The sequence below is a fragment of the Hansschlegelia beijingensis genome, from assembly GCF_014196425.1.
Classification (GTDB): domain Bacteria; phylum Pseudomonadota; class Alphaproteobacteria; order Rhizobiales; family Methylopilaceae; genus Methylopila; species Methylopila beijingensis.
This window is the reverse complement of record NZ_JACIDR010000002.1, coordinates 114,506-223,490: the sequence shown is the minus strand read 5'-3', so window position 1 is coordinate 223,490 and position 108,985 is coordinate 114,506. Positions and strand designations below refer to the sequence as shown.

At 67.7% G+C, this 108,985-nt stretch carries 116 protein-coding genes, 3 tRNA genes and 3 pseudogenes (2 of these 122 cut by a window edge); 33 read left to right on the top strand and 89 right to left on the bottom strand.

The features are described 5' to 3' along the window. Positions 1–497, bottom strand: the 5' portion of a protein-coding gene (locus tag GGR24_RS07470) for a lytic transglycosylase domain-containing protein (protein ID WP_183394721.1). The gene continues 211 nt to the left of window position 1, outside the view; the window shows 497 of its 708 coding nt (coding positions 1–497); it begins with the start codon at positions 495–497; its stop codon lies beyond the left edge, outside the window. A gap of 156 nt (positions 498–653) precedes the next feature. Between GGR24_RS07470 and GGR24_RS07465 the strand changes: the two genes are divergently transcribed. Then, entirely contained in the window at positions 654–2,180 is a 1,527-nt protein-coding gene (locus GGR24_RS07465; protein ID WP_183394720.1) for a YifB family Mg chelatase-like AAA ATPase, read from the top strand. On the opposite strand, the gene GGR24_RS07460 is transcribed toward GGR24_RS07465, so the two are convergent. From GGR24_RS07460 to GGR24_RS07450, 3 genes are all read right to left on the bottom strand, one after another. Next, positions 2,162–3,763 (bottom strand): alpha-amylase family glycosyl hydrolase, encoded by a 1,602-nt coding sequence (locus tag GGR24_RS07460; protein WP_183394719.1) that lies wholly within the window; start codon positions 3,761–3,763, stop codon positions 2,162–2,164. The genes GGR24_RS07465 and GGR24_RS07460 overlap by 19 nt on opposite strands. Next, entirely contained in the window at positions 3,763–5,427 is a 1,665-nt protein-coding gene (locus tag GGR24_RS07455; protein ID WP_183394718.1) for an alpha-amylase family protein, read from the bottom strand. The genes GGR24_RS07460 and GGR24_RS07455 overlap by 1 nt, the downstream gene beginning before the upstream one ends. 67 nt (positions 5,428–5,494) lie before the next feature. Continuing rightward, the gene (locus GGR24_RS07450) at positions 5,495–6,535 is read right to left on the bottom strand and encodes an extracellular catalytic domain type 1 short-chain-length polyhydroxyalkanoate depolymerase (RefSeq protein WP_428978223.1); all 1,041 of its coding nucleotides are present in this window, start codon (positions 6,533–6,535) and stop codon (positions 5,495–5,497) included. A gap of 310 nt (positions 6,536–6,845) precedes the next feature. Here GGR24_RS07450 and GGR24_RS07445 point away from each other — a divergent pair, with 310 nt between their 5' ends. Beyond that, positions 6,846–7,103, top strand: coding sequence for a DUF3297 family protein (locus GGR24_RS07445; RefSeq protein WP_183394717.1), 258 nt, complete (start codon positions 6,846–6,848; stop codon positions 7,101–7,103). Positions 7,104–7,109: 6 nt separating this feature from the next. Here GGR24_RS07445 and greA read toward each other — a convergent pair whose 3' ends face one another. After that, entirely contained in the window at positions 7,110–7,589 is a 480-nt protein-coding gene (gene greA / locus GGR24_RS07440) for a transcription elongation factor GreA (RefSeq protein WP_183394716.1), read from the bottom strand. Between the two features lie 135 nt (positions 7,590–7,724). Here greA and GGR24_RS07435 point away from each other — a divergent pair, with 135 nt between their 5' ends. From GGR24_RS07435 to GGR24_RS07425, 3 genes are all read left to right on the top strand, one after another. Further along, complete coding sequence (locus GGR24_RS07435; RefSeq protein ID WP_183394715.1) at positions 7,725–7,889, top strand: hypothetical protein; 165 nt, start codon at positions 7,725–7,727, stop codon at positions 7,887–7,889. Between the two features lie 981 nt (positions 7,890–8,870). After that, entirely contained in the window at positions 8,871–10,325 is a 1,455-nt protein-coding gene (locus tag GGR24_RS07430) for a S1 family peptidase (protein ID WP_183394714.1), read from the top strand. Positions 10,326–10,329: 4 nt separating this feature from the next. Continuing rightward, positions 10,330–11,241 carry a hypothetical protein gene (locus tag GGR24_RS07425; protein WP_183394713.1) on the top strand — a complete coding sequence of 304 codons (912 nt, stop codon included), beginning with the start codon at positions 10,330–10,332 and terminating at the stop codon, positions 11,239–11,241. Between the two features lie 9 nt (positions 11,242–11,250). Here GGR24_RS07425 and polA read toward each other — a convergent pair whose 3' ends face one another. The 6 genes from polA to GGR24_RS07395 form a co-directional block, all read right to left on the bottom strand. Beyond that, complete coding sequence (gene polA / locus GGR24_RS07420) at positions 11,251–14,220, bottom strand: DNA polymerase I (RefSeq protein WP_183394712.1); 2,970 nt, start codon at positions 14,218–14,220, stop codon at positions 11,251–11,253. An 87-nt stretch (positions 14,221–14,307) separates the two neighbouring features. Next, entirely contained in the window at positions 14,308–14,700 is a 393-nt protein-coding gene (locus tag GGR24_RS07415) for a c-type cytochrome (RefSeq protein WP_183394711.1), read from the bottom strand. Positions 14,701–14,907: 207 nt separating this feature from the next. After that, positions 14,908–15,297: a c-type cytochrome gene (locus GGR24_RS07410; RefSeq protein WP_183394710.1), complete on the bottom strand. Its 390-nt coding sequence runs from the start codon at positions 15,295–15,297 to the stop codon at positions 14,908–14,910. 135 nt (positions 15,298–15,432) lie between these two features. Then, a complete protein-coding gene (locus tag GGR24_RS07405) occupies positions 15,433–16,491 on the bottom strand; it encodes an acyltransferase family protein (protein WP_183394709.1) in 1,059 nt (352 codons plus the stop codon). A gap of 111 nt (positions 16,492–16,602) precedes the next feature. Further along, positions 16,603–19,956, bottom strand: coding sequence for a calcium-binding protein (locus GGR24_RS07400; RefSeq protein ID WP_183394708.1), 3,354 nt, complete (start codon positions 19,954–19,956; stop codon positions 16,603–16,605). A 121-nt stretch (positions 19,957–20,077) separates the two neighbouring features. Beyond that, complete coding sequence (locus GGR24_RS07395) at positions 20,078–21,361, bottom strand: MFS transporter (protein WP_183394707.1); 1,284 nt, start codon at positions 21,359–21,361, stop codon at positions 20,078–20,080. Between the two features lie 120 nt (positions 21,362–21,481). Between GGR24_RS07395 and GGR24_RS07390 the strand changes: the two genes are divergently transcribed. From GGR24_RS07390 to ada, 3 genes are all read left to right on the top strand, one after another. Then, positions 21,482–22,093: a sulfite oxidase-like oxidoreductase gene (locus GGR24_RS07390; RefSeq protein ID WP_183394706.1), complete on the top strand. Its 612-nt coding sequence runs from the start codon at positions 21,482–21,484 to the stop codon at positions 22,091–22,093. Next, complete coding sequence (locus GGR24_RS07385) at positions 22,090–22,824, top strand: FAD-binding oxidoreductase (RefSeq protein WP_183394705.1); 735 nt, start codon at positions 22,090–22,092, stop codon at positions 22,822–22,824. The genes GGR24_RS07390 and GGR24_RS07385 overlap by 4 nt, the downstream gene beginning before the upstream one ends. A gap of 94 nt (positions 22,825–22,918) precedes the next feature. Next, a complete protein-coding gene (gene ada / locus GGR24_RS07380) occupies positions 22,919–23,989 on the top strand; it encodes a bifunctional DNA-binding transcriptional regulator/O6-methylguanine-DNA methyltransferase Ada (protein WP_183395195.1) in 1,071 nt (356 codons plus the stop codon). A gap of 7 nt (positions 23,990–23,996) precedes the next feature. On the opposite strand, the gene GGR24_RS07375 is transcribed toward ada, so the two are convergent. Further along, positions 23,997–24,173, bottom strand: a complete 177-nt coding sequence (locus GGR24_RS07375) for a hypothetical protein (protein WP_183394704.1) — start codon at positions 24,171–24,173, stop codon at positions 23,997–23,999. A gap of 128 nt (positions 24,174–24,301) precedes the next feature. Here GGR24_RS07375 and GGR24_RS07370 point away from each other — a divergent pair, with 128 nt between their 5' ends. After that, positions 24,302–25,138, top strand: a complete 837-nt coding sequence (locus GGR24_RS07370; RefSeq protein ID WP_183394703.1) for a tetratricopeptide repeat protein — start codon at positions 24,302–24,304, stop codon at positions 25,136–25,138. 6 nt (positions 25,139–25,144) lie between these two features. On the opposite strand, the gene GGR24_RS07365 is transcribed toward GGR24_RS07370, so the two are convergent. The 4 genes from GGR24_RS07365 to GGR24_RS07350 form a co-directional block, all read right to left on the bottom strand. Then, a complete protein-coding gene (locus GGR24_RS07365; protein ID WP_183394702.1) occupies positions 25,145–25,906 on the bottom strand; it encodes an ABC transporter permease in 762 nt (253 codons plus the stop codon). After that, positions 25,903–26,826, bottom strand: a complete 924-nt coding sequence (locus GGR24_RS07360; protein WP_183394701.1) for an ABC transporter ATP-binding protein — start codon at positions 26,824–26,826, stop codon at positions 25,903–25,905. Before GGR24_RS07360 ends, GGR24_RS07365 begins: the two co-directional genes overlap by 4 nt. An 82-nt stretch (positions 26,827–26,908) precedes the next feature. Further along, on the bottom strand, positions 26,909–27,130 hold the full coding sequence (locus tag GGR24_RS07355; RefSeq protein ID WP_183394700.1) for a hypothetical protein: 222 nt from the start codon (positions 27,128–27,130) through the stop codon (positions 26,909–26,911). 115 nt (positions 27,131–27,245) lie between these two features. Then, positions 27,246–28,619 (bottom strand): malonyl-CoA decarboxylase domain-containing protein, encoded by a 1,374-nt coding sequence (locus tag GGR24_RS07350; protein ID WP_183394699.1) that lies wholly within the window; start codon positions 28,617–28,619, stop codon positions 27,246–27,248. A gap of 161 nt (positions 28,620–28,780) precedes the next feature. On the opposite strand from GGR24_RS07350, the gene GGR24_RS07345 reads away from it, so the two are divergent. Continuing rightward, entirely contained in the window at positions 28,781–29,929 is a 1,149-nt protein-coding gene (locus GGR24_RS07345) for a 2OG-Fe(II) oxygenase (RefSeq protein WP_183394698.1), read from the top strand. 25 nt (positions 29,930–29,954) lie between these two features. Here the strand turns inward: GGR24_RS07345 and GGR24_RS07340 are convergent, their stop codons facing one another. The 4 genes from GGR24_RS07340 to ispH all read right to left on the bottom strand — a co-directional run bounded on the left by GGR24_RS07340 (position 29,955) and on the right by ispH (position 32,995). Next, positions 29,955–30,401: a hypothetical protein gene (locus GGR24_RS07340; protein ID WP_183394697.1), complete on the bottom strand. Its 447-nt coding sequence runs from the start codon at positions 30,399–30,401 to the stop codon at positions 29,955–29,957. Positions 30,402–30,466: 65 nt separating this feature from the next. After that, positions 30,467–30,961 (bottom strand): ribonuclease HI, encoded by a 495-nt coding sequence (rnhA, locus tag GGR24_RS07335; RefSeq protein ID WP_183394696.1) that lies wholly within the window; start codon positions 30,959–30,961, stop codon positions 30,467–30,469. Continuing rightward, positions 30,958–31,926: a homoserine kinase gene (locus GGR24_RS07330; RefSeq protein ID WP_183394695.1), complete on the bottom strand. Its 969-nt coding sequence runs from the start codon at positions 31,924–31,926 to the stop codon at positions 30,958–30,960. The genes rnhA and GGR24_RS07330 overlap by 4 nt, the downstream gene beginning before the upstream one ends. Positions 31,927–32,038: 112 nt before the next feature. Then, on the bottom strand, positions 32,039–32,995 hold the full coding sequence (gene ispH, locus GGR24_RS07325) for a 4-hydroxy-3-methylbut-2-enyl diphosphate reductase (RefSeq protein ID WP_183395194.1): 957 nt from the start codon (positions 32,993–32,995) through the stop codon (positions 32,039–32,041). 167 nt (positions 32,996–33,162) lie between these two features. On the opposite strand from ispH, the gene GGR24_RS07320 reads away from it, so the two are divergent. Continuing rightward, complete coding sequence (locus tag GGR24_RS07320) at positions 33,163–33,807, top strand: hypothetical protein (RefSeq protein WP_183394694.1); 645 nt, start codon at positions 33,163–33,165, stop codon at positions 33,805–33,807. A 78-nt stretch (positions 33,808–33,885) separates the two neighbouring features. Beyond that, a tRNA-Met gene (locus GGR24_RS07315) sits at positions 33,886–33,962 on the top strand. Here the strand turns inward: GGR24_RS07315 and GGR24_RS07310 are convergent. The 3 genes from GGR24_RS07310 to GGR24_RS07300 form a co-directional block, all read right to left on the bottom strand. Continuing rightward, positions 33,919–35,511: a recombinase family protein gene (locus tag GGR24_RS07310; RefSeq protein WP_183395193.1), complete on the bottom strand. Its 1,593-nt coding sequence runs from the start codon at positions 35,509–35,511 to the stop codon at positions 33,919–33,921. The two genes, GGR24_RS07315 and GGR24_RS07310, sit on opposite strands and share 44 nt — an antisense overlap. Next, a complete protein-coding gene (locus GGR24_RS07305; protein WP_183394693.1) occupies positions 35,511–35,690 on the bottom strand; it encodes a hypothetical protein in 180 nt (59 codons plus the stop codon). Before GGR24_RS07305 ends, GGR24_RS07310 begins: the two co-directional genes overlap by 1 nt. A gap of 309 nt (positions 35,691–35,999) precedes the next feature. Continuing rightward, complete coding sequence (locus GGR24_RS07300; RefSeq protein ID WP_183394692.1) at positions 36,000–36,293, bottom strand: hypothetical protein; 294 nt, start codon at positions 36,291–36,293, stop codon at positions 36,000–36,002. Between the two features lie 424 nt (positions 36,294–36,717). Between GGR24_RS07300 and GGR24_RS07295 the strand changes: the two genes are divergently transcribed. After that, complete coding sequence (locus tag GGR24_RS07295) at positions 36,718–37,728, top strand: tyrosine-type recombinase/integrase (protein ID WP_183394691.1); 1,011 nt, start codon at positions 36,718–36,720, stop codon at positions 37,726–37,728. A 424-nt stretch (positions 37,729–38,152) separates the two neighbouring features. Here GGR24_RS07295 and GGR24_RS07290 read toward each other — a convergent pair whose 3' ends face one another. Continuing rightward, on the bottom strand, positions 38,153–38,302 hold the full coding sequence (locus GGR24_RS07290) for a hypothetical protein (RefSeq protein WP_183394690.1): 150 nt from the start codon (positions 38,300–38,302) through the stop codon (positions 38,153–38,155). A 472-nt stretch (positions 38,303–38,774) separates the two neighbouring features. Here GGR24_RS07290 and GGR24_RS07285 point away from each other — a divergent pair, with 472 nt between their 5' ends. From GGR24_RS07285 to GGR24_RS17920, 3 genes and pseudogenes are all read left to right on the top strand, one after another. Beyond that, positions 38,775–38,987 (top strand): hypothetical protein, encoded by a 213-nt coding sequence (locus GGR24_RS07285; RefSeq protein WP_183394689.1) that lies wholly within the window; start codon positions 38,775–38,777, stop codon positions 38,985–38,987. 91 nt (positions 38,988–39,078) lie between these two features. After that, the gene (locus GGR24_RS07280; RefSeq protein ID WP_183394688.1) at positions 39,079–39,423 is read left to right on the top strand and encodes a hypothetical protein; all 345 of its coding nucleotides are present in this window, start codon (positions 39,079–39,081) and stop codon (positions 39,421–39,423) included. 50 nt (positions 39,424–39,473) lie between these two features. Continuing rightward, positions 39,474–39,614: pseudogene (locus GGR24_RS17920) on the top strand (SOS response-associated peptidase); the annotation flags it as partial. Between the two features lie 3 nt (positions 39,615–39,617). On the opposite strand, the gene GGR24_RS07275 reads toward GGR24_RS17920, so the two are convergent. The 3 genes from GGR24_RS07275 to GGR24_RS07265 all read right to left on the bottom strand — a co-directional run bounded on the left by GGR24_RS07275 (position 39,618) and on the right by GGR24_RS07265 (position 41,526). After that, on the bottom strand, positions 39,618–39,932 hold the full coding sequence (locus tag GGR24_RS07275; protein WP_183394687.1) for a hypothetical protein: 315 nt from the start codon (positions 39,930–39,932) through the stop codon (positions 39,618–39,620). Beyond that, the gene (locus tag GGR24_RS07270; RefSeq protein ID WP_183394686.1) at positions 39,925–40,449 is read right to left on the bottom strand and encodes a hypothetical protein; all 525 of its coding nucleotides are present in this window, start codon (positions 40,447–40,449) and stop codon (positions 39,925–39,927) included. The genes GGR24_RS07275 and GGR24_RS07270 overlap by 8 nt, the downstream gene beginning before the upstream one ends. 129 nt (positions 40,450–40,578) lie before the next feature. After that, positions 40,579–41,526 carry an ATP-dependent DNA ligase gene (locus GGR24_RS07265; protein WP_183394685.1) on the bottom strand — a complete coding sequence of 316 codons (948 nt, stop codon included), beginning with the start codon at positions 41,524–41,526 and terminating at the stop codon, positions 40,579–40,581. A 123-nt stretch (positions 41,527–41,649) separates the two neighbouring features. Here GGR24_RS07265 and GGR24_RS07260 point away from each other — a divergent pair, with 123 nt between their 5' ends. Further along, on the top strand, positions 41,650–42,024 hold the full coding sequence (locus tag GGR24_RS07260) for a hypothetical protein (RefSeq protein ID WP_428978220.1): 375 nt from the start codon (positions 41,650–41,652) through the stop codon (positions 42,022–42,024). Between the two features lies 1 nt (position 42,025). Next, the gene (locus GGR24_RS07255) at positions 42,026–42,412 is read left to right on the top strand and encodes a DUF4429 domain-containing protein (protein ID WP_183394684.1); all 387 of its coding nucleotides are present in this window, start codon (positions 42,026–42,028) and stop codon (positions 42,410–42,412) included. 406 nt (positions 42,413–42,818) lie between these two features. Here the strand turns inward: GGR24_RS07255 and GGR24_RS07250 are convergent, their stop codons facing one another. From GGR24_RS07250 to GGR24_RS07235, 4 genes are read right to left on the bottom strand one after another with little or no spacing between them, the layout of a single operon-like run. Beyond that, complete coding sequence (locus GGR24_RS07250) at positions 42,819–43,049, bottom strand: hypothetical protein (protein ID WP_183394683.1); 231 nt, start codon at positions 43,047–43,049, stop codon at positions 42,819–42,821. Beyond that, on the bottom strand, positions 43,033–43,521 hold the full coding sequence (locus GGR24_RS07245; RefSeq protein ID WP_183394682.1) for a hypothetical protein: 489 nt from the start codon (positions 43,519–43,521) through the stop codon (positions 43,033–43,035). The genes GGR24_RS07250 and GGR24_RS07245 overlap by 17 nt, the downstream gene beginning before the upstream one ends. After that, positions 43,521–43,862 (bottom strand): hypothetical protein, encoded by a 342-nt coding sequence (locus tag GGR24_RS07240; protein WP_246398153.1) that lies wholly within the window; start codon positions 43,860–43,862, stop codon positions 43,521–43,523. The genes GGR24_RS07245 and GGR24_RS07240 overlap by 1 nt, the downstream gene beginning before the upstream one ends. Next, positions 43,859–44,185, bottom strand: coding sequence for a hypothetical protein (locus GGR24_RS07235; protein WP_183394681.1), 327 nt, complete (start codon positions 44,183–44,185; stop codon positions 43,859–43,861). The genes GGR24_RS07240 and GGR24_RS07235 overlap by 4 nt, the downstream gene beginning before the upstream one ends. Positions 44,186–44,316: 131 nt before the next feature. Between GGR24_RS07235 and GGR24_RS07230 the strand changes: the two genes are divergently transcribed. Further along, complete coding sequence (locus GGR24_RS07230; RefSeq protein ID WP_183394680.1) at positions 44,317–44,745, top strand: hypothetical protein; 429 nt, start codon at positions 44,317–44,319, stop codon at positions 44,743–44,745. A gap of 36 nt (positions 44,746–44,781) precedes the next feature. Here the strand turns inward: GGR24_RS07230 and GGR24_RS07225 are convergent, their stop codons facing one another. From GGR24_RS07225 to GGR24_RS07045, 37 genes and pseudogenes are all read right to left on the bottom strand, one after another. Then, the gene (locus GGR24_RS07225; RefSeq protein ID WP_183394679.1) at positions 44,782–45,483 is read right to left on the bottom strand and encodes a peptidoglycan recognition protein family protein; all 702 of its coding nucleotides are present in this window, start codon (positions 45,481–45,483) and stop codon (positions 44,782–44,784) included. A gap of 521 nt (positions 45,484–46,004) precedes the next feature. Then, entirely contained in the window at positions 46,005–46,913 is a 909-nt protein-coding gene (locus tag GGR24_RS07220; RefSeq protein ID WP_183394678.1) for a Kiwa anti-phage protein KwaB-like domain-containing protein, read from the bottom strand. Continuing rightward, on the bottom strand, positions 46,910–47,518 hold the full coding sequence (locus GGR24_RS07215; RefSeq protein ID WP_183394677.1) for a hypothetical protein: 609 nt from the start codon (positions 47,516–47,518) through the stop codon (positions 46,910–46,912). Before GGR24_RS07215 ends, GGR24_RS07220 begins: the two co-directional genes overlap by 4 nt. A gap of 1,679 nt (positions 47,519–49,197) precedes the next feature. Further along, positions 49,198–49,374, bottom strand: a complete 177-nt coding sequence (locus tag GGR24_RS07210) for a hypothetical protein (protein ID WP_183394676.1) — start codon at positions 49,372–49,374, stop codon at positions 49,198–49,200. 1 nt (position 49,375) lies between these two features. Next, positions 49,376–51,040: a hypothetical protein gene (locus tag GGR24_RS07205; RefSeq protein WP_183394675.1), complete on the bottom strand. Its 1,665-nt coding sequence runs from the start codon at positions 51,038–51,040 to the stop codon at positions 49,376–49,378. After that, positions 51,033–51,377 (bottom strand): hypothetical protein, encoded by a 345-nt coding sequence (locus GGR24_RS07200; protein ID WP_183394674.1) that lies wholly within the window; start codon positions 51,375–51,377, stop codon positions 51,033–51,035. Before GGR24_RS07200 ends, GGR24_RS07205 begins: the two co-directional genes overlap by 8 nt. A 70-nt stretch (positions 51,378–51,447) precedes the next feature. Further along, complete coding sequence (locus tag GGR24_RS07195) at positions 51,448–52,194, bottom strand: hypothetical protein (protein ID WP_183394673.1); 747 nt, start codon at positions 52,192–52,194, stop codon at positions 51,448–51,450. Positions 52,195–52,204: 10 nt separating this feature from the next. Beyond that, positions 52,205–54,481: a metallophosphoesterase family protein gene (locus GGR24_RS07190; RefSeq protein WP_183394672.1), complete on the bottom strand. Its 2,277-nt coding sequence runs from the start codon at positions 54,479–54,481 to the stop codon at positions 52,205–52,207. Between the two features lie 44 nt (positions 54,482–54,525). Beyond that, on the bottom strand, positions 54,526–56,637 hold the full coding sequence (locus GGR24_RS07185; protein ID WP_183394671.1) for a phage tail protein: 2,112 nt from the start codon (positions 56,635–56,637) through the stop codon (positions 54,526–54,528). A gap of 54 nt (positions 56,638–56,691) precedes the next feature. Beyond that, positions 56,692–57,150 carry a DUF6950 family protein gene (locus GGR24_RS17915; RefSeq protein WP_428978219.1) on the bottom strand — a complete coding sequence of 153 codons (459 nt, stop codon included), beginning with the start codon at positions 57,148–57,150 and terminating at the stop codon, positions 56,692–56,694. After that, on the bottom strand, positions 57,093–57,701 hold the full coding sequence (locus GGR24_RS07175; RefSeq protein ID WP_183394669.1) for a hypothetical protein: 609 nt from the start codon (positions 57,699–57,701) through the stop codon (positions 57,093–57,095). Before GGR24_RS07175 ends, GGR24_RS17915 begins: the two co-directional genes overlap by 58 nt. Then, a complete protein-coding gene (locus GGR24_RS07170; RefSeq protein ID WP_183394668.1) occupies positions 57,698–58,402 on the bottom strand; it encodes a hypothetical protein in 705 nt (234 codons plus the stop codon). The genes GGR24_RS07175 and GGR24_RS07170 overlap by 4 nt, the downstream gene beginning before the upstream one ends. A gap of 2,427 nt (positions 58,403–60,829) precedes the next feature. Next, positions 60,830–61,486: pseudogene (locus GGR24_RS17910) on the bottom strand (tape measure protein); the annotation flags it as partial. 331 nt (positions 61,487–61,817) lie between these two features. Then, a complete protein-coding gene (locus GGR24_RS07160; RefSeq protein WP_183394666.1) occupies positions 61,818–62,219 on the bottom strand; it encodes a gene transfer agent family protein in 402 nt (133 codons plus the stop codon). Between the two features lie 2 nt (positions 62,220–62,221). Next, the gene (locus tag GGR24_RS07155; protein ID WP_183394665.1) at positions 62,222–62,671 is read right to left on the bottom strand and encodes a phage tail tube protein; all 450 of its coding nucleotides are present in this window, start codon (positions 62,669–62,671) and stop codon (positions 62,222–62,224) included. A gap of 49 nt (positions 62,672–62,720) precedes the next feature. Beyond that, positions 62,721–63,128, bottom strand: a complete 408-nt coding sequence (locus GGR24_RS07150; RefSeq protein WP_183394664.1) for a DUF3168 domain-containing protein — start codon at positions 63,126–63,128, stop codon at positions 62,721–62,723. Next, complete coding sequence (locus GGR24_RS07145) at positions 63,125–63,631, bottom strand: HK97-gp10 family putative phage morphogenesis protein (protein ID WP_183394663.1); 507 nt, start codon at positions 63,629–63,631, stop codon at positions 63,125–63,127. The genes GGR24_RS07150 and GGR24_RS07145 overlap by 4 nt, the downstream gene beginning before the upstream one ends. Continuing rightward, positions 63,606–63,962: a head-tail adaptor protein gene (locus GGR24_RS07140; RefSeq protein WP_183394662.1), complete on the bottom strand. Its 357-nt coding sequence runs from the start codon at positions 63,960–63,962 to the stop codon at positions 63,606–63,608. Before GGR24_RS07140 ends, GGR24_RS07145 begins: the two co-directional genes overlap by 26 nt. A gap of 162 nt (positions 63,963–64,124) precedes the next feature. After that, entirely contained in the window at positions 64,125–64,559 is a 435-nt protein-coding gene (locus GGR24_RS07135) for a hypothetical protein (protein WP_183394661.1), read from the bottom strand. Positions 64,560–64,583: 24 nt separating this feature from the next. Continuing rightward, positions 64,584–65,171 carry a head-tail connector protein gene (locus GGR24_RS07130; protein ID WP_183394660.1) on the bottom strand — a complete coding sequence of 196 codons (588 nt, stop codon included), beginning with the start codon at positions 65,169–65,171 and terminating at the stop codon, positions 64,584–64,586. Next, on the bottom strand, positions 65,168–65,425 hold the full coding sequence (locus GGR24_RS07125; protein WP_183394659.1) for a hypothetical protein: 258 nt from the start codon (positions 65,423–65,425) through the stop codon (positions 65,168–65,170). Before GGR24_RS07125 ends, GGR24_RS07130 begins: the two co-directional genes overlap by 4 nt. 9 nt (positions 65,426–65,434) lie before the next feature. Beyond that, positions 65,435–66,688: a phage major capsid protein gene (locus GGR24_RS07120; RefSeq protein WP_183394658.1), complete on the bottom strand. Its 1,254-nt coding sequence runs from the start codon at positions 66,686–66,688 to the stop codon at positions 65,435–65,437. A 77-nt stretch (positions 66,689–66,765) separates the two neighbouring features. Next, positions 66,766–67,377: an HK97 family phage prohead protease gene (locus tag GGR24_RS07115; RefSeq protein WP_183394657.1), complete on the bottom strand. Its 612-nt coding sequence runs from the start codon at positions 67,375–67,377 to the stop codon at positions 66,766–66,768. Beyond that, positions 67,374–68,660: a phage portal protein gene (locus tag GGR24_RS07110; protein ID WP_183394656.1), complete on the bottom strand. Its 1,287-nt coding sequence runs from the start codon at positions 68,658–68,660 to the stop codon at positions 67,374–67,376. The genes GGR24_RS07115 and GGR24_RS07110 overlap by 4 nt, the downstream gene beginning before the upstream one ends. Before the next feature lie 3 nt (positions 68,661–68,663). Next, positions 68,664–70,544 carry a terminase large subunit gene (locus GGR24_RS07105; RefSeq protein WP_246398149.1) on the bottom strand — a complete coding sequence of 627 codons (1,881 nt, stop codon included), beginning with the start codon at positions 70,542–70,544 and terminating at the stop codon, positions 68,664–68,666. Next, on the bottom strand, positions 70,537–70,920 hold the full coding sequence (locus GGR24_RS07100; RefSeq protein ID WP_183394654.1) for a hypothetical protein: 384 nt from the start codon (positions 70,918–70,920) through the stop codon (positions 70,537–70,539). Before GGR24_RS07100 ends, GGR24_RS07105 begins: the two co-directional genes overlap by 8 nt. Before the next feature lie 270 nt (positions 70,921–71,190). Beyond that, positions 71,191–71,475, bottom strand: coding sequence for a hypothetical protein (locus GGR24_RS07095; protein ID WP_183394653.1), 285 nt, complete (start codon positions 71,473–71,475; stop codon positions 71,191–71,193). A 10-nt stretch (positions 71,476–71,485) separates the two neighbouring features. Further along, entirely contained in the window at positions 71,486–71,656 is a 171-nt protein-coding gene (locus tag GGR24_RS17630; protein ID WP_246398147.1) for a hypothetical protein, read from the bottom strand. Positions 71,657–71,777: 121 nt separating this feature from the next. Beyond that, a complete protein-coding gene (locus GGR24_RS07085) occupies positions 71,778–72,437 on the bottom strand; it encodes a hypothetical protein (RefSeq protein ID WP_183394651.1) in 660 nt (219 codons plus the stop codon). A gap of 127 nt (positions 72,438–72,564) precedes the next feature. Beyond that, positions 72,565–72,641 (bottom strand) — tRNA-Arg (locus tag GGR24_RS07080). Between the two features lies 1 nt (position 72,642). Further along, positions 72,643–72,718, bottom strand: a tRNA-Asn gene (locus tag GGR24_RS07075). A 50-nt stretch (positions 72,719–72,768) separates the two neighbouring features. After that, on the bottom strand, positions 72,769–73,179 hold the full coding sequence (locus tag GGR24_RS07070) for a DUF2190 family protein (RefSeq protein ID WP_183394650.1): 411 nt from the start codon (positions 73,177–73,179) through the stop codon (positions 72,769–72,771). Positions 73,180–73,297: 118 nt separating this feature from the next. Next, on the bottom strand, positions 73,298–73,486 hold the full coding sequence (locus GGR24_RS07065) for a hypothetical protein (protein ID WP_183394649.1): 189 nt from the start codon (positions 73,484–73,486) through the stop codon (positions 73,298–73,300). Further along, positions 73,483–73,650, bottom strand: coding sequence for a hypothetical protein (locus GGR24_RS07060; protein ID WP_183394648.1), 168 nt, complete (start codon positions 73,648–73,650; stop codon positions 73,483–73,485). The genes GGR24_RS07065 and GGR24_RS07060 overlap by 4 nt, the downstream gene beginning before the upstream one ends. Further along, entirely contained in the window at positions 73,647–73,856 is a 210-nt protein-coding gene (locus GGR24_RS07055; RefSeq protein WP_183394647.1) for a hypothetical protein, read from the bottom strand. The genes GGR24_RS07060 and GGR24_RS07055 overlap by 4 nt, the downstream gene beginning before the upstream one ends. 118 nt (positions 73,857–73,974) lie before the next feature. Beyond that, positions 73,975–74,520: a hypothetical protein gene (locus GGR24_RS07050; protein ID WP_183394646.1), complete on the bottom strand. Its 546-nt coding sequence runs from the start codon at positions 74,518–74,520 to the stop codon at positions 73,975–73,977. Beyond that, on the bottom strand, positions 74,520–74,870 hold the full coding sequence (locus tag GGR24_RS07045) for a VRR-NUC domain-containing protein (protein ID WP_183394645.1): 351 nt from the start codon (positions 74,868–74,870) through the stop codon (positions 74,520–74,522). The genes GGR24_RS07050 and GGR24_RS07045 overlap by 1 nt, the downstream gene beginning before the upstream one ends. A 702-nt stretch (positions 74,871–75,572) precedes the next feature. Here GGR24_RS07045 and GGR24_RS07040 point away from each other — a divergent pair. Both GGR24_RS07040 and GGR24_RS07035 read left to right on the top strand, forming a co-directional pair. Continuing rightward, positions 75,573–75,761 (top strand): type II toxin-antitoxin system HicA family toxin, encoded by a 189-nt coding sequence (locus GGR24_RS07040; protein WP_183394644.1) that lies wholly within the window; start codon positions 75,573–75,575, stop codon positions 75,759–75,761. A 12-nt stretch (positions 75,762–75,773) separates the two neighbouring features. Continuing rightward, a complete protein-coding gene (locus GGR24_RS07035; protein ID WP_183394643.1) occupies positions 75,774–76,184 on the top strand; it encodes a type II toxin-antitoxin system HicB family antitoxin in 411 nt (136 codons plus the stop codon). Positions 76,185–77,573: 1,389 nt separating this feature from the next. Here GGR24_RS07035 and GGR24_RS07030 read toward each other — a convergent pair. Then, positions 77,574–78,116 (bottom strand): hypothetical protein, encoded by a 543-nt coding sequence (locus tag GGR24_RS07030; RefSeq protein ID WP_183394642.1) that lies wholly within the window; start codon positions 78,114–78,116, stop codon positions 77,574–77,576. Positions 78,117–78,241: 125 nt separating this feature from the next. Between GGR24_RS07030 and GGR24_RS07025 the strand changes: the two genes are divergently transcribed. Both GGR24_RS07025 and GGR24_RS07020 read left to right on the top strand, forming a co-directional pair. After that, positions 78,242–78,868 carry a hypothetical protein gene (locus GGR24_RS07025; RefSeq protein WP_183394641.1) on the top strand — a complete coding sequence of 209 codons (627 nt, stop codon included), beginning with the start codon at positions 78,242–78,244 and terminating at the stop codon, positions 78,866–78,868. A gap of 405 nt (positions 78,869–79,273) precedes the next feature. Beyond that, positions 79,274–80,290, top strand: a complete 1,017-nt coding sequence (locus GGR24_RS07020; protein WP_183394640.1) for a methyltransferase — start codon at positions 79,274–79,276, stop codon at positions 80,288–80,290. Positions 80,291–80,320: 30 nt separating this feature from the next. On the opposite strand, the gene GGR24_RS07015 is transcribed toward GGR24_RS07020, so the two are convergent. The 9 genes from GGR24_RS07015 to GGR24_RS06975 form a co-directional block, all read right to left on the bottom strand. Next, positions 80,321–81,064 (bottom strand): TSUP family transporter, encoded by a 744-nt coding sequence (locus GGR24_RS07015; protein WP_183394639.1) that lies wholly within the window; start codon positions 81,062–81,064, stop codon positions 80,321–80,323. A gap of 51 nt (positions 81,065–81,115) precedes the next feature. After that, a complete protein-coding gene (locus tag GGR24_RS07010) occupies positions 81,116–82,105 on the bottom strand; it encodes a quinone oxidoreductase family protein (protein ID WP_183394638.1) in 990 nt (329 codons plus the stop codon). A gap of 10 nt (positions 82,106–82,115) precedes the next feature. Further along, on the bottom strand, positions 82,116–82,445 hold the full coding sequence (locus GGR24_RS07005; protein ID WP_183394637.1) for a Rieske 2Fe-2S domain-containing protein: 330 nt from the start codon (positions 82,443–82,445) through the stop codon (positions 82,116–82,118). Next, the gene (locus GGR24_RS07000; protein WP_183394636.1) at positions 82,429–83,475 is read right to left on the bottom strand and encodes a 2Fe-2S iron-sulfur cluster-binding protein; all 1,047 of its coding nucleotides are present in this window, start codon (positions 83,473–83,475) and stop codon (positions 82,429–82,431) included. Before GGR24_RS07000 ends, GGR24_RS07005 begins: the two co-directional genes overlap by 17 nt. Beyond that, positions 83,472–83,837: a Rieske 2Fe-2S domain-containing protein gene (locus GGR24_RS06995; protein WP_183394635.1), complete on the bottom strand. Its 366-nt coding sequence runs from the start codon at positions 83,835–83,837 to the stop codon at positions 83,472–83,474. Before GGR24_RS06995 ends, GGR24_RS07000 begins: the two co-directional genes overlap by 4 nt. Positions 83,838–83,841: 4 nt before the next feature. Further along, positions 83,842–84,921: an amidohydrolase family protein gene (locus GGR24_RS06990; protein WP_183394634.1), complete on the bottom strand. Its 1,080-nt coding sequence runs from the start codon at positions 84,919–84,921 to the stop codon at positions 83,842–83,844. Positions 84,922–85,101: 180 nt separating this feature from the next. Then, complete coding sequence (locus tag GGR24_RS06985) at positions 85,102–86,628, bottom strand: tripartite tricarboxylate transporter permease (protein WP_183394633.1); 1,527 nt, start codon at positions 86,626–86,628, stop codon at positions 85,102–85,104. A 16-nt stretch (positions 86,629–86,644) separates the two neighbouring features. Continuing rightward, the gene (locus GGR24_RS06980) at positions 86,645–87,172 is read right to left on the bottom strand and encodes a tripartite tricarboxylate transporter TctB family protein (RefSeq protein WP_246398145.1); all 528 of its coding nucleotides are present in this window, start codon (positions 87,170–87,172) and stop codon (positions 86,645–86,647) included. 42 nt (positions 87,173–87,214) lie between these two features. Continuing rightward, positions 87,215–88,165, bottom strand: a complete 951-nt coding sequence (locus GGR24_RS06975) for a tripartite tricarboxylate transporter substrate binding protein (RefSeq protein ID WP_183394631.1) — start codon at positions 88,163–88,165, stop codon at positions 87,215–87,217. A gap of 169 nt (positions 88,166–88,334) precedes the next feature. Here GGR24_RS06975 and GGR24_RS06970 point away from each other — a divergent pair, with 169 nt between their 5' ends. The 3 genes from GGR24_RS06970 (at position 88,335) to GGR24_RS06960 (ending at position 91,126) form a co-directional block, all read left to right on the top strand. Beyond that, a complete protein-coding gene (locus GGR24_RS06970; RefSeq protein WP_183394630.1) occupies positions 88,335–89,468 on the top strand; it encodes an enolase C-terminal domain-like protein in 1,134 nt (377 codons plus the stop codon). Between the two features lie 62 nt (positions 89,469–89,530). Next, positions 89,531–90,310, top strand: coding sequence for an IclR family transcriptional regulator (locus GGR24_RS06965; protein WP_183394629.1), 780 nt, complete (start codon positions 89,531–89,533; stop codon positions 90,308–90,310). Positions 90,311–90,370: 60 nt separating this feature from the next. Next, positions 90,371–91,126 carry an SDR family NAD(P)-dependent oxidoreductase gene (locus GGR24_RS06960; protein ID WP_183394628.1) on the top strand — a complete coding sequence of 252 codons (756 nt, stop codon included), beginning with the start codon at positions 90,371–90,373 and terminating at the stop codon, positions 91,124–91,126. 495 nt (positions 91,127–91,621) lie between these two features. Here GGR24_RS06960 and GGR24_RS06955 read toward each other — a convergent pair whose 3' ends face one another. Then, positions 91,622–93,847 (bottom strand): TonB-dependent receptor family protein, encoded by a 2,226-nt coding sequence (locus GGR24_RS06955; RefSeq protein WP_183394627.1) that lies wholly within the window; start codon positions 93,845–93,847, stop codon positions 91,622–91,624. A 612-nt stretch (positions 93,848–94,459) separates the two neighbouring features. Here GGR24_RS06955 and GGR24_RS06950 point away from each other — a divergent pair. From GGR24_RS06950 to GGR24_RS06935, 4 genes are all read left to right on the top strand, one after another. After that, positions 94,460–95,263, top strand: coding sequence for a tudor domain-containing protein (locus GGR24_RS06950; protein ID WP_183394626.1), 804 nt, complete (start codon positions 94,460–94,462; stop codon positions 95,261–95,263). Next, the gene (locus tag GGR24_RS06945) at positions 95,248–95,718 is read left to right on the top strand and encodes a hypothetical protein (RefSeq protein ID WP_183394625.1); all 471 of its coding nucleotides are present in this window, start codon (positions 95,248–95,250) and stop codon (positions 95,716–95,718) included. Before GGR24_RS06950 ends, GGR24_RS06945 begins: the two co-directional genes overlap by 16 nt. A gap of 158 nt (positions 95,719–95,876) precedes the next feature. Continuing rightward, positions 95,877–96,917, top strand: a complete 1,041-nt coding sequence (locus tag GGR24_RS06940; protein ID WP_183394624.1) for a helix-turn-helix transcriptional regulator — start codon at positions 95,877–95,879, stop codon at positions 96,915–96,917. Then, entirely contained in the window at positions 96,917–97,189 is a 273-nt protein-coding gene (locus GGR24_RS06935; RefSeq protein ID WP_183394623.1) for a hypothetical protein, read from the top strand. The genes GGR24_RS06940 and GGR24_RS06935 overlap by 1 nt, the downstream gene beginning before the upstream one ends. Here the strand turns inward: GGR24_RS06935 and GGR24_RS06930 are convergent. The 3 genes from GGR24_RS06930 to GGR24_RS06920 all read right to left on the bottom strand — a co-directional run bounded on the left by GGR24_RS06930 (position 97,173) and on the right by GGR24_RS06920 (position 98,921). Further along, complete coding sequence (locus GGR24_RS06930) at positions 97,173–97,487, bottom strand: hypothetical protein (protein WP_183394622.1); 315 nt, start codon at positions 97,485–97,487, stop codon at positions 97,173–97,175. The genes GGR24_RS06935 and GGR24_RS06930 overlap by 17 nt on opposite strands. Beyond that, a complete protein-coding gene (locus tag GGR24_RS06925; protein WP_183394621.1) occupies positions 97,484–98,002 on the bottom strand; it encodes a hypothetical protein in 519 nt (172 codons plus the stop codon). Before GGR24_RS06925 ends, GGR24_RS06930 begins: the two co-directional genes overlap by 4 nt. A gap of 172 nt (positions 98,003–98,174) precedes the next feature. After that, positions 98,175–98,921 carry a DUF4336 domain-containing protein gene (locus GGR24_RS06920; protein WP_183394620.1) on the bottom strand — a complete coding sequence of 249 codons (747 nt, stop codon included), beginning with the start codon at positions 98,919–98,921 and terminating at the stop codon, positions 98,175–98,177. Between the two features lie 253 nt (positions 98,922–99,174). Here GGR24_RS06920 and GGR24_RS06915 point away from each other — a divergent pair, with 253 nt between their 5' ends. The 3 genes from GGR24_RS06915 (at position 99,175) to GGR24_RS06905 (ending at position 101,643) form a co-directional block, all read left to right on the top strand. After that, entirely contained in the window at positions 99,175–99,417 is a 243-nt protein-coding gene (locus tag GGR24_RS06915; RefSeq protein ID WP_183394619.1) for a hypothetical protein, read from the top strand. A 148-nt stretch (positions 99,418–99,565) separates the two neighbouring features. After that, the gene (locus GGR24_RS06910) at positions 99,566–100,645 is read left to right on the top strand and encodes a M42 family metallopeptidase (protein ID WP_183394618.1); all 1,080 of its coding nucleotides are present in this window, start codon (positions 99,566–99,568) and stop codon (positions 100,643–100,645) included. Between the two features lie 131 nt (positions 100,646–100,776). Next, entirely contained in the window at positions 100,777–101,643 is an 867-nt protein-coding gene (locus GGR24_RS06905) for a formate/nitrite transporter family protein (protein ID WP_183394617.1), read from the top strand. Between the two features lie 327 nt (positions 101,644–101,970). Here the strand turns inward: GGR24_RS06905 and GGR24_RS06900 are convergent. From GGR24_RS06900 to GGR24_RS06870, 7 genes and pseudogenes are all read right to left on the bottom strand, one after another. Next, positions 101,971–103,984: pseudogene (locus GGR24_RS06900) on the bottom strand (hybrid sensor histidine kinase/response regulator). 409 nt (positions 103,985–104,393) lie between these two features. After that, the gene (locus GGR24_RS06895) at positions 104,394–106,223 is read right to left on the bottom strand and encodes a monovalent cation:proton antiporter-2 (CPA2) family protein (RefSeq protein ID WP_183394616.1); all 1,830 of its coding nucleotides are present in this window, start codon (positions 106,221–106,223) and stop codon (positions 104,394–104,396) included. Positions 106,224–106,406: 183 nt separating this feature from the next. Beyond that, complete coding sequence (rnk, locus tag GGR24_RS06890) at positions 106,407–106,862, bottom strand: nucleoside diphosphate kinase regulator (RefSeq protein ID WP_183394614.1); 456 nt, start codon at positions 106,860–106,862, stop codon at positions 106,407–106,409. 241 nt (positions 106,863–107,103) lie between these two features. Next, complete coding sequence (locus tag GGR24_RS06885) at positions 107,104–107,721, bottom strand: TetR/AcrR family transcriptional regulator (protein ID WP_183394612.1); 618 nt, start codon at positions 107,719–107,721, stop codon at positions 107,104–107,106. 52 nt (positions 107,722–107,773) lie between these two features. Beyond that, positions 107,774–108,043, bottom strand: coding sequence for a hypothetical protein (locus tag GGR24_RS06880; protein ID WP_183394611.1), 270 nt, complete (start codon positions 108,041–108,043; stop codon positions 107,774–107,776). Positions 108,044–108,081: 38 nt separating this feature from the next. After that, the gene (locus tag GGR24_RS06875) at positions 108,082–108,291 is read right to left on the bottom strand and encodes a hypothetical protein (RefSeq protein WP_183394610.1); all 210 of its coding nucleotides are present in this window, start codon (positions 108,289–108,291) and stop codon (positions 108,082–108,084) included. Between the two features lie 95 nt (positions 108,292–108,386). After that, a protein-coding gene (locus GGR24_RS06870; RefSeq protein ID WP_183394609.1) for an HPP family protein crosses the window boundary here: on the bottom strand, positions 108,387–108,985 show its 3' portion. 577 nt of this gene lie beyond the right edge of the window; only the last 599 of its 1,176 coding nucleotides appear in the window; the start codon falls outside the window, past its right edge — the gene reads right to left on this strand; it ends in the stop codon at positions 108,387–108,389.

The following is a 108,985-nucleotide window of genomic DNA, read 5'->3' as shown; positions in this document are numbered from 1 at the left end:
GCCGCAAGAGGTGATCCGAGGGCGGCCAGATAGCTCTTCGCGCGGGCGCAGTAGCTCACCGAGAGCGGCGTCATCCGCTCCTCGCGGTGACCTGCGCGGTACTTCATCAGGGCGCGGCAGACGTCTCCGTTCGCAAGCCGCCAAGCCTGCGCCAGATAACGCACCGCGAACCGGGCGTTCGTCGCGGGATCGAACAGGCCGAGCGCGCCGCCCGAATGGCCGAGCATCTCGGCCGTGGCGGGACGGATCTGCATGAGCCCGATCTCCCCGACGCCGCCGACCGCAGAAGGGCTGTAGCCGCTCTCGATCTCCGCCACCGCTTCGGCGAGCTCCGCCGGGAGGCCCTGGCCGACCGCTTCGCGCCGGACAAGCGCCACGAGGTCGGCGCGGCTCATGACCGCCGGCTCCGGAGGCGCGGCGGATTCCGACGCCTGCTGCGCGCGACCTGGCGCGGCGGCGGCGAGGATCAGCGTGAACGCAAGAAAGGTGAGGCGCATCGCACCTGGCTCCGCAAGACCGCAGGATAGCCGAGCGGGGGTTAAGAACACATAGGCGGGCGCCCCGGCGGAGACGCTACGTATGTTCCCCTATTGTTCTTGACAGGCGCAATGGCGTCGATACTCTCGCGGACGACAGAAGCCGAGGACTGCGGCATGGTCGTATGGGTCTCCACCGTCGCCTTCGAGGGCATCGAGGCCCGGGCGGTCGACGTCCAGGTCCAGGTGGCCCCGGGCCTGCCCGCCTTCTCGATCGTGGGCCTGCCCGACAAGGCGGTCACCGAAGCGCGCGAACGGGTGCGTTCCGCGCTTACGGCCGCAGGGCTCGCCCTGCCGCCGCGGCGCATCACCATCAACCTCGCGCCCGCCGACCTTCCCAAGGAAGGGGCGCATTTCGACCTGCCGATAGCGCTGGGGCTGATGGCGGCGATCGGGGCGGTGCCGCATGACGCGCTGAGCGGCTGCACCGTGCTTGGCGAGCTCGCGCTCGACGGCACCATCGCGGCGGTCGCCGGCGCGCTGCCGGCCGCAGTGGCGGCGCACGCGCGGGGCCATGCGCTGATCTGCCCGGAAGCCTGCGGGCCGGAGGCGGCCTGGGCGAGCTCGGACCTGCCGATCGTCGCGCCGCGCTCGCTGATCCAGATCGCGAACCATCTCAAGGGCGTGCAGGTTCTGGCGCGGCCCCGCCCCGGCCTCCCTGAGGCGAGCGGCCCCGTCGCCGACCTGCGCGAGGTGCGTGGCCAGGAGACCGCCAAACGCGCGCTCGAGATCGCGGCTGCCGGGGGGCACAATCTGCTGTTCTGCGGCCCGCCCGGCGCGGGCAAGTCGATGCTGGCCAGCCGGCTGCCGGGCCTGCTGCCGCCGCTGGAGCCCAAGGATCTGCTCGAGGTCGCGATGATCCGCTCTGTCGCGGGCGAGCTCGCCGGGGGGCGGCTGACCAACAGGCGGCCGTTCCGGGCGCCGCATCATTCCGCCTCGATGGCGGCGCTGGTCGGAGGCGGCGCACGGCCTCGCCCCGGCGAGATCGCGCTCGCCCACCAGGGCGTGCTGTTCCTGGACGAATTGCCGGAGTTCTCGGCCCAGGCGCTCGACGCCCTGCGGCAGCCTCTCGAAAGCGGCGAGGCGGTGATCGCCCGCGCCAACCACCGCATCTCCTATCCGGCGCGTTTTCAGCTGGTGGCGGCCATGAATCCGTGCCGCTGCGGCGGCGGGGACGGCCATGTCTGCCGCCGCGGGCCGCGCTGCGCCGCAGAATACCAGTCGCGGGTGTCCGGCCCGCTGCTCGACCGGATCGACCTGCGGCTCGACGTGCCGGCGGTCAGCGCCGCCGATCTGATGGCGCCGGGCGCGGGAGAGGACAGCGCGACCGTCGCCGCCCGCGTGCTGGAGGCGCGGCGGCGCCAGGCGGCGCGGCGGGAGCGGCTGGGGCTTCCGGGCTCGTTCCTCAATGCGCATCTTCCGGTCTCGGCCGTCGAGGACGCCACGCGCCCCGACGCGGCCGGCCGCAAGCTGCTCGTCGAGGCGGCGGACGCGCTGCGTCTGTCGGCGCGCGGATATCACCGCGTTCTCAAGGTCGCCCGGACCATCGCGGACCTCGACGGCGTCGAGTCGGTCGGCCGCATCCATCTCGCGGAGGCGCTCGCCTACCGCGCCTCGCCGGAGCCTCAGGCGCGCGCCGCCTGAAGCTCTCCTCCAAGCCGGAACACGACGCCTTCGTCGCCACGAAGCCGGAGCGGCCCGGCGGGCTCCGGCCCGCTGCGGTCGAGATGGGTCGAGAGCAGCGTCTCGGCGCCCGCGCCTGGATGCGGGATCTCCACAGGCGACGGGCCGAAGTTCAGGGCGACCAGCAGTTCCTCGTCGGCTGACCGCCTGCGGAAGACGAGCACGTCGCCCTCCGTCCGGTCGCCCTGGTAGCCGCCTATGGCGAGCGCCGGATGCGCGCGGCGCAGCGCAAGCAGCGCGCGGTGCAGAGCGAGCATGGACCGCGGATCGGCCTCCTGCGCTGCGACGTTGAGGGTGGTCGTGTCGTTGAGCGGCAGCCAGGGCCGTCCCGAGGTGAAGCCGCCCGTCGGGCTGTCGTCCCACGGCATCGGCGTCCGCGCGGGATCGCGGCCGTGGCCAGGCTCGTTCCGCTCCCACGGATCCTGAGCGAGTTCGTGCGGCACGGGGACGTCCGCAAGCCCGATCTCGTCGCCGTAGTAGATCGTCAGCGTGCCCCGCAGTGTGAGCAGCAGCATGGCGGCGACGCGCGCCTGCGCGGCCCCGACTCGCGTCGCGATCCGTTTCTGGTCGTGATTGCCGAGCACCCAGTTCGGCCAGCCGCCGGGCGGCAAGGCGCGCTCGTACTCGTCGATCAGACGCCCGATCGCGCGGGCGCTCCACGGCGCGAGAATGAGCTGGAAGTTGAACGGCAGGTGGACCCCCGAGAGCCCCGGCCCGTAATAGGCGACGAGACGCTCGACCGGCAGGTAGATCTCCCCGATCAGCACCCGGTCCTCGTAGCCGTCGACCACGGCGCGCATCTCGCGGATGACGTCCAGCACCTCGTCCTGGTCGGCCGAGTGCACCTGCAGCAGCCGATTGATGTCCGGCTGCCCGGGCCCGAAGGCCGGGTTTGGCGGGTTATCGCGGAACTGCGCGTCCTTGATCAGGTGCCAGATGACGTCGACGCGGAAGCCGTCCACGCCGCGCTCGAGCCAGAACCGCATGACGTCCGCCATGGCGGCGCGAAGCTCGGGATTGCGCCAGTTGAGGTCCGGCTGCTGCTCCAGAAAGGCGTGGTGATAGTACTGGCCGCTCGCTTCGTCGAAGCTCCAGGCGCTTCCGCCGAAGTTGCTGATCCAGTTGTTCGGCGGCCCGCCGTCCGGCGCGGGGTCGCGCCAGATGTACCAGTCACGCTTCGGGCTCGATCGGCTGCTGCGGCTCTCGGCGAACCACGGGTGCGCTTCGGAGGTGTGGTTCGGGACGAAGTCCAGGATCAGCTTCAGGCCGCGGGCGTGCGCCTCCCCGATCAGCCGGTCGAAGTCCTCGAGGGTTCCGAAGATCGGGTCGACCCCGCAATAGTCGGCGATGTCATAGCCGAAATCCGCCATCGGAGACGGGAAGATCGGCGACAGCCAGATGGCGTCGACGCCGAGCCTGACGAGGTAGTCGAGCCGCCGCCGCACGCCTTCCAGGTCGCCGATCCCATCGCCGTTCGAGTCCTGGAACGACCTCGGATAGACCTGATAGATGACCCCGCGCTGCCACCACGCATGGCTCTGCATCAGATGTCGCTGCGGTCGAGCAGGTAGTTCAGCCCGCCCACGCGGAACCAGCGATAACCGTAGCCTTCCAGGACGATCCGGTGCCGGCCGTCCTCGTCCGCCTCGCTGTGGGCCTGGGCCAGCAGGTCGACGAGCCGTCCCGGCTCTCCGTCAGTTGGTCCGACCTTGAAGCCGACCTCCTTCGGCTCGGCGGCGAGGTTGTGGAGAATGACGACCGCGTTGTTGCGCCAGTCGTAGCGGAGCGCGAGCACCGCCTCGTCGGACGTCGGCAGGCTGACGCAGTCGCCCCAGCCGATCTCCGGCAACTCCTGACGCATGCGGATGATGCGCTCTATCCAGTTGAGGAAGGAGTTCGGGTCGCGCCGCTGCTGGGCGACGTTGACGGTCTCGAAGCCGAAGCCCCCGCCCGAGATCACCGGCAGGAACGTCTTGTCGGCCTTGCTGAAGCCGCCCTGCTTTTCGCTGGACCATTGCATAGGCGTGCGCGCGCAGTACCGCTCCGGCAGAGACAGATCGTCCCCCATCGCGATCTCGTCGCCGTAGCGCATGACCGGCGTGCCAGGCAGCGTGAACATCAGGCTGTAGGCGAGCTCAAGGCGCCTGCGGTCGCCGTTCAGCATCGGGGCGAGGCGGCGCCGTATGCCCCGGTCATAAAGCTGCATCGTCTTGTCGGGGCCGAACGCGTCGAACACCGCCTGCCGCTGCTTCGGATCGAGCCGCCCGAGATCAAGCTCATCGTGGTTGCGCAGGAATATGCCCCACTGGGCGGTGTCGTATTTCGACTGCGTCTCTTTCAGCGCCTCTGCGAGCGGCCGCGCGTCGCCCGAGGCCAGCGCGTAGAACAGCCGCTGGTTGACGTGGAAATTGAACATCATCTGCATGCGGTCGCCGTCGACGCCGAAATACTTCATGTCGTCCTCGGGCAGCACGTTCGCCTCGGCGAGGATGACGCTGTCGCCCTTCCGCCATTGCAGGAACTCGCGGAACGTCCGGAGCATCTGGAACTGCTCCTTGGGCGTCGTGACGTCCGGGCCTTTCTCCGCGATGACGAACGGCACCGCGTCCATCCGGAAGCCGCTGACGCCAAGCTGGATCCAGAAGCCCATGATCCGGAGGATCTCGGCCTGAACATGCGGATTGGACGTGTTCAGGTCGGGCTGGAACTCATAGAAACGATGGAAGTAATACTTCTTCGCGACCGGGTCTCGCGTCCAGGTCGTCTTCTGGACGCCAGGAAACACCATGCCCTGATCGGCGCTCTTGGGCTTCCTGTCGGACCAGACATACCAGTCGCGATAGGGCGACTGCGGGTCGGAGCGCGCCGACTGGAACCAGGGATGCTGATCGGAGGTGTGGTTGACCACGAGGTCGATCAGCACCCGCATGCCGCGCTGCTTCGCGGCGTGGGTGAACTCCACGAAGTCGCCGAGCGTGCCGTAGCGCGGATCGACGCTGTAGAAGTCGGAGACGTCATAGCCGTCGTCGCGCCCGGGCGACGCCTGAAACGGCATCAGCCATACGGCCGTGACGCCGAGACCGTGGAGATAGTCGAGCCGCCTCGTCAGGCCGCGGAAGTCGCCGACCCCGTCGCCGTCGGAGTCCATGAAGCTTTCCACGGAAAGGCAGTAGACGACGGCGTTCTTGTACCAGAGATCGGAGATCATCGCGCTCTTCCGGTGCCGCGCCCCGGTTAGCAACGCCGCGCCCGCCGGCCCGTTCCCCGCCGGCAAACTACCGCATCAGGCCGGCGGCCCTGAGCGCCCTCTCGATCGTCCCGCCGATGTCCGCGCCGCGAAACCGGCGCGCGTTGTCCGGCCTGGGCTCCTGGCGGCTCTCGCCCGCGCCGGAGGCGGCGGGTTCGGGCCGGCGGGCGACCGCCTGGCCGGCGGGCGCCTCATCCTCGGCGACGGCGCCCGAAAGGCCCCAGAACTTCGCGATGAGCCGGGTCGACGAGACGCCGACGTCGAGCATGTACGGGCCCTTGCGCTCGCCGAGCCGGGCGTCGAGCGGCGTCCCGTGGCCCATGCCGGCGATGACGTGCAGCTCCACGACGTCCCGCCCTCCGGCGCGCCAAACGCGCCGCAGGTGGCCGTCGGAGACCTCCTCGTGGAACTCGCCATGGGCGGCGCCGTGCACCTCGACCCACTGCTTCACGAGGTTCTCGGCGTTCTTCGGGACGACCGTCGTGTCCGCCGCCCCGTGCCAGATCGAGATCCGCGGCCACGGGCCGGCATGGGGCGAGCCCGCCCGAACGAGATCGCCGAGCTCGGCCGCGGAGCGGTCGCCGGGGCGCGACATGGCCTCGAACGCTTCGGGTATGCTCCGCGCCGCGCCGCATGGCAGGCCCGCGATCACGGCGCCGGCGGCGAACACTTCCGGATAGTCGGCGAGCAGGGCGCTCGCCATCGCGCCTCCGGCCGACAGGCCCGTGACGAAGATCCGGCTTTCGTCGATCCCGTGGCGAGCGACCATGACGGCGATCATCTCGCGGATCGAGCGGGTTTCGCCGAGGCCCCGCGCCGCGTCGGCGGCCAGGAACCAGTTGAAGCAGCGCTGCGCGTTGTTGGCCCGCTGCTGCTCGGGATAGAGCACCGCGAAGCCCTCGCGCTCCGCGAGCCGCGTCCAGCCCGCGTGGGAATCGTAGCCATAGGCGTCCTGGGTGCAGCCATGCAGCACCACGACCAGCGGCGCGCCGGCCGGAAGATCGCGGGGCGCATAGGCGAGCATGCGAAGCGCGCCCGGATTGGGCCCGAACTGCTCGATCTCCTGCAGGCGGCGCTCGCCGGACGCGGCGCCCGCGGGCCGTTTCGGGCGCGCGGCCGTCCATGCGTCCCAGCGGTTTCGCTCGCGCGGACCATGCCGGCCGTCCTGATCGCGTTTGGCCAAGGCCGCCTCCTGCTGCTGCGTTCGCGTCCTGTCGCGCTGCCCTGATGTGGATGCTGCATCGCGCAAAACAATGTTGCGTCGCAGCAACAGCGGCGTGCGGCGACGCTGGCCGCCGGCCATCATTCGGCCTCAGAGGCCGGGCTTGACGCCGCCGCGGCGATCGTGGACCAACGCCGCGACCGAAGGAGCTGACCGAATGGCCGACACGCCGCCCGACCGCCTGTCCGTGAATCCCGAGAGCGAGTTCTACGACGAGGCCGCTCTGGCCCGCGGCGTCGGCATCCGGTTCAAGGGCGTCGAGAAGACCAATGTCGAGGAATACTCGGTCAGCGAAGGCTGGATAAAGGTGGCGGCCGGCACGGCCCGGGACCGCGCGGGCAACCCCATGACGCTCAAGCTCAAGGGCGCGGTCGAGCCCTATTTCAGGGACGACGCCGACAGCGCCGGCGGCTGACCGCGCTCACTCGATCGCCACCACCTCGACGACGCCGTTCGGAAGCGTCGCCTCGTCTCCGACCGCCTTGCCCATCAGGGCCTGGGCGAGCGGGGCGATGTAGGAGACCGAGCCCCTGGCGGGATCGGCCTCGTCCTCTCCGACGATCCGGAAGGTCTGCCGGCGGCCGTCCTCCCGCTCGAAGGTGACGCGCGCGCCGAACGTGACGGCGGCGGGCGCCGGCGCGGGCGGAACGAGCTCTGCGCTCGCCCGGCGCGCCGCATAGTAGCGCAGGTCCCGCGTCGCCCGCGCCATCGCGGTCCGGTCGCCGGCGATGTCGCCTGCGGCCTGCGCGGCCGCATAGGCGGCGCGCGCCTCGGCGAGCGCGCGGTCGAGCTCCGCCAGGCCTTCCGGGGTCACCAGATTGCGATGGGGCGAGATCGGCCGGTCCGGCAGATTGGCCGCGACCGCCTCGAAATCCTGCTCCTTGGTGAAAGCGACGCTCATTCGACGTTCTCCGACCGCGACGACGTCCGGGACAGGTTCGCTTGACCCCCGCAGACGCCGCTCCCGTCCCCTCAGGCGCCTCCGGAAGACGCGCTTACCGGGGGGACCAGACGAGGGTGGGGGAGAGGAGCGCGAATGTCGAGGTCGCAGCGCTCCCGGCAGGTCGCGGAGGCCGCGACGCGGCCGGCGGTGACCCTCGCGACCTCCCTGTTCGGCGCCGCCGGCTTCGTCCAGCCCTTCTTCGCCGACCGCTCCGAGGCCTGCGGCTGCGCGCTGACGGTTCCGGACCACGAGGACTGAGCCCCCCGGCTGGGCGCCGGAACGGCGGACATGCGTCCGCGGCCCGCGCGGAAACGCGCGGTTGGGCGGTCGAGAAAAACGCCCCTCCGGGGAGGGGAAGGCGCGGGACGTCGGGTCGCCGCTCTGGGGCAGTGGGGATGCCGGCTTCCCGGCGTCCCGCGCGCGGTGTTTGGTGCGTCGCGTCCCCGCTCTCCGGCCGGCGCCGAGGCTGAGCTCCGCGCGGCCTTAAGGCGATTCCAACTCGCGTCCCGGTCGTAGTGCCGGGCGGACGGGAGCAGAGGCCCCGCCGTCTCCGACAGAGCCCCCGACGCGACGCCGTCCGGGAGAGGTTCGCGTAACCCCCCGCAGACGCCGCTCCCCGCCCCCGCGATCGCCAGACGCCTCCGGAAGACGCGCTTCCCCGCGGGCGGGGATCAGCGGAGGGTGCGGGAGGGGAGGAGGTTTGTCAAGGAATTTATTCCGCCATCCGACAAGGGTCGCTCTTTTCCCTCCCTCGCAGAGGGGAGGGTGGACGGGCGAAGCCCGGCCGGGTGGGGTGTCGTCAGGATCACCCGCCCGGTCCTCCCCGCGTCATGCCCGCGCCTTCGCGCGGGCATCCACGACTTCGGCTCAGGTCGCAGCGCTTCAAGGAAGTCGTGGATGCCCGCAAGCGGGCATGACGGCGAGATATCTTGGCCGGGTTCGGTTCTGGGTCCCGGCTCAAGGCCGGGACGCGAGGTGGAGCGCTACGCCCAGGGCCCCACCCGACCCCTCGCTTCCGCGAGGGGCCACCCTCCCCACGGCTTCGCCGCGAGGAGGGAGACGCGCGCCCCTTCCTTCTCCCTCCCTCGCAGAGGGGAGGGTGGACGGGCGAAGCCCGGCCGAGTGGGGTGGTCGCAGGAAAATCCGCCGAGCCGCGCTAAGCGCTATTCCCGACTCGCCAAGGTTGCAGGCCAACTTATACTCGCCGGCAGGCGGCGCCCGCCGCCTTTGGGGTCGGCGATGAAAATCTGGGTTCTCGTCAGCATGCTGGCGCTTGCGGGGCTGGCCGCGCCGGGCGCGCATGCGCTCGACCGCGCGCAGTACCAGGCGGCGGAGCGCGTCTTCTACAGCTATGAGGACAAGCGGCGTTACGAGCTGCCGCTTCTGCTCATCGCCGCCGGCCACTTCAACGCGATGAGCACCGGCGCCTTCGGGCCGCGCCTCTTCCGGTCGATCCAGTCCTACCAGAGCGCGATCGGCGCGCCCGCGACCGGCTGGCTGACCACAGACCAGTATTTGCGCCTGCGCGTCACTGGCTATGGCGCGATGTCGGCCTGGGGCATGGCCGAGATCGTCCATCCGCTCACTGACGCCAAGCTCTTCGTGCCGAAGAAGCTTGTGCCGCGCCAGCAGCCGACGGCGAACGGCTACGCGTTCGAATCCTATGACCGCTCGATCAGCGTCGACTTTTCTTTCTTCACGCCGTCCGAGCGGTCGCTCGAAGACGTCTATGCCCGGCTGACCTCGCCGGCCGGCGGTCGCCGCGTCGACTACAAGGTACTGCGCCCGGCGTTCATGGCGGTCGCCGGCGGGGTCGGCGATCGGGCGTTCTACGCCAAGTATCAGGTCGCGCGCGGCGGCATCGTCGGCTTCACGACGACCTGGGACCCGCAGAAGATCGAGCGCGGCGATCGCATCCCGAACCTGATGGCGAACCTGTTCTTCGCGCCGCTCTATGGCGGGGCGGACGCGGCCGCGCAGGCCGCCTATTCGCCGCCCACCGCGCCCGTCACTCCCACTCCGCCGGCCTCGCCTCCGGCGGTCGCGGAGGCCCCGAAGCCCCAGCCGCCGAGCGAGGCCGGGGGGACCGGGACGGGCTTCTTCGTCACGCGGACGCGGCTGCTGACGAACGCCCATGTGGTGAAAGGCTGCGCGGCCGTGACCCTGAAGGTCGGGCAGGAGCAGGCGTCCGGCCGGGTGCTGGCGAGGGACGAGCGCAACGACCTCGCGCTGGTGGAGAGCGACAAGCCGAACGAGGCGGTCGGGAAGCTGCGCGCTGGCGTGCGGCTCGGCGAGGACGTGGCGGCTTTTGGGTTCCCGCTGAATGGTCTTCTGGCCACCAGCGGCAATTTCACCCGGGGCGGCGTGACCGCGACCGCCGGCCTGCTGGACGATTCAAGCCAGATTCAGATCTCGGCCCCGGTCCAGCCCGGCAACAGCGGAGGACCGCTGCTGGACGAGAGCGGCAACGTCGTCGGCGTGGTGGTTTCGAAGCTGAAGGTGCTTCAGGTCGCGATGATCACCGGCGACTTCGCCCAGAACGTCAACTTCGCCATCAAGGCGTCGGTCGCGCAGACGTTTCTGGAGGCGAACAGTACAGAGTTCGAGACCGGCGCCGTGGGCGAGGCGCTGAAACCCGCGGACCTCGCAGCGAAAGCGCAGAGCGTGGCTACGGTGGTGGAGTGCAGGCTATGAGCTGGTGTATTCTCAATTGAGAATTTGCAAGCGCTACATCTTGCGAAACAAGCTAAAATCTTGGAAATTTAAGTATTTTCCAGATCTGGTTGACTTACTAGTTTATCTCTCAACGAGAAGAGCAGCGAGGCGCCTGCAGGGAGGGCAGCTTGGCGTTCTAATCGATAGCAATGTGCTTGGTCATAGCATCACGCACGAGACGGTGTGGGTCTCTACCGGTCCGAAAAAGTGGGGAGATAGCTACATAGACACCGGGTACGCAGCAAGAGTCTGTGTCTATGGGCCAGACGCTGATTCAGATGTATACAAAAACGTCATGTTCTTGCCGGGAATTGCGTCACTGGCAAGAGAAGGGCTGATTATTTTCTATACATCAGCGGAGTTGCGAGACGAACAAGATCGTCAGCCCATAGGCCGATTCCGCGGTTATGGACTTTTTGACCGCGGCCTTCTGCAGAACGTTGATATTAAAAGTATAGATGGATACGCCTTCCCCGCGGCAGGCTCCATTTGGAGCGGGCGTCCTAGCGCACGAGAGCAGCAGCAGTCGAGGCTAAAGAATCGTGAGAGCGATCCGCTCTATATCGCGTTGATCGAACAGATGGGTCGTAAGAATAATTTAGATGCTTGGCATATTTGTACTGCGGAAAGGCATAATCTCTTCTGCTTCCTTACGATGGATTTCAAATTAAGGCGCATCGTGGATGCGAACCTGCATAAGGAGCCTTTCCGAAGTATGCGGACACGCGTCATGACGCCGGCCGAACTCGGAGAATTCCTCGGCCTGCAGCCGATTAGACCCGCCTTATTTAGCTATCACGACGCTAGCTGGTTTGTGCGCCCCGATCTTCATCATTCGGATAATATTCGTAGACCTTTAAGATCGTATCGCAGGCGATCAGATAAGGACGTCTGAGCCGCCCCTCTAATGCGCCTCCTCCCAGTTCCCCGCCGCCCGCGCGTCCACCTGCAGCGGGACCCGGAGCGCCTGGGCGGGCAGCGGGGCCTGCTCCATCACGCGGCGGACGACGGGGAGCGTCGCCTCCACTTCCCGCTCGTCGACCTCGAAGATCAGCTCGTCATGGACCTGCAGCAGCATCTTGGCTGAGAGGCCCGCCTCCTTCAGCGCCGGGGTCATGCGGATCATGGCGCGGCGGATGATGTCGGCGGCAGAACCCTGGATCGGGGCGTTGATGGCGGCGCGTTCGAAATTGGCGCGCTCGGCCGGGTTCTTGGCGCGGATCTGCGGGTAGTGGCATTTGCGGCCGAACAGGGTGGTGACGAAGCCCTGGTCGCGGCAGGCCTGTTTTGTCGCCTCCATGTAGTCGCGGATGCCGGGGAAGCGCTCGAAGTAGGTCTTGATGTAGAGGCCGGCCTCCTCCCGGCCGATGCCGAGCTGGTTGGCGAGGCCGAAGGCCGAGATGCCGTAGACGATGCCGAAATTGATCGCCTTGGCGCGGCGGCGCGTGTTCGGGTCCATGCCCTCGATCGGCACGCCGAACATCTCTGAGGCCGTCATGGCGTGGATGTCGAGCCCGTCCGCGAACGCCTGGATGAGCTGCGGGATGTCGGCCATGTGGGCGAGGATTCGGAGCTCGATCTGGCTGTAGTCGGCCGAGACCAGCTTCTTGCCCTCCGGCGCCACGAAGGCGCGGCGGATTTTTCGGCCCTCCTCGGTGCGGACCGGGATGTTCTGCAGGTTGGGCTCGGTCGAGGACAGGCGGCCGGTGGTGGTGGCGGCGAGCTGGTAGGTGGTGTGCACGCGGCGCGTCTCGGGCTGCACATAGGTCGGCAGCGCGTCCGCGTAGGTCGCCTTGAGTTTTGAGAGCTGGCGCCAGTCCAGCACCTTGCCGGCGAGCTCGATCCCGGACGCGGCGAGCTCGTCGAGCGCGCTTGCGGGCGTCGCCCAGGCGCCGGTCTTGGTCTTCTTGCCGCCCGGCAGCTGCATCTTGCCGAACAGGATGTCGCCGAGCTGCTTTGGGGAGCCGAGGTTGAACGGCTCGCCGGCGAGCGCATGGATGTCGGCCTCGAGCGCGCCCATGCGCTGCGCGAGCTCGCCCGACAGGCGCGAGAGCAGCGAACGCTCGATCGCGACGCCCTCGCGCTCCATCGCGGAGAGCACGGCCGGCATCGGCCGCTCGAGAGTCTCGTAGACGGTCGTCATGCCCTCGGCGACGAGCCGCTGGCGGAACAGCCGCCACAGGCGGAGGCTGACGTCGGCGCGCTCGGCCGAATAGGCGCTCGCGCGGTCGATCGAGGTCTGGGCGAAGTTGAGCCGGGCGCGGCCCGTGCCGGTCACCTCCTCGAAGGCGATGCAGGCGTGGCCCAGATGGCGGCGCGACAGGTCGTCGAGCGCCTGGCCGCCGAGCCCGGACTCGAGCGCGTAGGACATCAGCATGACGTCGTCATAGGTCCGGAGCGTGATCCCGAGGCGGGACCAGGCGGTGAGGCCGTATTTGACGTCGTGGCCGATCTTGAGGATCGAGTCGTCCTCCAGCAGCTCCTTGAGCAGCGTGAGGGCTTCGTTGGCCGGGATCTGGCGCTCCAGCACGTCGCCCAGGTGGGAGGGGTTTTCGGACAGGAGGTCGCTCGCCGCCGAGATGTGGCCGAGCGGGACATAGGCCGCGCGGTTGGGCGCGAGCGCGAGCGAGACGCCGACGAGCTCGGCCTGCATCACGTCGGGGCCGGTGGTCTCGAGCGCGATGGCGACGAAACCCTGCTCCCAGGCGTCCTCGATCCATTCCCCGAGCCGGCCGACATCCGTGATGGTCTCGTAGGTCGAGCGGTCGACCGCGCCGGAGGCCGCCTCCTTGCGGAGTTTTTCGGCGAGCGCCTGCGGGCTGGCGGCCTCCGCCGACGCGCCAGCGGCCGGGACGGGGCGCGGCGCGCCCTGCGGCCGCGCGGCGGCCGGCGCGCCGTCGGGGGAGGGGGCTGCGGCCTCCTCGCGCTCGGCGCGCCCGGCCGACATCATGTCGGCGTCGGGCGCGACGCTCGAGACGTCGATCCCTGTCGCCTCGGCGACGCGCCGGGTCAGCGTGTTGAACTCCATCGCCTTGAGGAAGGCGACGAGCCGCGTCGGGTTCGGTTCGTGGACCGCGAGTTCTTCGAGCGGCGTGTCGAGCGGGACGTTGGTCTCCAGCGTGACGAGGCGCTTGGAGACGCGCGCGAGGTCGGCGTGCGCGATCAGGTTCTCGCGCCGCTTCGGTTGGGGGATTTCGTGGGCGCGCTCGAGCAGCGTCTCCAGGTCGCCATACTGGTCGAGCAGCTGCGCGGCGGTCTTGGCCCCGATGCCCGGCACGCCCGGCACGTTGTCGACCGAATCGCCCGCGAGCGCCTGCAGGTCTATCATCTTCTCGGGCCGGACGCCGAATTTCTCGAACACCTCGTCGGGGCCGATGCGCTTGTCCTTGACCGGATCGAGCATGGTGACGCCGCCGCCCACCAGCTGGAACAGGTCCTTGTCGGAGCCGACGATCGTGACCTCCGCGCCGGCTTCCGCGGCCAGCCTTGCGTAGGTGGCGATCAGGTCGTCCGCCTCGTAGCCGCCCTGCTCGAGGCAGGCGATCGAGAAGGCCGCGGTCGCCTTGCGGATCAGCGGGAACTGCGGGATCAGGTCCTCGGGCGGCTCGGAGCGGTTCGCCTTGTAGGTCTCGTGGATCTCCTTGCGAAAGGTGACCTCGGACTTGTCGAACACCACCCCGAGATGGGTCGGGTCGACCCAGCCGGCGTCGCGCAGCAGCTTCCACAGCATGTTGCAGAAGCCCGACACTGCGCCCACCGGCAGCCCGTCCGACGGACGGGTGAGGGGCGGCAGCGCGTGATAGGCGCGAAAGATGTAGGAAGAGCCGTCGACGAGGACGACATGGTCGCCTTTGGCGACCCCGCGGCTGGGCATGGAAAAAATCCGGGCGAAAGTTTCGCCCGGACTATAGGCGCCTCACCGGCGAAGGGAACGGCCAAAGCCGCTCCCTTCGCGACGAGATCACTTCTCGAGCGTGACCGTCTTGGCGGTGTCCGCCGACAGTTCGGTCTGGCCCGGCGTGTAGCCGTTGAGGCTCATCGTGTAGGCCGTCAGCACGTTGAGCTGATCGTCCGACAGGGTCCCCGGAGCGGTCTGGGGCATGTTGTCGTGGATCCAGGTGCGGATGTCGGCCCAGCTCTGGCCGCCGAAGCGGCTCTTGAAGGTGTCGCCATGCAGCGCCGGGCCCAGCGCGCCCTTGCCGTCCTTGGCGTGGCAGGTGCGGCAATGGGTGTTGTACTCGGTCAGGCCCTTCTTGACCTGGTCCGCCGTGAACGGACCCTCGCCCGCAAGCGCCGGCGCCGCGAACAGGGCCGACCCGACGAACAGGCCTGCAACAATCGTCTTAACGCTCATTAAGCGTTCTCCTCCGTCGCCTTTGATGAGGCAGCAAGGCCGGTAGCTATAGGACATTCGGTCCTATTGCGAAGATGTGATGACCTCAAAATTTTTCGGATTCCAGGGAGACAAAACGCCGCCCCAGGGCCGACGCGGTATGATGGCACCCCATTTCCTCGGTAACATGATACGTTGGTCGAAGCCGTGGCGAGAGGGCGGTCTTGGCTAATTCGGAAAGGCCGCGCTCGCGTTGTCCTTGGAGAGCGGCGCGTCGCCGGGCGCGACCCCGTTCTTCGACAGGATGTAAGCCGTGATCGGGTCAAGCTGGTCGTCCGCCAGCGAACGAGGAGCCGTCGGCGGCATCGTGGCGTGGATGTAGTCGCGGAGCTCGGCGACGGGCTTGCCGGCCCATTTCTGCTTGAACGCGTCGCCGATCAGCGCCGTCCCCTGTCCGCCTTCGAGGTTGGGCCGGTGGCAGGTGGCGCAGTGGTTGTTGAACTTCGTTTTGCCGTCAGCGGCCTGCTGTTCTGTGAACGGCCCAGGTTCGGCTGAGGCCGCGCCCCCGCCCAGCGCGACGATCATGATCAGTCCCGATAGCAAAGCCTGACGCTTCATCTCGCGTTCTCCACCCTTGTCTTCGCGCCGCCGCAGGAGGACCTAGCGCGGACTCTCGGGATGCGAAGGCTCAGGCCGAACGTCTTGGACTTATTGCGACCGCCCGCGCCGGCTCGCCGGCGGGAGCGCCCGTGCTCATCTCGCCGGCTGCAGGCGCGTTTCGGGCGATGGGCGCGGCCGGTCGATGTGGAACGCCCTAGGTCGCACGAACAGGAACGTGCCCCAGCCGGAGCGCATCACGGCCCAGTGCAGCGCGAGCGGCCCGACGACGCCAGCGATCGTCACGATGAGCGAGATCCACCCGACGTCCTGGATGACGCCCGACTTGATCAGCACGGCGCGGGTCGCGGCCATCGGCAGGAAGAAGGCCAGATAGACCGCGATAGAGCGTTCGCCCGCATAACGGAGCGGCTCCGCGGCCGTCGCGTCCGCGATCAGCGCGGCGGCGGCGACGATCGCGAGCGCCCCCGCGGTCCCGAGCGCGAGGCTCACGCCCGGCAGCGTGGCCACGCCCGCGAACACCGCTGCGCCGTTGATCAGCGCCCAGACCGCAAGGCCCAGCAGCGTGAGCCCGCGATGCTCGCGCGCCCAGTCGGCGATCCTGAAGATCGCGGACGCCCCGTACCAGCCAAGCAGCACATAGAACAGGCGCGCGCAGAACTCGTCCGGGACCATCCAGCCGGTGTGGATCTGGAGCGACTCCAGCAGCGCCGCGAAGCCGAGCGTCAGCCACCACGGCGCGCGTCGCACGAGCTTCGCGAACACGAAGAAGATCGGCAGCAGGTAGATGAACCAGAGCGTGCCGAACGGGTCGATCAGCGACAGCAGGAACTGGTGCAGGACGGCGCCCGCGCCTTCGTCCAGCGCGATCCCCGGCCATTTGAACGCGCCCTGGATCACCAGCCAGAGGAGGTAGAAGTAGGCGAAGTGCACGACCTTGCGGTCGAGATACAGCCGCCAGTCGCGGTCGATCACGAGCGCGAGGAACAGGCCCGAGATCATGAAGAAATCGGGCATGCGGAACGGCCGCGCGAACGCGACCGCGTAGTGCATGAAGCCTTCCGCGCCCGCCGCCTTCTCGACGCCCAGGGTGGAGTGCATCATCACCACCATGACGATGCAGATGCCCTTCGCGACGTCGACCCAGTCGACGCGCGGCTTGGGCGCGGAGGGCGCGCGCAGGGTGGCGGTCATCTTCGCCGACTTTCCCGAGAGTTTCCTTGATGCAGGATACGCTCAGAACCATACGCGAAGGTGAAGGCCAACCGCCACGAGGCCGGCCTCGCCCTAAGACGTTCTTAATCCTCAGACGACGGTGAAATCGGCCGCAGTGAGCGCGGCATGGTTGTCGAGGATGGCGAAGCGGACGGCCGCGTAGGTCCCGCCGGCGCCGTCGCGGTCGAAGAACAGCGAGCCGGACGCCTGATCGTAGATGATGCGGTCGTCGGCGTCGTGCGCGGCGGTTCCGGCATAGAACGCGCCGGCCTGGAGCGCCCCGGCCGCAAGCCCCTTGAAGACGCCGTTCTCCAGCCGGAACGAGTCATCGGCCGCGATGAAATCGGTGATGTGGTCGACATTCGAGGCGCCGAGCGCGGTCGCGAACGAGAAGGTGTCCTGCCCGCCGCCGCCCGTCAGGGTGTCCGCGCCTTTCCAGCCGTCGAGAACGTTGGCGCCCGAATTCCCGACCAGGCCGTTCGCAAGGTTGTTGCCGACCCCGTCCGCCGCGCCGTTCGAGGTCAGGACGAGTCGCTCGACATACTGGCCGGCGAGCGAGAACGACACGGACGAATGGACCTGATCGAACCCCTGGCCGTTCGCCTCGATCACCCGGTCGTCAAGCGAGTCGACTGTGTAGACGTCGTCGCCGGCGCCCCCCTCCATGGTGTCGGCGCCCCGTCCGCCGTCGAGAGTGTTGGCGCCCGAGTTGCCGACGAGCACGTTGGCGAGGCTGTTGCCGGTCGCGGAGCCGTCGTCGTCGCCGGTCAGCGTCAGGTTCTCGATGTACTGGCCGGCAAGCGAGTAGGAGACGGTGCTGAACACCTGATCGAAGCCGTCGCCGTTCGACTCGAGCGCCCGGTCTTCGAGATTCTGGACGTAATAGGTGTCGTCCCCGGCGCCGCCTCTGAGGATGTTCACGCCGGCGTTGCCCGTCAGCACGTTGTGGAGCGAGTTGCCGGTGGCGTCGACGCTGGCCGAGCCGGTGAGCGTCAGGGCTTCGACGAACTGTCCCTTGAGCGAGTAGGTCACCGACGAGAACACCGTGTCGTAGCCGGCGACATTGGCCTCGATCACGCGGTCGCCGGCGTTCTGGACATAGTAGGTGTCGCCGCCGGCCCCGCCCTGCATCGTGTCGGCTCCCGTGCCGCCGTCGATGACGTTGGCGCCGCTGTTGCCGATGATCCGGTTGTCCTGGCTGTTGCCGGTCGCGTTGACGTCCGCGGTCCCGGTCAGCGTCAGCCGTTCGACATACTGTCCGGTCAGCGCGAAGCTGACGCTGCTGTAGACGAGGTCGGTTCCGGCGCCCTTGGCCTCGACGACCCTGTCGCCCGAATGATCCACGTAATAGACGTCGTTGCCGACGCCGCCCTCCATTCGATCCGCGCCGCCGCCGCCGTCGAGCGTGTCCGCGCCGCCGAGGCCGAGCAGCGTGTTGGCCCCGTCGTTGCCGGTGATGCGGTTGTTGAGCTCGTTCCCGGTTCCCCTGAGGTTCGCCGCGCCCGTCAGCGTCAGGTTCTCGAGGAAGTCGCCGAGGGTCCAGTCGACCGAGGATTGCACGAGGTCGACCCCGGTCTCGGCCGTCTCGCCGAGGATCTGGTCGTTCAGGCTGTCGACCACATAGGTGTCGTTCCCCTGGTCGCCATACATGCGGTCGTCGCCGGCGCCGCCGTCGAGCGAGTCGTTCCCGGTTCCGCCGTAGAGATAGTCCGCGCCTCCGGCCGCGAAGATGCTGTCATTGTCCGCGCCGCCGCTGAGGTTCCAGTCGGCGACCTCGGAGCCGCGGATCACGTCGTCGCCGTCGTCGCCCGCGGCGTAGTCGCTGTCGCCCGAAACGATGATGAGGTCGTCGTCCGCGCCGCCGGACAGATAGTCGACGCCGACGCCGCCGATCAGCGTGTCGTTCCCGCCCTCGCCATTGACGCCGTCGCCCTCGCCGCCGCCGCCGTCCAGCCTGTCGTCGCCCTCGCCGCCGTTCAGCGTGTCGACGAGCGCGCCGCCGGTCACCACGTCGTCGCCGGCGCCGCCGTCGAAGTCGATGCGCTCGATCCCGACGATGCGCGTGCCGTCCGCCAGAACCTGCACGGCGTTCGGGCTCGCGATCGAGAAGGTCAGGCCGATGTCGCTGTCGCGGGCGAAATAGAGGATGTCCGTGCCGGCGCCGCCGTCGATCGTGTCCGCGCCGTCGCCGGCCCGGACCGTGATGCGGTCGTCGCCGCCGCCGCCTGAAACGCTGTCGCTTCCGGTCCCGCCCTCGATGTAGTCGAGCCCGCCGCTGCCGACGATCGTGTCGTTGTCCTCGTCGCCATAGGCGTAGTCGCCGTCGGCGCTCATCTGGATGCGGTCGTTCCCGGTCCCGCCATAGAGATAGTCGTAGCCGGAGGTGCCGATCAGGCTGTCCGCCCCGGCGTCGCCATAGACGTTGTCGTAGTCGCCGCCCGAACCGCCGCCGCTTAGCGTGTCGGCGCCTTCGCCGCCATGCAGCCGATCGGTCAGATTGCCGCCGATGACGCTGTCATTGCCCGCGCCGCCGGTGAAGTCGATCTGCTCGAAACGGATCAGGCGCGTGCCGTCGGCGAGCGTCTGCAGCGTCGCCGGGCTGGCGAGGCTGATGCTGAGGCCGACCAGAGAGGCGGTGCGGTCGAAGGACAGACGGTCGACGCCCGCGCCGCCGTCGATGCTGTCATAGCCGTCGTCGAACCGGACGTAGACGTAGTCGTCATTGGCCCCGGCGTCGATCGTGTCGTTGCCGGCGTCGCCATAGATCTGGTCCTGGCCGCCGCCGGCCGCGATCACGTCGTTGCCGGTCCCGCCATAGAGGTAGTCGTCGCCCGCGCCGCCATAGAGCGTGTCCCGGTCGGCGCCGCCGTCGAGCGTGCCATAGACCGCCGATCCGAGCCGCAGGACGTCGTCGCCGTCATTGCCGCGCAGCGCGTCGTTGCCGCCCGCGCCGCCGGACAGGCTGTCGTTCCCGCCCCCGCCCGAGAGATTGTCCGAATAGGCGCCGCCCACGACGGTGTCGTCGCCGCCGCCGCCGGTGAAACTCAGGACCTCGATCCGCACGATGGTCGTGCCGTCCGGCAGGCGCTGCATGACCTGCGGGTCGCTGATGTTGAGCGTGATGTCGGCGGTCGTGCTGCCGGCGTCGAGATAGAGCCGGTCGACGCCGGCGCCGCCGTCGATCACGTCGGCGCCGGTCTCGTAGCTGTAGACCGAGAAGTCGTCGCCGCCGTCGCCGCCGAGCATGGTGTCGGCGCCGGCGCCGCCATAAAGGTCGTCGTCGCCCAGGCCGCCGATCAGCGAGTCGTCGTCATTGCCTCCGGAGAGGATGTCGTCGCCGCCGAGCCCGTTGAGCGTATCGTTCCCGCCCAATCCGTAAAGGCTGTCATAGTCGTCGCTGGCGGTCGGGCTGTCGTTCCCTGTCGTTCCCGGGAAGTAGACCATGACTGAGCCCCGCCTGCACAGATCATGATCACCCGATCATCTTTGGCCCTGCGCAGCGGTACTATGGAGGGGATGCCCCGTCTCCGGCATCCGTAAGACAACGTAGAGCGGAGCGAGCCGGTCAGCGCGCCTGCGCCTCGAGGCGCACGGCGCCGGAGAGCGCGCGCCACATCAGCGGGGCGCCCGCGAGCGACAGCGCGCCGACCAGGCCGATCAGCGTCGACGTCGACAAGCCGGCCGCCTGAAGCCCGATGAGGATCAGAGAGCCGCCGACGATGAAGGCGGCGTTCAGCACGTTGTTGGCGGCGATCACGCGGGCGCGGTGGTCTTCCCCGGCCTCGGCCTGAAGGAACGCGAAGGCCGGCACCACAAACAGGCCGCCGCCAGCCGCGATGCCGAGCAGGTCGGCCACGATCCGCAGGTCGGCCGCGGAGCGCAGGAAGTCGCTCCACCCGACCGACGTCGCGGCCGGCGCCATGCCGGCTGTCGCGAAGGCGAGGTCGAGCGAGAAGACGCCGACGAGCGCGCCGCCGACCGGCGTCAGCCCGAGCCGGATGCGCCGCCGGCTGAGCTGCGCCGCCGCCAGAGATCCGATCGCGATGCCGACCGTGAACACCACGAGGAACAGCGTGACGAGGCTCTCGCGGCCGCCGAGCGGGTCCTTCACCAGCGGCGGCAGCAGCGACAGCACCACGGCCCCGACCAGCCAGAAGCAGCTGACCGCGATCGCGCCCGTCCAGAGGCGCGGCTGGCGCTTCAGGTCCCGCAGCAGCGCGGCGGTGCTGCGGGCGATGTTGGGGTCGATCCGCAGGCCCGGCGCGCGCTCGCCGCTCGGCGGGATCCTGGTCGAGAACACATAGGCCAGCAGCGAGACCACGAGCGTCACGGCCGCGATCGCCCACGGGCTCGCCTCGGCCACCATGATGCCGCCGCCCACCGTGCCGGCGAGAATCGCCAGGAAGGTCGCGCTTTCGATCAGCGCGTTGCCGGCGACCAGTTCGTCGCGCGCCAGATGATCGGGCAGGATGCCGTACTTCACGGGGCCGAACAGCGCCGAGAGGCAGCCGGTCAGGAACAGCGCCAGGAACAGCAGCGGCGCCGAGGCGATCAGGAAGCCGACAGCGGCGATCAGGGCCACGCCGATCTCGCCGGCCTTGGTCGCGCGCGCCACCCGCGCCTTGTCGTAACGGTCGGCGAGCTCCCCGCCGAGCGCGGAGAGCACGAAGAACGGCAGGATGAACAGCGCGCCCGCGAGCGTCACCAGCATCGGGCCGCTCGACCCGCCGAGCTGGAACAGGATCAGGATCGCCAAGGCGTTCTTGATGAAATTGTCGTTGAAGGCCGCAAACAGCTGGCAGGCGAACAGAGGCGCGAAGCGGCGCGAGCGAAGCAGGGTGAGCAACATTGAGGGTTCCGGCCCGGAGCGCAGGCCGCATGGTCTCCGGCGCGCGGGCGCGCAGGTCAAGCGCCGCTTGCCTTGGGAACGCCTGCGGCTAGTCTCCTCCCGGGCGATGGAGGCAGGCGGATGGCCACGCGAGGTTTCGGGGGACGGCGCACGCCGGCGGACGTCGCCTCACGCATTCCGCCCGGTCAGGCGCTGACGACCGGGTTTCCGGTGCTGTCGGCCGGGCCGACGCCGCGCGTCAAGCTGGCCGAGTGGTCCTTCACCCTCAAGGTCGGCCCGCGCCCGCTGGTGAAGTGGGACTGGGACGCCTTCAACGCGCTGCCGCGCACGCGCATCACGCGCGACATCCATTGCGTGACGACCTGGTCCAAGCTCGACACCGACTGGGAGGGCGTCACGATCGACGACCTGCTGGCCGCCGCCGGCTTCGCCGCGCCGCCGACGCCGTTCGTGCTGGCGCACGGCTTCGACGGCTACTCGACCAACGTGCCCTCGGCCGATCTGGTCGGCGGCAAGGCCATGGTGGCGCTGAGCTATGACGGCGCGCCGCTCGCGCCGGACCATGGCGGGCCGGCCCGCCTGCTGGTGCCGCATCTGTACTTCTGGAAATCCGCCAAGTGGCTGAGCGGCTTGCAGTTCACCGAGACCGACACCGCCGGGTTCTGGGAGCTGCGCGGCTACCACATGTATGGCGACCCCTGGCGCGAGCAGCGCTACCACGACGATCTGTGACCGCCCCGCTCGGCTGGCAGACCGCGCGCATCGCGGAGATCGTCCCGCGCGGCGCCCGGGTGAAGAGCTTCTTCCTCGCGCCGGAACGCCCGTTCGTCTTCAAGGCTGGCCAGCATGTCGACCTGCGGCTGACGGCCGAGGACGGCTACCAGGCTCGCCGCAGCTATTCGATCGCCTCCTCGCCCGGCCAGCCGGAGCGGCTCGAGCTTGCGGTCGAGAAGCTCGAGGACGGCGAGGTCTCGTCCTTCTTCCATGAGGTCGCGCAGGTCGGCGACGAGATCGAGCTGCGCGGCCCGATCGGCGGCCATTTCGTCTGGGACGTCGCAGACGGTGGGCCGCTGCTGCTCGTCGGGGCGGGATCCGGCGTCGCGCCCCTGATGGCGATGCTCCGCCACAGGGCCGACCAGGGAGCTGCGACGCCGGCGCTGCTGCTGCTCGCGAGCCGGAGCTGGGACGAGGCCCTGTTCCGGGACGAACTGATCGGCCTCGAGTCGCGACAGGACGGCTTCCGGCTCATGATCGCCACCAGCCGCGACGCGCCGCGTCGCGCGGGCGACCATGGCAGGCGCTTCGACCGGCCGATGGCGGCCGAGGCGCTCGCCGGGCTCCCCGAGGCGCCCCGGCACGTCTTCATCTGCGGCTCGAACGCGTTCGTGGAGGCCGCCGCGGGCGCCCTCCTGGACGAGGGCGTGGCGCCCGGGGTGATCCGAACCGAACGCTATGGCGGCTGAGGCCGCGGTTCGGTTTGACGGCAAGGACCGGAGCGCGCGCGGCGACCAGGCGCGCTATCGTCCGCCCTCGAAGCTTTGGGAGCAGGAGGCGACCATGGTCCTGACGACGGCTCGCGCCTTGACCGAGGAGGATCCGCGCTGGCGCGCCGTGGCCGCGCGCGACCGGCGCCAGGACGGCGCGTTCGTCTACGCCGTGCGCACCACGGGCGTCTATTGCCGACCGTCCTGTCCGGCCAGGCGCGCCAAGCCCGAGAACGTCTCGTTCTTCGCCGGCCCGGCGCAGGCGGCTCTGGCCGGCTTCCGCCCCTGCCGGCGCTGCGCGCCCGACGCCGGCGGCGTGGCCGAGACGGCCGCCGCGCGCGTGGCGCAGGCCTGCCGGACGCTTGAGGCCGCCGCCGACGAGCCGCCGGGTCTCGCCGCGCTGGCCCGGGAGGCGGGATTGAGCGCCTCGCGATTTCATCGGCTGTTCCGGTCCGTCACCGGCGTCACGCCGAAGGCCTATGCGGACGGGCTGCGGGCGGCCCGCCTGCGGGAGGTTCTGGGCGGCCGCGCGGGCTCGGTCACGGAGGCGATCTATGATGCCGGTTTCGGCTCGAGCGGACGGTTCTACGAAGCCGCCGACCGGCTGCTCGGCATGACGCCGTCGCAATACCGGGCGGGCGGCGCGGGGGCCGAGATCCGTTACGCCGTCGCGGACTGTTGGCTCGGCAGCGTGCTCGCGGCGCAAAGCGAGCGGGGCGTCTGCGCCATCCTGCTGGGCGACGCGCCGGAGCCGCTCCTGGCCGAGCTTCGCGGCCGGTTCCCGGGCGCCGTCCTGTCCGAGGCGAGCGAGGACTTCGCCGCCGTGACGGCGCGGGTCGTGGCGCTCGTCGAGCGACCCTCGGACGGGTTCGACCTGCCGCTCGACATCCGCGGCACCGTCTTCCAGCAGCGGGTCTGGGCGGCGCTCGCCGCCGTCCCGGCGGGCGAAACGGTGAGCTACGCCGAACTCGCCCGCCGCACGGGCGCCCCGCAGGCGGTGCGGGCGGTGGCGGGCGCCTGCGCGGCGAACGCGCTCGCGGTCGCGATTCCGTGCCACCGCGTCCTGCGCAGCGACGGCGGGCTCTCGGGCTATCGTTGGGGGGCGGACAGGAAGCGCGCGCTGCTCGACCGGGAGCGCGGCTGAGGCTCGCTCAGCGGTTGAGGTAGAACAGCACCAGCATCGAGTACACCAGTCCGGCGCCCCCGAAGAACCAGCCGATATGCACCTGCGGCGTGGTGGTGGACAGCAGGAAGGCGACCGAGAACAGCACCGCCATCAGGGCAAGCGCCGCCAGCAGCTCGAGCGCGTTTCGGATCATTGGCGGCATAGTGAGCACCCCGGTAAGCCGCGGGCGAGAATGGCGCCAGCGAGCGGCCTTGGCCATATCCGGAACCGGCTGGCGACGGCGGCCCCGCGTCGCGCTAGCATGGACCCGACCGTTTCCCGGGAGCGTTCGTGATCCGGATCCTGATCCTCGTCGTGCTGATCGTCGCCGCCCTCGGCCTGACCGATTCCCGTCAGCGGATCGGCCGGGCCTTGTTCGACGCCGGTTTGCCGCGGGTCGGGGCGTTCGTTCTGGGCGGGGCCGCATGGAACGGCGCGGCGCTCTACGAGCGCGGCCGTTACGCCGAAGCCGCCGAGGCCTTCCGCCAGGCCGACTTCCCCGGACAGGCTTACGACCTGGGGACGGCGCTGGCCCGCGCCGGCCGGCTGAAGGAGGCGGTCGAGGCTTTCGACGAGGCGCTGAGCCGCGATCCCAACGACGAGGACGCCCGGTACAACCTCGCCCTGGTCGAGTCGCTGATCCGCGTCAGGCGCGGCGATGGACCGGACGCGCGGAACGGCGCGCAGGCCGCGGCGACCGAGAACAAGCGCGGCGGCGACGCGCCGGCGGCCGCCGAGAACGACGTCGAGTCCGAGGGTCAGGGAGCGGCCGGCGATCGCGACTCCGGCAAGCAGGCGGAGGGAGCCGGATCGAGCAAGGCCTTCCGGGTCAGCCGCGGCGATCAGGGAAGCGCCTCCTCCCGGGCCGGCAAGGCGACCGGCTCGATCGGCGCGGCGCAGGGGCCGGGGCGCACCGGCGACGCCTCCATGAACGTCGCGCGCCAGACGTCCGATCAGCCGGCGCTCCACAGCGACAGCATCATGTACAAGACCGTCTACGCGTCGCGGCAGTGGCTCGAGACGTTGCCGGACGACCCCGGGGTCTACATCCGCCGGCGCTTCGAGCAGGAGCGCGAAGCCCGCCGCGAGCAGGGCCGCGCCGCGCCGGAGATGACCGACCCCTGGTGAGGCCGGTCAGGCCTTCAGGCGGTATCCGGTCTTGAAGATCCAGCGCACCGCGAGCAGGCAGGCGACCAGGAACACCAGCGTCATGCCCAGGCTGATCCCGACCCCGAGGTCGGAGCGGCCATAGAAGCTCCAGCGGAAGCCGCTCACCAGATAGACCACCGGGTTGAACAGCGTGACGCCGCGCCAGAACGGCGGCAGCATGTCGATCGAGTAGAAGCTCCCGCCCAGGAAGGTGAGCGGGGTGACGATCAGCAGCGGCACCAGCTGCAGCTTCTCGAAGCCATCCGCCCAGATGCCGATGATGAAGCCGAACAGGCTGAAGGTCACGGCCGTCAGGACGAGGAACGAGATCATCCAGATCGGGTGCTGGATCTGCAGCGGCACGAACAGCGCGGCGGTCGCCAGGATGATCAGGCCGAGCAGGATCGATTTGCTGGCCGCGGCCCCGACATAGGCGATCACGATCTCAACGTAGGAGACCGGCGCCGACAGCACTTCGTAGATCGTGCCCGAGAAGCGCGGGAAGTAGATGCCGAAGGCCGCGTTCGAGATGCTCTGCGTCAGCAGCGAGAGCATGATCAGGCCCGGAACGATGTAGGCCCCGTACGGGACGCCGTCGATCTCCTGGATGCGCGAGCCGATCGCCGCGCCGAACACCACGAAATAGAGCGAGGTCGACAGCACCGGCGACACGATGCTCTGCAGCAGCGTGCGCCAGGCGCGGGCCATCTCGAACAGGTAGATCGCCTGGATGGCGCGGAAGTTCATCGGCGGGCCCTCACCAGGTCCACGAAGATTTCTTCGAGCGAGCTCTGCCGCGTCTGCAGGTCGCTGAAGCGGATGCCGGCGGCTGCGAGATCGGTCAGCAGGCCCGTGATGCCCGTGCGCTCGGCCTTGGTGTCGTAGGTGTAGACCAGCGAGCAGCCGTCGTCGGCGAGTTCGAGGTTGTGCCCCTCGAGCCGCGGCGGAACGCGCGGCAGGGCTTCGGGAAGATTGAGGATCAGCTGCTTGCGGCCGAGCTTCGACATCAGCGCGGCCTTGTCCTCGGTCAGGATGATCTCGCCATTGCTGATGACGCCGACCCGGTCGGCCATCTCCTCGGCTTCCTCGATGTAATGGGTCGTCAGGATGATCGTGACGCCGGTCTCGCGCAGCGCCCGGACGAGCTCCCACATGTCGCGCCTGAGCTCGACGTCGACGCCGGCGGTCGGCTCGTCGAGGAACAGCACCCGCGGCTCATGCGCCAGCGCCTTGGCGATCAGCACGCGGCGCTTCATGCCGCCCGACAGCGTCAGGATCTTCGAATCGCGCTTCTCCCACAGCGACAGGTCGCGCAGGATCTTCTCGACATAGGCCGGGTTCTTGGGCTTGCCGAACAGGCCGCGGCTGAAATTGACGGTCGCCCAGACGGTCTCGAAATGGTCCGTCGTGAGCTCCTGCGGAACCAGGCCGATGGCCGACCGCGCCGCGCGGAAGTCCGAGACGATGTTGCGTCCCTCAACCTCGACGGTGCCCGAGCTGGCGTTGACGATGCCGCAGACGATGCTGATCAGCGTCGTCTTGCCCGCGCCGTTCGGACCGAGCAGCGCGAAGATCTCGCCGCGCTCGATGGCGAGGTTGACGCTCTTCAGCGCCTCGAAGCCCGAGGCGTAGGTCTTGGAGAGATTGGAGATGGAGATGACCGGCATGGCCGCGCAGATAGACGCGCGGCGCCGCTTCGTCCATGGCGCCGCGCGCGGATGACCGTTTGCGCCCGCGCATTGCCGGCGTTCAGGCCTCTTCGTCTTCCTCCGGGCGCAGCAGTTCGGCGAGCGCGGCGACCCGCGGAGCGGGCAGGGGACGGCCCTCGTTCAGCAGCGCTTCGTCGGCATTGAGCCAGGCCCAGGCTTCCGCAAGCTCCTCCGGCGTCGCCCCGGTCGCGACGATCTCCGCGACCAGAACGTCGTCGGCAGGGCCGATCACGCCGATCACGTCCTCACGCGTCATGGTCATTGGCGCCTCCTTGCTTGGGCGGCGGAGCGCGTCCGCTTCGCTCTCATGCGCCACGCCGCGCTTCACCGATCTGGGCGCCGCGCTAGGCGGCTGCAACCGTCCGGCGGAGTGGCGATCAGCTGGCGGGAAGCGCCGCCGGCTTGACCTCCGGGCTCCGCTGGCGGCGGGCGAGCCGACGCACGGAAGAGGAGGTCGCGACCTCGCCGCGGTCGAAGAACGCCTCGTGGTTGGCCTCGATCTTCTCCAGCTCGTAGAGGTAGTTGACCATCATGCCGTGCGCCTGCCGCATCGCCCGCGCCGAACGGTCCGCGAGGAAGTTGACGCGTTCAAGCCGCGCGCCATTGCCGAGGTGGAAGCGGGCGACCGGGTCGATCACGCCGCCGCGTCCGTTGCGGGCGTGCACCAGATACCAGGCGCAGGCGCGGCTCATCACCGGCCGCAGCCTCTCGGCCGCCTCCGGATCGTCCATCCAGCCGCGGTCGTCGAGAGCCGCGAGCAGCGCGCGATCCTCGGCGCCGAGCGCCTCGGAGTCCGGCGCCTCCCGCTCGCGCGCGAGCCAGGCGGCGAAGCCCGGAACCGGCGACAGCGTCACGAAGGTGGCGAGCTCCGGCAGATCGCGGCGGAGATCCTGCACGACCTGCTTGATCAGGAAATTGCCGAAGGAGACGCCGCGCAGCCCCTCCTGGCAGTTCGAGATCGAATAGAACACGGCGGCGCTCGCCTGCTCGGCGGGGATCGGGGCGCGCTCCGGCGACAGCACCTCGGCGACGGTCGCCGGCATGTCGGTCGTCAGCGCCACCTCGACGAAGATCAGCGGCTCGTCGACCAGCCGCGGATGGAAGAACGCGAAGCAGCGCCGGTCCGGCGGCTCGAGCCGCCGCCGCAGCTCCTCCCAGTCGCGGATCTCGTGCACCGCCTCGTAGCGGATGATCTTCTCCAGCACGCTCGCCGGCGAGGCCCAGTCGATCCGCCGCAGCACCAGGAAGCCGCGGTTGAACCACGAGCCGAACAGATGGGCGAAATCGTCGTCCACGACCGCGAGCCCGGGATCGTCGGCCTTCAGGGCGAGCAGCGCCTCGCGCATCCGCACCAGGGCCGCCATGCCGTCGGGCGCCGCGTTGAGCCGGCGGATCAGCTCCTGGCGGCGCGGCTCGGAGGCTTCGTGCAGCCGCTGGGCGGCCTTGGGCGTGGGCGCCGTCCGGTAGGCCTCGACGGCCGCGTCGAGCCGGTCGCGGCGCGGGCCGAAGTCGTCGAGCAGCATCGTCATGAACGCTCTTCGGTCGCCGTCCGGAAGGCCCGCCCAGCGATCGAGAATCTCCTGTGCGAGAGCGAGGCTCGACGCCTCGCCGCGGCTCGCCAGCAGCCGCTCGCAGAGCGCCGCCAGCGCGCCGCCTCGCCCGTCGTCCGGCGGCCCGGCGCGCGCGAGCAACCGGCGTCCGCGCTCAGCGATGGTCTGCAGAAGGTCGCCGAGGAAAGTGGCTTCGCTCACGATCGCGCCCCGATGCCCGCCTCTGTCTTCCGCATATGGCGAGCGCCGGCGCGCACGGAAGACCGCCGGCGGACATCGGCCGCCATTAGGGAGAACCCCAACTTTCGCCCCGCCGCCATCAGGCCCATCCTGGGACGCCGCGCCGCCCGCCGGGGAGCCCGATGTCCGAACCGCGATCGTTCGTCCTCCTTGCGCGCGGCGATCCCGCGCCATGGTTCTCGCAGCGGGCGACCGGCAATCCGCGCTACGCCTTCGACACCGCCGCCGGGCGCTACCTCGTGCTGTGCTTCTACGCGACGCTCGGCGATCCGCAGTCCCGCGCGACGCTCGACGCCGTGGAGGCGAACCTCGCGCTGTTCGACGACGTGCGCGCCTGCTTCTTCGGGGTCAGCCTCGACCCGCGCGACGAGGCGGAAGGCCGCGCCCGCATGCTGCTGCCGGGCCTGCGGCACGTCTTCGATTTCGACGGAATGGTGAGCCGGCTCTACGGCGCGATCCCGCGCGAAGCGCGGCCGGCCGACGGGCGCCTCGAGGCGCGCCGCTTCTGGCTCGTGCTCGACCCGATGATGCGCGTCGTCGCCAACATCCCGTTCGCCCCTGACGGTTCCGACCGGGCGCGCGTGTTCGACCTTCTCGCGGCGCTGCCGGAGCCGGCGCGCCATGCCGGCCTGGAGCTGCAGGCCCCGGTGCTGTTCCTGCCGGACGTGTTCGAGCCGGAGCTCTGCGGCCGCCTGATCGCGCATTACGAAGCGCGCGGCGGCCAGGAATCCGGCTTCATGCGGCAGATCGACGGCCGCACCGTCCCGATGCACGACGCCTCGCACAAGCGCCGCAAGGACGCCGAGATCGAAGATCCGGAACTGATCCGGATGATCCAGAGCCGCATCCGCCGCCGCGTGGCGCCGGAAATCCTCAAGGCGCACTGCTTCGTGGCGAACCGCATGGAGCGCTACATCGTCGGCTGCTATTCGGCCGAGGACGGCGGCCATTTTCGCGCCCACCGCGACAACACCACCTCGGGCACCGCGCATCGCCGCTTCGCGGTGTCGATCAACCTCAACGCCGATTTCGAGGGCGGCGAGCTGAGCTTTCCGGAGTTCGGCCCGCGCAGCTTCAAGCCGCCGGCCGGCGGCGCGGTGGTGTTCTCCTGCTCCTATCTGCACGCCGTCTCGCGCGTCACGCGCGGCGTGCGCTACGCCTTCCTGCCGTTCCTCTACGACGACGCGGCCGCCAAGATCCGCGAGCAGAACCGCGCGACGCTGGTGACGGAGGAGCCGCCTCCGGAGGAGGGCGCTCGGGGCGCCGCCTGATCGAAAGCGCGCGGCGGGGGCGTTCCTATTCAGCGACGAGCAAGCCCGACTTGCAGCCCACGGCGATGCACCCGCCGCCGCGCCGGTCGAACAAGGTCCATGCCGGATCGCCCTCGGCCGTCATGAAGGACGCGACGTGCAGATCGCCTTCGAGCGAGAGCAGCAGTTCGGGCAGGCGGCCGAATGTGGAGATGTCCGTGACGCGGAGCCCGACGAGGCGGGCGAAGATCGACGGCCACAGCGCCTCGTCGCTCCAGCTGCCGCACGCGATGGACCGGCCGTCCTCGATCCGCCAGCTCCACTCGATCATCAGCCCGAGTTCGCCTTCCGGTTCGCCAGGACGTCCGTCCCGCCGCGTCGTTGGCGTCAGCGAGCCGAATTCAAGGAACAGCGCAGAGCCATAGCCGCGCCAGGCATGCGAGACCGTGAGCCCGCGCGCCGCCGCGCGGAAATGTGCGATCCAGTCTTTCATCCGGCCGATGATGAAGGAGCGCGGAAATGCGGCAAGCGCCCGCCTACGGTCTCCGCCGCCCTGCGCTAGCGCTTCTTCTTGAACGGCGCCATGCCGGCGCGGGCGAGTTCGTCGGCGCGCTCGTTCTCGGGGTGGCCGGCGTGGCCCTTCACCCAGCGCCATTCGATGCGGTGGGTCTTGAGCGCCGCGTCGAGGCGCATCCACAGGTCCTGGTTCTTGACCGGCTTCTTGTCGGCGGTCTTCCAGCCGTTGCGCTTCCAGCCGGCGATCCATTTGGTCACGCCGTCGCGCAGATACTGGCTGTCGGTGTGGACCGCGACCGTGCAGGGCCGCGTCAGCGTCTCGAGCGCCGTGATGGCGGCGAGAAGCTCCATGCGGTTGTTGGTGGTGAGCGCCTCGCCGCCCGAAATCTCCTTCTCGGCCGCGCCGAAGCGCAGGATCGCGCCCCAGCCGCCGGGTCCGGGATTTCCCGAGCAGGCCCCGTCGGTGAAGATCTCGACCGCGCCCGGCGTGACCGGCGCGCCTTCGGGGGCCGCGAGCGGGGCGTCCGGCGCGCTCACGGCCGCCACCCGAAGGCGGAGGCGTCCGCCGCGCTCTGATGGAAGCGCAGCTTTTTCAGATATTCGAGCGGATCGAGCTTCTTGACCAAGGCGCCCGGCGGCGTGTCGAGCCAGTCGACCAGCCGGGTCAGCAGGAAGCGGATCGCGGCCCCGCGCGCGAGCGTCGGCAGCGCCGCGATCTCCTGCGGCAGGAACGGCCGCGCCGCGTGATAGGCCGACAGCAGCGCCTGCCCCTTGGTGACGTTGAAGGACTGGTCGGCCTCGAAGCACCAGGCGTTGAGGCAGATCGCGACGTCATAGGCGAAGGCGTCGTCGCAGGCGAAGTAGAAGTCGATCAGCCCCGACAGCTCGTCGCCGAGGAAGAACACATTGTTCGGGAACAGGTCGGCGTGGATCACGCCCTGCGGCAGGTCGAGCGCCGCGAAGGCCGGCTCCAGGAAATCGAGCTCGGCGGCGATCGCCGCGTCGAGCTCGGGCGCCACAGCCTGGCTGCGCCCGCGCGCGGCCTCCGCCATCGGCCGCCAGCCTTCGACCGAGAGCGCGTTCGGCCGCTTCAGCGGAAAGCCGCGTCCGGCCTCGTGCAGCCGGGCGAGCGCGGTCCCGAGCGCGGCGCAGTGCCGCGCCGTCGGCCGGCGGACCGAGACGCCCTCGAGGAAGGTGACGAGCGCGGCGGGCCGGCCGCACAGCTCGCGCAGCGCCAGGCCGTCGCGCGCCGCGACCGGCTGCGGGCAGGTGAGGCCGTTCGCCGACAGATGCTCCAGCAGGCCGAGGAAGAACGGCAGGTCGTCGCGGTTCACCCGCTTCTCGTAGAGCGTCAGGATGAAGCGGCCGCGCGTGGCGTCGAGCAGGTAGTTGGAGTTCTCGACGCCCTCCGCGATGCCCTTGAACGACACCACGTCGCCGATGTCGTAGGCGCGCAGGAAGGCCGCGAGCTCGTCATAGGGAACTTCGGTGTAGACGGCCATTCGGGACTCGGGCGGCGAGGGCGGGCGGAGGCTGCTTACGGTCTCGCCGGCCCGGCCGCAACGCCGCGGCCGCGCTTATCCCGGGCGGTGCGCCTCTGCGACCACGGCCGCCTCACTCGGCGGCCGGGCGAAGCTCCCTCGGAAGCGGGAAGAACACGTTCTCGTCCGCGGTCGAGACCGTCTCGACCTCGACGTCGTAGCGCGCCGCGAAGGCGTCGATGATCTCCTCGACCAGCACCTCCGGCGCGGACGCCCCGGCGGTGACGCCGAGCGTCCGGACGTGGCCGAACTCGCTCCAGTCGATGTCCTCGGCGCGCGCCACGAGCCGCGCCACCGGGCAGCCGGCGCGCTCCGCGACCTCGCGCAGCCGCTGCGAGTTCGACGAGTTCGCGGCCCCGACCACGATCAGTCCGTCGCATTGGGGCGCCACGCGCTTGACCGCCTCCTGCCGGTTGGTGGTGGCGTAGCAGATGTCCTCCTTGTGCGGCCCCACGACCGCCGGGAAGCGCGCCTTGAGCGCCGCCACGACGGCCGCGGTGTCGTCGATCGACAGCGTCGTCTGCGTCACATAGGCGAGCTCGCGTCCCTCCGGGACGGCGAGCGCGGCCACGTCGGCCTCGGTCTCGACCAGCAGCACCGCGCCCTCGGGCAGCTGGCCCATCGTGCCGACCACCTCGGGGTGGCCGGCATGGCCGATCAGGATCACCAGCCGGCCGCGGCGGAAATGCACCTCGGCCTCGCGGTGGACCTTGGTGACGAGCGGGCAGGTGGCGTCGATCGCGATCAGGTTGCGGGCGCGCGCCGCCTCCGGCACCGACTTCGCGACGCCGTGGGCGGAGAAAACCACCGGCGCGTCGCCGTCCGGGGCCTCGTCGAGCTCCTCGACGAACACCGCGCCCTTCCGCCTCAGCGCGTCCACCACATAGCGGTTATGCACGATCTCGTGCCGGACATAGACGGGCGGGCCGAACCGCTCCAGCGCGGCCTCCACGATGTCGATCGCCCGCACCACGCCGGCGCAGAAGCCGCGCGGCGCGCAAAGAAGAACCTTGAGGGGGGGCTTGGGCATCATCCGGAGCTCGCTCAGCTGGCGGCGCGTCTCGCCCGGTCGGCTGTCCGCGAAATGGCGACCCGGCCGGCGCGCTGTCAAGCCGGGAGCGCCTTTCCAAGCTCGCCGGGCGATTGCTATAACGCTCGCCGTCGCCGATTTGGCGGCGCCAGTCCGGGGGTCTGCGTATGCGTCGCGTCCACGCAATCCTGGCGAAGGCGACCCGCGCTGGGGCGGCCGCCTGCCTCGTCGCTCTCGCGGCCTGCAGCACGGTCGGCGGCGACGCCGACCCCGGCAAGCCCGCCCAGAAGAGCGAAGGCTTCGCCACCAAGCTGCTGCTCGGCAACGCCAACCCGCCGCCGGCGACGCCGCCGCAGGACCTCGCCATCAAGCGGCAATGCCCGCCCGTCGACGTGCTGCAGGGCGCCGCGGCCTACCCGGTCTACGACACGCCCGGTTCGAATGACCCGTTTGCGCTGCGCTACCAGGCGACGCTCGCCGACACGGCGCGGGAGTGCTCGAACCTCGGCGTCGAGGCGGGCTTGCGGGTCGGGGTCGTGGGCCGCGTCATCCTGGGGCCGAAGGGCGCGCCGGGCGCGTTCCGGCTGCCGCTCAGGATCGCCGTGGTCGATGAGCAGAACCGGCCGGTCTATTCGCAGAATCATGTGGTGGACGTGACCGTGCCGGCCGGCCAGACCCAGGCGGACTTCTCGCACATCGAGGACAACATCGTCGTTCCGATCCCGGAGAACCGCTTCGCCGGCTGGCGCATCCTGGTCGGATACGACCCGGCGGCCGCCACGCCCGCCCGCGCCGGCCGCGCCCGTCGCTGAGGCGGCGAGGCCGCGCTTGACACCTCTCGGAGCCCCTCCTTATATCCGCCCGCCCGCGGAACGCCGCGACAGCGCCGGGGCGGAGTAGCTCAGCTGGTTAGAGCAGCGGAATCATAATCCGCGTGTCGGGGGTTCGAGTCCCTCCTCCGCTACCAACTCAAGAGCCGAAACGTCAGTCCCGAGCAATCCGGACAGTTTCCCCTCTATTTCCACGGCATATTCTTCTCTGGCCGCTCTCGGCTTGACGATTACGCCTGCCACCAGTTCACGGAACGTGGCGCTCAATGGGGCGACCGGATCGCCCTGCATAAGCGTTTTAGACAGCGCCTCTAGATTTTCGCCGAAGCGGTCGATGGCTTGCGATCTCAAGTCCGGCCGTTCCGCTTCCGACTTCACGGTCGCGACCTCCGCCTCCAGGCGATCGCGCTCCGCGCGGAGAGCCGCGAGCCGTTGGGCCGCGTCAGCCTTGTCCAGGACGCCGTCCACCAGCAGGTCGCCGATCCTCGCGATCTTCGCTTTCGCTTTAGTGAGCAGGCGCTCCGTCGCTCCCAGCGACCGGCGAGCCTCTGCCTCCCGCGAGCGACGGTCCGCGCAGTAGGCGCCGACGAACTCGTCGATCAGTGTGGGGTCGGCGAGCTGGAACCGTAGTGCGTCGACGACCAGGCTTTCGATGCGCTCGACGTAGTAGCGACTTCCGTTGGCGCAGCTGCTCGACTCGCGCCGGTTGCTGCACATGATCCGCGGGCCGCTCCGGTCGGAGCCGACAATCGACATGCCGCCGCCGCAGCAACCACACTTAAGCAGGCCAGATAAAATCCGCGGTGACCGAGGAACGCGCCGCCCCTTGCTGCCGCCGATCGCGCTTTTGCGCGCCTGAACGGCGTCGAAGAGATCCTGATCAACAATGCGGAGGTGGGGCGCGTCAGCCCAGTGATACTCCTCGGCCCCATTCGGCCTGGAGACCCGACGTCCGTTTGCGGGGTTCTTCACCATGCGCACCCGGTTCCAGACAATCCGGCCGGCGTAGATTGGGTTCCGCAGGATGCCGTGGCCGCGCGGTCCACTCCCATTGATCGTCGAAGCGTTCCACAGCGGTCCGCGCGGAGCTGGGAGACCTTCAGCGTTCAGCGCGGCAGCGATCGACCGCGGCGAGACTCTGGCAGCGTACTGGGTGAATATGCGTCGAATGACGTCGGCTTCCGCCGGTACGATCTCGAGCTCGCCAGGTTTGCCGAGCACCGGTCGATAGCCATAGGCGCGGCCGCCAGGATGCCGCCCGTCTCGGACCACCCCCGTCATCCCGCGCCGGACCTTCCTCGCGCCTTCTTCTCGTTGCATCTGGCCGACAAGCCCGTGGACGCCGATCTGGAGCGTGTCGAGGCGGCCGCCGTTGACGCAGTCGATCTCGATTCCGACGAAGGCGAACTGCTTATGGAGACCGGCAAGGTCCGCCATGTCGCGGGATATGCGATCCGCGGCCTCGGCCACGACAATGTCGAAAGCGCCGGCCTTGGCTCGCTCGACCATGCGGGCGAGGCCATCGCGACCGAATAGCGACGCGCCGGAGCGCGCGCGATCGTGAAAGGTTTCAACGACCTGATAACCCCGTCGGCGCGCGTAATCCGCGCAGAGCGCGATCTGGTCCTCGACGGAGCGGTCGGACTGCAAGTCGGTCGAAAATCGGGCGTAGATCGCCGCGCGCATCAGGCTGGCAGGTTATCGTTGTCGTGTGTCACGGCAGCGTCGATCTGCGCCTGGCGCAAGGCAAGTGCTCGCACAAACGCCCGAAGCGCCGCCCTGGCGTCTTCGTCGGGCTCGACGGCGAGCGCGACATTGCCCGAGGTCTGCGACCTCCGGGCGGCATTGTCGTTCGCTCCCTGCATCGGGACGTCCTCCCTGACTGAAAGCGCGATCTATGGGGCCGCCCCAACAGCTTTCCTGAGCGACTCTGTTTCGCGAGTTCTGAGGCGATTATCTCAGCCGGCCGACGGAGCGACCTGCGCCACCGTGCTTTCGCAACGTCGCGCAGGAAGCTCGGTCATGTGGCAAACTCGGCCGGCGGATCAATCTGCTCGCATGCGATGACCGCGGCTGCCAGGTAGGCGGAGAGCTTGCGCATGTGGGCTCCTGCACTGGGTTGATCAGCAAGAGCAACGTTACGACGAAGTGGTCCGGTAGGTTGAGTCGTGAATTTACGCCGCCGCGACCTCCGCCCCGATCTTGAAGTCGGCGACCTCGTCCGCGCGATCGAGGAGCTCTGAGAAGTCATTCACGCTGATGTCGAGCCGGAGCCTGGCCACGCCCGCGACGATCGCGGGCTGCAGCAGGCGGAGAAACGCGTCGAGCGCCGCGTCGGCGCTCAGAAGTTCGTGGAGGCGCTCGCGCGTCTTCAGGGCTGGCTTCTTTTCGGAACCAGGCTCGGAGGCGAGTGCGGCGGAGGGTGCGAGCTCACTGACGGGCCCGGCGGAGTGCAGGATGGTGTTCATCTGGAGTGCCTTCGTTCGGCTTGCTAAGGCCAATGCCCGGACGCGGACCGGGTAGCCGGGAGTTAGCAACCTGCGAAAGCTACAGGCCGATGCGCTTTTAAGGGCTTCCCCCTCTGGACATAGCGCACCGCTCCCGGCCTAATGACCAGGTTCGGCGCGCCCGCCAAGGCGCGTCCATTGCGGGTCGCCTCGCCAAAGGCTTGCCGCGTCAGCGCGCTCCGCCGCCAAGCGGTACACGCACCCTAGCTGTTGTCCGGGTTGCTAAGCCCACGAACACGATCATCCGATTCTGAGAATGAAGCAAACATTCGCCCGTAAGGGCGAATACGTACGCCCTCACTTAGAAACTACGATCTGGCCACGAAAATACAATTTAGCCACGGCGTCGCCCACAAACTGACTACGATTCGGCTACAGTATTACATTGGCGCTGACGCTGAGGAGTGCCTATGCTCGGGAAATGCGGGCGTGGCGCAACAAGTTGCTCCGGGTTACCTTCGAGGTTGCTGCTGATCGCTACGTCGAAGCTGGTGGTTCAGCGCGGTTCCTGACGCCGCTGCGGCAGCGTTTCGGGACTCGTTCTCTCCGGTCGCTCAGGCCGGCCGATCTGGATGAGGCGGCTCACGCCCTTCATCCTGACGCCTCGCGCGAGACGATCATCCGGCAGGTCTACACGCCGTTCATAGCGATCTGGAACCACGCGGCTCGCCAGCAGTGGGTGGAGCCAAGGCTCTGGCCTAAACCGCGCAAGCCGAAGGGCACGGCGGTCGTGCAGCGCGCCTCGCGCGCCGGCAGCAAGCCGATCGACTACGAGACGGCCGCGCGCTTCGTCCTCGAGATGTCGCCGGCGCCGGCCTACGTGATGACGGCGCTTTTCTATACCGGCATGCGGCCGATCGAGCTGTTCGCGCTCGAGTGCGACGACGTGAACGTCGCCGGCCTGTGGATCGTCGTGCGGAGCTCGAAGACGGGCGATCCGCGCGGCGTCCCTATGCACGACTTCCTGGCGCCGCTGTTCGAGTCGCTGCGCCAGCGCGGCGGGAAGGTGTTCCGCACGCCGCGCGGCGACGAGTACCCGCTGACGGACAACGCGGCCGGCCGCGGAGGCGGGCAGCTCAAGACTGCGATCCTCGGCGCGCGTCGACGGTCAGGGATCGATGGCGTGTCGCCCTACACGGCGCGGCATAGCTGTTCGACGCAGCTCGTCCTGGCCGGTGTCCACCCGCACGTGAAGGACCAGATCCTCGGCCACGTCGCGACCGACATGAGCCGCCGTTACACCAGCATCCCGCAGGCGCCGCTCATCGATGCGATCAACAAGCTGCCGGTGCCGGCCGCCTGGCGCGGTGCGGCGTGGTGGGCCGATCCGCTTGGCAACGCGCGGAAGATCATCGAGTGGCACGCGCCAGGGCGCGAGAAGAGGAGGGCAGGGTGAGCGAGGGAACAGATTGGGAGCCGATCATGGCTGACGACGACCGCCAGAAACATCTGCCTCGCCTCCTCAACAAGAAATGCGCGGCGGCATACTATGGCGTCAGCGCTCCGACCTTTGACTCGGCCGAACCACCTGCGTCGGTTCCCTTGGCGGGGCGCGTGCTGCGATCGGACGTGCGCGCGCTCGACAGGTGGATCGATGGCCTTGGCGCCAGCAAGGCTGTCGCGGATGACCCTCTAGAGAAAGCCTTCGCAGCCCTTCCGAGCGAAGATCGGGAGGGACGGAGAGCCAGCCCCCGGAACATACAGGCCGGCGGATCTGCAGCCTCGCGATAACGTGGCGTCAACGACGCGTCCGATGGTGGGCGCGGGGCAGGGTCCGCCAGGCTGCAACCACCTGGATCATCGGGACCGCACGTCGTCTGTCAGCCCCAGCGCCAACAAATAAGCGTCGCGAGCGCGAGCGGGGCCACGATCGCGAACACGGTCGAGAGGATCGACCGCGGATCGTGGTCATGATCCCCATGGCCGCGCCCGTCCTTGCGCATCGCCCCTTGTTCCCATTTCGTTCTCATGGACTCCATCTCTCCTGAAGAGGGAGATTGGCCATGACGGACGCCGCCGAGCGGCTTGAAGATGAGAGCTTGGGGGCGCGGGAAGCGGCCGTCGACGACGCGATTCGGGCGGCCGGCGGCGATCCCCGTGCAGCGGTCTGGGCGCTGCTGGTGCAACTTGCCGAGCGCGAAGAGGCGAGGGCGCTGGCGCGTAGCCAGATCGCTGGGCTATCGGCGCGGCCGGCAGCCGCTGCGGCAGCTCCCGTGACGTGGGCAACAAGCAGGCTGCCCATTGGGAAGTCCGGTTCTACCGGCGCGACAGCGCCAGCATCCTGTCGAAGTCGAAGACCGTAGACATGGGCAGGGCGGCGCTTTGGGCGGCGGTCGACGCCTACCATGCCGACATGCTCGACACGGACAGCATGCAGCTCCTCCAACGGCGCCGGGGTGGTCCTGACCATCCGCGTCGTCGGTCGGAACGACGAGCTGGCCGATGGATGATGTGCCCGCCTGCCTCGGCGGCTTGTGCGTGGAGTGCGGCGCCTGCGGGCGGGGCGCGATCTTCTGGGGGCAGAGCGGAGAGGCGAAGATGCCGACGCCTGACGCAGCGCGGCGGCTCAGATGTTCGGCTTGCGGCGCTAAGCGCCCGGTGCTGTACCGCGCGATCAGCGAGGCGGAGGCCAAGCGCTGGTACATCGACCGGTGACGCGGCAAGGTGGAAGACGGCTGCCGAACGGCACGGGCCTCTGAAGGCGCAACCTGAACGGCGCCGCGCGCTAAGAGGGTGCTTGTGAACGATGATCGACTTTGAACGCGTTTGGCTACCGCAGATCATTTGTTATGCGAGGATCATCAGCACCGGACAATTGGAAGATCAATGGCTAGGAAGATCAGCTGCGACCACATCTATCACTGATCCGGATGAACTTCACGAACAAATCTTCGATGACCTTGATGCGGATGAAATATGGGCTAGTCATCGGCGGGCCGCCAAGCTGTCTACAGCGGCGACAGACGCCATAGATCAGTTCCTGCGCCTCTTGGGAGAGGCAGATGAGGCCGACGCCAGAGCCCTTATTGCTTCGAGCGCTTGGACGAAGATAAAGGAGGCAGCCAACGTCATGTTAGCCAGTATCGGTTAATGGGCCGTCCTGTCCATGACCCGCTCGCTACATAAACGATCAACGCGGCGATGATCCTCACCACCGCGGAGGAGATCGACGTCTGGATGCGCGCACCCTGGGATGAAGCGAAGGCGCTGTAGCCGCCGCTGCCGGATGACGCCCTCATGGTCGTGGCGCGTGGGGAAAAGGAGGATGCACCGTCCTCATGATGGCTAGAGCGCCTTAAAAGCTAGGTTTATCAGCGCACTAACGATCGCGACCCGCAGGTGTTCGAACTCCGATATCGTCAGGGCAGAAGCAGTTATCACATAGCCTTTCTCAAGCGCGATCTGCCCCTTCATAAGGTGATCAAAATCAGATTTATTGATATGCCCGCTTCTTAACGCATCGAGATACTTTGGTATGTCGGTTGCGTGAGTCGTTGCATAATGATGGGCCAAGTCAATTGCCGCATTTTTTATCTTGGACGGGAATCCAGTAAGTAGCGGCTTTAGCTCGTTTATAATTTGATCTTCTAGGTTAGCCACCAGATTTTCCCTTTTTCGGAGTTGAGATTGTCTCTGCGCTTCTCTCTGGTGAAGGAGATTTGCTGCCCGTGCACGAGGCTGTCTTCTGCTTATTCGCCTCAACACAAATGATAAGATCATAATAGGCTGCAATAATCTTTCGGTTATGGTCTACGGCAAACTGCGGCAACTTTCCGCGGGATTTCCAGTAAGGGACAAATGCGCCCCAAAGGCCCCCCTCGGGGTTCCTCATCTCCTTCCACAATGTTGTACTTGCTTGGTTCTTTGGTACGCCAGCCGAAAACTCGTATGCGGCATCTATCTTCGTCGAAAGCGATTTTATCTCTGCGGCATGTTTGGAGTAACTTGTACCGGAGAGCTTCACCAGATTGTCGGTCTCAGCCTTCAACGATGTAGCGTTCTTATAGGCTTCAAGGTTGTACTCGGCTATAAGCGGCGTGCAGCCACTTAAGGCGAAACTGACTGCCGCTAGGCATATAACGCCTAAAAGGTGCTTTATGTTATCGAATGACATCATTGCGACCCCTCACAGAGCGGCTATCTACTCTGTCTCCGCGGGGCCTGTTCAATTCACACAAAGTTGATAAGTATTTTACCTTACAGCTCTCGTTCTCTGATCGATACAATTGGGGGGGAGCCTCCTCCCTCAGTGCTCCGGCGCGCCCTTCAGGGCCGGGTGCCGGAGCCCGCCGCTTGGCGTACGCCCGCGGAACTCAACCTCGACCGCAACGCGCATGCCGGCGTGTAGCCGGCATCGCAGCTGCCGGCTGAGGGCCATCGTCAAGCCCGAGCCCACCGAGCCGGCCGGGATGAGATCCTTGCCCTTCTGCTCGGCGAGCTCGAGCGATCGGACGCCGCTCCGCCCGTCGGGGTCGTAGCCGGTCACGACGAACGTCCCGGTCTGCGTGCATTTGATCTTGAGCCAGGTCGTGCTCGGTCCGGAGCGGTAAGGCGCCTCCCGCACCTTGGCGACGATCCCCTCCAGCCCGAGCTCCCACGCGGCTCGGTACACGGCAGGTCCGTCGCCCAGCACATGCTCGCTGAACCGCAGCGCCGGCGGCTGGTGATTGAGTATGTCCTCCAGCAGCAGGCGGCGCTCGTCGAGCGGCAGGTCGCGCAGGTCATCTCCGTTCAGGTGCAGGAGGTCGAACGCGTAGAGGAAGGCGCGCGGAGCGCTCTTGTTCGCCAATGCCGCGTGCAGGGCGAAGAAGTCCGTGATTCCGTCCTGGCCTTCCATCACGGCTTCGCCGTCGATCACGGCGGAAGAGACAGGAAGCTGCTCGAGCGAGGCGACGATCGCCGGCATCCGCGCCGCCCAGTCGAAGCCGTTCTTCGTGAAGATCCGGATCTGGCCGCCGTTTACGTGGCACTGCGCGCGGTAGCCGTCGTGCTTGATCTCGAACTGCCACCGGCGGTCGCTCGGCGCCTTCAGCCGCAGCGTCGGCTTGCAGGGCAGGATGAACTCGGTCCGGAAGAGCTCTGCTTGGCGGGGATCGCGGCGGACGATCAGCGGCCGGCTGACGACGGCCTCGGTTTGCGGCCGGGCAGCGCGCTTGATCGGTCGGTGTCGGGGAGGGCGAGGCGGCTTGGCCATGCCTGAGCCTCCCGCGCAGACCTTAAAATGCAGTGGAGCGCGAACATCTGATTGCGGACGGCGATAGTCGCCCGTTAAGGTCGCAACAGGCCGGGGGCACTTCGGCCAGTTTCGGGGGAAACCATGCGTTTGATCTTGATCGCGGCCGCAGGGCTCGCAACGGCGGCGTGCGCCAAGTCGCCGGACAGCATCGCGCCGTCATACATCAGCGAAGTCAGCTACCAGGGCTACACGTGCGGCCAGCTTGCCGATGAGAGCCTGCGCCTCAATTCCGCGCTCGCGACCGCTTCGGTTCAGCAGGAGAAGGCACGCACGAACGACACGGTCGGCGTGCTCCTGATCGGCCTTCCGGTCTCGTCGCTCAGCGGCGACAACATCGCCCCGGAAATCGGACGTCTGAAGGGTGAGCAGGAAGCCGTACGCAAGGCGTCGATGATCAAGCGCTGCTCAGCGGGGCCGACGCCTGCGCCATCCGGAAAGTCGGCGAGGACGTCCTGATATGGGAGTCGCCCGAGGGAAGAACGCGGCCCTTTCGTTCGACGGTCGCCTGATCAAGATCGAGAAGTTCGGCGGGCTCGGGAGTTTTCTGCAGCAAGGTCTCCAGGGCGATCGCGTAATCGTCGCGAGGGCCGTCACCGCGGTGGAGTTCCGAGACATTATCAAAGGCGGCAACGGCTTCATTTCCTTTGACTTCCCGGGCAAGAATCCGCCCCGCGGTGGAGCATTCGACGCCATGGGAGATGAGAACGCCGTGATCTTCACCGCGGAGCAGCGCGACGAGTTCATCGCGGTGCGAGATGAGATCATCGCCTATCTCGCGGATCTCGCTGCCGGCTACGGCTCAATTCTTCTGGGGCGTGATCCCGCGCTCGGTCACGAATCCTGAGGCAGCACGAATTGCTCGACTCGGAAGAGCCGCATCGCAGTGGTCTCTTGGACGTCGCACCACGCCCGACGATCCGCCTTCGTCAGCTTCGGCCAGGGCTTGGCGTGACCTCCCGGACCAGGATCGTCCCGACATTCTTCCCGTCCACAAGCACCACCGCCACGGTTCGGCCGTAGCGGTTGGCGCTCTTGAGGATAACTTGAAGCCGAGGCGTAGCCTCAGGGCTCTTAGTGGTGGCCTTCAAGTCCGGACTGGACGCTTCCGCCCCCTGAATGACCGCCGCCAGCCTCTCCCTCGCCGCCTCGGAGCGGACTAGCTTGAGCGGGCATCTCGGGTGCCGAGCGCGCGCTACATCGCGCAACGACTATGGCGTCTGCTGGATCTTGGCTGATGCCGTAGAGAGAGCCTAACGGCGCAGATCTCCGACTGCCTCTTCGACGCGATCCAGCGCGCGCGTGTTGCCGCGCACCTCGGCCTTCAGCACGATCAGCATCTCGACCACGCGGTCGAGCTTCGCATCGTCGTGCGGCGCCGGGGCGGGCGTCGGCGCAGCCTTCCCGGCGCGGTTGCCGTACCAGAGGCCGAAGATGCCGCCGAACAGCGTCACGACGGCGATGATGTCAGGGATGGAGGGCATCGCGCCGCCTTGTGATGGAGAAGTCGGCGGCGGCCCGCGAGCAGGCGGCGAGACAGAAGCCGGCGAGGAGGCCGTAGGTGACGGAGCCGAGATTCGGCGTGCCGGTCGCCCAGCCGTTTACGACGTGCAGGGCCGCGACCTGGCCCCAGATGATCGTGCCGGCGAGCGCGCCGACGCATCGGATCAGCGGCGAGCGGCGCCAGTGCCCATTCGCGTAGAGCGCGAGGCACCAGGCCGTGCCGACACCGGTGAACAGCGCAGCCATGCTCGCGTCGGTCCACCCGGCGCGCACCAGCGGCTCGTAGACCGGCTTGGTGGCGAGCGTGTAGCCCGGCAGCGCGAACATGACGCCGCCGGCGAGCAGGTTGAACGCGGCGTACCATTCGATCTTGCGATTCGCGCTGACGCCGTCGACCTGGGGGCGCACCGCGTCGAGCGCGTGCCCCCAGAGTCGGCCGATAAAGCCGGGCATCAGCCGAACTGCCGGGTCGCGGTCTCGCGCCCGTACCAGGCCCAGACGGCGCCGGCGAGCGTGATCAGCGTGGCGATGATGTTCGCCGCGTCGGAGTCGGCGATCTCGACGCCGGCGGCCTTCAGGCCCGCCACGACGAGCGGCGCGGCGGCCGCGACGACGATGCCCTGCAGCGTCTCGCTTTTCATGCGCGAGATCGGCTCGAGGGTCGGCGCGATCGCCGGGTCGGTCACGACGCGCTTGGCGACGTCCTCCGGCCTGGCGCCGTCCGGCAGCGCCGCGACTGCCGCCTGAACGACGGTGACGACGAGTTCCTTGGTGATCGGGTTGGCCATGTTCATGCTGCCTGCCGGGCGGCTTCAGCACGAGCCGCCATGATGGTTGCGTAAGCGGCCGCCGCCTGAGCGACGCCCTGAGCGAGATTGGCTGGAGGCGCAGCGCAGAGGTCTGAGACGACCTTGTGAGCCGCAGCGGCGGTCGCGAGCTTCTTGGCCGATGCGCCGCGCGTCGACGCGACGGTGACGTAAGCGGCGTAGACGGCCGGCTCGCTCGCGCAGATCGCGTCGAAGGTCTTGGGGGTCGTGGTGGACGCGTCGCTGACAGAGCAGCCGGCAAGCGACAGCGCGAGCAGGCCGAAGGCGGCCGCCCTAAGGGCAGTCTTCATGGAAGGTCTCCGATGACGGGAGGTTGCACGGCCGCCGGCCGACGCGAATGTTTGACGCGATGCCGCTCAGTTGGTGCCGTAGACAGCGATAAAATGATGATAGTACGCTGCAGGGGACCTCGGAGGCAGCAATGTCCAGAAAGAAAGACGAAGGCGATTATAGTGTAATTTGGCCAGTAACAGCCTTTGAACAACAGGTTGGCATTGAGTCGGGCGGTGTATTAATCGGGCTAGAAATCAACAACGAATCAAAGGGGCGTCTTTTTCTCTCGATTGCACAAGCGCAAAAACTGATGGATCGACTTAGGTATGCAGTCGACAATTCGCTTTCATTGGCACTGCAGCACGGACCTGCTACAGTAACAACGGCATCTGAGGTGGTGGAAGCTACTGCCATCATGGCGGGTACAGATATATCGGGTCGTATCGGAGTGCTTCAATTCGAGCATCCGGACGGCCGACAATCTGTAGCGTTAGGGCCGGAGCTTCTAGAACAATTACGTACGCTGCTTGATCAGATCGAGAGCACGATGAACTCTCCGAAGCCGCCGGCGAACTGACTTCGACGATCGACGCTACACTTGTATGGAAGCCTCTCACGCCGCCGCCTCCAGCAGCGCCGCGGCACGCTTGCGGAACAGGTCGCCGACCGCCTGCGCGCCGACGACGAACGGATCAAACGCGAGACGGGCGATGTCCCACTTGCCCTTCTGCTTGATCCCGAGCGTCCCCTGAACCTCGGCGTGAGACAGCACGGTCTTCGGCGTCACGGGGATGCCGTAGCGCCGGCAAAGCGCGGCGAGGACGTGCGGGAGCTCATCCCACTGCTCGCGCGTCATCGGAGCTGAGCCGGCCTTGAACGGGCTCTCGACGGCGCCCGCCATGCAGCAGAGCGAGACGCCGATCGATCCGGTGTTGCAGTTCAGCGTGTGCGCGGCGTAACCGGCCTTCACGCCGCCGCGGTCGTTCAGGTCGATCGACGGCTTGCCCCGCACGATGCCGCCGTCAGCCTCGATCAAGAGGTGATAGTGCTCCGTGTCGAGCGCGCTCGCCTTATGACCACCCGCCGTCCAATGGACGATGATGCGGTCCACCTTGGCGGCCGGCATCCAAGCGGCCGGAACGGCCGAGACGCCGGCGGTCGGCAGGGGCTTCGGCGCGCCGGTCGTGGGCTTGAGCGACAACGCCGCCTGGCTCTTTCCGCCGAAGTCGCCGTCAACGCCGTCCTTCGCCGCTCCGCTCTTACCGAGGTCGTGGCCGAGCGCCTTCAGGCGCCGCTGGATGTCCAGCACGGTCATGGGTCATTCTCCGGGCATGAAAAAGCCCGCTCGAGGCGGGCGGGTTGACGCTGGTTGCTGGTGGCGCGATGGATTCAGGAGCCGCGCGGGGATCGCAAGGTTGGCGCGGTTAGGCCCGGCGCCGAGCTCCAACCCGGCGTCGGGCCGCCCGAGCAGAGGTTACGGTCGCTTCTCCGGGCAATGAAAAAGCCGCCGGGAGGCGGCTGGTGACGATCAGGTCGTGAAGGCGGCGTCCGGTTAAGCCAGTCGGTCGCGGCCTTAGGTGGCAAGCGCACCAAGGTTCTGAAGCGCTCGACCGCTCCGGTCCACCAAAGTCCGGCTCATGTCAGAGCCCAACGTCGTCCTCATCCTACGCCACAAGCGACGAGATCGAAGGCGAGATCCTCGCCATGAGAAGCGACGGCGGTCGGAATCAGTGACAGAGAGGCCAAACATCCGAAGTAAGTTGGCGCGGAGGGAATCGCCGTGGTGTTCATGCCGCAGGTCCTGAGTGCGATAAGTCCAAAGACCCTCCAACTTGCCTAGATTCTGGCCTTCTGGCGGCTTGGTGCTCTGTAAGGAACGGGCCCATCGGTCGCGTTTCTCGAGATCCAGCGTCTATCGTCTAACACCTCAAGAAGCTTGTGCTTATCAGCCGCGCGACATTTTAGTCGGGGGCTGCCATGGTTTACGAAAGCGACTCCTTGCGCTGCGGCCTGCCGGAGGATTTCCTCCCGATCATACTTGTCCAGGTTCGGTCTTTTGCTTATTGCAACAAGAAGACGAGCGGTCCGAGGGTGGTTCTCAATGTCGTTCTCGAAGCCTGAAAAGTCGAGGAATGTCACATTATCGGCAATCACGGGAATGCGCTGTTGGGCAGCCTTTGCCACCTTGTTCGTGATCTTCGCTATATACTCCATATTTTGGAAGTTCGAGAAATAGATGTGCCCCTCTCCTATCAGTCCATCGAAGTCCTTATCGAGTCGAAAGACAGGGTTCTCTATCAAGTACATTGTGTTGTCGATCAGCTGCATGATTCGGTGGCGCGCTGCCAAGATGCTCTTCAGCTGCGCCGCACGCCTAACGCCGATGAATTTCCTATCCCTCCCGTCGTGAAATACGACGAAATAGTAATCGACCTCGTTAATGTTCTCAAGGAGGTTGGACATGTCCGGATATGTCTCAGCTTGGTACATATCCGAGAGGTTTTTGAAGATCTCGTCCGAGAGAGGCGTGAAGACGCGCTCGGTGCGACCATACTCCTGCGATAGAGAAAACTCCTCCCAGTCGCCTGAGCGCACATTGATGCTTCCGATCGTACGCGAGAGCATGTCCATGAACGTTGGGTCAACCGATGTGTCAGTCGGGATCCAATACCGTTCACCTGAAAACAAACTAACGCCGAGCTGGAATGACTTGATGGATGATGAGTCAAACTCTTGTTCAATCATTTCGTCGCGGTATCCAGAACGACGTTCCCGCCTAGCCTGAGGCCGACTAAGGTCGTTCCTTCCTCAAGTCGCCGCCTCTTTGAGATGACAGCATATGTGGCAAAGTTTGGCGAGTCGCCGCCGTCCACCGCAACGTCAACCGTGAAAATTTGATAGCCTTTAATGGCGAAGAACAGGTTCATATAATGAAGGTTTAAGTGCCAGAATAGAAGAACAATAAATAAGAGAGCCGCGGACACGGCCGCCAAATCGCGCCCAAATCCCATGTTCGCGTCGTATAGAGGTATGAGCATAGCAAAAAGATAAACCAGCAGATGCTCCCGCTGGTCTTTTGGAGCATGGACCTTGAACGTTATATTGTTATGCGACCGCCGAGTCCGCTTGACAAGCACCCAAAGAAAGGCGTTTGGCAGCAGAAACATAGCCGCGCATGCTGGGATCCAGTAGGCATCACTGACGCTCGGCGTCCCTCGCAGGGCCCACAAAACGAACAACGGGCTCAAACTGGACGCCACAAGAACGAGTCGGGCGAAGCTGAACCCAGGCTTGACCATCTTGGTAGCACCCGCCCCACGTGCGCTGCCGACTGACGCTGTCGTGCCCATGGGCGACGTCCCTTCTTAATACGTGCGGAGGCACCGAACCAGTGCCGATCTTGCCCGAGAACATACGGTGAACGCTCCCGGCTCTCAATCGGCCGCATACCATCATCTATGTTGCATCTGCCCGCGTCCGGAACGCCTGTGCGGTCCTTGGTGCGCCTGCTACCTAAGGTCGGTCTTAGGCATCAACCGTCGCAGCGCGCCAGCTTCATCGTGAAGCGAGTTGATTGTCGCTTGTAAGACTAGCGCGCGGCGAAGATGGACCGCCCCGTTGGAGCCCGCCCGCTGAGCGGCGGCGGCGGCGTCAACCTCCTGATCCAACAGGGCGACCCGTTCGTCGATATGTCTCTCGATCTTCGCGAGCTTGGCTTTGACGGTCGTAGGCATGCGGTTTGAAGGAACGGGGCTGTCCGTAGGTTCCTGCGTTCGTTGGACTGAGAAGATGAGTTCACGCAATCGCGATTGAGGGCTGCCCCCTACGGCTTGATCATAATGATCAACTGATTACGGTGTGCCGCTCAGCAAAACCGACCCCGGACTTAGATGAAGAACGCTCCTGACTTGATCACCCGCCTGTACGACATCACGCGCAACTTCGACGGCGTCAGAGATCCGAGCGAACGTCAGGTCGACACCCGAGCCGTTGCCGAGACCGCGAGGGATGCCGTAAGCGAAATACTGCGGCTGCGGCACGTCGAGGCGAAGGTCAGGCCCCCGCTCCCGTCTCTAGATTTGGCGTTTCCACAAGAAGGTCAGCGCGTCGGTAGCCGGATCAAGCCCCTTCAGCCGGCTTCTGTTCGTCAGCGGGCTCTTCCACCGCCTGCGGGCGCAGGAAGGCGTGGCCCCGCTACTTCACCGTCAAAAGGGCTTCGGCCTCCCGCCCCTCGAGGGGAACGCGATCGGGGAACACGGGCGCGGACTGAGGCCCCCGAACGTCGCTCATATCTGGAAATGCTTATGCGGTTGTGCTTTCGGCGACGGTGAAATCCTCGCCCTCGGGCGCCGCGGGGTAGTGCCAGATCATCAGTTTGAATTTCCACGCCCCAAGAGGCGTTAGTGGGCGGCCTTCCGCATCCCCCGTCTGAGCCCGTCAGCTTCGTCGTGAAGGGCGCTGATAGTGCCCTGCAGAACAAGGCTCCGGCGAAGGTGGGTCGTGCCGTCGTCGCCTTGCCGCTCTGCCTCCGCTACGTCGTCGAGTGACCTGACCAGCAGAGCGGTGAGTTCGTCGATCCGTCGCTCGATCTCAGCGAGCTTGGCTTTGGCCGTCGAGTTCATCGCGACCAAATAGCGGAGATGCCCGGAGGGTTCTATCGGCTGGATGTGAAAAGCCCGGCGCGCAGCAGTGGGGAACCTTCCATCCCCCCAGCATCTTCCTAGCCCGATGTCGGAGCACACACCCCAGAGCCGGCCTTGCGACGCTAAACCGGATGGTCGGAAGCGCGGCCGGCAGGCACGAGAAAGTACGACGCCAGTCGAGATCGATTACGCGCTCGCCAAGGCCGTCCTCGACCGCCTAATCCAGATGTCATCTGACAAGGCCGACCTCGCACTGGCAAAGAGGCTGAAGGACGCCATCGAAGCCGTTGGTCGATCCTAGCCGCGAAGCCTGAGAGGGCGGCTGGTGGCGGATGTGAAAAGCCCCGCGCGGTGGCGGGGCGCGGGGAGTTCGGATTGTCGAGGCGTCAGGCAAACTTGGGCTCGCCCGGCTTCTCTTCGGGCTCGTCGGCAGGCGGAGGCGCCGTCATCTGATCGAGGCGCATCTTGACGCGCGCCGCAGCCGCGAGCTCGTCCCAGGTGATCACCGGACCGGCGCGGCGCAGAAGCGCCTCAACAGCGCCGGCGAACTCGAGGTCATTCATATCAGGCTCCAATCAGGCCGTGGCCGGCGGTGGCGAAGTGAAGGTCGTCGAGAAGCGCTTTGACCCGCTCGGCTAGCTGCGGGAGCGTGACGGTGGCGGTGTTGAAGGTGGTCCTGGTGGCAGTGCCGGTGGCGGTGCCCCAGCCGGTCTTACGGGTGTTCACGACTTGCGATCCGCTTCGGAAGATCGGCGCGGCGATGTTGATCGCGGTGGTCGAGAAGAACGCGATGTTGGTGGCCCCGGCCCGAACGCGAGCCTGGTCGGTGCCGTGGTGATAGGTGAAGCCGCCGGCCTGGTCGTCCTCGGGATCGCCAAAGTAGATCCCGGCGATCGACGTGTTCGGGGTCTGGACAAGGATGCCGGTGTGGGTGTTGCGCTCGATCACGAGCGAGCCGCTGTCCAGCGAGGCGGGCGTTCCGCACCCGCTGTCGCTCTCGAAGATGTGGAGTCGCCTCTTCACGTTCTCAGGCAGGCAGTTGATCCCGACGCGGCCGGTGTCGAACTTGCCCGCGAGCAGTGGCGTGGCCTTGGTCCCGAGCGCGAATACATCCGCGAGTGACGTGTAGGCCCCGGCGTTGAGCTGATCGATGCCGATGAGCACCGAGCCGTTGATGTCGGGGACGTTCCCTGCGTTGTTGCGGCCCAGCATGAAGACGTTGCTGCCGCGGACCGTCGCGAACGCGTTGTAGGTTCCGAACAGCCCGACATAGGACCCCTCCTGCCACTGCATGCCGTTGCGGTGGCCCATGCCGGTGGCCTCTTTGAGGAACACACCGTCGCGGAAGATGTCGGTACCAATCGCGTTCGATCGGTAGGCGAGGAAGTTATAGGCGAGCGCGCGGTAGCCGCCGGCGAAGCTGTCGACGCCCTTGATCGTCAGGTTCATGGCGTCGCGCGAGACGGCCGTCAGATAGGCGACCTCGGCGCGTGACGCGGCCGGGACGGCGGCAGCGAGGATCTTCGCGCCGATGCCGGGATTGCGCGTCTCGAGCCCCTGATAATCCCAGCCGGGGCTTCCCGGGGCGATTGCGACGCCGGAGCCGCCGCCGTCGAACCAGAAGTTATGGCCGGTGAACTCCTGAGCGCCTGCCTGCTCGAGCGCGATGGTCCCGAGGCCCGTAATTCGTTCGCCGAACATCATGCGCCGCCCGGCTCCGTCGCCGAACAGGTCCACCCGATCGACATCGGCGCCGGGGTTCTCGATATTCCTGACGCCGAAAAGCGTGCTGCGCGTCAGGCGGGCGGCGAGGTGCGCCTTTGAGCCGGGGGAGTAAATCGTGCTGTAGTGCCCCGGCGTGGCCGGGAACCCGAGCGCCTTGATAGGGTCGTCGGGCGCATAGATCGAGTTGCAGCGGTAGGCGTCGAAAGCCGGCTGAAAGCCGCCGAGGGTGGCGCCCGATCGCACCAGCTTGCCCGGCCCGAAGACCGGCTTTGCCGGGATCGCCGACCCGATGTCATAGGTCTTCGAGCTCTGCAGGAAGACCGCCAGAACTTCGGCGTCACTCTGCATTGCGGTGAGGTCGGCGGCGTCCTTCGCTGCCGCAAGGCCCGCGCGCGGGAGGAGCGCCGACGTATCGGCGGCCGGGCCGGCCGGACCCTGCGGACCAGCCTCGATGACCTTGATGACCTGGGGCTCGTCGATGATGACCTTGATGACGTCAGTCATTGGGGTTGACCGCCTCCGTCACGTCGAACACGCCGTCCATGGCGGTCGTCTTCTTGCCTCCGATGCGCCGCTTGAGCTCGAAGGTGCTTTTCTGGCCGGGGTAGAGCCACCCGGTCTGCTGCTCCGTCAGGGACACCAGGATCACGCCCGTGGTGGGGTCCTCGACCGTCAGGCCGTTCCCCTGCGTGAGCTTGAGCACGCCGTTCAGGTAGTCGACGCGGATGTTCATCCAGAGGGTCGAGCCGGTGAGGTCGACAGGCGATCCGCCAGCCTCCCATTCGAGCGGCTGCGTGACATCGTCCCCTCTGCGCACCGGAATGCTGGTGCTCTTCGCCATGCGGATCTCCGGGCGTAAAAAAACCGCCCGGAGGCGGTGCGGAACGGATCAGGTGGAGGGAGGGAGGCCGTCAGACGGTCGTGAAGCCCCACGACTGATGCATCGGGAGGATCTTCTGCGCGTAGAGCGCGGCCCGCTCGGCGTCCGAGATGCGGCGCGCCCAAACGAAGGCCATCGAGCACTCGGTTGCGCCAGGCTGGCCGGAGCCGCGTCCGCCGATCGCCATCTGAGCGCCGTCCTTGCGGACCTGATCGCCAGACCCGATGGTGGAGACAAGGCGCTGGGCGCCGGTCCCGCCGCCCGTCCCGCTCATGTCGGCGCACGCGATCGACGTGCCGTCTGCGTCGCCGATCAGGCACTTCATGCTGGAGGCTGCGACGCCGGGAAGGTTGCGCTCTCGGCTGTTCGAGTTCGACCCGTCCGAGGCCATCGTGTACGCCTGCATGTACACGTTCGGCGTGCCGGGTCGCAGACCGATGTTCGCGCCGAAGCCGGCGTTGCCGCTCGATCCGCAGCCAATCGCGTTTGAACTGTCGAGCGACTTCCCGACCCACACGATCGTCAGCGCGGCCGGATCGTTGAACGGCAGCAGCAGGTAGTTCACGCCGCCCGCGAGACCGAGCGTGTACTGGTTGACGGTGGGCGCGCCGACCACGGTCGCGTCGTCATCGCCCCAGCGGTTCTTGATCGACGCCCCGAGGCTCTGCCCGAGCACGAACACGCCGAGCAGGCCATCGGTCGAGACCGGCAGATCGCGCCACTTGCCGAGCGCGGCGCGGCCGCCCTGGCCACCGCCGCGGAGAAGAAGTCCAGACATGCGCGTCCCCTTACGAGGCGGTGATGGTGATGGAGGTGGTCGCGCCGAGCGCGCAGTAGGCGGCCGCGTTCTGCAGCGTGATGGTCACGGTCTGCCCGGGCGTGGACGGCGCGTTGCCGGCCTCGACCGTCTGGTCCCGCGCCATCGGCCGGAGCTCGAACGGCACAGCCGCCTCGCTGCCGCGCTTGTACTCAGCCGCCCCGCCGCCCTTGTGCCCAAGGCCGGAGCAGAGCATCGGGAGGAGGATCGGCTCGCCCGCGGGAACAGTGAGCGTCGAGGACGCGAACTGAATGGTCCGCTTCAGGTCGACCTCGTCGCAGTCGAACGTGTCGAGCAGCGTCGGCACGCCGTCCTCGTCGAACGGGGCGCCGTAGACCTTCATCTCCCAGCCGCCCGCCGCCTTCACCGCGACGCGGATCGCGAACTCCGCGGTGCTGGTTGAGGAGGTGAACTTGCCCGTGCGCGTCGGCGTGCCGGGCCAGGACGTCACGAGGGACGGGTCCGTGAACGCGTTCGACATGAAGGCGGACGACATCGCGCCCGGCATGAGGCAGCCGCCGCCGGTCGACTTGTCCGTGTAGGTCGAGAAGTCGACGTGCGACCAGTGGAAGTCGCCCGACAGCATCGTGACGAACGGGATGCCAGGGGTGTCGCGGATGTAGTTGCAAAGGCCGATGTAGTCCGCAGACCAGTACGGGTTCATCAGCCCGTCGTGGGCGTTGCCGATGCCGCGAGGCGAGCACAGGAAGACGTGCTTGATGCCGTCCGCGCCGGCCTGAACAAGCGCGGCCTTGATCGCCGCGACCTGGTTCCACGAGCCGACCGGATTGACGCCGTTGCCGAGGACCGTCCCGCCGAGCTTGGTCGACTGGACACGGGTGTCCATGACGATGAAGCGGCAGTGCGCGATGTCGAACTGCTGAGCCAGGGTCAGCTTGCTGGGGTCGATCTCCCCCAGCGCGATCTGCATCGGCCTGTAGCCGGCACCGGCCTCAAGCCACGCCTGGACGCTCTTCTGGTAGCCGGACCAGGCCGCATTATCGCGGTTGTTGTCGTTCGCGCCGAAGCCGTCGTGATCGTCGTAGATGACGATCAGCGCCGCCTTGCGAAGCACCGCCGCGAGCGACGCGTGCGCGCGCCCGAGGCGCAGACCACCGGACCGCAGTGCATAGATGTCGTTGGCGGTGATGTTGTCGTAGACGAAGTCGCCGAGGTGCAGCAGGAAGTGGAAGTCGTCCTGCCGCGCGATGTAGTCGAGCATCGGAATGCGCGGGGACTGCGACGTCCGCGAGCACGCGCCGAACCAGAAGACGAAGTCCGCCGGAACGCCCTTCGCCGGCCACGACAGGAAGCTCGGGGGCGATCCGAGATAGCGGCGCCCATCGACGAACAGGTGGCAGTAAAGCCGGGTGTTGCGCGGCAGGCCCTTGCAGCGGAACTTCGCCGTGCGCCAGACCTGCGAGCCGTCCGCGACCTTGTCGGTGACGGTCGGCGAGATCTCGGGGGTCTGATAGACGACGTTGGTGCCGAACGCGTCGGTCGAAAACTCCGCGCGCACCTTGGTCCAGTCCGGACCATCGATCTCAGCGACGACATTCGCTTCGCCGCCATCGTCCGTATCGACGACGCCGCCGACCTCGAACTGGGTGACCGTGCCGGGCTGTCCCGCGTTCGGAGACGTCGACTGGCCGCTCGGCTGCGTCTCGAAGCCCCAGCGATCCACCGGCACCAGGCCTTCGACAGCCGAGCTCGGCACGAAAGCCATACCGCCATATTCGAGCCCGGCCGCGGACAGGCCCAGCATCTCGAACCCGAACTCGTCGGTGACCGAGATGCGATCGTCGGTGACCCTGACGAACGGGCTGGCGCCGCTCGTGTCGAGGATGGAGCCGATCAGCGTGTCGAGGTTCGCCACCTTCGTGGTGGTGAGCGGAACGAAATCGCCGATGCGCTTCCAGACCAGGTCCGCGGTCGCGCTGTAGGAGCCCTGGTTCGGGACGTCGGAGCCATCCTGCGGGTGCGTGCCGGCGTCGTCCGTCGCGAAGCCCGCCTGACCCACGCGCGTCGGCGGGATGTCCTCAAGCTCTTCCCAGGTCGCGACAGTGACGTTGTCGCCCTCGAAGCCCCGGTCGATGATGTCCTTGAGGATGCCTGCGAGCGTAACGGCCAGCGCGTCACGGATCTCGGCCTTCTTCGGCTCCCACGCCTTGGTCGAGGGCAGGTCAGGCGTCTCGTAGTCGCGCCAGACGGTCATTACCCTCTGCACGAAGTCGTCGGTCGTCGACATCCAGCGCTCTCAAAGAAAAAGCCCGCCAGAGGCGGGCTTGTTGATCAAATGACGGTCGTCTCGACTGTCAGCGGACCTGTGGGAGAAGATCTGAGACCGGCGGCGCTTTCGGCCACGACCCAGTACCACCCGTCCGAATAGTCGGGCGGGTCAAAGGACACCTGCTGAAGCGGCTCGCCAGGCACGCCTCCGGAGGGCGTGATCTCATCGGCGTCCACGAACGGATCGCCCGCAGGGGCGCGGAAGACCCGCGAGAGGACGCTCTGCGTGGAGGCGGACGCCCGCCACCGCAGCAGCCCCTCGACATCGTCCCACCGGAAGTCGGTCGGCGATTCAGGCGCCACGGTGAACGTGTCGAAGGTGAAGATCGGCGAGTAGGCCGACAGCTTGCCGGAGCCAGTCTTGACCTGGATTCGGCCCTCGTAAGAGGTCCGCGGCGCAAGTCCCTGGGTGGACAGGCTGACGGTGTCGAGGACTTCGTCGATCTCGACGCTCTCACCGTCATAGGTCAGCGTCGACCAGGACGACTCCGTGTCGTCGGTGACCTGCCGAAGATCGACGAGGAACGTCATCGAGTCCTTGGCGTCGTAGTCGAAGACGACATCGGCGTAGATGCCGGCGTTGTCAGAGCCTTCGATCACCACCTCGACGCCAGTCGGCATCGCCGGCGTCTTCGACGCGCTGCGCACCGGCACAGGCGGCGGGTCGCCTTCCTCGGTGTTCGGGTCCCAGGCGTCGACCGCGTTCGGGTTGACCGATCGCCACTCGAAGGTCACCGAGCCCGACATGAAGTCGATGCGCGGCGAGGTGACGACCTCGACGACCAGGTCCGCGAGGTCCGGGTGATTGTCGATCTCGAGCTTGATCCAGCGCTCGCCGAGGCCGACGAGGCCGTAGAGCGTCGTGACCAGCGTCCCGCGCAGCCGGCTGCTGGACCGCAGCATCTCGCGCTTGCAAAGCATGCGCGCCTGGCCGTGATCCTGGACCCACTTCAGGTCCAGTCGTTCGGATCGCGTGCGGCCGCGCTCGGAGATGTCCTCCTCGTCACGCCAGGACTCGCCCTCGACCTCGGCGAACTCGTGGTCCGGCGAGGTGTAGGTCGGGGTCAGCTCGTTGATGGCGTCTTCGTCGCCGACGCCGTAGGTGACCGAGTAGGCCTTAGCGTGCTCGGTCCGGAAGGTGACGGTCGGCGCGCGATACTTGCCGACGAGCAGGCGGAGCGATCCGTCGCCGCGCTCGGCCAGCCAGCCGTCGCAGGTCGCCAGCATCGTGGCGAGCACGTCGGCGGGCGTGTTGTCGTGCTGGAACGCGCCGCCAAGGCGATAGCGCCGGCGCGTGCCGCCGGCCTTGCGCGGCACCAGCTCGTCGCAGATGTCGGCCTCGACCGCGATCTCGGCGCCGTCGTGGAAGCACTCCTCCCAGGTCAGCCCGACGCCGTGATCCTCATTCGTGAGGTAGTCGGCGATCGCCAGTGCGCAGTTGTCGCTCCACTCGTAGGTTTCCGGCTCGCCGTGGACCTGGCCCTCTGCACGGGGGTCGTAGATGTAGCTGAGGCGCGCCGCGACCGACGGGATGTGGACGCCGCGCGGGTAGTTGGCCGGGAAGCTCTTCGCGCTTCGCGTCTTGCAGTAGAGCGCCAGAGACGCGATGCCGTCGCCGCGGTGCGCGGCGGTCCACATCTGTGCCTTGCCGCTGCTCGCGGCCTCTGCAGCGGCCGCATCGACGACCATGCCGAAGGCGGTCTCGGTGGCCTCGCCGCGCCGCGTTAGCAGGACGACCTGCGACGTCTCCGGATGGTAGTCGTGGTCCAGCGACGACGTCGCGATGGTGCCGTCGGGGTTCAGCGTCACGACGTCGTCGTGCAGGTAGAACCGCGTGAACTCCTTGATCTTGCCGTGGTGCAGCGCCAGGACGTCGTACGAGTTGTCGCCGAGCGTCTCGTAGAACATGTAGGAGCCGGCGAGGCGGGCCTCGCCGTAGCCCGTGATGCGCGGCGGGCGGGTCTGCCGGAGCGGGTAATAGCCGGCCTGGGCCTTCGGCACCGGGGGCTTGGGCGCCAGCAGGTACTGCAGCACGCCGGCCGCCGCCGTCAGGGCGACGGCGCCGACGATCGACGCCAGCGTGGTACCTGCGATGGCCGTCGCGCCAGCAGTCACACCGGCAGCGCCAAAGGCCGCGAAGATCGCGGCGCCTATTGCCTGCGGCATAGATCAGACGCTCCAGGCGGATAGGACGGGCAGGTCGGCGATCGCGACGCCGCGGGCCTCGGTGAGGAGCGCCCATCGCGCGGGGCCGACGCAGACGGCGGCGGTCGGCGGGCGCAGGACGCGGCCGCGCCACTCGATCGCGCCACGAACGACGCCGACGTCGCCGGCGCCTGGCGCGTCAGTTGGCGAGAGGCCGTGCGCGGCCGCTGCGCGGCTCACCAGCGCCACGAGGCCGCCCTCGCGCTTCAACAGCGCGCGGCACTCTTCGGCGGTCGCATATGAGCCCCGGAAGCCGACGGCGAGGTCGACGCCGCGGGCGGAGAGAGCCCAACCCGCGGCGAACAGCGTGCAGTCGTGTTCGCCCCACGCCCAGGGCCTCCGGCCGGCGAGGGCGATGTATTCGCCTACGTCGGGCCGAAGATCTTGGCGTATTCTTGGACGTAGTTGGGCGTTCGCTCGCAAAAGCGATCTCCCGGAGACCGCGACTGCTGGTCTTTGTCTGTATAGAAGGAGAACTGAGGGCGCTTTCGCGATGTCAGCATAGAGCCGACCGAAAGCTGCACTGAACGGCGCAGCGGCGCCGAGATGTCGTCAGCCTCACCGATGACCTCTTCCATGTAGTCGGCGCGACCGCGCCACACCCATCGGACCGGGCCGAGCAGCGAGCTCCAGTCGCGGCGGAAGACGCCGAAGCCGAGGTGAACGGTCTTGCCCTTGATCGCCGCGCGCTCCCCGCGCGCCAGCTCCAGGACGCGATCGTCGACGCCGGAAAGCCGGAAGGCGATGCGCTCGGACTTGCCGTTGATCATGCTCTGGACGGCCGGGATGTCCGTCAGCGTGCCCGCGCCGCGGTAGATCTCGGACGTCTGGTCGATGGCGTTGATCTCGCCCTCGCAGTCGCCGATGCCGGCCCAGAGCCGCACCGGCGGGTCCGTGCGAAGGTGGAAGAAGATGCCGTAGCCGATCGACCCGGAGGCGAAGGCCGCCTCCTCCTCAGCGGACCACGGCGTCATTCTGGAAGCCTGCCGAATTCGACGAAGGAGATCGTGCGGGTGCCGAAGCGCCGCTGTTGCAGCGGACCGCCCGCGCCCGAAGGATCGGAGATCGTCATCGTGCAGAGCGGCCGGTCCATCTCGATGTCCGTCCCGGCGCTCACGGGGAACCGGAGCGGCGGCCGGATGTCGACGGTGGTGACGGCCGAGTCCTGGCCGTCCACCACGCCTATGACCTTGTGCAGCCGCGGGCCCCAGTCCGCGTGCGTGACGGAGAAGCGCTCGCCGCCGCGAAACCGCGCGGCGCGCTTGCGCCTGATCTTCACCCGCGTCGCCCGGAGGTCCGCGCCCTGCTCGATGGCGCAGTCGATCAGCCGTGTGCCGAACGGCGAGCCGTCGCTGTGCGTGGCGCCGTCGCTGTGGGGAACCGGAGCGCTCCGGGCGCTGTCCACGAAGGGCTGCGTGGCCGAGATGAGGTACGGCACGGCGAAGGGGGTCACCCCCTCGTCCATCTGGCCGGTGATCGCGTCCCAGGTGCGGATCTCGTCAGGCGTCGAGATCAGGATGTCGGAAAGGGTCAGGGTCCAGAGACCGCCGCCATCGAGGCGCCGGAAGAGCGGGAAGCCCGCCACCGTCCGGTCGCCCTCGGTGACGCCCACCAGGCGCCAGTCGTCGGACTCGGACCCCATGATGAGGCACGGCCAATTCTTGAGAATGGCCATGCCTCACCTCTCGTGCTTGTCGGCGTAGTCGATCCGGTTGTTGAACTTCCGGTCGTAGGCGGTGAGGCCCTTGGCCACGCCAGCCTCCGCCGCCTCTTTCGAGATGCGCCGGATCGTCTCGTCGCCGTTCGCGCCGGTCAGGTCGATCGACGTCTTGACCGTCAGCGACCCGCTGGAGGGCGGGCGCCGCGCGCCGGAGGGCTTGCCGATGTTGGGCACGCGCAGGTTGACCGGGATGCGCCGGCCGTCGGGCAGCGGCACCGCCGCCTCCGGCCCGGCCTCGCCGAAGATCGCCGCCGTCTGGGACTTCCCGCCGCGCGCGAACTTGGACAGCTTCCGCGGCCCGCTCGGCGTCATCACGCCGCCCTCGGCGAACAGACCGCCGAACAGCGCCCCGAACAGGCCGCCCGTGCCGCCGTCGGCGGACGCCGTGCCGAACAGGCCGGCGAGCGGGCCCTTGCCCATGAGAAGGGCCTGCAGGCCGCTCTCGAGGAACGACGACGCCAGCTTGCGGATCGCGTCCTTGGCCGACGAGGCGCCCGTGATGATGTCGGTGAAGGCCGACGTCACGCCCTCCGCGAAGAAGCTCTCCGCGTCGCGCAGGCTCTCGTAGGAGGTCTTGAGCGTCTCGACGTTGGTCTGCGCCTTGGCGTAGGCATCAGCCTTCGCCTCGATCGACTGGATCTGCTCGGGCGTCGCCTTCGCGCCGTCCTTCTCGATCTCCTCGAGCAGGCGGGCCTTCTCGGCGGCGTACTCGCGGGCGTAGGTCAGCTTGCCGATCGCCTCCGCCTCGCGATTGATCGCGGCGGTGCGCTGGTCGCTGTCGCGCAGCGTGTCGGCGAACTCCTTGTCCGTCTTCTCCTGGGGCGTGAGGTCGCCCGCGGCGTACCGCGTGGCGTTCGCGCGGCGGTCCGCGTAGTCGAGCGCGTCGCTGACCCTGTCGTTCTTGAAGACGCCCTTGTTGGCGGAGACGACGTCGGCGCCGAGGACCGCGGACGCGCTCGCGTTCGGGTCGGCCTTCAGCGCCTCAATCGCGCCCGGCTTCTTGCCGCCGCCGACCCCCAGGAAGTGCGCCAGGTGGAGGTTCGCCTCCGTGACCGCGAGCCCCGCGTTGCGAAGCGCCTCGGCGCTCTCCTTTGCGTAGGCCTCGATCATGTTCCGGGAGACGTCGGCGTTCTTGCGCATCGCAAGAATCGCGTCTCGGCCCATAGAGCCTGCCTGCTCCGGATAGTATTTTCGGAACAGGCGGAGCCATGTCTCCTCGATGAACTGGCCGACACCGGTCGCGGACGAATAGGGGTTCTTGGCGTTGGCCTTGCCGCCGCTCTCCGCCTTCACGACACGGTCGACGTAAGACTTGACCGCGTCTCCGCTGAACTCGGCGGTCTGCTTCTGCGCGAACTCCTTGTCGATCTCGGTCTCGGCGCGCAGCCGCACCGCGGCCTTGTCGATGGCCTTGCCGGCCTTCTCCATCGCCGCGACGATCTCGTCGACGCGCTTGTCGATGTCCTTCTCGCGATCGGTCTTGTTCTGCTCGACGTCGCGCTCGCGGAAGAAGTCCCGCGTCTCGTCGCCGCGCTTCTCGGCCCGCTCCTGCTCGCCCTTGCTGGACTCGCCCTGGACGCGCTTGATGCCGGTGTAGGTGTCCTTCGACTCCTGCTGCGCCAGCGCCTTGTCCTGCATGGCGCGGCGCTGGATCGCCCTGGTGTAGAGCTCCGCGGCCTTCTGCGCCTCGGCGAGCTTCTGCACCTGCTGCGGATACCGCTTGGCGAGGTCGTCGAGCGCCTTCTGGTAGTCGGCGAGCGACCCGCCGTTGAGGAACTTCTCGGTGGCGCGGTTGAACTCGAGGTCGGCGCCGGACGGGGCGACCTGTCCGCGGCCGCGCCCGACGCGGCCACCGATCGGCGCGAACGGGTTGGCCGCGCGCACCGCGTCGGCCTGCTGGGCGATGAGGTTCGATGTGTCCTTTATCTCGGCCGTAAGCTTCGTGCGGCTTAGCGCGGCCATCTCGTCGACCAGGTCGCGGATGTCCTTCGCCGAGCCCTTGGCCTTATCACCCATCGCCGCGATGGCTTCGCTCGCGCGGAGCGCGCCCTCGGCCGCCTTCTGGCTCTGCTCGTAGAGATACAGCCCAGCCGCCGCCGCGACGCCAAGAACGGCCCCGACGGGTCCTGCGGCAGCCGACAGCCCGGTGAGCGCCACACGCGCGGTCGCAAAGGAGCGCAGCGCGGCGACGAAGCGGATCACGGCCGGAATCGCGATGCCGAGGCTCGCCACCATGCCGCCGATCGAACGGCCGACGAGCGCGGCGGCGATGATCGCCGCGACCTTCAGCGTGGCGTCGGCGACCTCGTCGAAATTGTCGGCGAGCGCGTTGAGCGCCTTAGAGAGCACGACCGTCGCGCCAAGCGACTGGTCCTGCTCTCCGATGTATTTGGTGAGGGCGTTCTCGACCTTCGTGTAGCCCTGCGCCAGCGTCTGCGTGGCGTTCTTCGCCATCGCCTGAATGACGGGCATCCCCTTCAGGAACGCCTCGAAGAACTGCCGGTTGGAGACCGCGCCCTCTGTGACGAGGCGCTTGAGCTTGGAGACCGACCCGCCGGCGGCATCCAGCCCGGCGGCGACCGCCATCAGGATCGGGCGCGCGCCCTCGTTGACGCTGTTGAACTCCTCCGCCATGACGCGCGATGAGCCGAGAAGCTGCGATAGCTGGACGAGCGCACCGCGCGCCTCGGTCGAGCTTTTGCCGGCGACCTTCAGCGCGACGGCGACGCCGTCCGTGAAGGTGATGAGCTGCTCGGAACTCGCGCCGAGTTCCTTCTGCGCCTGCGCGGCCGCACCGTAGAGCGACGTCAGAGCGCCGATCGGCGCCGCGTTCTTCTGCGCGCTGGCGAACAGCGCCTCGAGGACCTGCTCCTGCTTGGCGCCGGTGACGCCCGCGACCGCGAGGCTGTTCTTCGCACGCGTCCAGGCGTCGGCGTAGTTCGCCACCTCCTTGATGGCGAGCGCGCTGCCGATGGCGCCGAGCGACGCCGTCAGGTTGCGGCCGAGGCCGGCCGACAGGCCGTCCAGCCGCTTGTTCATCTGCGAGAAGCGCGCCTCGACGCGCTTCGCCGTGCTGTCGGCGACGCCGCCGGCGCGCCGCAGCTCCTTCTCGTACTTGGTGAGCGACGCCTCGAGCTGGACGACGAGACGTTCAAGATCGTCAGCCAAAGCAGCTCACCTCAAAAGAAAACGGCCGCTGCGAATGCAACGGCCGTTGGAATGCGTGGTGTTGAGGATCAGTCGCGCAGCATTTCGAGCATCTTGGCCCGGTCCGGCGGCGGCAGATCGTCTTCGATGCCTTGGGACTTCTTCCAGCCATCGACGGCCGCGGAGAACTCCCAGATCGTCATCCGCAGCATTTCGCTGGGCGCTAGACCGATGGCGGCGGCGAGGCCTCGGATGTCGGCGAAGGAGATTCGGTCGTCGCCTCCTCCGCCTCGCCTCCCCCCGGCTGGGGCTCGTTTTCGGGCGTCACCAGGGCGGCCAGGATGACCGCGGTCGCCGCCGGCACGTTCTCTAGGAGCGGCCGCTCGTCCACGTAGGCGCGGACCAGGCGCATGGCCTCAACCGGCTTGACCTGACCGCCGCCGATCAGTCCGAGGCGGAGCGTCTCGCGGATGTCGCTCTGCTGCCACGTGCCGTCCTGGAGCCGGCGGAGAAGCGAGTACGGGCCGCAGCCGACCTTCTCCTGAAGCTCCTCGACCTGGCCGAGCGGAAGGGCGAACGTGTATTCGCCGTCCGCCCAGTCGAATGTCGTCTCGCCGCGCGCCATGATCAGGCCGTCGCGTCGGTCCAGGCGTAGTCGCCGTCGGACTGCCAGGTCATCTCGGCCTCGAGCATCGTCTCGTCGCCGCCGGTGACGCTGAAGGTCGAGAGGTGAAACAGACCTTCGTACCAGCCGCCGCCGTCGGCGAGCGGGACTTCGACCGCGATGCGGACGTTGCTCGCGTCCGGCGAGTCGAAGAGCACCTGGAGCGTTGCGCGATTCTCGGAGAGGAAGTAGCCGCTGCCGGTCAGCTCCGCGCCCTTGCTCTGCTTGATGCGCCGAACGGCCTTCACGGCGTCCGGGTTGGCGCAGTTGGTCGGAACGTGCTCCGACATGTTCGCCGACTGGTTGAAGGACTTGGTCTGAAGACCGCAGATCTTCGTGAACACTTCGGGCGAAGCGCCGTCGCCGACCTTGATGGTCAGCAGCGTGCCCCGGCGGATCTTGTCGTCGGCCATCAAGGCCCTCCGTCGTAATGGAGCGCCGCGGGCGGCGCGATTGTGGTGATCAGGTGCGTTGCGCGATCGCGCGGAAGGTGGCGACGCCGTGCCGGCTGATGCTGTTCGGGTCGCGGAGCGTCCGCGCGTTGCGGAAGCGCAGGGCGGCGATGTGACCGCCGGCGATTTCAAGGTCGGCGTCGTGAAGGACGTCGACAATCACGCCGATGATCTGCTTGACCTCGGCGAAGCTCTCAGTGTCCGACCAGATATGCAGGTCGACGTAGATCTCTTCGGCGCGGACGCAGTCGGCGAAGACGCCGACGCTCTGGCTCTCGCCGATGTGGATGTAGGGGCGCGCGGTGCTGGCGGACGCCTGCTGCGCGATCTGCGGCGGGTCGCCTATCAGGTCCTTCAGGCCGGCGCTCGTCTTCAGCTTGGCGACGATCGCCTTCTGAAGCTCCCAGTCTGGGCTCATGATCTCGCCACCTTGCGCGCGGCCTTACGAATGCCGCGCGAGATGCGCGAGACGACGCGCTTCTTGAGCGTGCGGTAGGGTGTGAAGAAGAAGGGGCGCGGCCTGGCGCCGGGGTGCCAGCCGCCGACGTCCTGCAGCTTGTTCCGCGTCCGATCGGCGCCCTTGGCGAGCGAGTGCGGCGCGGTGCCGAACTCGACCCATCTAGCGTAGAAGGCCACGTCGTCGCCGGCGTAGATAGTCGCCCTGATATCGTTATCGCCAGGCACGAAGGTCGAGCGCTTGATACGCGGCGCTCCGGTCGCCCTGGTCGGCGGAGCCTCGCCAAAGGTCCAACTGATCGACCGCTTCAGGTCGCCGTCTTCCACGGGCGCGAGCGCCCGCTGCATGGCCACGATCTCGTCGGCACCCTTCGCGATGTCCTTGCGCATCTGCGTGCGGACTTCGATGGGCAGCCGGCCGAGCTTTCGCCTCAGACGCTCAAGGCCGATTACTTTCGTCGCCATCGGGACGGCCGGCCTCGCAGAGGAAGTCCACGTAGCTCCGCCGGTCGTTCGGCGTGATCGCGCGGATGTTGAAGGTCGCGCCGGAGCGGACGTCCCGAATGCGCCAGTCGTCGGCGACGGACGTGACCGCGATGCAGTCGCGCACTGTGATCACTACCGGCTGGATGCCCTGCAGACGCTGCCCCACGACCGGCTCTGAGCCGCGCAGGAACACGATTCCGGCGTTCGCCCGGAACACCTCGGCGAAGCCGCCGCGTGTCGAGCCCCCGCCGTCATCGGCGTCCTGGGCGGCCTCGAATGCGACCAGGTCGCGCAGGCGTCCCGCCGTCATCTGGCCGCTCCGTTTCAGCGCCGGCGCCGGCCGCGATCGCCGCGGCGGCGCATGCGCGCCTCACGAGGACCGTCGAACCGGCGGAGTAGGAAATCGTGACGCGCCCCGACAACTCGGGAGGGTCCCAGTCGAACTGGCGCGAAAACCGCAGCCAGGGCACGCTTACTGCGGCGGGTTGGCGGTCGGCGTGGTGGCCGGGTGGCCGAGGATCGCGACGCCCGACAGGAAGATGTTGCCGGAGTCGTTGCCGGACGGCGTGACCGTCAGGCGCACGTAGCGCTTCGTGCCCTTGTAGCCGATCTTGCGGCACTCGTTGTCGTCGGCGAACGTGAAGCTCGCGAGCGCCTCGGTGCCGATCAGGTACTGGTCGGCGACCGCTGCCGCGTCGGAGAGGTTGGAGGCCTCGCCGTCCTCGACCAGAGTCGCGAAGGTCGCGTTCGCGTCCGTGTTCGCGCCGGTGACGAGCACGAGTTCGCACGCGCCGTAGCCGAGCGTGTCGATGATCGCGGAGACGATCGCGGTGTTGTCGGTGCGCGCCGCAACGGGCACGATCAGCGGGACGACGTGGATGTCGCTATGGATGTCGCGGGTGGGCATGGCTTCCTTGGTGCTGTCTGCGGGTCAGCCGAAGCGCCCGACGCGGTAGCGATTGAGGATGGAGTCGACCGCCATCGGCATCTCGAACGGCTGCTGATTGGACAGGACGACCGCCTCGCGGTTTTCGTAGAGGTGGCCGACGATCAGCAGCACAGCGGCGCGCAGGTCTGCCGGGACGTCGCTGGGCGCGCCGTAGCCTGCTGTGAACTCGACCTTGACGCTGCCGCGCTCGCAGCGCGGGACAGGCCAGGTCGCGCCGTAGGCGGGCGCGACGAGGGTCGGTGAGGCGTCCAGGTCGACGGCGAAGTCGGTGAAAGCGACATCTGCGCCGGCGGCGTCCTTGAAGGTGACGCTGTCGACCGCGGACACTGGCGTGAGCGGGATTTCGATCTCGCAGGGAAAGCCGTCGAGCGACAGCCGCCACGTCTGGGTGACGAGCGCGACGCCGATCCCGGAGGGGCCCTCGATCTGCGCGGCGGCCGCCTTGATCAGCATGCTGATCAGCGCGTCCTCGTCGTCGTGCATGACGCGAAGGTGCTTCTTCGCCTCGGCCAGCGTGACCGGATCGGCCGCGGGAGCCGTCACGAGCTTCAGACGGCCCCACTCGTTCATCGCTTCGTGCGCCTCTTGGGCTTGGCCGCCTCGGGCGTGTCGATCGGCGCGACGTGATCCTCGGGGGTCTCGATGACCTCTTCGGTCTCCGGCGTCTCGACGACGACCGCGACTTCCGGCGTCTCCACCGGCTCGCTCAGGTTCACGGCGCCGGCCCCGACGAGCCGGATGAGCTCGTCGAGGTCGATCGTGCGGCCGGGGACAAGGGAGAACCCATGCCCCTCGGCGCTCGTGGTGATTCTGACGTCAGGCATTGCCGGCCCTTACGAGCTCGGGTGCGTGAGCACCTTGATCGCCTTGGTGTCGAGCAGCTCGCCGTCGATGCGGGTGAAGCCGATGAAGCCGACCTGGCCGTAGTCGGCGTAGCGCTCGACGAGGCGCTTGATGGCGAACTCGTTGACCATGCGGACGACGTACTTGTCGAAGTCGCCGAACGCGACCGACTTGGCGTTGGAGCCGACGTTGGCGATCGCCTGGTTCACCGCGTAGGGCTTGTCCAGGATCGTCGCCGGGGCCCCCAGCTTCGCGTCCGCCGGCTGCCAGATGTAGCGGCTCTCGGCGTCCTTGAGCTTGCGGAGCAGCTTCAGCGTGCCGTCGTTGAACTGCCAGCCGACCTTCGGGGCCGACCGGTAGGCCGGGTCGACCGAGTGGTAGAGCTCGATCATGTCGTCGAAGGTGATCGCCGCCGCGGCGGCGGCGGCCGTGGTGGTCGCGGCGGTGATGAAGCCGTGCGGCTTGTCCGCGCCGTCGCCCGTGGTCAGGTGCGTGTTGCCGATGCGGCCGATACGCTCGGCCATCGCCTCGCGGATGATCGCTTCGACGTCGAGAACCGAGTCCTGCAGCAGTTCGTCGGAGACGAGCACGACGCCGGAGGTGTACTTGTAGGCGCCGATCGTCTTGGTGCCGAACGCGACCTCGGACTGTGAGACCTGCGTGTTCTCCGCAATGAGTGCGCCGACGTTCGATGTGTCGTCCATCGTCGGGAAGGGAATCTCGGCGCCGGTGGCGGTGCGCAGCATGAGGGCGACGCCCGGGTCCAGCATCGGCCCCCAAGCCTTCAGCGACTTGATCAGCTCTTCCTGGAACTGCACCGGGACCAGGTAGCCGCCGGCGGTGTTGGTGCCGACCGACTGGGCGCGGGACTCCGGGGCCTGCACCAGGACGGCGCGCTGCTCGGCGCTCAGGCCGCTGCGGCCGCGACGGAGGAAGCTCTCGAACGCCTCGGCGTAGCGCTCCTCGGCGGTGCGGGTGTCGGTGTCGGCGGCCTTCTGCGCGCGGTCCTCGCCGCGGGGGGCGCGATCGTCGGCAGACTCTTCGAGCGCGGCCTGGGCCTTCGACAGCGCGATCTCGCGCGCGGCGCGCGCCTCGAGCTTGTCGTGCTCCTTCATCGCGGCGTCGTGCTGGGCTTCCAGCTCGGTCGCGCGGGCTTCCGGGGTGTCGGTCTTGATTTCGTCGAAGGCGGCGCGCGCCTGCGCGACGAGTTCGGCCTGCTTCGCGCGGATCTCGGCGAGGGTCATGAAAGATTTGCTCCGTAGGGCAACAAAAAAGCCGCCCTGGGGGCGGCTGGTTGGGGAGGTCGCGTCGGGTGTTGCCCTCAGCGCGGTCGGGATCGCTCCCGCAGGTCGTTCTGGATCTTCAGGCGAAGGCGCACGGCGCCGGAGCCTGCGGTCTTCTCGGGCGGCGTCTCCGCCGCGGCCTTGGCGTCGCGGAACTCCTGGAGGGAGCGGACGCCGATCTCGGTGTCTTCGTAGGCCGGGAAGGTCACAGCCGAGACCTCGACGAGCTCGAGCTTCTCGATCGTGCGGGTCGGAGGCGTGGTCGACTCGTCCCAGGTCTCTTTGACGACCCGGAAGCCGAAGCTCATGCCGGCGATGTCGCCGCGCTCGACGAGCACCCAGAGGTCGTTGCCGACGGTCGTGTCCGGCACGTCGATCTCGACGCGCAGGCCCTTGCCGTCTTCCGCGAGCCGGAGCGTGCCGGACTTGGTCCGGCCGACAACGCGGCTGCGGTCGTGCTCGACGAGCGCCAGGATGTCGCCGTCGATCGCGTCAGCGAAGGCGCCGGACGCGATCTGCTCCTTGAAGTAGGAACTGATCGTCGCGACGCGCTCGAAGACCGCCGCGTAGCCCACCAGCGTACGCTTGCCGTCGTCCGCCGCCCGTACCTCGACGCCGAGGCCGGCCGAGCGCTTCTCAGTCTTGATCATGCGGCGTCGTCTTTCGGCTCGGCGGGATCGTTGTCGTTGGCCGGAGGCGCCGGCTTCGTAGGCGACAGCACGGTCCCGAGTGGGACCGTCGCGCCTTGCACGTAGAGCTTGTCGGCCTCGGGCCCGTGCTTCGGCCAGTTCTCGGCCTCGCGCGCTTCGTTCGGGGTGTTGATCCCCGCGAAGATCGCCGTCCGCCAGCCGTCCATGCGCGTCTTGAAGTCGCCGCGCAGAAGTCCGTCGACGTTGAACTCGACGTAGTTGGTCTTGTTTCGAGCAGTAAAGAGCTTGAGGTTCAGCTCTTGCTCGATGGCCTTGATCCACTGCCCAAGCGTATGCTTGACGAAGTGGAGGTCCTGCTGCTCGGTGTTGGAGTAGGTGCCGTTCGTGAGGTCCTGCAGGAAGACCGGCGGGATGTCGTAGACGCGGGCGATTTCCTCGATCTGGAAGCGGCGCGCCGTCTCCATCTGCGATTTGTCGGGGTCGACGCCAATCGGCGCCAGCGTGTGGCCCGACGGCACGATCAGGACGTTTCGGCGCTCCGCGTTCGCGTCTCGAACCGCCTTGGTGATGTCTGAAGAGGCCCTCGACGCAGCCCCCGGAGACGGGAGCGGCCCGGTGAGCGCCAGCGGCGGCACGCCGCCGTTCGCGAAGAACTTCGCCGCGTAGTCCTGGAGGGACAGGCAAAGCCCGATCGCGCCCTTCAGGCGGTCGACCGGGTTCACATGCGAGATGCCGTCCGCCTTCAGCATGAAGGGGATGTCGATGACCTCGTTGGCGGCGTAAACGACCTCGCGCGCGCCGTCCCTGTAGCGGTAGCGCTTGCGGCCGTTCAGGCGCTCGACCGTCAGGTTCGCCGGGTCGAGCGGCCAGAGGTTCATCACCCGGCCGGCCTTGTTGCGCTCAATGTAGGAGCAGCCGCGCCCGGTGATCAGCGCGTTGACCATGAAGCCCTTGCGCCAGGCGAACGAGGTGAGCTCGTCGTTCGGCGCGTCGTGCAGGATCGCATAGAGCGGGTCCTTCGACGCCGTCTCGCGGCCGGCCTCGGTGCGCCGGAAAAGCTGCAGCGGGAGCGCGGCGATCGTGCCGGCTATGAAGTTGACCGCGCACCAGATCGCCGGCACGGACAGCGCCGTGTCGGCCGTCACCATCGGCAGATCGACGCCGTGCCACTCCTGCATGAGAGCGCGCACCGCCGCCACGTCGGACAGCGGCACCCGCGGATCTTCCAGCGACGCGCGCGTCTCCGGCGTCGGCGCACGACGGCCGGTCAGCCAATTGGGCATGGATCAGGCCGCCATTGAGAAGTCCGGGTTCTCCCAGGGAGAGACCGCAGGGACATGGACTGGAGCGCCGTCAGTGGCGGCGCCGACCGCCATCGCAGCCGCAACGGCGGGGTCGATGCGGTTCGACGTCTTGTTCTTGTTGAACCAGGAGTTCCCCATGAGAGGGTCCGTCTCGATGTGGACGCCCATGAGGGCCGCCATCATCACCGGGCTCCTGCGGATGCGGACGCGCTCCTCAAGGATTAACTCCTCAAGGGCAGCCACGCTGCCAGGCATCCAGAGACCCTTCGGCAGCTCAAGGCCAACCGCCTTCGCCGCCTCGACGGCTTCCGGATCTGGTCGTGCGCGCTTCTTGCCGCCCTGCGGATGAGCGACTGCCTTGACGTCGCAGCCGTACTCGTCGAGCTCGTCGGCGAACTTGTCGTAGGCGTAGGTGTCGTAGGCGAGAACGCCGATGCCGAACTCGGTGTGGAGCCGCGAAATCATCGCGGCGACGTGGTCGTACCGAATCCGGGCGCCCTCCGGCGCGTGGATGTAGCCCTGGTCGAACCACAGCCGATACGGAACGCTGTCGGTCTTCGACCGCTCGTCCATCGTGTCGCGCGGCGTCCACGCCTCGATCCAGAGATCGAAGGTCGGAAGATCAGCCTCGGTGCCGTCGGCGCGGACGACGCGCTTCGTGCCGGTCTCCCGGACGAAGGCCGCGGCCGTCAGGTCTTTCGCCCGAGACAGGTCGAGCCCGGCCGCTGAGATCGGGCCCGCGTCCTTCTCGTAAGGGTCGAAGTCGACCATCACCTTGTCGAGCAGCGGCCTCGGAATCCAGGACGTGTCGGCCTCGGTCCACACGCAGAAGTGCAGCCGCAGAATGCCGTTCCGCTTCGACGGAATGTCGCGCGCCTGGGCGACGACGCCCTCGAGATAGTCGTGCTTCAGCGTCACGCCGAAGAGAGGGTTCGCCTTCTGCCAGCACGTCGGGTCGGTGAACGGGTCGTCGTCCTTGTCGAGCGCGCAGACGTAGGAGAACGTCGCGTCGTCGATCGGCTCGCCGACATAGGTGAAGTCCTCGTCCGGCGTCCTCGTGCCGGCCGCGACCTTCACCGCGTGCTGGTGTTCATCCCAGCAGATCGAACTCCGGTCCGAGCCGCTGTTCGTGATCATGAACAGGAGCGGCTGGCGCCGGAACTTGAAGCCGCGCTCGAGCATCTCGATGACGTGGCCGTCAGGATGCTCGTGGATCTCGTCGCAGAGCGCCACGTAGGGCCGCGGGCCGCTGTGCGCGCCCTCGCGCGAGATCGGTCGGAAGAACGACCGCTTGCGCATGTACGACAGGTTCCAGACCGGGTTGCCGCCCGACGGAGTGATGTCCTGCTTGAGCCTCGGCGACTGCTCGTACATCGCGACCGCGTCGCGGAAGAGCACGAACGCCTGGTCCTTGTTCGCGGCGGCCGCGTAGATCTCGGCGGCGGCCTCGCCGTCCGCGACCATGCAATAGTGGCCGATGCCGGCGGCGAGCGGCGACTTGCCGTTGCCCTTGCCCTGCTCGATGTAGCTGCGGCGAAACCGGCGGAGCAAAGCCCCGTCCGACTCGACGCGCTTCCAGCCGAAGAGCGACCCGACGACGAATTTCTGCGACGGGTGAAGCTTGAACGGCCGGCCCTCGAACTGGCCACCGTTGAGCCGCAGCACCACCTCGAAGAAGCGGAAGACGCGGTCGGCGGCCGCCGGGTCCCAGTGGACGCCGCGGGCGGGGCCGTTCTTGCGGTCGTCGCGGTGGCGCCGGCAGGCGTTGCGGACGTGCGGCCCGGCGACGATGTCGCCCGCGATGACGGCCTCGGCGTACTCGTCCACCGACCCCGAAGGGTACGGCGGGTTCAGGTCAGCCAAAGAACTCGTTTGCTGGGTCTTCGCCTTCGCCATCTGGCTTGCCACCGGCCTTGCTCGCGTCCGCCGGGTTTGCTCCCATCTGGCCGAGGCACTGTCGGAGGAGGTTCAGCGCTTGCACGCCGACGTCCTCGTTGGCGCACAGCCGCGCGTGAATGACGACCGCGATCGACAGGTGCGCGCGGTGCGATTTGTTCAGCCACGGGATTTCGTCGGAGAGGACGCGCCAGGATTCGCGCTGGCGCTCCGTCATCCAAAGCGGCGGAGAGCCGATGTCCTCGTCGACAGTAGGCTCGACGCGGTTCTCGAACTTCGTCCGCTTCTTGTCGGCGTAGCCCGTGATCTCGGCCTTCGCCTTAGGCGTTCTGGGCCGCGGCATTTCGCAGAAACCTTGTTGACGTCTTGCAGTGACTGGGTTTCAATACTTGCGTCGCCGTGGAGCATTGCTCCGGGACAGCCAGTCGCCAGCCCCCATATTTGAATTGGAAAACTGTGTGCGGTGGTCCCGCGCCGGTCCCTAGGGGGTCGGGCGGTCGTCCTGCGACCACCCCCTCCCGTGGCCGAACGGCCACACTGTGCCCCGAGGGCCACACCCTCAATCGGCCTGCTGTTGCCCGATGGTCACATGTGGCTCAAATGCCACACGCGATCACGCCTCGGTCGGCGGCTCCTCGGCCACGGCCTGCGCCGCCCTGAACTTCGCGAAGTCGATGACCTCGGCGTGACCGGCGGCCCTGCCCTCGACCCGCTCCTCGGCCGCCTTCAGGATGGGCGCCAGCTCGCCGAACACGACGTGCGAAAGCGGGATCGTCAGCACTGCGACGCCGTCGGCGCCGTTGATGTCGATGTCGGCCAGGCCGTCGAGGACCTTGCCGCCTACGGCGACCACGAGGCCGCCGGATTCCCCGCGCAGGACGCAGACATTGCCGGCCATGCTTGTCTCCTCAGACGGGCCAGCCGTCGGCGCCGAAGCGCACGACCGTCTGGCCGTGGTCCTCAAGTTGCCCGCGACGTGCGTGGCAGGGTTTGCAGGTTGAAACGAAAGGCCCCGACCAGAAGATCGCCTCGTCGCCCTTGTGCGGCACCACGTGGTGGACCTCACTGGCGGGCGTCACGATCTCTTGCTCTAGGCACCACTCGCACAACGGCTGCTCGGTAAGCTTGGTTATGCGCAGCGACTTCCACCGGGCCGTCTTGTAGAGGCGTCGGTAAGCCCTGGCCTCTTCTGACCTCGCGTCAGGCCGCCCACCGGTCGCCACGTACGACTCTATGAGCATGCGCCTTGGAGACCCCGAAGTCGGACGCGAGGCGCGAGTAGGAGACGGTCTCGTTCGCAGCGGTCGACCGCATTCGATCGACGTCAGCGGAATTCAGCTTGTTGCTGTTCGAGTTGCGGTTCTGCGTGATGACCGTCGCCCAACGGCAGTTGCCAGGCTCGTAGTGACCATTGGTGTCGATCCGGTCGATCGACATGCCATCTGGCCGTTCGCCCATGTCCTCCAGGAAGCATTCAAAGCCGCTGCGCCCAGACGAACCTTCGAGCCATCGATCGCAGATCGAGATGCCCCTGCCGCCGTATCGAGAGAACGCGATGTGGTTCTCCTGAAGAACCCGCTCCTTCATCGCGCACCACGACGAATAGGTTCGACTCCGACGCCCTTGGCGGCTGTGACCGTGCGAGACATTGGCGCGGCCCGTCCGCGCCGCCGCCTCTCGCTGTAGACAGCCGCAGCTCTGTTGCCCGCAGTGACGTAGGTCTCTGGTGTTGGCTTCACCGCGCGAGCCGCAATCGCAAATGTACGACCAGCGAGTAGCTTTGTTCTTGGTCAGCGCCCGATCGACGATGAGTAAGCGGCCGAATCGCTCACCGGCGAGGTCCAGAAGCTTGCCCATCATCGCCTGCCTGAATTTGACCGCCCCGACGCGGCCGTCGACCGCGAGAGGAGGGCGCGGGAAGCCGGCGCCGGGGCGTGTGCCGCCCGGTCCGCGCGAGGCGGTAGCCGGACGGTGTGGGGTGCGGAGATGGCCCTTCCGCGAGGACTCGAACCTCGGGCCTCCCGGTCCGGAACCGAGCGCTCTATCCGGCTGAGCTACGGAAGGCTGGCTGCGGAAGCAGGGCTCGAACCTGCGGCATCCTCGTTAACAGCGAGGCGCTCTACCGACTGAGCTATTCCGCAGTGAGTAACCCGCCGGGGTGCGCCCTGGGGCGTGGCGGGTCTTGTTTCCATCAGAGCGCGACGTTCGGGAACTGGATGCCGATCGAGAGCACGCTGGACGACTTCGCGACGCCCAGCAGGCAGACGTATTCGCCCGCGCCGATGTCGGCGACGGGGCAGATGCCGCCGGGCGTGTCGCTGCCGTAGTAGGCGACGCCGGCCGTCAGGACCGCGCCGAGGGCGATTTCGCCACCGCGCTGGATCGTGAGCGGCTGTCCGGCTGCAGCGCTGTTCACGGCGATGCCGCGCGCGCGGCGCGCTTCGGCGGTCCCCGAGTTGGTGTCCGCCAGCAGGAACTTCTTGGTGGCCGAGGACAGGTAGACGGACCTGCCCGCCGTGATGGCCTCGCCGGCCATCGCCGTCTCGAGGGCCGCGTCGGCGCCGGGGATGACGTTGGCGGCGGTGATGCTGAGATCCGCCATGTGGCGTCAGGCTCCGAAGGTGGCGAGGGAGGAACGCAGCCGGCCCCCGTACGGTGAGCCTTTGGCTATCCGCACGGCCTGGGGCCTCGCGGAGCTGCAGTGTTGGGTGCGGCGGCGCTTAGCCGTAGCGCTTCTCGAAGTCGTATTTGCGGAGGCCGTAGTTGATCGCGCCGAGGGGCTCCAGCGGTGCAGGCGCACCGATCTCGGCCACCTTGGCCTTGATGCGCTCCCACTGCTCGTAGGTGGGCGTATAGCCGGCGTTCTCGGCGAAGCCCTCGAACCAGAACTTGAACTGCTCGGCGGTCACGCGGCGAACTCCACTTCGACGGCACAGGGCGAGACGATGGCCGCGGCCGCGATGAGCTTCCTCGCCAGCCAGACGCGGAACCCGAAGGCCCCGAGCCCGACGATCCTCACCCGCACGGTGACGTCCTTGGCGACGTCCGCGATGTCGACCTTCAGCTCAGTCATGCGGCGATCTCCTCGTCGAAGTCGTTGTCGTTGGCGGCGGCGGGGATGTCGTCCGAGAAGGGCGAGTGCGGAACCATGTCGTTCGGCAGCCCGCCGAGGCGCCAGTCGTAATGCGACCGACCACCCGCAAGACGGGCGTCGTGGTCGTCAAGAAGCTGGCGTCCGAACAGCGTGTTCGGGCGACTGAGCGGGCGGCGGACGTTCATGGGTGATCCGGAAACGAAAACGCCCGGCAGCGAGGTGAGTCGCTCCGGGCGTTCGTGTGGACTATGACCCAAACATACCGTTCAGGGGCCGCCGTGTCAAGAACAAAACGAGAACGATTTACGCGGCAGCGCGATCGGCCTCGATCATCCCGTATCGCTGCGCCAGGCGCCGCAGGCCCTCACGAAGCGAGGCCATGCCGCGCGCCTTGGCTGCGCCGCCCTCGCCGGACTCATCCGAGACGGTCGCCCCGTTCAGCACCACGGCGTCGACGATCGGCGCGCAGTCGCCCATCGCCCTGCCAGCGCGGCGGAAGCGCTCGAGCGCGGCCAGCCGGTACTCGCTGACGTTGAGGCCCTGCAGGGCTCCGCCGTCGACGTGCTCGCGGCCATAGTCGATCGCGCACAACGGTGCGAGTCCCGCATAGTACCAGGCGGCGTAGTAGAGTTCGCCGGCCTCGAACAGGATCTCGTTGAGCGCCCGATCGGCGTCGAGGAGGCCGCGCGAGCGCAGCCGGGCCAGCGGCCAGTCCATCACGCGACGCCGGGAGACGGGCGCGCCGTTCTCCTCCTTGTCGTGAACGATCTCGTTGTCGTTCGCAGCCTTGGCGAGCCGCTCGGGCGTCGCATCCCAGGAGAACTGCGCGAGGGAGACTTTGCGGGGCATCAGGAAGCCTTCCGTTGCGCCACCACCGGCGCGTTGTCGTTTGCGGCGAGCCAGCCGAGCACGATGGCCACGGTCTGCGATCTGGCGTCCTCCTCGGTCGCGGCCTTGACGACCTCGACCTGGTGGCCGAGCGAGCGGAGCACGACGTGGCGGATCTTCTGCGCGGGGCTCAGCCTTCCGGCCGCCGCCTTGTATTCGATGAGGCCGAGCCGGCCGTTGGGCAGGTAGACGCGGAGATCGGGGTCGCCCGGCTCCATGCCCGTCACCTTGGCGATGCCGGCTGTGGCCTTCGACATCCGGACGCCGCTCATGTCGCCCGCGATCAGGAACGGCGCGCCGCGGTCGATCATCCGGCGGAGCTCGCCGACGGCGGCGGCCTGGAGCCGCCATTCGGGGATCGGTTTTGAAAGGGTGGCGCCCTTCGCGCGCGTAATAGCCCCCACCCCCGAAAAACCCCCAAAATCGGCCGGCGAGGGGGTACCCCCTACTTTTTTGGACACTCTTACTCTTTTCCTTAGAGAATCAACCATCAAGGGTGTCCAAAAGGCTGGCACAAGGCTGGCACAAGAGTGGCACGGCGTGCCACCCTTGGGCGGTTGAAGGGTGTCACGCGTGCCAGCCTTGTGCCGGCCTTGTGACGGGTCTTTGTGGGGTGGAGAGGCGGCTTGGGAGGCCCCACAACGCTGACTGGAAGGGGGGGCAGACGGCAATCTGCCGGTCTTGGCGAGCCGCTCGGGCGTCGCTCGTTGCTGAATGGCGTTTGGCGGAAATTGACTGTACTGGCGCGACGTGGTCGGCGCTGCCGGCTTTATCGTATCCCGGTGCGTAGACTCCGCCGGCGACAGACGGCCCGCACTCGTCGCAGAACCAGAGGACAGACGCGCGTTCGGTCGGCGCGAAGCCGAGCCCGTCCGCGCGCCGGCGGCAGAAGCAGAGGGCGTGGGTTGAGTCCGTCATGCGGCGGCCCCAACTAGGCGCAAAATAATGCACCCATCAACTTGACGGCCTCGCCAAATAAGCGCATTATAATGCGCATAGACGGAGCGAAGCCGATGCCGAAAGCCGAAGATCACCAGCCCACTATCGTCCGCCGGCTTCTTGCGGAAGGCTGGAAGAACGAGGGCGGCAAGGAGCACGACAAGTTCACGAAGGCGGGCCGCAAGCCCATCTTCGTCCCGCGTCACCGCTGGCTTTCGCCGGGCGTCGCCCGCAACATAGCCAAAGCCGCAGGCTGGAACTGAGAGGAGAGCGCCATGCGCTTCATCGCACTGATCGACAAGGAGGAGCGGAGCGGCTCCTACGGCATTTCCTTCCCCCAGCTCCCTGGCTGCGTCGCGATGGGCAGGACGATGGACGAGGCCGTCAGGAATGCGACCGACGCGCTCTCGGAGTGGATCGGAGACGAGGCCGCGGCCGGCCGCACCTACGAGGCTGAGGACCTCGCCACCTTCACGGCACGCGAGGAGGTTAGCATCGCGATCGGCGCCGGCGCTGTTCCCGTCTTCATTCCGCTCGTGCAGGAGCTCGGTCGCCCCATCAAGGCGAACCTCTCTCTCGACGCTGGGCTGCTCTACGCCATCGACGAGGCGGCCAAGAACCGCGGCTTGACACGATCTTCCTGGCTCGCCTCTGCGGCGCGCCAGGCTCTGGTGAAGGGCGGCTGACATCACGACCGGATTTACGAGAGGGTGGGGGCTCCGGAGCCGCCACCCAGGGCGGGCCCAGATGGGCTTCATGCTGTAAACGGCTGAGGCACGATGTCTGCTGGTGCGTGCTGCAACGCCCAGAGGCGTGTCAGCGATTGACCGGAAGCCGTTCGGGATTTGCCGTAGATGACGTCTCCCGATGCGACGAGCCGGGTGACGGACAATCGCGGGTCGCTACACCGCCGCGAGAAGCGAATGCGCCGCCACGTTACTCCTGCGGCTCCGTGCGCCGCCACCTTCGCGAGAAGGCTCAGGTCGCTGACGTCTGGGTCCGGCCGTGAGATTGCGGGCCGCGTGCCTGCGGCGAGTCTTGCAGCCGCGAGCCGGTAGACGCGCTCCAGAAGCTCGCTCGCCATCTCGTCAATGGCCCGCTCAAGTTCGTCGTCTAAAACCACCTGCGCGGCTCCTGTTTTGAAGAGTGGCACGCTTTTACGCGTATGATACCCTCACCGGTAAAAAGACCCTCAAAAGTACCGGCGAGAGGGTACCCCCCTATTTGTGGACACTCTTACTGCTCTTACTTAGAGAATCTACAAGATAAGACAGGCCTCAAGCATGGCCAAAGACAGGCTCAAGACAGGCTTGCGGCGCCACGCTTGATGGGTCCAAGCCCGGCACGGGCGCCAGCCTTATGCCAGCCTTATGCCGGGCTTGGGCCGACGTTTGGCCGGTAGCCTTCTGCGGCTGCGATGGCCCGCTCGACCACGTCGAGCCAGTCCGGAATACGGCGTGTAGACTTGCGCCAGAGCCCAGGCCGGGCCGAGGCTACTTTCCGTCTTGTGAATCGGTGATGGTCGCTCTCGTTCTTGAACGATTGTTTCACGCGACCTGAACTTTCGCGAGGTTCTCTGCTCAATTTTTTTCCGACGATGTCAAGCGATACGCGTGGCGACCGTGCCAGACGACACGATGGCCGGCGGCCGTCACGGGGTCGAAGCCCGCGCCGCGGCGGCCAGAGCGCGCACTGCGCTCTCTTGCCAGGTCCCGAGGCTGACGATTTCAATAGGTTGCGTTCGGCTCAAGAGGCCGTAGCGGACCTCCGCTACCACCTCGTCGCCCCCAGAAAATCTTCTTGCTGCAGCGTCGTCTCTCCGAGACGCGTGGCCAGCGCCACATCGACGCCGCACGCCTGCGAAGCCATCCGCCGTCGGCCTATCAAACCGGCGTCGCCGCCGGCGCGCCGTGATCCTCCCGGTGGCGCAGATGGGAAGGCCGTCCGCCGCCGAGCGGCCGAGTGGACCCGGACGCCGACGCGCGGCGGCGCAGCTGGCCGGTCTGTCGGGCGCCCGCCGCGCTGAGGTTCCGGGACGCCTGGTCGGGCTTCCTTCGTGATCTCGTCCGAAAAAATCAGCGAGCCGCGTGTTTCGGCCTCAGCCCGAGCTTGGCGAACGCCGCCGCGACGTCCGCCTTCATGGTGAAGGTGCTGGAGGCGTCGTCGAAATCGGCGAGAATTCCGGAATAGAAGGCCCCATCTCGGCGTTCGGACTCCGGCGCCGGCCAGAGGTAGGTCGAGCGGTTGAAGCACATCGTGCCGAAATGCAGGTGCCAGCTCTGCGCCTCCCAACCCATGGCCTTGCTCAAGGCGCTCGACGTCGAGCCCGGGTGATCGAGCAGAGCCTGAATCAGCCGGGCTTCGGTTTCGGCCATCTTCTGGGCAGTGAAAGCCCGCACCACCCGTTCGGACACGTCCATGCCACGAAGCTCGCCGATCAGCGCCTCGCGCTCCTGCGCCTCCTGGCCGTCGAGAGCGGTGAGCAGCGTCTGCGCCGCCTGCTTCTGCGCGTCCGTTCCGGTTTCGAGCCAAGTCCGGGCGTTCGCCCGCATCTGACGTCGCTTTTCAGGACCCGCCGACGGGATCGCGGCCACGATCTTGTCGATGTTCAGGCTCATTCGCTCGTTTCCGCGGACGCCGGCGCCGACTGAATCCGGCGTAAACTTAGCCGGCGCGCATGCATATCCTGTCTTGTTGATTCGTGCTCCGGGCGCCTGCTCGCCGAGCCGTATGGAGTTCGGCGATGCGGAAGCCGCAATCCGTTCAAAGCCTCGCCGACTTCGGTCGAACGCGGCTCTCGAAATCATTCTTCATGCGCGACTTCCTGTTCTCGGAAATCGCGGCGCTCCACGGCTTCGCCAACGTCCCCGACGACCCGGACCTCGCGATCGCGGCCGGCGCGAGGCTGTGCGAGGAGCTGTTGGAGCCGATCCAGGATGCGTTCGGCCGGATCGCCGTACGCTCCGCCTATCGCTCGCCGGAGGTCAACGGCTTCGGCTCCGAGCAGATGCTGGCCGGCAAGGCGGGCTATAATTGCGCCTCGAACGAGAAGAACCGGGCCGGGCACATCTGGGACCTCCGCGATGCGGACGGCTGCATGGGCGCGACCGCCTGCATCGTGGTTCCGAGCTTCTGGGACCGGTTCCAAAACCCCGGCGACTGGCGGAAGCTCGCTTGGTGGATCCACGACACGCTGCCGTACTCGGACCTCGAGTTCTACCCGCGCTACTTCGCGTTCAACATCAGCTGGCACGAGCGGCCCGCCCGACGGATCTCGAGCTTCGTCGAGCCGAAAGGCGTGCTGACCAAGCCGGGCATGGACAACCACGCCGGCGATCACCGCGAGGAATGGGCGGCGCTCTTCAGCTAGCGACGGTCTTCTCGCGGCCGCATGGCTCCGGCGATGACGTCCCGTGCCGGCGGTTGTGCCGCGGGCGACGGATAGCCATCGAGACCGCCCGTCAGGGCGAGCCGGTCCGGGATCGGCGAGGAGAATTGCCCAAGGTTTCAAGTGCGGATTGCCGTTTCGGCCCGGCTGGCGAAGCTCATAATGCGCCCGCCCTGGTCGTGGCGCGGTCAACATCGTTCTGCGGCCAGCCAGTATTCCACTGACAGCGCAGGCGGACCTTGCACATCTGCCGGACTCGTTCGGTGATCCAGGCGAACGGACCAACCTGATCGACGCGACACCAGGTTTTTCGGTCGATGACCGCGAGCGCGCGTCGTCGGCGCCCCAGCGGGGCCGGCGCCATCTACAGACTGAAATGGAAGGTTCATGAACATCAATGACGTTTCGGAGCCTGCAACACGCATGCTCCAGATGATCACCGGTTACTGGGTGACGCAGATTGTTCATGGGGCTGCGGTAGCCGAATACGCCGAGCACCTGCAGAAGGGCCCGGCGACTGCGGAGGAGCTCGCCACGCTTGCCCGCATGGACCCGCCGGCGGTCTTCCGACATCTGCGTGCCTGCGCGAGCCTCGGGCTTGTCGGCTTCGACGGTGAAAGGTTTGCGACCACTCCACTGCTCGACACATTGCGACGGGATCATCCTCAGTCGATGCGCGGATTTGCATTGTCGCAGCCAGCGGCGGGCCATTGGCTGCCGTGGGGGCGCTTTGCCGAGGCGCTCCGCTCAGGGCGTCCGCAGACGGTTCCTGCATTGGGCTCAGGTATCTTCGAGTATTTCGGCCGAACGCCGACCGAGGCGGAGGCATTCACAGAATCGATGGAAGGCTTGACAGCGCTTGTGGCCAGCGAGGCCGCACGCGTTCTCGACACAGCCGGGGTGGATCGGGTCGTGGACATCGGAGGCGCTAGCGGCGCTCTGTTGGCGCCGCTCCTCGAAGCCAATCCTTCCTTGAAGGCGACGTTGTTCGATCTGCAGAACGTGATCGACGGTGACGCCTTCTCGAGCACGCCGGCCCATATCGTCGCCCGGATAGACAAGGTCGCGGGCGATTTTTTCGTGAGCGTTCCTTCAACGGACCTCTATTTGCTGAAGTGGATACTGCACGATTGGAACGACGAGGAATGCATCGCCATTCTGCGCAACTGCCGGAACGCGATCGCACCGGGCGGCCGCGTCGCGATTATAGAACTCGTGCTGGACGAAGTCGGGGAGCCGGGTCTCGCGCCGCTCATGGACCTGAACATGCTGGTTATGTTGACCGGTCGCGAGCGCTCCTTCGCTGAATATCGAGACCTTCTGGTGAGAGCGGGCTTCGGCGACGTCGCGATCACACCCACTCAGTCCCCAATGGCGGTCATCACCGCCCGGCCGGCAGTCTGACGGGAGAACTGACCGGCTGACCGAGACGACCTAATGCTCGACGATCCCCCGGAGCAGGACGATGACGCCGGTCGCGGCGACGGTGGCCAATGAGATCGTCCGGTAGCGGGCGCCGTCGATGCGCATGAAGGCTATCTTTCCGAGCCACTGCCCGAGGAAGAGTCCGGGCGCGTAGAGCGCGGCCAGCGTGGTGGTCTCGAACGTCACGACGCCGCTTGCGAGGCCGAACGCGAAGGTCGCGCAGCCGAGCGTGAAGAAGACGAGCGACAACGTCGCGCGGCAGCGCCCGGCGGACCAGTTGGTCGCAAGCAGCAGGACGATGACGGGCGGGCCGGCCATGGCGACCGCGCCCATGAGAAAGCCGCTCATCGCGCCGGTCCCGAGCATCTCTTGCGTCCGCGGCCCTCGCCCCAGCCGCAAGCCGAGCGACAGGAGGATGGTCGACAGGATGACGACGGCTCCGACGACGAGCCGCATGGTTTCGGCGGGAAGCATGGAGACCAGCCAGAGCCCCGGCAGGATCGCCGGCAGGCCGCCGAGACAGGCCAGCAGCGCCGCGCGCACGTCCGTCTCACGCCAGTCGGTGGCGACCGTCTGCAGCCCGGCCGGAATTTGCAGCGTCACGATGATCGGAGCCGCCAGCGCCGGCGGAAGCACCAGAGCGAGCAGCGGCGTCGCGGCGATCGCGAAGCCGAAGCCGGTGAGCCCGCGCAGAAAGGAGGCGATCGCTATGAAGACGCCGCCCGCCGCCGCCAACTCCCAGGGAACGGTCACTCCGAGGAGACGGTCATGGGCGCGCCGCGCGCGGTCTCGGAGGGGCGCGCCTCACGCCACGGCCAGGACGAGCTTGCCGCGGGTCTGACGGCCCTCCAGCATCCTGTGCGCCTCGGCGGCGTCCTTGAGCGGCAGCGCCTGCTGGATGACGGGATCGAGCCGCCCCGCCTCGACCGCCGCGAACAGGTCGCTCGCCCGCCCGCGGATCTCGCCAGCGTCCGCCATATAGTCGGCGAGGTGCGGGCGGGTGAAGAACACCGACCCGGCCTCGGCGAGTTCGATCGGTTCGATCGAGGGCACGACGCCGGAGCTCGCGCCGAACAGGATGCAAAGCCCGCGCCGTCGAACAGAGCGGATGGACTTGTGGATCGTATCCTTGCCGACGGAGTCATAGGCGACATGGACGCCCGCGCCGTCAGTGACTTCCCGAACGCGCGCGGCGAAATCCTCCTCACGATAGAGGATCGTGTGGTCCGCGCCGCGCGCCTTCGCGATGGCGGCCTTTTCGGCGCTGCCGACCGTCGCGATCACGGTCGCGCCCCGCAGTTTCGCGAGCTGGATCAGGATCTGTCCGACCCCGCCCGCGCCGGCGTGGATAAGGCAGGCGTCTCCCGGCTGCAGCGGGTAGGCGGAGTGCGAGAGGTAGTGAGCCGTCGATCCCTGCAGCATCAGCGCGGCCGCCTGCTCGAAGCTGACGGCGTCCGGAACCGGGACCAGCCGCCAGGCCGGGACCACGGCGTATTCGGCGTAGGAGCCGCGCGACAGGCAGTAGGCCACGCGGGCGCCGGGGGTCCAGTCGTGGACTCCCTCTCCGACCGCCTCGACGATCCCCGCACCCTCCATCCCGATCGTCATCGGCAGCGGCGTCTTGTAGGTGTCGGATCGGGCGTAGACCCCGCTGCGCATATACACGTCGATGAAGTTGACGCCGGCGCAGGCGAGCCGAACCAGAACCTCGCCGGGTCCGGGCGAAGGCATGTCGGCGTCGGACAGGCCGAGCGCCTCGGCGCCGCCGAAGGCCGCGATCTGGACGGCTTTCATCGAAGTCTCCTCACGGCCGCGTCCCGATCATCCACCTTCCGCCCTCCTGCCTGAGCTGAAAGATCTCGAGCGGCAGCTCCGCGACGCCGAGCGGCTCGCCGGTCGTCACGTCCCATTGCCAGAAGTGCACCGGGCAGGTGAGCACCGAGCCGTCGAGCATGCCCTCCGCGAGCGGCGTGTCCTGGTGCGGGCAGTCGGCGCAGGAAGCGTGCAGGCCATCCTCGGTGCGCATGACGAGCACGAGCTTTCCGCTCGCGAGGCTGACCTCGCGACGATCGCCGACCTCGAGGTCGGCCACGTCGTCGAGCGGCTCCCAGACGAGATCATCCGAAGCGGTCAAACCGGATCTCCGCTGGGCTCACCTTCGCCTCCATCACGAGCATGCGCATCGACGCGTCGACCATCGGCGGAGGCCCGGCGACGAAGACGATCGGCCGCTCCGCCGCGATCTCGGAAACGCCAGCGCGAACGACGTCGTGCGCGAGGCCGTGCGCGGCTTCAAGGTCGGGAAATGCGGCCGCGAAATCAGGTCCTGGAGGCTCGTCGGAGAAGGCGACCGTCACGCGCAGGCCGCCCTGCGATCTGCGGACCGCGTCGGCCAGCTCATCGAGCAGGAACGCCCCGTTCGGCTTCCTCAGGCCGAACACCAGTCGGCTCGGATGCCGGCCGAAATGGCCGGCGGCGAGCGCGGCCTCGACGATCGACAGCATGCCCGCGATCCCGGATCCGCCGACGATGGCGAGGAACGGGCGATCGTCGTCGGAGCGAAGAGTCGCGCGGCCGAGCGGACCCAGGACGTTGACCTCACATCCGTCGAGAGCGCCGGAGAACAGCAGCGGCGTCAGGGCGCCGGCCTCGTTCAACCGCGCCAGAAAATCGAGGCGCGGCGTCGAGGAAGGGGCGCTGGTCATGGAATAGGCGCGCGGCCCCTCGACGCCCGGCGCCGAAATCAGCGCGAACTGCCCTGGCGCGTGCTCAATCGGCGCATCGAGTTCGACCGAGAACGTTCCGATTTCAGGGGTGAGATGGCGGAACCCGCAAACTCGGCCGACGCGGACGCCGCTCGGCGGTTCACGCGCTTCGCGAAACGCCGCGGGCAGCTTGAGCGTGAGCGTCTCGCTCGCGACCGCGCTCTGGCACATCAGGATCTCGCCGGGACGACGGCAGACCCTGCGGCCTGGCGCGGCGTTCCAGAGGCTGCGGGCCTCGCCCTCGGTCACCGTGGCCTTGCAGCCGCCGCAGGTTCCGGTCGCGCATTCGTAAGGAAGGCCGAGGCCGGCCGAGAGGCCCGCATGCAGCAGGCGCTCCCCGGGGCGCACCGCGAAGGAGGCCCGCTCTCCCGCCCGATCCTCGACGCGGACTGCGATCATGTGACGACGACGACTTCGTCGCCCTCAACCTCGACCTCATAGAGCCGCAGTCGCAAGGCGAGGCCCTCGGAGTCGGGCGTGGTCGGCAGGCCATCGCGCAGCGAGAACTCGAAGCCGTGCCAGGGGCAGCGCAGGATTTCGCCCTCGCAGCCATAGGTCAGCTCGTTCGGCCTGTCCGCGCCGGTGGTGCCCGACACGCAGCCATGGCGCAGCGCCGCGCCCTGATGCGGGCAGCGCCCGCCGACTGCGCGGATCTCGCCGGACGGCAGCCGCGACAACACAATGGGCGAGCGCCCGACCTTGACCTCGGTGAGGGCTCCGACGGCGACGTCGTGAACCTTGCAGACGGAATGACGCGCCACGCCGCTACTCCGCCGCCGCTTCGAGCGGCCGTTCGGATTTCGGGGCGTCGCCGAGGTCATAAAACTCCGCGCCGTTCCTCCAGAGGATTTTTTCGCGCGTCGTCTCGGGAAGCGAGCGCGGGATCGCGGCGTTCGGATCGTCAAAGTCGAAATGCGGATAGTCCGTCGAGAACACCAGCACGTCGTCGGTGCCCATCAGGTCGATCAGCTTCATCCACTGGTCGCCGGTGATGTCCTCGGTCGGCTGGGTCGAGAGCCGCAGCCGCTCGCGGCAATGCTGGCTCGGCAGCTTCTTGATCCACGGCACCTCGATCCGGCCCTGTCGGTATTCGCGGTCGAGCCGCCACATGACATGGGGCAGCCAGCTGAAGCCGCCCTCGAGCACCATGAAGCGCAGGTTCGGATACGCGTCGAACACGCCGTTGCAGATGAGGCTGATGATCTGCGGCATCATCGCGAGCGGCAGCAGAGCATGCCGCTCCATGTAGTGCAGGCCCATGCCGTAGGGCCCCTGCGCGAAGGTCGTGTGGTGAAACGCGACCATCAGCCGGTTGCGGTTCGCCGCCTCGAAGATCGGCCGGTACTGGGGGTGGCCGTAGGCGATGTCGTCCACGACCGGCAGAAGCACCTGGCGGACCTGGGGATGGGCGGCCATACGGTCGATCTCTCGAGCCGCTGCGTCCGGGTCGCGCGCGTTGATCTGGACCGAGCCGATGAACCGCTTGTCCTTCGCGAGCCAATGCTCCGCCACGTAGTCGTTGTAAGCGGCGGCGAGCGCGGTCGCGAGGCCGTACTGCAGCTTGAGGCCGGTTGGATAGAAATAGCCGGTCAGGACGGCGTGGCCGAGGTCGTAGGGGTCGAGCAACTGGTCACGCATCTGACCGTAGTCCGAAACCGAGGCCGAGCCGTCCTTGCTGCGCACGTCGGCCCGGTTGCCGAGCCCCGGCGAGGTGTAGGCGAAGGGCTGGCTGAAGCCCCGCCACGCGCCGCTCGCGATCCAGCCGCGATAAGGCTCGGGCAGGTAAGGCGCCAGATCCTTGATGCTTCCGAAGCTCTCGTGAACGTCGGCGTCGAGCACTCTCATGACGCTCCCTCCCTTGCACGCGGATCGAGCCCGCAGCTTGCAACCACTGTATCTTCATAAAACGGAACTTCAAGTTCCATTTTTGAGAAATCAGACGCGAAACGCGGGCGAGCGCGCCTATTCGGAGACCGAGCCGTCAACCCGCCCGGACAAGCTTTCCGATGATGATCCGTTGTCGTGTCAGGTCGCGTTGAGCGGCTTCGCCTTGGCGCGCGAGAAACGCCCGAACAGATTGCGCATCACTGGAAAGGCCAGCGACAGCAAAGCGAGCCCCATCAACGAGCCGCTCAGCGGCTGCTTGAAGAAGATCGTCCAGTCACCGTGGAAGGTGATCATGCTCCGCGTATAGGAGTCCTCGGCCATTGGCCCCAGCACCGCGCCGAGCACCATGGGGGCGATCGGGATCTTGTAGCGGTCCAGCACCCAGGCGAGCACCCCGAAGACGACGACGATCCAGACGTCCGAAAGGCTGTTGCGATCCGCGAAGGCGCCGACGAGAGTCAGCATCACGATGATCGCCGCAAGCACGCCGGTCGGGATCAGCAGGGCGCGTACGACCAGCGGGATCCAGAGGAAGCCGAGCAGGCACATGCCGATGACCGAGGCGAACATCGACGCCATGATGGTGTAGACGACGAGCGTCGTCGCCTCGCTCTGGAACAGGAATGGGCCGGGCTGCACGCCCTTCAACAGGAACGCGGCGAGGATCACCGCGGTGGCGCCGCTGCCCGGCAGGCCGAGCGTCATCAGCGGCACCATGTGGCCGGCGACCGAGGCGGTGGATGCGATCTGGGGCGCGACGATGCCCTCCGGGATGCCGGTGCCGAGCTTGTCGCCGCGTTTGCCGTACTGCTTCTCGACGCCGTAGGCGACGAAGGACGAGATGGTCGCGCCGGCGCCCGGGATCAGGCCAAGCAGCGTGCCGAGGCCGGTGCTGCGGGCGAAGGTCGCGCGCAGGCCCCAGAGCTCGGCCCGGGTCGGAAATTTAGTGGTGAAGCTGTCCTGCTTCGGGATCGCCTTCAGCGACGAGCTGTGGCTGAGCTTGGAGAGGATCTCGCCATAGCCGTACATGCCGACGAGCACCATCACGTAAGGAACGCCGTTCATCAGTTCGGTGAAGCCGAAGGTGAAGCGCTCCGAGCCATAGGTCGCGTCGATGCCGACGGTCGACACCAGCAGGCCGAGGCACAGGCTGATGAGGGCGTTCGGCAGCGAGTTGCCGGCGAGCGCGACGACCGTCGTCAGACCGAAGAAGACGGCGGCGAAATATTCCGGCGCGCCGAAGCTGAGCGCCAGGTTCTTCAGCGGGGCCGCGAGGCCGATCATCACGATGGTCGAGACCAGACCGCCGGTCAGCGCCGCGACCAGCGCCCAGCCGAGCGCCTTGGCGGCTTCGCCGCGCTTCGTCATGCCCCAGCCGTCCCAGAGCAGCGGCACGTCCATCGGCTCGCCGGGAATACGGTAGAGGATCGCGGTGAAGCAGCCAGCATAGGTGCCGGACATGTAGATGGCGGTCAGCAGGATGATCGCAGGGCCGAGCTCCATCGAATAGGTGAAGGGCAGCGCCAGCACGACGCCCATCACGAGGCCGAGCCCCGGCAGGATCGAGACTAGCATCCCGAACATCAGGCCGAGGAAAAGCGCGATCAGTTCCTGGGTCTGGAAGAGTTCCGCGAAGCCGCGGCCGAGCAGGGTCAAAGTATCCATCGGTTGGCTCCCTCGCTCAGACGCCGAGCAGCTTCATCACCGCGAACGACACCCACGAGAACGGAGAGATTCCCGTCGGCAGCGCGACGTAGATCAGCTTCATGAAAAAGAACGCGAAGAAGGCGGTGATGCTCAAGGAGAGGATCGCGACTGTCCCCGGCCGCCGCGTGCCGCCGAGCCACATCAGGCCGGCGACGTAGAACAGCGTGCCGATGACGAAGCCGACGATGCCGAGCGTGAGCAGGTAGACGACCGTGATCGCGATCGCGGCGAACACGGTGCGCGGCGGCCCCGCCTCCTCTTCCTCCTCCCACCCCTCGACCTCGGAGCCGGGCTGCTCGGCGGCAGGGCTCGCCAGAAGCTTCCGCCCGATCTCGAACAGGCAGACGCTGATCATCACGATGATGATCAGCTTCGGCCAATGGTCCGGGCCGATCTGGTTGGGAAACTTCGTGTAGGCGATGCGGTCGGCGACCGCATAGAGCGAGATCCCTACGATCAGGATGATCACGTAGGGCGCAAGCTGCCGGAGCCTCGTCGCCATTGGCATAGGCCGGTCCTTCGCCAGTCTTCAGAGCGGGCGGGCTTACTGGGCGGCTTGTCGCTTCGGCATCAGCGCAGTGAACTCGGCGAGCCACCCCTTGATAAAGGGCAGCGCCTGGTCGGACCCGACATAGCTGTCCGGCTGAGCGTACTGCTGGGCGAGATAGGCCTTGTATTCCGCGCTCTGCGCCACCTTGCTCAGGACCTCGGAGAGCTTCTTGACGATCGCGGGGTCGGTGTCGGCGCGCACCACGACCATACGGAACTGCGACAGCTTGACGTCGATGCCGAGCTTGCCGGAATAGGGGGTGTCCTCGAAGCCCGCGGCCGGCTTGTCGCTGAAGAACAGGATCGGCTTGATCTGCTTTCCGTCGAGGAAGCTGCGGACGTCGCCGGCCTGCTCGTAGACGATGTCGCTCTGCCCGCCGATGACGGAAGCGTAGCGCAGGCCGGGTTCGGCGAAGGGGATGCCCTGGAGCTTGGCGCCCTGCTTGCCGAGCAGCTTGATGCTGAGATCGTCCGGGCTGTTGTAGCCGGTGATCGCGACCCTCAGCTCCTTGTCGCCCTTGGTGATGTCCTCGAACGTCTTGATCGGACCGGTCGCGTTCACGAACAGGCCCGAGCGCTGCTGAATCAGCACAGCGACGGGGATGAACTGCTCGATCTTGAAGCGCGAATTCGGCTGCGCCAGCGTCGCGAACGTGTCGGCGGTCATGATCTCGAGTGTGTAGCCGTCCGACGGCGAGGTCAGCAGCTTCTGGTGGCCCGTCTGCCCGGTCGCGCCCGGCATGTTGACGACCGGCACCGAGACCTTGAGCTCGGGCTCCATCAGCTTGCTCGCCATGCGGGCGACCTGGTCAGCGCCGCCGCCTGGCCCCCAGGGGACGATGAAGGTGATCGGCCGGGACGGATATGCGTCGGCGAACGACGCAGAAGGCGCGAGGAACCACGCAGCCGCAACCGATGCGGCGAGCGCCAGAAGACGGCTCGGCATGACGTTCTCCCAAGTTCAAGCCAGGATTACAGCGCCCTGAGTCGGCGCTTTCCCGGTCTTGCTTCAGTATCGACCACCCGCTGAGGAGCTGGCGACGGAGAGAGCTTGACACAGCAGAATGTGCGCATCTACAAAAAAATGAGACTTTTCGTACCGGAAAAGGTGAACGGTGGTCGACGCCAGCAGCCCGATCGAATTGCGAGCGCATCTGCTTCGCCTTCCGCTCACCACGCCTTACCGTCTGGTTTTCGGCGACCTGCATGGCTTCGACGTCATTCTCCTCGGAGTGCGCGACGCCGATGGGGTCTGCGGCTGGGGCGAGGCGACGATCCTGCCCGGCTATACCGACGAGACTGTCGAAGGCGGGTGGGCGCTGGCGCGCGAGGCGGTCGAGACGGTCCGCACCGTCGGAGCGGCGCGCGACTTCGGCAGCGCGGCGCTGACGCGCTCTCCCTTCGCGGCGACCGCTCTGCTCACGGCGCTGGACTGGCTCGGGCGAAACCCCATCCTGGACCGGTCCGGCCGGGTGGAGCTGCTCGGGACGGTCAACGGGAAGGCCGACGACGCCGCGGCGCTTGAGGCCGAGGTCGAGGCGCTGATCGAGAGCGGTTACCGCACCCTCAAGGTCAAGATTGGCTGGGACGTCCCGAAGGATCTCGCTCAGGTCGCCGCGGTGAGATCGATCGCCGCCGGCCGCGCCAGCCTGCGGATCGACGCCAATCAGGGTTATTCGGTCGATCAAGCGGTAGCGTTCCTCAGCCGGCTTGACCCGACCGGCGTGGAACTCGTTGAGCAGCCATGCGCCGCCGGCGACTGGGCTGCTGCGGCGGCCGCCAAGCGCGCTTCGGCGGCGCCGATGATGCTCGACGAGTCGATCTACGGGTTGGAGGACATCGACCGCGCCGCCGAACTCGGCTGCGCCGATTACATAAAACTGAAGCTCATGAAGCTGGGCGACCTTGAAACGCTCGAGACCGGCCTGCGGATGATCGTCGACCGCGGCATGAAGCCCGTGCTTGGCAATGGGGTCGCCTCCGACCTCGGCTGCTGGATGGAGGCCTGCTGCGCGCTCGGCGGAGCTCGCTCCGCCGGCGAAATGAACGGCTTTCTCAAGACCCGGGTTCGGGTGCTCGGTCCGGCGCTCGCAGTCGACGGCGCCGACATCGTCCTGTCGGGTGAAGCCCCGGAAATCGACGAGGCGGTCCTTCAATCCTACGAGGTCGCGACCGCGGGCGGCTGGAGGGATGGAACTGCGCCGCGGAGGCCCGCCGCCGCGGTGTGGTCCGCCGGCGCCGCCTCGTGATATCGCACGCGCCGACGGAAGGGCGTGCGGCGTCTTTCCCGGATCTCGAGGAGCGTCGGGACATGACGAGCGATGCGGATGGGGAACGCGGCGGCACCGCGATCCAGAAGGCCTTTCGCCTCATGCACGCGCTGTTCTCGGCGCCGTCGCCGCCCCAGCTCACGGAGCTCGCCGAGCAGCTCGACATGCCGAAACCGTCGGTCCACCGGCTGCTGAACCAGCTTGAGGAGGTCGGCGCCGTTCAGCGCGACCTCGCAGGCAGAGGCTATACGGTGGGCTCCGCTGGCGTGCGGCTCGGCGTGGAGGCGCTGTCGGCGCGCATGCGGCAGCCGCAGGTTCGCGCCATCATGCGCCGGCTCGTCGACCAGATCGGGGAGTCCTGCAACCTCTCGATCCTGAACGACGACGAGGTGCTCTATCTCGAGCGCGTGGAATGCGACTGGCCGCTGCGCATGCAGCTCTCGGCCGGCTCGCGCGTGCCCGTCCACGCCACGGCGTCCGGCAAGCTGTTCATCGCCCAGCTCACCGCGCGCCAGCGACGCAAGATGCTCGAGGGGCTGCGGCTCGAGAAGTTCACCCCAAACACGATCACCGAGCCGGAGGCGATCGAGGCCGAATGCGCGGCGATCCGCGCGTGCGGCTACTCGATCAATCGTGAGGAATACCACCTCGGGCTTATCGGCGTCTCGACGCCGATCTTCGGCAAGACGGGCGCGGTGGTCGCGACGGTGTCGATCCACGCCCCCGTGTTCCGCATGTCCGCCGACGCCGCGCTCGGCCACCTGCCCCTTCTCCAGCAGGCCGCTGAAGAGATCGCGGAGGAGGCCGGGCTTCGGGACTGACGCCGGCCGCCTTTCGAGCGAGACGGCTCACAAAACAAGAAGAAGGCAGGAGGGTTCGTCATGAGGCTTGAAGGCAAGGTCGCTGTGGTCACCGGCGGCGCGAGCGGCATCGGCAGGGCGATGGGCGTGGCCTTCGCGGCGGAGGGCGCGCGCGTCGTCGTGGCCGACCGCGACGAGGCCAAGGGAAGCTCCGTCGCCGAAGAGATCCGCGGCCTTTTCGTCCATGTCGACGTCACCAGTTCGAAATCCTCCGACGCCATGGCCGAACAGGTTTTTGGAAAGTTCGGTCGCATCGACATCCTGGCGAACAATGTCGGCGTCCGGGTGGTGAAGCCCTTCCTCGAACACACCGACGCCGACTGGGACGTCATGATCTCGACCAACCTCACCGGTCCGTTCCTGTGCTCCCGCGCGGTGGTCCCGTTCATGCAGAGGGCCGGCTCGGGACGCATCATCAACACAGCGTCGATCGCGAGCTTCGTCGGGCGGCCGGACCGCGTCGCCTATGTGGCGGCGAAGGCGGGCCTGCTCGGCATGACCCGCGCGATGGCGATCGACCTCGGCCGCATGGGCATCACGGTCAACGCGCTGGCGCCCGGCTCGATCAATTCGCCGATGAACGCCGAGCACGCGGCCGACGAGGAGCATGACTGGGGCAAGGAAACCCCCGTCGGTCGGTGGGGCAGAGCGGAGGACGTCGCCAACGCCGCCGTGTTCCTCGCCCTCGACGAGTCGAGTTACATCACCGGCGCGGAGATCAAGGTCGACGGCGGCTGGGTTTCGACCAAAGCTCGCGCCGGAGAACTTGGAGACTAGCCCTCCGCATCTTCAATCGCTCGGGAGCTTCGTGAGACCAGACGTCGCTCAGGTCTCCATTGCGGCGACTCGCGACATCGCAGGCCGCGCGTCGTCAGGCGCGCCGCTGATGCCGAGATCGAGGCGGACGAGATCTGCCCAGTGTTCTGGATGAAGAGCGGCGCCTCTCGGCCCGCGGCCGCTCGTCAGGAGCTGCCGGGGCGTGCGGCGCGGCGTTCGGAGCCGTGAATGAACGGCGTCATCGACCAGGTCGCGATCGCGCGCCGGTCGCGCGTTGCGTCCGAAGACGGACTAGCGCGCCATAGATCGACATGATGACGAGGCTCAGCGCAGCGCCGCGCGTAAGCCGCGGGCGCTTGGTGTTGGGCTTGCCCTGGAGGCATCCAGCCTGGACTCGCGCGGCCTTGCCGCTCCCGCGTCCGGACAGCCGCCAGGCTTTCCGGACGCGGGGAAACAAGGCCGCGCGCAGTGTTTACAGGTTTGAGGCAGACGGGCTCAGTTGAACTTGAGGGTCATGCCCGCCATCACGGTGCGGCCGATGCCCGGCTTGGCGCCGTCGCTGCGATCCGAGACGTAGAACTTGTCCGTCAGGTTCTGGCCCGACACCCAGGCCGTGAGCTCCTTCGTGACCTTGTAGCTGGCGCGCGCCGAAAGCAGCCACACTCCGTCGACCTTGCCTTCTTCGACATCGAGCGGGTTCATCGGCAGGTTGAGGGCGTCGGTGTAATAGGCGCCCCGATAGGTCCAGCTCAGGCTGGCGTCGAAGCCGCTGTCATGCTGCACGCCGAGCGTCAGATTGGCCGTGTGGCGCATGGACTCGGGAACCCGGTTGCCCGCGACGTTGACGCCCCCTTCCTCGGTGCCCTTCACGATCTTGCTGTGGACGAAGGTGTAGACGCCTTCTCCATAGACGTTCCAGGCGCTGTCGGTGAAGGCGTTGCTGTCGACCCGGGCCGACAGTTCGAAGCCGTCGAAACGGACCTTGTCGAGAGAGCTGAACACACGGTCGCCGAAGTCGGACTGGAAGGCCTCGCCGAACTGATAGTTCCGGATGTCGCTGTGGAAGTAGGCGGCGTCGAAGGTGAAGCCGCGGACCGCCTTGCTGCGGACGCCGATCTGGAAGTTGTCGCCGACTTCCTTCTTCGGCGCGATGTAGCCGGTTTCGGTTTCAAGCACGTCACGGACGATATGGGGCGACAGGCCCCGATGATAGCCGCCGTAGAGCGTCGTCACCGGCGCGAACTCCCAGGAGAAGGAGAGCATCGGGAGAGCCTGGAAATAGGTGGAGTTTCCGTTGTTGGCGGAATCGTCCAGATCGCGGAAGCCGATCTTGTAGCGCTCCAGGCGCACGCCGGGGACGACCGTGAAGGTCGGCGTCACCTGAACCGCCGACTGGGCGAAGGCCGCGAAGGAGTTGGCGGTGAGCTTCTGCCGGCCGTCGCGCGAGCCGCGATCGTCGAAGTCCAGCCGCTCGTTGGTCAATCCGATGCGGTTCTGGTTGTCGAAGAAATGCTCTTCATAACGGGCGCCGGCCTGCACCGTATGCGTCAGGCCGCCGAACAGGGGAAGGTCCGCGAACTCGATGCGCGAGTCCGCCCCGTAGTTGCGGTAGAGGCGGTCGCGACCCTCCATCACGAAGTCGGACGGCGGGTTGTTCGACTCGTCGCTGACATAGAAGCGGGCGCGGTCGTGGTAATTGCCGTAGACCCGCGTCGACAGCGTCGTCTTGTTGTCGAAGTAGAAGTTATGCGAGATCTGGCCGCGGTAGAAGTCGGCGTTGTACGTGTTCCAGTCGTAGCAGCCGCCGCACGAGACCGGGAAGTGGCCGGCGTCTGCGGCGGCCTTCTTGTTGTGCTTGTACTTCTTGAAGTCCGCGAGGGTGCCCGAGAAGTTGTCTTCGTCGTAATGATCGCGCTGGCGGAAGAACCCGCCCGACACGGTGAGGTCCTGGTTCTCGCCGCGAATGCCGAGCGCGCCGTAGAAGTCGTTATAGCCGAGCTTCTCGGTGTCCCACGAGCCGCCTGCATTGAGCCCTGAGTAGGAGAGGACGACGCCGACATTCTCGCCGCTCTGGCGGGTATGCACATGGCGCATGTTGTTGACGCTGCGGTCGGCGCCCTTGGTGTTGCCGAGCGCGCCGCTGAACACGGTCTCCTTGGGCCCGAAGGGCGAAAGGTTGCGGAAATTGATGACGCCGTGATTGTTCAGCGGCCCGTAGTTCACAAGGGGCCCCTTGAAGACTTCGATGCCTTCGATGCGCTCCACCGGCGGCGTGTAATGCGTGCCCGCGTCGAGGTAGGGCGAGAAGTTGATCGGAACGCCATCCTCCATGACGAGGACCTTGCGCGAACGGCGGAACGGCGAGCCGCGCAGGCTGATGCCGGAATGCCGTCCGAAGCCGTCGTCCGAGACGCTGGCCGCGCCGGGAACGTTCCTGAGCGCGTCCTGGGTCGTGAGGGGGCGCTGGTCTGCGAGGTCCTGGGAGGTGACGCGCTCGGCGGAGCCTGGGAAATCCTGAAGATCGGCCGGCAGCATCTGACGTGGGTCGATCGGGCTGACAGTCCCGATCTCGGCGGACGCACCCGCGGCCCGCGCGCCCCTGACGTCGATCGGTTCAAGCTGCGTCGCGCCGCGCTCCTGGGCGCGGAGCCCCGCGGGCGCGAGCAAAGCCGCCACGCTCGTGGCCGCGAGCAGCGCCACAAGTTCTTGCCTCTTCTTCATTGAACTCCCCCGACCAAGAGGGAAACATTCCCCCCTCGAACCGGGTTAGTCCTGCTTCGATCGCTGGAGACCGGTCAATTCACGAAATAATTATGTTAATGTGATCAAGTAATAAAATAATATTAAGGATCTTTATTATTATTGTATATTGCTACGATAGCGCGTAGGCGTCTTCTCTATTGTTTGAGATGGGCGCGATCCCCTGCCTGTCAAGCGCCGCCGCCTGGCGGCCGCCTTTTGTCGTGGGGCGGACGAGACCGTCTCCGGGAAGACGATCGAGCGGCGGTCCGCCGCAAACCTGGGCTTCACAACACGGGAGTTGCTTTCACCGGTTCATCGCCGCGCAGGCTGGAGAACTGTTAGCCGGACGCCACGGGACGGCGCAAGCCTTGGCGTCGCCTTCGACCAAGCCGTCCGCGGCGCCGGAAAGCGCCTCAACGCAGCGCGCTCGGGCTCTTCGTCTCGCGGTCACGGTCCGCAGACAGGCGCGCCCCGGCGTGACGCTGCCGTTCAAGGCCGTGAGACATCCGTGCAAGGGAGGGCGAGGGCCCTCGTGCTAACCGCGATCCAGCAGCGGCGCGTCGTCGCCGCGCCTGATCACGGAGCATCATCATGGCCGATCCGGTCAACGCAGGCCGCGCTTTTGGGCGCATGATTTCGGCCGGAGCGCTGCTCGCGGCGTTCGCCGCGATCTCGCCGGCGGCCGCCCAGAGTCCGCAAGACCGGAGTTTCACCCTCACCAACGAGCACAGCAAAGCCATCCGCGACTTCCGGGTCGTCAACCGCGACGGCTCCTGGTCGGGCAACTGGCTGAAGACGGCGGTGCCCGGCTATGGAGGGCGCGGCCTTCGCTTCAAGGCTGATCGCCCCTGGGCCTGCGTCCTCGACACCCGCGTCGTGGTCGACAGCGACGCCATGCGGGGCGAAGCCGTGTTCGAGCAGCGGGTGAACTATTGCGGCCTCGGGACCATCAGGGTGACCGAGAACGGGATCCGGACCGGCCGCGACGGGCAGTCCCGGTCGCCGGAGCGTTCGTTCGACCGCGATCCTCCGCGCCGCGGCCCGGACGATGGCTATCGCTCCTCGAGCCGGGCGTCCGAGGGGCCTGACTTTCGCGTGGGCGACCAGGTGCTCGGGCGCTGGCGTGGCGGCGAGCACTGGTATCCGGGCGTGGTGGACGCGATCTCGCGCAACGACGTGACCATCCAGTACGACGACGGAGACCGCGAGGCGGCGTCGTTCCGCCAGGTGCGGGCCTATGACTGGCGTTCGGGGCAGCGCGTCGAATGCAACTGGAAGGACGGCGGAACCTGGTATCCTGGCCGCATCACGGCCACCGACGGCCAGCGCCTCAGCATCGACTATGACGACGGCGACCGCGAGCGCACCCGGACGAGCAAATGCCGCTCGCGCTGAACCTTTCCGCCGTCTGCGGGGCAGCGGCGGCCGCAGTCCTTGCCGCCGCGCCGGCGCTCGCCGGACCCCCGCAGCCTGAAGGGCTGAGCATCGCGGTCGACCTGTCGCCGAAGGCTCAGAAACGGCTCGCCGCGCTCGGCGAGGGGATCGTGGCCAGCGCCTTCTATTTCGGACCGCCGGCCAAGGGGGCGGCGCGCCGCGTCTCGCCGAGCGGCCAGGTGGAGGTCCCGCTCGACGAGATCCCGGTGCAGGCGCGCGGCGTCACGCGCATACCGGCCGCCCCGCCGGACGCCCGGCGCTGGATCGCCGGCGAGCCGCGGATCAACGTCAACCTCTACACGGCGCGCCGGAAGAGCGACGACAACCTGCTCGACTGCGCGCTGTTCGAAGGCGTCGTCCCGAAGCCGGCCGAGCAGCCGGTGCGGATCGCCTGCAAGCTCATCGGCGAGGACTGAGCCCGTGGGATGCAGATAAGGCGGCGGCTCGCGGATAAGTGATCAAGCGCTCCGGAGAACTAGTCCGGTCTCTTCTTCCTAGAGCCTCCTGCGGCGCCTTCGCGGAGCCACACGCGGAGCGCGCGGCGCAAGAACGCTGCATCTGTGGAACTACGTATATGCCGCCGGAGATCACCCGGGTTTGGTGCCGGCTAATGTCCACGCTCGCTGCACCGGATTCATCCAGGCTCTCACTGCAGGCTTTCTCGACCCGCGCGCTGCCTGCGCGGGAGCGGCATGAGGCTTGGCTGCAGCGCGACTGGCCGAGTCTCGCGCCGGCCTATCGGTGCAAGCCTCTCGAGGCGTTCGACGTCGCTTCCGAGAGGCTCCAGCTCGACGGCATCACCATTCAGTTCGCCGAAGTGACCGGTCAGAGCTGGGTGCGCGACGCTTCCCTGATCAAGTCGTGGACGCCGGACGCTCTGGTGATCGCGCTCACCGTCCAGGGCGAGGCCCGGGGCGAGTGGGGAGGCGTGAGCGCCCGGACCGGAACAGGCAGCATCCAGTTCGCGGATTTCAGCAAGACGTCGTCGCATGTGTCCAGCGCCAGCAAGACCATCGCGATCGCTGTTCCCCGCGCGATCGCGGCCAGCCGGGGTCTCGCTGTCGAGGCGCTGCATGGCGTCGCGACGCGGTCGGCCGCGGGCTCCCTTCTCGCCGCTCACCTGCTGGCGCTGCGCGAAGCCGCGCCCGGGATACCGAAGAGCAGCGAGCAGATTCTCGCGCGCGGCGTGCTGGATCTCATCGTGCTTGCGGCCCAGTCGGCGGGGCAGGCCTCCGAGGCGGCGGCGGGCGCCCGCGGGCTGTCGCTGATGGCGCGCGCAGCGATCGAGCGTTCGCTGGGCTCGCCGACGCTCGGCCCGGCCCGGCTTTGCCGCAGCCTCGCGATCTCGCGCTCCACCCTGCACCGGCTGTTCGAGCGGGAGGGCGGGGTCCAGGCCTATATCCGCCGCCGCAGGCTCGAGGCCGCGCGCGTCGCGCTGGAGGAGACGGGCTCCGACGAGCCGATCCACATGATCGCGGAGCGGCTCGGCTTCAGCGACGCAGCGCATCTCAGCCGACTGTTCCGCAGCCGGTTCGGCTCCAGTCCGAGCGATTGCCGCGCCGAAGCGCGTCGCGCGCGGACCGGAGCGACGTCCGCCGCCGGAATGGAACTCTGATGACCCTCCTCGCCGTTGTGCTCGTCGCCGCCGCCGCCGGGTTCGCGCTCTGCGCCCTGACCCGCGTCTCCGCCATTCTGGCGGCGACGCTGCTCCCGCTGCTCGCCGCAGGCGCGGCGTTCCTCGCGATCGCGATCTTTCCGTCCGGCGGCTCGACCGAGCCGATCGTCGTGCCGATGCTGTTCATCCTCACCGCGATCGGCGCGATTGCGGGCTCAGGCCTCGGCGCGTGGCGGCGGCGAGCCGTCGCCAGGGCTAGCGGCAGCGTTTGAGCTCGAAAGCACCGTCGGCGGTGTTGAGCCGCATGCGGTCGGGACCGAGCCGCTCCACGGCGCTCGCGTGGCGCTCGCCGTCCTCCTCGGTGATGAGCTGGCCGTTCTTCAGCCGCCAGCGGCCTGAACCGCCATTGAGAAAGCCGTCGCGGGAATAGGTCGCCGCCGGGGGATCGCAGCCTTCCACGCCCCAGGCGCCCACGAGAAAGTCCGTGGTGACGGAGGGCGCGGCGAAGGAGGGGGCCGCGAGACACAGCATCGCGGTCGCGACGAGCGCGGGGCGCCGGAGGGCGCTCATCGCGAGTGGCACCAGGCGGAGGTGGTGCGCTCGACGCCGCCATTGTCGTAGCGGACCGTCATGGCGGTGTTCGCTCCGGGCACGTCCAGCCGCTCGATCCGCGCGGGAGCGAGGGGAGCGCCGGGGCGGCGTCCGGGAAAACACCACACCCGGTCGCCGTTTCGCCAGTCATAGGGGCGCACCTGCCAGGCTGGACGCCGCTCGGTGAGGCTGCTCGCGTAGAAGACGGTCAGCGTGTCGCCGTCGACGCGCGTCACGACGCCCGGGAAGTAGCGCGGCCCGCCCGCCGAGCGCGCCAGCACGCTCTGGCCGACATGAAACCGAACGGATCTGCGCTCCTCCCCGTAGCCGGGTCTGTGGCCGTAGGGCCTGCCTTCGCCGCGACGCTCGCGTTCATAATATTGCGCTGTCCGCCATTCCGCCGATGGGGCGCTCTGCGCGGCGACGGCCGAAGGGAAGCCGATCGCGCAAAGCGCCGTCGCGTTCGCAAGCCCACGAACAAAGCGTCTCATCATCGTCTCGAACTCCGGAGGCGCGGCGCGCCGAACAGCGAGAGGACGATATCGCCCGGGGAGTCCGATGACGTTGAACGGGCATCCCGCCGCTTTGAACGGCCGTGTCACGGGCCGATCAGCGTCGGCGGCGCTTCGTCGGGTTCAGACGCTCGGCCTCAGGCGCGCTGAGGCCTCAGCCGGTCAGCCACCCGAGGGAGCGCCGCAGACGTTCGGCGCCGCCGGTTTCGAACCAGCGGCCATGCGCGAAGATGACCCGCTCCGGCGCGAGCCGGATGAGGCGGCGGGCCGCCTCGGCCGCGGCGCTTCTTCGGGCGTTGATGACGAACCGCAGGTGCAGCGGCGTCTTGCCGTCCGGGGCCATCGAGCCGGCCAGCCGCAGCAGGGGCCGAAGCAGGCGGCTCACCTTCTCGGGCTCGAAGTTCTGGATGAGATCGGTCAGGATGAGGCTCGACGTCGGGCGATGGAAGAACGCGACTTCCCTGAAGCCGAACCCGCCCGGCACGACGACCTGATCGATGTCGCCGGCCCACGCCGCCGGCGCCGCGTCCCCGAGATCATGGTCGAGGATGACGCCTGATTTCCTGACTTGCGAGCGCTGGCGCAAACCGGGGGCGGCCCAGCTGACCGCGCCCGGACAACGGCTTCGCCAATCCTTCAGGAACGACCAGTGCGCCACGTTGGGCGCGACGAGGTGCCGGATGGGGCCGAGCTTCTCGATTTCGGTTCTGAGGGCTTCGTCGTAGCGCGTGGGGGAGTGCAGCCACACGTCGCCATTCGCCAGCCGCACGACGGTCATCCGCACCGGGATCGGCAGTCCCGCGGCGTGAAGAGGCCCGCCATCGACGAGCCACAGATTGTCAGCCACCGGCTTCAGGACATCGAGCGGCGGATAGACGGAACGCGTCTCTGTCGCGGTCATGTGATCTCCCGAGCGCCTCCTGCTGCGACCAGCATTCCGGCGGCAGAACACGCGGCCGCCCGAACCGTTCCCGCGGCGTCGGCGTCGGGCGACCCGATGAGGCGCCAGGGTCCGGCTGGCGATGGCGTGGCGCGCGTCTTTGGCGGTCCCGCCGACGGGCCGGGCGGGCTGCCCCTAGCGGCGCTGCGGGGAAGGGAAATCCGAGGCGGAACAAACGGCTTATGGCGGATGTTGAAGGCGCCTGGGAGGACCCATGCAACCTGGGCTGTCGCGTGCTGAACGAGAGGTGCTGACCGGCCTCGCCTTTGGCGACCGCCGCCTGATATGGGACGGAGCCACGCTCCATGGCCTCGCATGCAGGGGGCTGGCGGAGTGCCGGCTCGACGGCTGGGCGATCACGTCGGCAGGTCGCCGCGCGCTGCACGGGATGGAGACCCGAACCGTCCTGGACGGCGAGGCTCTGATCTCGAGGATCACGCCGAACAAGGCGCCCTGATCTCACTCCGCTGCAAGACGGCGCCGCAGGCGGCCGCGCTCGACCCTCTGAGACGGTTCGCCACGGCGAGCGCAGCCGGCGACCCGGTCGACGGCTTCTGCGCTTTTTGCTTGAACGGCGCCGTATCGGGCGCAACCAGGAACCTCGCATGCGGCAAGAGTCCCTCGACTTCCTCAAAGACCTCGTGGCGGCGCCCTCGCCGAGCGGATACGAGCAGCCGGCGGCGGCGGCCTTCCGGGGATATGTCGAGCGTCATGCCGACAAGGTCGCCACGGACGTGCACGGCAACGTGACGGCGGCGCTGAACCCGGGCGCCGAGATGAAGATCATGCTGGCCGGGCACATGGACGAGATCGGTTTCGTCGTGCACCACATCAGCGACGAAGGCCTCATCTACTTCAGCCCCATCGGCGGCCATGACAGCGTCATTCCCGTGGGCCAGAGGGTCTGGGTGCACGGCAAGCAGCGGGTCGCCGGCGTGGTCGGCCGCAAGGCGATCCACCTTCTCGACCCTGAGGAGCGCAAGAAGAAGCCGGAGCTCAAGGAGCTCTGGATCGATGTCGGCGCCAGCTCGCGCGCCGAGGTCACGGAGCTGATCGAACTCGGGGACGTCGTGACGTTCCAGTACGAATTCCAGCACCTCCTGGGCGACCGCGCGACCGCCCGCGCCTTCGACAACAAGGTCGGCTGCTTCGTGGTCGCCGAGACGCTGCGGCTGCTTCGCGAGGAAGGCGGCCTCGACCCGAGCGTCGGGGTCTACTCTGTCGCGACCGTGCAGGAAGAGATCGGCGCAAGAGGCGCCAGGACCTCGGCCTTCGCGATCGGCGCGCAGACGGGGCTGGCCGTCGATGTCGGGCACGCGGTCGACTATCCGGGCGTGAGCAAGGCGCGGCTCGGCCAGTGCGACATCGGCGGCGGTCCGATGATCTCGCGGGGGGCGAACACCAACCCCGTGGTGTTCAGGCTGCTCACCGAGGCGGCTAAGGAGCACGCGATCCCGTACCAGATCGCGGTGTCGGCCGGAGCCACCCCGACGGACGCCGGGCCGATGCAGCTGAACCAGGCCGGCATGGCGACCGGCCTGATGAGCGTCCCGCTGCGCTACATGCACACCCCGTGCGAGCTGCTTAGCCTGAGGGACGTCGAGAACTGCGCGCGCCTGATGGCCGCCTACTGCAGGCGCGTCAGGCCCGACACGGATTTCACGCCCACCGTCTCCCGCGGCTGAGGTGGCTCCGGCGCCTCGCCCGCCAGGGTCGGGGCAGCGGGATCCGATCGCTGGGCAGCGGCCCGAGCCGCCGGAACATCGGGCCCGACGAAGGCTTCCAGGCTGTGGCGCGAATTGACCGAAAGGCCTCGATGTCGACTCCAGACGAAGACCAGCCCGACGGCTCCGCTGACCAGGCCCTTTCCCGGACCGAGCAGGAGCGCGTCCAGGAAGGCGCTGCGCCCCGGGCCGTCCTCGTGCACGAGATCATCCGCCGGGAGGGCGAGGACGAGCTCCTTCGTCCGGTCAGCGCGCTGGCGTTGTCCGGATTGGCCGCGGGTCTTTCGATGGGCTTCTCGTTCCTCGCGCAGGCCTTCATGATGGCGGAGCTGCCCGACCCGAACGGCCGCGCGCTGCTGGCGCCGCTGGGTTACTGTGTGGGCTTCCTGATCGTCGTCATGGGCCGGCAGCAGCTCTTCACCGAGAGCACGCTCACCGCGCTGCTGCCCCTGCTGTACCGGCGCGACCTCGCGACGATGACGCTCACGATCCGCCTCTGGGCGATCGTGCTCGCCGCGAACCTGCTGGGCACCATGCTCTTCGCGCTCGCGATCGCCGGCACGGACGTGGCCGACGCGCAGCAACGGTCCGCCCTGACGGAGCTGGCGTTGAAGACCATCGAGGGATCGTTCGGCGGCACGCTCGTGAAGGCGATCTTTGCGGGCTGGCTGATCGCGCTGATGGTCTGGCTGCTGCCGGCGGCCGGCTCCGCCAAGATCCTCATTATCGTCGTGCTCACTTACGTGGTCGCGCTCGGAGGCTTCGCGCACGTGGTCGCGGGATCGGCCGAGGCCGCCTTTCTGGTCGTCAGCGGGGAGGCCGGGCCGGGTGACTACCTGGTCAAGTTCCTGCTGCCGACGCTGATCGGCAACACGATCGGCGGCGTCGCGCTTGTGGCGATGCTGAACCACGGATCGGTTTCGGCCGAGCTCGCGACGACCCCGGGGGCCTCCGGCTAGAGCGACGCTCAGCCAACCAGCACGGCCGCCGAGGGGCTCAGCGGATGATCATTCCGCCGGAATGCGGAACCGACCGGTCAATCGTGGCCTGCTCGCTCCGGGTCAACGGGCGAGAGGGGCCGGACGCGCAAGCCGCCAGGCTCGCGGCCACCAGGATCAAGCTCAGGACTCGCATGGGCCGAACTCCTCGATGCGGAACCGCTCTCGCCCGTAAGACCTGGCGCAGCCCGATTGTTCTGCGCCCGGGAGAGTGACGCGCGCGACGCAGGGCCGCCAGACTGGCCGAAGCCAGTACGCGCCGGCGCGGCGTCGTTCCGAGGCCCTGCCTCAGCGCTCTTCGATGATCGAACGGATGCGCGCCGCGAGCTTGTCCATCGCAAACGGCTTGCTCATCACCTGCATCCCCGGCTCGAGATGCCCGTTCGCGACCGCCGCGTTCTCCGCATAGCCGGTGATGAACAGGATCTTGAGGTCGGGCCGCCGCAACCGTGCCTTGTCCGCCATCTGCTTCCCGTTCATCCCGCCCGGAAGCCCGATGTCCGAGATCAGCAGGTCGATCTTGACGTCCGACTCGAGCACTTTCAGCCCTGAGGTGGCGTCGGCGGCCTCGATCGCCTGGTAGCCGAGCTCCGCAAGAGTGTCTCCGACCAGCATGCGGACCGTCGGCTCGTCGTCCACCACGAGGACCGTCTCGCCGGCCTCGGCCCGCGGGAGCTCCCTCGGGGCCTCGGCCGCGTCGACTTGCGTGGGCTTACCGCCGGCGTGCCGCGGCAGATAGATCCTTCACCGTGGTTCCGCGGCCGACCTCCGAGTAGATCCGGACATGGCCGCCCGACTGGCGGGCGAACCCATAGATCATTGAGAGACCAAGCCCGGTCCCCTTCCCGACGGGCTTCGTGGTGTAGAAGGGGTCGAAGGCGCGGGCCACGACTTCGGGCGGCATGCCGGCGCCGTTGTCGGTCACGCAGATCGCGATGTACTGGCCGGTCGGCACGTCGCGCTCGATCGCGCCGACCTGATCGATCCAGGTGTTCGCCGTCTCAATCGTCATCCGGCCGCCCTCCGGCATGGCGTCGCGAGCGTTGATGGAGAGATTGAGGATCGCGTTCTCGAGCTGGTTGGGGTCGCAGAAGCAGGGCCAGAGGCCTGCCGCCAGAACGGTCTCGATGGCGATGTTCGGCCCGACGGTGCGCCGGATCAGTTCCTCCATGTTCGAGACGAGCCGGTTGGCGTCGACCGCCTTCGGCTCCAGCGTCTGCTGGCGGGAGAACGCGAGGAGCCGGTGGGTGAGCGTCGCGGCCCGGGACGCGGCGCCCTGGGCGGCGGTGATGTAGCGCTCCAGTTCGTTGATGCGGCCCTGCGCCAGGCGAGCCGCCATCAGGTCGAGGCTGCCGGTGATCCCGGTCAGCAGGTTGTTGAAGTCATGCGCGAGCCCGCCGGTGAGCTGCCCGACGGCCTCCATCTTCTGCGACTGGAACAGCGCCGCCCGGGAGCGCTCCAGCTCCAGTTCGGCCTCCCGCCGTTCGGTGAGATCGCGGGTGACCTTGGCTAAGCCGATGAGCTCGCCGTTCTCGTCCCGCACGGCGTCGATCACCACGCTGGCCCAGAAGCGGCTGCCGTCCTTGCGCTGCCTCCATCCTTCGGCCGTGAAGCGGCCCGTGCGCTTGGCGGTCTCCAGCGCCTTCAGGGGCGTGCCCGCCTCGCGATCCTCGGGCGTGTAGAACCGCGAGAAATGCTGGCCGACGATCTCGTCAGCCGCGTAGCCCTTGATGCGCTGCGCGCCGGTGTTCCAGTTCGTGACCAGCCCGTCCGGGTCGAGCATGAAGATGGCGTAGTCCGTCACGCCCTGGACGAGCAGGCGGAACCGGCGTTCGGTTTCGAGAGCGGCGAGGCTCGCCTCGCGATGCTCGGTCATGTCGCGGGTGACCTTGGCGAAGCCGACGACCCTGTCGCCCTCGCGAATGGCGTCCACCACGATCATCGCCCAGAAGCGGGTGCCGTCCCTGCGGACGCGCCATCCTTCGCCGGCGAAGCGACCCTCCTCCAGGGCGCGCTTCAGAACCTGCTGAGGCAGGCCGGCCTCGCGGTCCTCGGCGGTGTAGAACCGCGAGAAGTTCTGGCCGATGATCTCGTCGGCCGCATAACCCTTGATCCTCTGCGCGCCGGGGTTCCAGCTAGAGACGTTCCCCTCCGGGTCGAGGATGTAGATCGCGTAGTCGACGACCGACTGCACCAGCTGCTCGTAGGCGCTGGCGTCCAGCCGTCTTGTTCCGTCCCGTCTGGTCAAGGCTGCTCCGCCTCGGCCGAGAAACCCGGCCGGCCACGTCGGTGTCTCATCCATTCGCCCCCCGCGGACGCCAATGCGAAGCTCTCGATCCGCCCCGCCGCTCTGCATGTGACATCCACGTGAAGCGGCGTTTAGCCTACTCTAGGGCGCTGCGGAACGGAGCGTAGGGACCGCCGACCGCATGCAGGGCTCCGATGAGACGAACGGGCGCGCGTCCGGGCCATGGTTTCGCATTCGCTCGCCCCGGAAGCCGCCGCGCCAGCGCCCTCGTCGCGCGCCATGGTTGGGCGTTCAGATGACGAAGGGCCCGGAGAATAGCCGGCGAGCCGACGGGGACCGCCCGTTCGGCCGGGTTCCCTGCCATCGGCTGGCGGGAGTGCTCCGTGACTTTCCGGAACTTCCGGGCCGCCTGAGCCTCAGGGCCCCGCAGCGCGGCGGCCCCCGGCGGATCGCCAGCAGGCGTTCAGGAGGGGAGGGCCGCCGTCTCGCCGCCGGCCGCCGCATGCTTCTGGTCGATGATCTGGCCTTCCTTCCGCGGCTTCGTCAGCGGCGCGGGGACAGGCGCGTTGCCCTTCAGCAGATCGATGCCTGAACGCATGTCGCCCGCGATCTGCAGGTCGAGCCGCTCGGCGTCGCGGCGCCGGACATCCTCGGTGACCTCCACGGCCTCGTCTTCCGGAACGCCAAGCGTGACCAGCGCCGCCTGGCCGAAGGTCATCGCCGACTCGAAGGTCTCGCGGATCTGGAAGTCGACGCCCGTTCGGATGAGGTCGATCGCATGGCCGCGGTCGATCGCCCTGACCAGCAGCTTGGCGAGCGGGAACTCGTGCTTCACGAGCTCGACGATCTTCTCCGACGTCTCCTGCTTGTCGACGCAGACGAGGATCGCCCGTGCTTCGCCCGCGCCAGAGGCGTGGAGCGTGTCGAGCCGCGTGCCGTCGCCGTAATAGACCTTGTAGCCGAAGGTGGCCGCCGCCTCGATCATCTCGACGTCGTTCTCGATGATCGAGATGTCGAAGCCGCGGGCGAGCAGCGACTGGCTCGCGACCTGCGCGAAGCGGCCGAAGCCGATGACCAGAACCTGGCCGGTGAGCCCTTCGGCCGCGTCGACGCCGTCCAGCGACTGTCGCGCCGGCGGCATGAGCCGCTTCAGCGCGAGCGCAGTGAGCGGCGTGAGCGCCATCGAAAGGATCACGACCGCGGTGAAGATCGCGTTGGTGGGGGCGTCCATGACGCCGACCGCCGAAGCCGCGGAATAGAGCACGAAGGCGAACTCGCCGCCCTGTGCGAACAGGGCGACGCGGTCGATCCCCTGCCGGTTCGAGGACCCCAGCGCCCGCGCCACTGCGAAGATCGCGGCGCCCTTCACGGCGATGAACAGCGCCGTGAAGCCCAGGATGGTCGGCCAGTGCGCGACGATCGCCGAGAGGTCGAGCGACATGCCGACCGCGAGGAAGAACAGGCCGAGCAGAATGCCGCGGAACGGTTCGACGTCGGTCTCGAGCTGGTGGCGGAAGGTCGATTCCGACAGAAGCACGCCGGCCAGGAAGGCGCCCATCGCCATCGACAGGCCGCCGACCGACATCAGCAGGGCCGAGCCGAGCACGACGAGCAGCGCGGCCGCCGTCATCACCTCGCGGGCCTGCGACCGGGCGAGGATGCGGAACATCGGGTTGAGAAGGTAGCGCCCGGCGAGCACGAGCCCTGCGATCGCCCCGATCGCGACGCCGATCTCGAGCAGGCGGTCGGACGACGTCGCGCTCGCTTGAGACGGCGCGATGAAGGCGACGATCGCGAGCAGCGGCACGATCGCCAGGTCTTCGAGCAGCAGGATCGAGACCGCCTTCTGCCCCTGCGCCGTCGAGGTCTCGCCGCGTTCGTCGAGCATCTGCATGACGACCGCGGTGGAGGACAGCACGAAGCCCATCCCGGCGACGAAGGCGACGCGCAGGTCGAGGCCCGCAAGATGTCCGGCCAGCGTCAGCAGCGCGCCGCTCGCGATCACCTGGCCCGCTCCGAGGCCGAAGATCTCGCGTCTCAGTCCCCACAGCCGCGAGGGCTGCATCTCCAGCCCGATCACGAACAGCAGCATGATGACGCCGAATTCGGCGATGTGCAGGATGGTGGCTGGATCGGAAAACAGTCCGAGCCCGAACGGGCCTATGATCAGGCCGGCTGTGAAATAGCCGAGCACGGAGCCGAGGCCGAGCCGCTTGAAGATGGGCACGGCGACGACGCCGGCCCCCAGCAGGGCCACTATCTGAACAAGCTCGCCCTGGCCCGCCGCCGCCATCACCTTATCCCCGATCAGCTTGTCCCCACGCCTCCTTACGACGCGACCGGGGCCGAGCGCGACCTGGGGCCTTCACAAAATGCTGAAGCGGGGTGCGGCGACGGCCGTGGAGCGGGTCGCCTCCGCCGGGGCCTTATGCTGGACGGGAGCCCGTCCAGCATTCTTCCGCGGAAGGCGCGGCGATCATCCTGCCTGCGCGTGCAGGGTCGGCCGGTCCTTGTCGGCCGCGGCGATAAGCGCGTCGTTCTGCACGACCGAGATCACGAGCAGCCTCTTGAGGTCGCCGGAGAGCGACGTCCAGGGCATGGTCTGGCCCGGAGACAGGCCGAGCAGGGCCGTGCCGATCGGGGTCAGGACAGAGATGCGGCCGGCGTCGATGTCCGCCTCTCCGGGATAGACGAGCGTCACGGTCCGGGGGGCTGCGCCCTCGATCTGGTAGGTCACCACCGAGCCCATCCGGACCGAATCCTCCGGCAGGCGGTGATCGGCGACGAGCTTCGCCCGGGCGAGCTCGATCTGGAGCTCCTCGGCGGCTTCCGGATTGCGGCGCTCGATCGTCTGGGCGAGCGTCGACAGGCGGTCGTGATCGGTCTGCGACAGGACGATCTTGGGCTTGCGAGTAGGGGTGGCGGCGGACATGGCGGTTCCCGATGCGCGTCGCCCGCCAGGGCGACGAGCTCGGCGGGTCGATCAGATCAAATGGATTGAGGTGAAGCGGATTGAGGCGGCCGCGCGGGCCCGGCGGTCGGATGGCGATCCGACCGCGCTTAGATGCCTGCGATAGGGAAGCGTCGGCCGGGCCGGCGCGAGGCAGCTGGATTCCTCATCATCCCCCATCAAGTAGGAGCGGGGGGAGGATCGGTCAACTCCGCGGGGCTCCTCAGGCGCCGGGCGCCGCCCGCTTCGTCGGCTCGTCATGATCGGCCACGAGCCTGTCGATCAAGCGCGTGACGATCGTCCTGAACGCCGCGTCGTCGCCATAGGCGCGCGCCGACAGCATGGCGCCATGGACCGCCGCCATGAAGACCTCCGCCTCGGCGCGGGCGTCGCATGAAAGATTGAGGCGGCCCTGCTTGGCGCCTTCCTGGATGACCGAGGTGAGCCAGTCCGAGAGGGCGCGAAAATGAGACCGCACCTCGACCACGACCTCCTCGGGCAGGACAGGGATCTGGCTCGCCAGCAAGGCGCAGACGCAGAAGGCGTTGGCCGGATCGCGGACGCATTCGGCCCAGTATCGGGCGTAGGCCCGAAGTCGGTCCGCCGGATCCGGATGATGGCGGTCGAGCGCGGCCATTCCGGCCGCGGCCTCCTCGACATGCCGCTGCACGACGGCGCGAACCAGGTCGACCTTGCTCGGGAAGTGATGATGGATGCTGGCCTTCCGAATGCCGACCACTCCGGAGATGTCGGCATAGCTGAAGCCGTTATACCCCCCGCCGATGATCAGGGAGCGCGCGCATCGGAGGATCTCGTCGGCCGTGCTGGAGACATTCGCCATACGCCAGCCTGCTAACCAGTAGGTTGGCCGTCAAGGCGGCCGCCGATGGCCCCTACGTGCGGTTCTCCTTGTCCGCGGGACGGCTTCGCGCGCCGCGCGTACGGAACAGGAGCCGGTGCTCGGCGAATTCGCGCTCGGCGCGGAGCTCGGCCAGTTCGCTCTCGAGCAGTTCGAGCCGGGCGTCGGACGCCGCCAGATCCGCGCCGGCTCGCTGCAGGAGCGCTCTGTGAAACATCAGTTCGAGCGCCCGCCTTTCGCAGTCGCTGACGCGCACGCGCGCCTGGCCCAGCGCCTCGCGGAGCTCTTCGATCACCTCGCCCATGGCGGTCCGTCCGACCAGTTGACTACGGGCCCCGCGCGTCAGGGCGCCCTCGGAAGGTCCTGCCGCGCCTGGGGTTTGACCGGCGTCTCGGCGTCGGGGGACGACGGAACCCCGTGATCGCCGATATAGGCGATGAGGACGCTGAAGAGGACGAGGACGATCCCGGCCACCATGGCGACCGTCCCGAGCGGAAACTTTCGCTTCCGCCGCGTCTCGGCGCCTGACGTCGGATGGTCCCGGAAGGTCATGAAACTCGCGTCGCTTGATCCCGGAGAGTGATTCCAAAGGCCCGCAAGACGCGGAAAGTTCCGCCCCGGCGCGGAGGGCGGACGCAGGCCGCCGTTCAGGCTGCAGCCTGATCGGAGCGGCGCGTCCGGCTGAGCAGCAGGGCCGCGATGAGGTCGGTCTGGGTGACGATGCCGATGAGCTGGCTGTGGCGGTCGACGACCGGCAGATGATGAAGCGCGGCGCTCGTCATCAACCTCACCAGATCGGCGAGCGGCGTCTCCGGCCTGGCGGTCTTGGCGGGAGAGGTCATGACCTCGCGGACCACCGAGCCGGGCGCCGTTCCGTTCTGCGCGGTGAGGCGCATGCGCTGCGTCAGGCTCAGGCGCGGCCCCTTGGGGCCCCAGGCGACCTTGTCGAGCAGGTCCGTCTGGGTGAGGATTCCGATCACGCGCGCATTGTCGTCCGTCACCGGCAGCGCCTTGACGTGATGTCGCCGCACGATGTCGAGCGCTTCGAGGAGCGGGGTCTCGGGCGAGACGCCGATCACGTCCCGGGTCATCACGTCGGCGCAGGTCAGTTCCCCTGAACGGCGGCGCAGCGCCCGCACCTCCGCGCGCCGGAGGATCATCTCCAGATCGCCGCGATCGACGTCGAGCAGCACGTCATGCTCGGCGAGCGCCGCGTCTATGTCCTCCGAGCTGAAGCCGAGGCGCA

Bases quoted from the DNA above. Each gene is read 5' to 3' on its own strand.
- GGR24_RS07465 (WP_183394720.1), top strand. From the start codon at position 654: ATGGTCGTATGGGTCTCCACCGTCGCCTTCGAGGGCATCGAGGCCCGG.
- GGR24_RS07460 (WP_183394719.1), bottom strand. From the start codon at position 3,763: ATGCAGAGCCATGCGTGGTGGCAGCGCGGGGTCATCTATCAGGTCTAT.
- GGR24_RS07455 (WP_183394718.1), bottom strand. From the start codon at position 5,427: ATGATCTCCGATCTCTGGTACAAGAACGCCGTCGTCTACTGCCTTTCC.
- GGR24_RS07445 (WP_183394717.1), top strand. From the start codon at position 6,846: ATGGCCGACACGCCGCCCGACCGCCTGTCCGTGAATCCCGAGAGCGAG.
- greA (WP_183394716.1), bottom strand. From the start codon at position 7,589: ATGAGCGTCGCTTTCACCAAGGAGCAGGATTTCGAGGCGGTCGCGGCC.
- GGR24_RS07435 (WP_183394715.1), top strand. From the start codon at position 7,725: ATGTCGAGGTCGCAGCGCTCCCGGCAGGTCGCGGAGGCCGCGACGCGG.
- GGR24_RS07430 (WP_183394714.1), top strand. From the start codon at position 8,871: ATGAAAATCTGGGTTCTCGTCAGCATGCTGGCGCTTGCGGGGCTGGCC.
- polA (WP_183394712.1), bottom strand. From the start codon at position 14,220: ATGCCCAGCCGCGGGGTCGCCAAAGGCGACCATGTCGTCCTCGTCGAC.
- GGR24_RS07415 (WP_183394711.1), bottom strand. From the start codon at position 14,700: ATGAGCGTTAAGACGATTGTTGCAGGCCTGTTCGTCGGGTCGGCCCTG.
- GGR24_RS07410 (WP_183394710.1), bottom strand. From the start codon at position 15,297: ATGAAGCGTCAGGCTTTGCTATCGGGACTGATCATGATCGTCGCGCTG.
- GGR24_RS07405 (WP_183394709.1), bottom strand. From the start codon at position 16,491: ATGACCGCCACCCTGCGCGCGCCCTCCGCGCCCAAGCCGCGCGTCGAC.
- GGR24_RS07400 (WP_183394708.1), bottom strand. From the start codon at position 19,956: ATGGTCTACTTCCCGGGAACGACAGGGAACGACAGCCCGACCGCCAGC.
- GGR24_RS07395 (WP_183394707.1), bottom strand. From the start codon at position 21,361: ATGTTGCTCACCCTGCTTCGCTCGCGCCGCTTCGCGCCTCTGTTCGCC.
- GGR24_RS07390 (WP_183394706.1), top strand. From the start codon at position 21,482: ATGGCCACGCGAGGTTTCGGGGGACGGCGCACGCCGGCGGACGTCGCC.
- ada (WP_183395195.1), top strand. From the start codon at position 22,919: ATGGTCCTGACGACGGCTCGCGCCTTGACCGAGGAGGATCCGCGCTGG.
- GGR24_RS07375 (WP_183394704.1), bottom strand. From the start codon at position 24,173: ATGCCGCCAATGATCCGAAACGCGCTCGAGCTGCTGGCGGCGCTTGCC.
- GGR24_RS07365 (WP_183394702.1), bottom strand. From the start codon at position 25,906: ATGAACTTCCGCGCCATCCAGGCGATCTACCTGTTCGAGATGGCCCGC.
- GGR24_RS07360 (WP_183394701.1), bottom strand. From the start codon at position 26,826: ATGCCGGTCATCTCCATCTCCAATCTCTCCAAGACCTACGCCTCGGGC.
- GGR24_RS07355 (WP_183394700.1), bottom strand. From the start codon at position 27,130: ATGACCATGACGCGTGAGGACGTGATCGGCGTGATCGGCCCTGCCGAC.
- GGR24_RS07345 (WP_183394698.1), top strand. From the start codon at position 28,781: ATGTCCGAACCGCGATCGTTCGTCCTCCTTGCGCGCGGCGATCCCGCG.
- GGR24_RS07340 (WP_183394697.1), bottom strand. From the start codon at position 30,401: ATGAAAGACTGGATCGCACATTTCCGCGCGGCGGCGCGCGGGCTCACG.
- GGR24_RS07330 (WP_183394695.1), bottom strand. From the start codon at position 31,926: ATGGCCGTCTACACCGAAGTTCCCTATGACGAGCTCGCGGCCTTCCTG.
- ispH (WP_183395194.1), bottom strand. From the start codon at position 32,995: ATGCCCAAGCCCCCCCTCAAGGTTCTTCTTTGCGCGCCGCGCGGCTTC.
- GGR24_RS07320 (WP_183394694.1), top strand. From the start codon at position 33,163: ATGCGTCGCGTCCACGCAATCCTGGCGAAGGCGACCCGCGCTGGGGCG.
- GGR24_RS07310 (WP_183395193.1), bottom strand. From the start codon at position 35,511: ATGCGCGCGGCGATCTACGCCCGATTTTCGACCGACTTGCAGTCCGAC.
- GGR24_RS07305 (WP_183394693.1), bottom strand. From the start codon at position 35,690: ATGCAGGGAGCGAACGACAATGCCGCCCGGAGGTCGCAGACCTCGGGC.
- GGR24_RS07300 (WP_183394692.1), bottom strand. From the start codon at position 36,293: ATGAACACCATCCTGCACTCCGCCGGGCCCGTCAGTGAGCTCGCACCC.
- GGR24_RS07290 (WP_183394690.1), bottom strand. From the start codon at position 38,302: ATGAGAACGAAATGGGAACAAGGGGCGATGCGCAAGGACGGGCGCGGC.
- GGR24_RS07285 (WP_183394689.1), top strand. From the start codon at position 38,775: ATGGATGATGTGCCCGCCTGCCTCGGCGGCTTGTGCGTGGAGTGCGGC.
- GGR24_RS07280 (WP_183394688.1), top strand. From the start codon at position 39,079: ATGATCGACTTTGAACGCGTTTGGCTACCGCAGATCATTTGTTATGCG.
- GGR24_RS07270 (WP_183394686.1), bottom strand. From the start codon at position 40,449: ATGATGTCATTCGATAACATAAAGCACCTTTTAGGCGTTATATGCCTA.
- GGR24_RS07265 (WP_183394685.1), bottom strand. From the start codon at position 41,526: ATGGCCAAGCCGCCTCGCCCTCCCCGACACCGACCGATCAAGCGCGCT.
- GGR24_RS07260 (WP_428978220.1), top strand. From the start codon at position 41,650: ATGCGTTTGATCTTGATCGCGGCCGCAGGGCTCGCAACGGCGGCGTGC.
- GGR24_RS07255 (WP_183394684.1), top strand. From the start codon at position 42,026: ATGGGAGTCGCCCGAGGGAAGAACGCGGCCCTTTCGTTCGACGGTCGC.
- GGR24_RS07250 (WP_183394683.1), bottom strand. From the start codon at position 43,049: ATGCCCTCCATCCCTGACATCATCGCCGTCGTGACGCTGTTCGGCGGC.
- GGR24_RS07245 (WP_183394682.1), bottom strand. From the start codon at position 43,521: ATGCCCGGCTTTATCGGCCGACTCTGGGGGCACGCGCTCGACGCGGTG.
- GGR24_RS07240 (WP_246398153.1), bottom strand. From the start codon at position 43,862: ATGAACATGGCCAACCCGATCACCAAGGAACTCGTCGTCACCGTCGTT.
- GGR24_RS07235 (WP_183394681.1), bottom strand. From the start codon at position 44,185: ATGAAGACTGCCCTTAGGGCGGCCGCCTTCGGCCTGCTCGCGCTGTCG.
- GGR24_RS07230 (WP_183394680.1), top strand. From the start codon at position 44,317: ATGTCCAGAAAGAAAGACGAAGGCGATTATAGTGTAATTTGGCCAGTA.
- GGR24_RS07225 (WP_183394679.1), bottom strand. From the start codon at position 45,483: ATGACCGTGCTGGACATCCAGCGGCGCCTGAAGGCGCTCGGCCACGAC.
- GGR24_RS07220 (WP_183394678.1), bottom strand. From the start codon at position 46,913: ATGATTGAACAAGAGTTTGACTCATCATCCATCAAGTCATTCCAGCTC.
- GGR24_RS07215 (WP_183394677.1), bottom strand. From the start codon at position 47,518: ATGGGCACGACAGCGTCAGTCGGCAGCGCACGTGGGGCGGGTGCTACC.
- GGR24_RS07210 (WP_183394676.1), bottom strand. From the start codon at position 49,374: ATGAATGACCTCGAGTTCGCCGGCGCTGTTGAGGCGCTTCTGCGCCGC.
- GGR24_RS07205 (WP_183394675.1), bottom strand. From the start codon at position 51,040: ATGACTGACGTCATCAAGGTCATCATCGACGAGCCCCAGGTCATCAAG.
- GGR24_RS07200 (WP_183394674.1), bottom strand. From the start codon at position 51,377: ATGGCGAAGAGCACCAGCATTCCGGTGCGCAGAGGGGACGATGTCACG.
- GGR24_RS07195 (WP_183394673.1), bottom strand. From the start codon at position 52,194: ATGTCTGGACTTCTTCTCCGCGGCGGTGGCCAGGGCGGCCGCGCCGCG.
- GGR24_RS07190 (WP_183394672.1), bottom strand. From the start codon at position 54,481: ATGTCGACGACCGACGACTTCGTGCAGAGGGTAATGACCGTCTGGCGC.
- GGR24_RS07175 (WP_183394669.1), bottom strand. From the start codon at position 57,701: ATGACGCCGTGGTCCGCTGAGGAGGAGGCGGCCTTCGCCTCCGGGTCG.
- GGR24_RS07170 (WP_183394668.1), bottom strand. From the start codon at position 58,402: ATGGCCATTCTCAAGAATTGGCCGTGCCTCATCATGGGGTCCGAGTCC.
- GGR24_RS07160 (WP_183394666.1), bottom strand. From the start codon at position 62,219: ATGGCGCGCGGCGAGACGACATTCGACTGGGCGGACGGCGAATACACG.
- GGR24_RS07155 (WP_183394665.1), bottom strand. From the start codon at position 62,671: ATGGCCGACGACAAGATCCGCCGGGGCACGCTGCTGACCATCAAGGTC.
- GGR24_RS07150 (WP_183394664.1), bottom strand. From the start codon at position 63,128: ATGAGCCCAGACTGGGAGCTTCAGAAGGCGATCGTCGCCAAGCTGAAG.
- GGR24_RS07145 (WP_183394663.1), bottom strand. From the start codon at position 63,631: ATGGCGACGAAAGTAATCGGCCTTGAGCGTCTGAGGCGAAAGCTCGGC.
- GGR24_RS07140 (WP_183394662.1), bottom strand. From the start codon at position 63,962: ATGACGGCGGGACGCCTGCGCGACCTGGTCGCATTCGAGGCCGCCCAG.
- GGR24_RS07135 (WP_183394661.1), bottom strand. From the start codon at position 64,559: ATGCCCACCCGCGACATCCATAGCGACATCCACGTCGTCCCGCTGATC.
- GGR24_RS07130 (WP_183394660.1), bottom strand. From the start codon at position 65,171: ATGAACGAGTGGGGCCGTCTGAAGCTCGTGACGGCTCCCGCGGCCGAT.
- GGR24_RS07125 (WP_183394659.1), bottom strand. From the start codon at position 65,425: ATGCCTGACGTCAGAATCACCACGAGCGCCGAGGGGCATGGGTTCTCC.
- GGR24_RS07120 (WP_183394658.1), bottom strand. From the start codon at position 66,688: ATGACCCTCGCCGAGATCCGCGCGAAGCAGGCCGAACTCGTCGCGCAG.
- GGR24_RS07115 (WP_183394657.1), bottom strand. From the start codon at position 67,377: ATGATCAAGACTGAGAAGCGCTCGGCCGGCCTCGGCGTCGAGGTACGG.
- GGR24_RS07110 (WP_183394656.1), bottom strand. From the start codon at position 68,660: ATGCCCAATTGGCTGACCGGCCGTCGTGCGCCGACGCCGGAGACGCGC.
- GGR24_RS07100 (WP_183394654.1), bottom strand. From the start codon at position 70,920: ATGCCGCGGCCCAGAACGCCTAAGGCGAAGGCCGAGATCACGGGCTAC.
- GGR24_RS07095 (WP_183394653.1), bottom strand. From the start codon at position 71,475: ATGGCCGGCAATGTCTGCGTCCTGCGCGGGGAATCCGGCGGCCTCGTG.
- GGR24_RS07085 (WP_183394651.1), bottom strand. From the start codon at position 72,437: ATGATGGGCAAGCTTCTGGACCTCGCCGGTGAGCGATTCGGCCGCTTA.
- GGR24_RS07070 (WP_183394650.1), bottom strand. From the start codon at position 73,179: ATGGCGGATCTCAGCATCACCGCCGCCAACGTCATCCCCGGCGCCGAC.
- GGR24_RS07060 (WP_183394648.1), bottom strand. From the start codon at position 73,650: ATGACTGAGCTGAAGGTCGACATCGCGGACGTCGCCAAGGACGTCACC.
- GGR24_RS07055 (WP_183394647.1), bottom strand. From the start codon at position 73,856: ATGAACGTCCGCCGCCCGCTCAGTCGCCCGAACACGCTGTTCGGACGC.
- GGR24_RS07050 (WP_183394646.1), bottom strand. From the start codon at position 74,520: ATGCCCCGCAAAGTCTCCCTCGCGCAGTTCTCCTGGGATGCGACGCCC.
- GGR24_RS07045 (WP_183394645.1), bottom strand. From the start codon at position 74,870: ATGATCGACCGCGGCGCGCCGTTCCTGATCGCGGGCGACATGAGCGGC.
- GGR24_RS07040 (WP_183394644.1), top strand. From the start codon at position 75,573: ATGCCGAAAGCCGAAGATCACCAGCCCACTATCGTCCGCCGGCTTCTT.
- GGR24_RS07035 (WP_183394643.1), top strand. From the start codon at position 75,774: ATGCGCTTCATCGCACTGATCGACAAGGAGGAGCGGAGCGGCTCCTAC.
- GGR24_RS07030 (WP_183394642.1), bottom strand. From the start codon at position 78,116: ATGAGCCTGAACATCGACAAGATCGTGGCCGCGATCCCGTCGGCGGGT.
- GGR24_RS07025 (WP_183394641.1), top strand. From the start codon at position 78,242: ATGCGGAAGCCGCAATCCGTTCAAAGCCTCGCCGACTTCGGTCGAACG.
- GGR24_RS07020 (WP_183394640.1), top strand. From the start codon at position 79,274: ATGAACATCAATGACGTTTCGGAGCCTGCAACACGCATGCTCCAGATG.
- GGR24_RS07010 (WP_183394638.1), bottom strand. From the start codon at position 82,105: ATGAAAGCCGTCCAGATCGCGGCCTTCGGCGGCGCCGAGGCGCTCGGC.
- GGR24_RS07000 (WP_183394636.1), bottom strand. From the start codon at position 83,475: ATGATCGCAGTCCGCGTCGAGGATCGGGCGGGAGAGCGGGCCTCCTTC.
- GGR24_RS06990 (WP_183394634.1), bottom strand. From the start codon at position 84,921: ATGAGAGTGCTCGACGCCGACGTTCACGAGAGCTTCGGAAGCATCAAG.
- GGR24_RS06985 (WP_183394633.1), bottom strand. From the start codon at position 86,628: ATGGATACTTTGACCCTGCTCGGCCGCGGCTTCGCGGAACTCTTCCAG.
- GGR24_RS06980 (WP_246398145.1), bottom strand. From the start codon at position 87,172: ATGGCGACGAGGCTCCGGCAGCTTGCGCCCTACGTGATCATCCTGATC.
- GGR24_RS06975 (WP_183394631.1), bottom strand. From the start codon at position 88,165: ATGCCGAGCCGTCTTCTGGCGCTCGCCGCATCGGTTGCGGCTGCGTGG.
- GGR24_RS06965 (WP_183394629.1), top strand. From the start codon at position 89,531: ATGACGAGCGATGCGGATGGGGAACGCGGCGGCACCGCGATCCAGAAG.
- GGR24_RS06960 (WP_183394628.1), top strand. From the start codon at position 90,371: ATGAGGCTTGAAGGCAAGGTCGCTGTGGTCACCGGCGGCGCGAGCGGC.
- GGR24_RS06955 (WP_183394627.1), bottom strand. From the start codon at position 93,847: ATGAAGAAGAGGCAAGAACTTGTGGCGCTGCTCGCGGCCACGAGCGTG.
- GGR24_RS06950 (WP_183394626.1), top strand. From the start codon at position 94,460: ATGGCCGATCCGGTCAACGCAGGCCGCGCTTTTGGGCGCATGATTTCG.
- GGR24_RS06945 (WP_183394625.1), top strand. From the start codon at position 95,248: ATGCCGCTCGCGCTGAACCTTTCCGCCGTCTGCGGGGCAGCGGCGGCC.
- GGR24_RS06940 (WP_183394624.1), top strand. From the start codon at position 95,877: ATGCCGCCGGAGATCACCCGGGTTTGGTGCCGGCTAATGTCCACGCTC.
- GGR24_RS06935 (WP_183394623.1), top strand. From the start codon at position 96,917: ATGACCCTCCTCGCCGTTGTGCTCGTCGCCGCCGCCGCCGGGTTCGCG.
- GGR24_RS06930 (WP_183394622.1), bottom strand. From the start codon at position 97,487: ATGAGCGCCCTCCGGCGCCCCGCGCTCGTCGCGACCGCGATGCTGTGT.
- GGR24_RS06925 (WP_183394621.1), bottom strand. From the start codon at position 98,002: ATGATGAGACGCTTTGTTCGTGGGCTTGCGAACGCGACGGCGCTTTGC.
- GGR24_RS06920 (WP_183394620.1), bottom strand. From the start codon at position 98,921: ATGACCGCGACAGAGACGCGTTCCGTCTATCCGCCGCTCGATGTCCTG.
- GGR24_RS06915 (WP_183394619.1), top strand. From the start codon at position 99,175: ATGCAACCTGGGCTGTCGCGTGCTGAACGAGAGGTGCTGACCGGCCTC.
- GGR24_RS06910 (WP_183394618.1), top strand. From the start codon at position 99,566: ATGCGGCAAGAGTCCCTCGACTTCCTCAAAGACCTCGTGGCGGCGCCC.
- GGR24_RS06905 (WP_183394617.1), top strand. From the start codon at position 100,777: ATGTCGACTCCAGACGAAGACCAGCCCGACGGCTCCGCTGACCAGGCC.
- GGR24_RS06895 (WP_183394616.1), bottom strand. From the start codon at position 106,223: ATGGCGGCGGCGGGCCAGGGCGAGCTTGTTCAGATAGTGGCCCTGCTG.
- rnk (WP_183394614.1), bottom strand. From the start codon at position 106,862: ATGTCCGCCGCCACCCCTACTCGCAAGCCCAAGATCGTCCTGTCGCAG.
- GGR24_RS06885 (WP_183394612.1), bottom strand. From the start codon at position 107,721: ATGGCGAATGTCTCCAGCACGGCCGACGAGATCCTCCGATGCGCGCGC.
- GGR24_RS06880 (WP_183394611.1), bottom strand. From the start codon at position 108,043: ATGGGCGAGGTGATCGAAGAGCTCCGCGAGGCGCTGGGCCAGGCGCGC.
- GGR24_RS06875 (WP_183394610.1), bottom strand. From the start codon at position 108,291: ATGACCTTCCGGGACCATCCGACGTCAGGCGCCGAGACGCGGCGGAAG.